Origin of the sequence: Mesorhizobium muleiense (genome assembly GCF_900099905.1) — a bacterium.
Classification (GTDB): Bacteria; Pseudomonadota; Alphaproteobacteria; order Rhizobiales; family Rhizobiaceae; genus Mesorhizobium; species Mesorhizobium muleiense.
On the sequence record NZ_FNEE01000009.1, the window covers coordinates 111,057 to 226,399 of the forward strand.

Here is a 115,343-nt window from a genome sequence, read left to right on the forward strand (position 1 = left end):
CAGACCTCGAACCCATGGCCGTGCGGACCTGGATTGAACCAGAAGACCAGACCGTCCGAGCCGGTCCGGAGGCGCCCGACGTTTGGGTCCGGGAGAGCGCGCCAAGCCAGAGTGCGCGCCGAGACCCAGGGGTCGACGAGCATTGAAGTCCCGGTGTCCGAGGGGTCATCATGAACTTCGTAGCGCGCGTCGACGGCAAAACCGGCTGGAGCGAGGAATCGCATGATCTTGAAGTCAGAGCTGCCGCAATCGGGGCAGGCGCCGGGAGACACGGCGGATGGCGCCGACAGTAACGCGCCGCAGGACTGACAATGGCGCATCTGACGAAGGCTTTGCACCTCCCGCACACCGGCCTTATCGGCGGGACGTTTCCAATTCAGCGTGACGCCCGCGGACTCTCGCACGACACCGTCCACCACCAAGCTCCGCCCAGGCGCATACTCGAATATGGCGATGTCGCGTTGTCGGGATGGGTATCCTCGAGAACTAAAGCGGTTCTCGCCAGAGTCCTCTCGCTTGTGTCGCTCGACCCCAGTCTCCGTCACGAAGGACACCACGTCGCTCGGGAAGCCATATGACGGTAGGAATCCGCGACCGGCGAGTTCACCCAAAAGGTAATTTCCCTGGAGCCTCCGACGTTGGAAGTCCCGCGCCTTGGATACCACAGAGGTTTCGGCATCCGGCTCATCGCCCCTTAGTGCGTCCCATTCCGCGCTCAAATCCGACTGAATGCGCTCGATCGTATCCCGGACACCTTCGAAGAGGTCGGGGTCTGGTCGCACGGGGGTCCCGCGCAACACCTCCTCAAGATCCGATGTCATCGTCTTGAGACCTGCAGCGGCGGCGTCGAGCCATGCTAGGAAGCGACGCCAAGGCAAGTTATTCAGGACTTCTGCGCTGAGTCCGAGGCCGAAAAAGGCGCCATTCGTCAGTTTGTGAAGTTCGGCGCCCTGAGTGGCCAGAAAGCGCGCAAGAAGAAGGGCGTGGGCGTGACGTCGAGCGATGGTTGGGCTTTCGAGACTGACCACCGGCGCGGGCGCTTCTCGCGCCAGGAAGGCGCCGGGATCTGCGAACGCGAGTCGGTCGAGCGGTCGATCCTTGCAAATCGTCAGGCCAAGAGCGATCGGCTGACGCGCCCGTCCCGCCCGGCCGACACGCTGCCGGTAATTAGCGATCGCCGGTGGCGCATTGGTGTTTAGAACCGCCTCGATGCTTCCAATGTCAACGCCCATCTCCATGGTGGTCGAGCAGCCAAGGACGTTGACTTTTCCAGATTTGAAGGCGTTTTCGTAGTCGCGGAGCAGGAAACTCGGTTGCTGAGCGGAGTGCTCCGCCGCGCGCAGCCACGGCGAGAACCTCGCCGCGCGATCCTGCTGATCGCCCCAGGCCCCCTTGGCCCTCAGGAGCGAGACACGTTCATCGGTCGCTAGCCAGTCGTCGAGAATTGAATCGGAGACGCGACCTCCGTGGGCATCACGGCGCCATGGAAACGGCAGGGTCGGCATGTCGACGGCTTCGGCTTTCGGGTGCACACCGAGCTTGTCGTATGGGCTTAGTCCGCGGAAGGTCGTGTCCACCAGACGTCGAGTGTTGGGGCACCAGAAGGCCCTTTCGATCGGCGTGACATTCATGTCGCCGAGCCGTAGCCGGAAGCCATTCGGACTGACCGTCATGAACCTTTGCAACGTCGACCATGCTGCCCGCAGAAGTTCGTTCAAGTCATCCCGAACGCTTGGATCATCGCGATCGAGACCAAGCGCCTGGACAAGCATCCGAACCACGCGAGAAGGTCTTGGACCGTAGGGGTGTGGCCAGAAGCGGACGTATCGGCTTGAGGGAAGCGCAGGCTCGAAAGGTACCATTTCCACGTGGCTCTGGCGGCGGTCAATCCAACGCATCCAACGTTTAGCGTCGAAATCCAGGATGACGTTAGTTCGGACAAAATGCGTAAGGAGAAGGCGCACGAGGTCGCGCCAGTCGTCTGCATTCAACCCTAAGCGCGTTGCGGAAGCCGGAACGACCACGTTGGGCTCGTCCAGGCCGGGAATGGTCAAGCGCAAAAGGCCCAATGTCTCAGCGCTGTTGGCGCGGACGGGCCGTCGCATGATCTCCCGATATAGCATGAATTCAGCGAGCCGCGCTGGGTCGGAGAAAGTCTCTTCGCGCTCGACCCAGAGATTCGAGAGAAAGCGGTTGATTGTGGGCTCAGCGGCGAGTCGATCGACAAGTTGGCGCCAGGCCTTCGGGGTGGCGACCCCTTCGAGCCTGATTCGCGCCAACCGAAGGTCAGCCATGAGGCTGAGAGTGATCCCGTCCTGCTCGTCGGAGGCCAGTCGCTTGAGCTTAGCCTCGATCGCGGCGATGGCCTGGTCGTCCCGCACGGGACGATCCTGCACAAAGTGGTAGAGAAAGCTTCGGACGAAGCCGCGCTCCGATGCCACCTGCAAGTTCGCCGCGTGTCGGGCCGTGCCCTGCCGCGCATCGGTGAAGGTAATCAGTTGCCGGCCGTCGAGCGGCAAGGGCTCGTCAGCGTCAGGTTTTGGCGATAGGTGCCCGACGAGTCCAGGGGTGATCTGAGACATCAAGTAGGGCGCACCCGCGACGAGCGATCGAAGCACGCCGGCCTCGAGGTCCACCTTCTTGGGTGCCCAGCCGCAACATGGACACTCACCTACGTGGCGGCTCGCGGTCGTTGGTAACCCCGCGCCGTCCACGGTCTCGACGATCGCACCGGTTTTTGGCTCGAAGCGGATTATCGGAGACGGCCGTGCCCCGCGCGCCCCTAAATATCGGCGGTTCACGACCGGGGATGTGGTCAGCGGCGCATCGTCTTGTGTGTCGTCTTCGGCGCCGAAGGTTTCGTCGCGATCGAGCGTTTGCTCGAACTCACCGTCCCCTGTGCCGCCTGTCCAGGCCACAAGATGCGATCCGTCGGCAGTTTCTTCAGCCTTGAGCGCACCATCGCCGCATTGAATGCAATAGGCCCATTCGAGCACGAGCGATCCGCAGTGTGAGCAATGCTCTCGCGATTCGAGGAAGACGGCGCCGAAGTGCCAGTCGGCTGCTTCAGATGCGGCGGGCCGCCCGGGACAGGTCGGGTTCACGCAGGCCCAGAGACCGGAAAGCGTCCGGTGGAAGAGGTGTAGGCGGACCGGCAGGATTGAGTCTCCGCCAGCGCTGGCCAGCGCCGGATCGGAATGTGGGTCCTTCGCCCTTGACGCTTCGACAAGCAGGCGCCTCGGGTCTACGTCCGCGCCGCCGATCTGGCGCGCCTGCGCGCTCCAGCCGCTCCAGCCTACGATGGCGCCGGCTCTGAACTGCTCCCTCAGGACCCTTAGCGGTGCAGACTTAGCGAAGATCTCACCGGCCTGGAGCGGTTCCATGCCCGCTATCTCGTCAAGTTCGATGAGATTGCTATTGAGGGCAGGAGAGGCCGGTAGCGACGCCCTAACACCTCTTACCACGTGAATATTTTGCTCTGGTGCGCCTGACAGATCTCGAAGGAAGGATCGTAGCTCGGCGGCGTCCGGGCCGCCGATCGTCGCTGAGGTCGCGACGTATCGGAGCTCTTCGGGTTTGCGACCGAAAGCAAGCGCGACGCGGCGTAGTAGGAGAGCAATTTCGGCCGCCTGGGCGCCGACATATGAGTGCGCTTCGTCCAGTACCACGAAGTCAAGCGTACCTTGTGACGCCCGCAGGATCGGTGCGTCCTTCTGCCGGATCAGCATGTACTCCAGCATGGTAACGTTGGTGACAAGAACCGGCGGAGGCGAGCGCCTGAGTGTCGTCCTATCAGCGACCTTCCAGGGTTCCCCACGCGCGGCGGTGCTCCGCACACTCTCCGGCGTGTCGCCATTGTAGAGGCAGTAGCGCAGCGCTCCGCCGAAGGGGGCGAACCACTTTGACAGCCGCTCCTCCTGGCTGGCGATAAGTGCGTTGAGCGGATAGAGCATCAGCGCGCGCACTCCTTCGAGCGGTTTTGCACCGCTATCGGAGGATCGAACCAGCCCATCCAAAATCGGTGTCAAAAAGCATTCTGTCTTCCCTGAGCCTGTGCCGCTCGACACGATCACCGAAGCGGCGCGTTCGCCGCAAAGCTGCTTCCAAGCGTCCACCTGGTGGGTGTAGGGCGGGTATGCGACTTCACGCAGAACTTCGAGCGTTCTTGGGTGCAAAAGGCCAGCCGGCAATCCGCCCCAACCGCCCTCTAACGGCAACCAGGGATAAGCGCCTTCGACAAACGGTTCGGAGAGGGCCGAGTTAGGCTGACCAGCGCGCGCACCCAAGCCCTCACGCAGATGCCGATTGAGATCGACTGAACGGAGTCGAGCCATACCGACAATCGCATCTGCAGCATCGCGTGGCAGCCGCGCCAGAAGCCTCTCGATTTCCATCACAGGTCCATTCGTTGGGTGGTGCCGGGGTCTATAGTCTCGCGTCCAAGGGCGACGGCGAGAGCGCTCTCGAAGAGCTGACGGTCGTGGAGCCAAGCGGCCCGACATCGTCCGACAACCTGCGGGTTTTGATGGAGTTTGCCGGCCGCCATTCGCGCCGCCACTAGGGGAGCAGCGATCAAATCCGCGAAGGCTGGGTCGTACCGCTCCCAAAGCTCGCGTCGCTCTGGCAGGAGCCCCGCGAGATGCAATCCGGTCGGTGGCTCGCGATGCTCACTCTGACGAGTCACGAACGCTTCGGCGAGTTCCCGAAGCGTTTCCTTCGGACGCCGGCATAGCCTTCCGATGAGGCCGGGTTCCAAATCTGCTCGTGGCGCGACCAATAGGAAGGTGATCCACGCATGAGTCGCTAGCCCGGGCTCCAGATCAGCGATTTGGCCGAGGGCGGCCGCCACATTGCGCCCTGCGTCGGCAGTCGGTAGTTCCAACCGTTCCAGGCGGCGCTCCAACTCGTCAATTCTCGTTCGAAACGCAGACACCCAGTGCTCGACTTCCGTTGCGCACCAGAGGAAGGGTAACTCACTTTGTAGCCGGATCACGGCGTCGCGCTCCTCAAGAGTGTCGCAGGTCGACAGGATCCACGGAGCCGCCTGGGGGGCACGGCAAAGTGACCGCAGGGCATCGATCGCCGGCACGGGCACGTTGCGATCCCGCGCGGCCACGCTCAGATCGACCAAGAGGCGGAGATCAGCGCGGTTCAAGGCTTCCGGGTGCTTTAACACTGTAGCAAATGCATCGTCCCGGGCGTCACGTCGTGCGATCCTGAAGGCCAGACGAAGCGCACTTCCACGATCGTCGTCGCCCGGTGGTTGGGCGACCACCTTCGGTCTGAGCGAGGTCCCGTCATTGGTTCGCCCGAAGATCAGCCAGGGGCCCGGACCGAGCTCTTGCAGGAGTCGCGTCTGCAATTCCTGCAAGGAAAGGCGTGGAAGGTTGTTGGAGAGTTTCGCGGTAGGCTGCGTCAGCGCTAGCGCATCCAGATTCCAACCAAGGATACTCGAAAGGCCCGAGAACGGCGAAATGCCTTTCTCGGCCACCAGCGGCTGGTCTTCGTCGTACCAGGCGATCTCGGCGAAGTGGTCACCTCGACCGGCCCAGCTCAGGCGCACCTCCGCATCGAGGTCCGGAAAGCTACCAAGGAGATCCCGCAATTCGTCTTGAAAGGCCGATAGCGGGACGAGACCGTCGATACGACGCGTGGCCTGCACGGGCTGTCCTGCGCCCTGCCGAACCACCAGCCATAGGTCGCGACCGCCAGGCGCCAACAGGCGGAACCCATGCAGTGGATCGATCGAAATCTGGGCCCGGCTTACGGCGGGCCGCATGTCCGGGGTCAACAGGAGCGGCTCGGCAATCGGATCAGCGAGCGTTAGGTCGAGTTGGGTGTCCCATCGCAGCGCCACGTGTAGCATCGCGCCTGGGGTGTGGAGTCGAAGATCGACGCGCGCGTCATCACCATTCCTGGAGATCGGAAGGATCTGACCGCCCTTCGCCGCAACGCTGGCCCCGAGCAGATTCTCGATTTTCAACGAGTGGGTTCGCGGTTCTCCCGATAGCACCAATTCACGCGGCGCAACGTCGGCGCAGGTCCAAGCGACCAGTTCACCGCCCCGCCTCATTGCGATCTCGACCCTGCCCAGGGGCGCGTGTTTGTTCGAAGAACGCCACGAGCCTCTCCCCAACGACCGCCAAATTAGGTCTTCCGACGAAACCAGCGTGTGATGCTGACCATCCGAAAGCCAAGCCTTTGGCGTCCCTAGGAACACCGTCTCGCGCACCCGCCGTAGAGTCTCTCCTGTGAGGATCAGTCGCTTCGTATCCTCGCGCTCGGCCGCGCTACGCCACGTGAGACGCCCATCACCAAGGTCGAGCGAAGCTTGCCCGACGAAGGCCAGAAGACAGCGTCCATCGAGGATGCAGTCTCCCAAGTCAGAAGGAGGCTGTTCGAACTTCAGTGCTGAACGAGCCTCCTGCGTTACAGCCATAGCCAGCCATGGCCGAGTGCTTCGAAAGGGCGAACTGCCAATGAATCTTAGTTCAAGCGCGTTCTCAAAATCGACGCCAGGATCTGGCTGGAAGAGGAGGACAGGCGCGTCTACCGGCTCGCCGGCAAACGCGGTGAACTCTTCGACTAAGGTCTCCCCTGCAACTGCCGCCAACCTAATTGCCTGGTTCAGGCGAGCGGGAACTTCGAACGCCTTGACCAGCGGACGGGACTCCCACGCTGTCGCCTCGTCTGATTCCACCTGTTCCAGCACGGCGATGGGCCGGTTCAAACCCGGCAGATCACCCCGCGGAAAGATGCGCAGCCGAGTGGCACCTTCCATCGCTGCCTGCAATTGGGGAGATGTTCGGACCACGTCGAGTTCACCTGACAAGGTGAGTTCGGCCCGCGGCGCCCACCCTTCGGCGGTGCGCCGCAGCAATCGGCTTGCCGCCAGGGCTCCCCCTTCGACGCGCCGGGTCCGGACCAAGTCTTCCACCAGAGATCGAAAATCGCCTTCCTCCAAGTCAAAAGGCAGATCGTTGCGCCAAGCAGGCACCACAGAATCCAGGTGGAGCACGGGATCTCGGTCATTTCGTTCGTGGAGGGGCGGCAATTGTTGACGGAAACGAACGATTACCGTGGACAGCGCCACGGCTGGCTCCACCAGCGCCTGAACAAGCGTTTCGCCCGCCCGCCATGCCTCACTTGCGACGGCCTCGGCAGGTGTGAAGCCCATTTCGATCGCCAAGATGCTGCGCTTCAGCCATAACCCCAAGGTTCCCTCTTTGATGGCAGCAGCTGGAAAACCCGCCTCGCGCACTACGCCGAAGAGGAGCGGCACGTCGGTCGGCTGAGGGCGTCGCCACCGTTTCAAGCCAGCTTCGGCGGCTTCCCGCACCACCGCGTAGCGCACGTCGGCGGCCGAATCATTCGCGTGATATCGAATTCCAAGGACAGCTAAGGGTCTGATCCAGTCCCAAGCCCCCCCGGCGCGTTCCCGGCGATACCACTCGGCTGTGAAAGCAACGAACAAAGCCTGACCATGGGAGTCGTTCAGCGCGGTCGGTCCATGGCGTTTTAGGACCTCCCGAACGCCCTCGAACTCTTGTCGGCTGAATCGGTAGCGATAAAGTGGGCGCCCATCAGGGAGCGATAATCCGCGCGATCGGAATAAGGCCTCGTAAGCGCCGCGTAGACCTAGACGCGGCTCGTCCATATTTCCCCCCAGGCTCCCAATTCAGATTGTGACACACTGTGCATTAGTTGTGAAGTTTTCCTCTGCGAGCAGGCCGCCTAGAGGGCGAGAGCGGACTTTTCGACAATAGGAACGATTTCGAAGACAATTTCGACGGCCTCGGCAGGCCGCTTGCACGGTCGTCGTTCAGCTTCCCCGAACTATCTTCGCGGAACGATTCCCAATGGCAGCTATTAGCGCGACTACGACCTGGAGCATGGTCATCGGCAACGACTACTTCCTGGGAGGAGACAATTTGCGTCTATGGCCGACGTGGGCGCATTGCGGACCAACAGCGTTGGGCCGGATGCGACCGGAAGCTTCAGGAGAAAAAGACCTCCTAGGCGGATAGTTCCACGTCGCCGTGTCCGGCTTATAGCGGACATTCGGCAATTTGGCAGCGAATGACCACATTGTGACAATCTTGCCGAAGACGAACGTCTAACCTAAACCCCCATCCAGGACATCAACCAAATTGGAGCCACTGTTTGGGACCGGGCGTAGTTGCGACGTTTGCCCTATCCGGACGTGTGAGCAAATGCCGTGGGCAACCGTGATGCGTGCATTTTTTCGTTCGGTTGCTGCGACGATCGTGATGTCCAGCCTGGCAGGTTGCACCAGCATTTCCTACTACGCACAATCCTTGAAGGGTCACGTGGAGATCATGGCGGCGCGCCAGGATGTCGAAGAGCTGATCGACGATCCTTCGATCCCTGGGACATTACGCGCTCGAATGGAATCGGCGAGCGCCATCCGACAGTTTGCGATAGATGAACTAGCGCTGCCAGACAACAATAGCTACCGCAGCCATGTCAACGTTGGTCGGGACGCCGTGACATGGGCCGTCTTCGCAGCGCCGGAATTCTCGCTGACGCCACGAACATGGTGCTTTCCGGTGTTCGGATGCGTTCCGTACCGAGGATACTTCTCCAAAAGGTCTGCGATTGAAACCGCTGTCGCACTTCAGAGGCAGGGCCTGGACGTCTATCTGACGGGCATCACTGCATTTTGCACGCTTGGCTGGTCAAGTGACCCGCTGCTAAGCACCATGCTCAGCCAAGATGAAACGTATCTTGCAGGGCTCGTGTTCCATGAATTGGCCCACCTCACGTCACGCCGCGCTGCCGAAAATAAGCCTGCATCACCTTGCGGCTCGAACGGTTGTTCTGCGCCAGCCTGGTCGGATCGAGCACCGCCTGTTCTATCCCCTCTCGCGTCAGCGCCGCTTTGAGCGCCGCGATATTTGCATCGATGTCGGCATTGTTCGCCCGGAGCGATGCATAGATGCTGTCGGTCGCCTCGGCCACGGTCGGCTCGCTCACGGGTGTACTCCTTCGGCTGTTCGGGCGGCGGCTTAACACAGATCAGCGGCTTCGCCATACCGATAAGACGGCTGATGGGCGGCAACAGTATCCCCTGGGACTTAAAAGGGATACCGATGACGCGCGCCAACGGCTCGCTGCTTTCGGGAAATGGTGTCGCCCGTGGTGAACGGCCGATATGGCGGCCCGTTACTGTCGCCTACCTGGGCCGGAACCAGACTCGCGGACTGTTTACGCCCATTGACTCCCGGAGGTCAGGCGCGCGACCCGGATCAGGATTCGGGCCAGTGCGGTCGTAGTGGGCAGGAGCAGCGAAAGAATCTTTTTTCGCTGAATCAGCGCAGAAGTCCGTCACTCTCGAATTCGTCCCAGCCCTTCAGTTTCTGACGTGACACCTCGTCCCGAGTGCTGTCAGGCGCAGACGCGGCCCTGCGGCCGCTCTTTTGCGCACGCTTCAGGGCGGCCTTTCCGGCGGCCCGCCGCCTATTCTCTGCAGCAGCTATCGCGTCGTCCTCGCGCCAGACCGTAACCAAGTCGCGATCGAGCACGTCCTCGATGTGACGTGGGTCAAACACGTGAAAAGTTACCTTCCTTGCGCGACCACGAAGTTTCACCGTACGTGTGCCTGTGCTTTGCAAGCGGCCGTCCTTGAGCCACCGGTGCCGCTCTGCCGAAGAGATCGTCAGGATGTCTTCGACTTCACGGGGAATTACGGGCAGGCCTTCGATGCCTTCCAGCGTTTTGGACACAATCGCCGACGCAGTCCGGAAATCGCCATAGGCGCCTTCCGGCATGCGCAAGGCCCCGACCTCGATACCGAGCAGCTTTTTCGCCGCCAAAGGCAGGTGGGCTCGCACTTCGCGAACGATCCCTCTGGCTCGGACCGATGACCCAAGCGTGGCCGCAGACGGGAGCGTCCACCCTTCGATCAAATTCGCAGCTGCATCCATTTTCTGGCGTGTGGACATGGGCCTTAGATAGGTCTCCCATCATGTCGGCTTCAACAAGTGTGGAATCAGCTAGCGCGGCGCTCCGGCACTGGCCTTGAACCATGCCTTGTTCCAGCCCTCGCTAGATCGCAGCGCTCTCGGCCTTCGTCGGATCACCCATTCCGCCTTCAGGCCGCCAGGTTCCCCAGGGATGTCCGCTTCGGGAGAGCGGCAACGCAGGCCTCAACGGCCGCTATGCAGCGTAAACCGGACGTTCGCGATACGTGCCGGACAGCTGGCTGCCCGCATCTGATTGAGTTTACCCGCGCGTTCCGGCGTTCTCAATTTTTTCCAGATAATCTGCCCACCACTGCATCATCTTGACGCGCTCTTCCCAGTGCTCCGCCCGGGCATAGGCGCGCCGAACGTCGTTATTTTCAATATGAGCCAGCTGTCGCTCTACGGCGTCTGGATGCCACTTGCCGCATTCGTTCAACAGAGTTGATGCCGTTGCTCGGAAGCCATGGGCCGTTGCTTCATTCTTGCTGTAACCCATGCGACGCAGGGCGGCGTTGAGTGTATTGTCGGAAATCGGACGAGAAGGCGATCGCACGCTTGGAAACAGCAGCGTCCCAGCGCCGGAGATTTTTTTAAGCTCGGCCAGGATATCCAAAGCCTGCGTTGAAAGAGGAACGCGGTGCGGTCGTCGCATTTTCATTCGCGCTTCCGGGATAGTCCATACCGAACTTTCGAAGTCGAACTCCCCCCATTCGGCAGCGCGAAGCTCACCGGGGCGGGGAAACAGCAGCGCCATCAACCTCAGAGCCGCTCGGGTTGCGGGCTGTCCGTCGAATGTCTCGATCGCACGCAGCAAGCCGCCGAATGCCTTCGGATCGGTAATGGCGGCACGCGGCGTGACCGTTGGCCTGATGAGAGCGCCCCTCAGCGCGGACGTGGGGTCAGTGTCGGCGCGTGCAGTGGCGATGGCGTATCGAAAGACGCTGCCAATGGTCGAGCGCAGCCGCCTGGCCGACTCGTATCGACCGCGCACCTCCACGCTACGAAGGGCAGCAAGGATAGTGGCCGCATCAATGTCCCGAATGCACTTGTGCCCACAGGTGAGATAGGCGAAGTCGAGTAGCCATTTGACCTTGGTGATAGTCCGGTCGGCACGTCCCTCTTTCTTCAGCTTGTCCACATATTCCTCGGCGATTGATCGAAAGCTGTCCTTTGCCGAACCGACCTTTCGCAACTTGCGTTCCTGCGCGGGATCGATGCCAGTGAGGAGGAGACGTTTGGCGTCATCGCGCGCCTTGCGTGCTTCGGCGAGCGAAATAAGGGGATAGCTGCCCAACGCCAGAAGCTTCTGCTTGCCGTCAAATCGATAGGCGAGGCGCCATAGGCGGGATCCGGTGGGCTGCACCCAGAGCTGGAGCCCGCCACCATCAGACAATTTCAATAGCTTGGAAGCAGGACGGGCATTTCGGCATTTCACGTCGGAAAGGGCCATTTGTGGGACACCTCCCTTTGGCTGTTTCGATACCATCAGGATGTCCAGTACCAACGGAAATACCAGCCCTCCGCCTCGTTAGACCAAATACGCCGAAATTCCATGAAACGCGCTCAATCGCGCCATCCTTCCCAAAAAGATGAACGATTTCAGTTGTTTGTGCAAACAGAAGCGTAGAAGATTCGGCGAAAGGGAGTGTCGGGAGAGGAGGGGATGGTGCCCAGAGGCGGATTCGAACCACCGACACGCGGATTTTCAGTCCGCTGCTCTACCAACTGAGCTATCTGGGCCTGTTCCGGCACGCGGGCAGTTCTGCACGCCGGATTTCTTGAAAGCGCCGCAGGCGCCCCTTGAAAGCGCGTGGGTTATAGCACGGGAATCCGGCCTGTCCAGCGCCTAAGCGTTGATTTCAAGCGGCAAACGAGCAATCGCTGGACAGCTCGATTCATGGGACGCGGTCGAAGTCACCAAGCCGTGCCGAACAGCTTCATTTGGGAGGGTCGTTGTCCGTTTCGTCCTCGTCGTCGCGGCCCGGAATGACATAGGCGCCCTTGAGCCAGCGGTTGAGGTCGATGTCCTTGCAGCGCACGGAGCAGAACGGGTAGGTCTCGCGCGCCGACGGCTTGCCGCATTCGGGGCAGGGCCGCTTGGGGCGCAGCGGCGTGACCTTGTCGTCCGCACCCGAGTTCATGGCCGAACTGACTGCCAGTTGGCATGCACCTTGAAGCCCTCGCCGGCCAGCAGCGCCACCGTCTCATAGAGCGGCAGGCCGACGACGTTGGTGTAGGAGCCGACAAGCTTGACGACGAAGGCGCCGGCCAGACCCTGGACGGCGTAGCCGCCGGCCTTGCCGCGCCATTCTCCCGAGGCCACATAGGCGTCGATCTCGGCGCGCGGCAGCCGCTTGAAACGCACCCTGGTCTCGACCAGTCGCTGGCGCAGCTTGCCGCTCGGCGTAACCAGGCAGATGCCGGAATAGACCCGGTGCGAACGGCCGGATAGCAGTCCGAGGCAATTGACGACGTCGTCGAACGTTTCGGCCTTGGGCAGGATGCGCCGGCCGACGGCGACCACCGTGTCGGCGGCCAGCACGAAGCTCGGTGCATAATCCTCTTCCGTCTGCAGCGAGGCCAGCGCCTTTTCGGCCTTTTCCTTCGACAGGCGCTTGGCCAGCGAGCGTGGATGCTCGGCGCGCAACGGCGTTTCGTCGACGCCGGCCGGCAGCACGCGGTCCGGCTCGATGCCGGCCTGCTGCAGCAGCTCGATTCGGCGCGGCGAACCCGAGGCAAGCACGAGCTTCTGCAAAATGCTCATCGCGATCCCGGCCGAGCTCTGACGATCTTACTTGAAACGGTAGGTGATGCGGCCCTTGGTCAGGTCGTAGGGTGTCATCTCGACAAGGACCTTGTCGCCGGTCAGCACGCGGATGCGGTTCTTGCGCATGCGGCCGGCGGTGTGGGCGATGATTTCGTGTTCGTTTTCAAGCTTCACCCTGAACATCGCATTGGGCAATAATTCCGTGACGACACCCGGAAACTCGAGGACTTCTTCCTTCGGCATTCGATACCTTTGCTTGGATGGATTCCCAGCGCCTAGAGCATGATGCCGAAAAGTGTGAAGCGGTTTTCGGACGACATCATGCTCTACTTCTTGGATTTAGAGGCGGATTCAGATTTCAGGTCGAACAGACCTGAAATCATCCGACTCTAGCCGGAATTTGGGCGGAACCTATATGATAATCGTGCGCTTGTGAACATGCTTAAATCAGCCCGGTTTCTCTGCTTCCGGCGCCAGAAAACGGCGGCCGATCCGCGCCTTCAGCCGTTCGCGCACCTCGCGATAGGCGGCCATGATCTGCTCGCGCGTGCCGCCGACGCCAGTCGGGTCCGGCATCGGCCAATATTCGACGTCGACGGCAAGCGAGCGGGTAAGCTCGAGCGCGGTGTGATGGGCTTCCGGCGACAGCGTGATGATCAGGTCGAAATAGTCGTCCTCGAGATCGTCCAGTGTCCTCGGGTGCCGGTCGCCGAGCGAAAGCCCGTCCTCGGCCAGCACGGCGTCGACGAACGGGTCGCGTTCGCCGCCGCGCACCCCGGCCGACGCAACAAAGGTGGTGGTCGGAAGTACCTGACGCGCCAGCAGTTCGGCCATCGGCGAGCGCACGGCGTTCATGGCGCAGACGAACAGGATCGAGCGGGGCAGGATCGAGCGGGGCAGAGGGACTGACAGTTCAGCCTCGCCAGTGCAGTACGCAGACCAGCGTGAACAGCCGGCGCGCCGTGTCGAAATCGATGTCGATCTTGCCGGCCAGCCGGTCCATCAGTGTCTGCGAGCCCTCATTGTGCAGGCCGCGCCGGCCCATGTCGATCGCCTCGATCTGGCTGGGCGTCGAGGTGCGGATGGCATCGTAATAGCTTTCGCAGATCATGTAATAGTCCTTGACGATGCGCCTGAGCGGCGTCAGCGACAGGATGTGGGTTACGACCGCCGCGCCATCCTCGCGCGTCACCGCGAAGACCAGGCGGGATTCGGCCAGCGACAGTTTTAGCCGGTAGGGCCCGGCGCCGTCGTCACTGACCGGCTGGAAGCTGTTTTCCTCGATCAGGTCGAAGATCGCCACCGCCCGCTCATGCTCGACGTCGGGCGTCGAACGGCCGATCGATTCGTCGAGTTCGACATCGATCAGCCTGGCACGGGTTCGATCGTAGTCCGCCATGTCAGCTACATATTCAGCCGGATGGCGACGGAGCGTCCATGCGCGTCGAGGCCTTCCGCTGTGGCCAGCGCGATGGCCGCCGGCGCCAGCGCCCGCAATTGCTCCGGCCCGAGCTTCAGGATCGAGGTGCGCTTGACGAAATCGAGCACCGAAAGCCCGGACGAGAAGCGCGCCGAGCGCGCCGTCGGCAGCACGTGGTTGGAGCCGCCGACATAGTCGCCGATGGCTTCCGGCGTGTGGCGGCCGAGAAAGACGGCGCCGGCATTGCGCATCCGCGCCAGGAAGGCTTCCGGCTCGTCGATGGCAAGCTCGACATGTTCGGCCGCGATGCGGTCGACCAGCGGCAGCGCCGCCTCGATTCGGGGGACGTGGATGACGGCGCCGAAATCGCGCCAGCTCGCCGCCGCCGTCCCGGCGCGCGACAGGCTTTGCAACTGGCGTTCGACCGCCCGCTCGACCGCCGCGCCGAAGTCAGGATCGTCGGTGATCAGGATCGACTGCGCCGACACGTCATGCTCGGCTTGGGCAAGCAGGTCGGCGGCGATCCAGTCCGGATCGTTATTGCCGTCGGCCACGACAAGCACTTCCGATGGCCCGGCGATCATGTCGATGCCGACCGTGCCGAACACCTGGCGCTTGGCCGCCGCGACATAGGCATTGCCGGGGCCGACGATCTTGGCGATCGGCTTTATCGTTTCGGTGCCATAGGCCAGCGCTGCGATCGCCTGCGCGCCGCCGACGCGGTAGATCTCCGATATGCCGGTCAGGTCCGCCGCCACCAGCACCAGCGGATTGATGATGCCGCCGGGCGCCGGCACCGCCATGACGACGCGCTCGACGCCGGCGACCTTGGCCGGCACGGCGCTCATCAGCACCGAGCTTGGATAGCTCGCCGTACCGCCCGGCACATAGAGCCCGACCGCCTCGATCGCGGTCCAGCGCGAGCCGAGCTCGACGCCGGCAGGGTCGGTGTAACGGTCGTCGTTCGGCCGCTGCCGCTCGTGATGCGAACGGATGCGGTCACGGGCGAATTTGAGCGCCTCGATCGTCTGCGGGTCGGCTGCATCGTAGGCCTTGGCGATGTCGTCTTTCGACACGGCAATGCCGAGGCCTTTCAGGTCGGCCTGTTCGAATTTCTGCGTGTAGTCGATGAGCGCCGCGTCGCCCTCGGCGCGGACCCGCGCGATGATCGCGCGCACCACCGCGTCGACGTCCTCCGAGACCTCGCGCTTGGTCAAAAGGAACGCGGCAAACCGCGGCTCGAAATCGGCATCGGACAGACGAAGCGTGATGGCCATCTTGTGTGCTCAGGCTCTGTGGAAGGGGCGCGACGTCGCTTCCCAGGCGCCGCCAGTGTCAGCCAGCCGCGCCTCGATGCACTCGACATCGAGCATGATCGCGCCGCCGCCTGAAAAGATCAGCTCGACAATGCCGGCCGGCTTGTCGAGCGCGACGAAGCTGATCGCCAGCAGCGACAGCACCTCGTCCGGCTTGTCGCGGGCAATGCCGCTGGTCTTGGCGCCCAGCACCCGGTCGAAATGCAGCACGCTTTGCCGCCGCTCATTGTGCTGGCGGAACAGCCCCGATTTCGCCTCCCAGACGAAGCGGTTCATCGTCATCACGAAGCGCTTGACCGCCGGCATGTATTCGAGGTCGCCGACCTTGAGCACGGCGTCCTGGACATGGGCCGAGACGATGCTCAGATCCTGATCGTCGAGCGCGACAAGCTTGAGAAGGTTCATGCGGAGTTCGCACCTGCGAAGGTTTACAGTCGACTTTCTGTTAGGCGGTCTTGGCGATCCGTGCAACCGCGCCACGGATTCCGACCAGGGCAATCGCATTTGGATTCTTGCGAAGGTGGACCCCCACCCTAACCTTCCCCACAAGGGGGAGGGAACGCTGCCGCGCGCCTTTGACTTCCCCTTTGGCGCCGAAAGGCAGGCAATCTGCCGAGGCCAGCGCCAACGGAAGTCTCCCTCCCCCTTGTGGGGAGGGTTAGGGGTGGGGGTACATCGTAGAGCGAAAGCCTCGGCTTTCCACCTGCAATAGCCCTGGTCCAGACGGAGAGAAGATGCCGAACATGCAAGGCGCAGCGCCGACCTCAGGCCGTTACCTCTACCCCGAAATCCGCTCGATCTCCGCGCCGCAGCCGGACAGCTTTTCTTCGAGCCGCTCAAAACCGCGGTCGAGATGATAGACCCGGTTGACCGTGGTCTCGCCTTCGGCTGCCAGGCCGGCGATGACCAGCGACACCGAAGCGCGAAGATCGGTCGCCATCACCGGGGCGCCCTTCAGCTTCGGCACGCCGTCGACGATCGCCGTCTGGCCGGACAATGTTATGTGGGCGCCGAGCCGGGCAAGTTCCTGGACGTGCATGAAGCGGTTTTCGAAGATCGTCTCGGTGATGCGCGACTTGCCCTTGGCCATCGTCATCAGGCCCATGAACTGCGCCTGCAGGTCGGTCGGGAACGCCGGGAACGGCGCTGTCGTCACGTCGACCGGCGCAATGCCGGCGCCATTGCGCCTGACGCGGATGCCGGAATTGGTCTGCGTGATCTCGGCGCCGGTTTGGGAAATCACGTCGAGCGCGGTCTGCAGCAGGTCCGCCCGCGCGCCTTCGAGCACGACATCGCCGCCGGTCATGGCGACGGCCATCGCATAGGTGCCGGTCTCGATGCGGTCGGGTATCACCCGGACGCGCGCGCCCGACAGCACCTCGACGCCGTCGATGGTGATGGTCGCGGTGCCGGCGCCGGAAATCCTGGCGCCCATGGCGTTGAGGCATTCGGCGAGGTTGACGATCTCGGGCTCGCGGGCGGCGTTTTCGAGCACCGTCTCGCCCTTGGCCAGGGACGCCGCCATCATTAGCACATGGGTGGCGCCGACCGACACTTTCGGGAAGACGTAGCGATTGCCGACAAGACGGCCGTTCCTGGTCTTGGCGATGACATAGCCGGTGTCAACGTCGATATCGGCGCCCAGCGCCTGGAGGCCTTCCAGGAAAAGATCGACCGGCCGCGTGCCGATGGCGCAGCCGCCGGGCAGCGACACCTTGGCCTCGCCCATGCGGGCAAGCAGCGGGCCGATCACCCAGAAGGAGGCGCGCATCTTCGACACCAGTTCGTAGGGGGCCGTTGTGTCAACGATGTTGCGGGCGGAGAAAGTGACGGTGCGCGAATAGCCCTCCTGCTGCTTTTCGCGGCGTCCGTTGACCGAGTAGTCGACGCCATGATTGCCGAGGATGCGGATCAACTGCTCGACATCGGCCAGATGCGGCACGTTTTCCAGGGTCAGCGTGTCGTCGGTGAGCAGCGAAGCGATCATCAGCGGCAGCGCGGCGTTCTTCGCGCCCGAGATCGGGATGCTTCCGGCAAGCTTGTTGCCGCCGACAATTCTGATGCGATCCATTTAAAGAGCGTCCCCTCGGCCGAAAGGCCAGTTTAATCGGTTGAGTCTGTTGTGGCCCGTCTAAACCATTGGCCGGCTTGGTTCAAGAAACAGGATTCCCCCTGGCCAGCCTGTTGATATCAATCCTTTTGCGTCTCGCGTAAGCCGCCGAGCCCGTCCGGCCGCTTGTCGGTTTCGCCAGTGCGTCGCGAGCGCGACTGCGCCTTGCGCTTCTGCAGATTGGCGCGCAATTGCTCGGCGAGCCTGGTCTGGCGGTCAGCCTTCTTCGGTGGGCTGTCCTTCTTCGGTGGGCTGTCCTTTTTCGATGGCCCGCCCTTGTCAGGTGGACCCTCCTTGTCAGATGGAATTGCCTTGTCGTTCATGGCTCCGTCCCGGCTGACGATTAGAGCGATGCGTCCGCTTGACGCAGAAACTACGATCTAGCACTTTTGAATCCAGGCAACGTGCTTTCCGAAAATCGATTCCGATTTTCGGGCCGATGCGCCAGCGCACTATTCAGGGAAAGCCAACATTGTGGCGCTGCCATGTCCGCAAAAGCCGTTGGAGCGGGCTTTCACAGATGGCTTGCGAATGGCTTGCGCTTGGCCTTGCGCTTGCCGGTTCGATATGGCAGAAGCCCCGCCATCAGCGGCTGCGGTAGCTCAGTGGTAGAGCACTCCCTTGGTAAGGGAGAGGTCGAGAGTTCAATCCTCTCTCGCAGCACCATCTCATCCCGTTGAAATCGCTGAGCTCCTTGCTGGTTGGCTTTGCCTGGCAAGCTTCGAAAGGCTGCCCAACAATATCGTTCTGTCCTTACCGATCATCAGCACGCCGCTGTCGGGGGCCAGCAGTGCCGAGAACGGCAACATCGCTGCGCCGATCGGCGAGGCCTCGGGGCCGAATTGCCCCGAGACGATTTCCGGCGCCACGATGCCGATGGCGCTAGTCCGGTTGAACTGGGACTGAACTCTTGTCAGAAGTTCGAGATGAATAGGCCGCGGCAGGATGCTGTCGAGAACGATCGCCTCGATGTCGATGACGGAGGTGATGGCGATGATTGCCTCGACCAGCGCATTGGCACAGTCGTCGATCCATTCGAACAGCGGCTCGCGCGCCCCCCGCGGCAGCGGATCCAGTTCGCGCACACGATTGATCTCGACGCCGCGCGATTTGAGGTGATTGACCAGCACGTAAATCGAGGCACGATGCAGCAGGCTCTGGTAACGCGCCGGCTTGGCCGCCACCGAATCGAGGCTTGAAGGCGAGACCGGCAAAGGACCGAGCGCGGCGCTGTTGCCATGCGGCCCGGTGTGGACCTTGCCGCCTTGCACCAGCCCGCCGCCGACAAAGGTGTCGATCGAAATATGCATGAAGTCGCGGAACCGTGCGCCGGATCCTTGGATTAATTCGGCGAGCGCCGCCGCCGACGCGTCGTTTTCGACGAAAACCGGGATCCTTGGCTTTGTAGCGAAGAATGTCGTCAGATCGATTGCTTCCCAGCGGCTACCAAGGTCATTGGGAAAGCCGAGTTCTTCGCTCCAGCCGCCGAGGAAATACGGCGAAGCGATGCCGATACCGACGATGCTGGCGTCGCCAAGCCCGTCGACCAGTTTTTCGAAATTGGCCAGCGACATATTGCCGGCCTTGAGCACCAGGTCGGGGTCCGGAAAGCGATATTCGTGCGACCCACGCGAGCGAACTTCGCCGGCGAAGTCGACGAGGACGGCTTCCAGCGCGCGCCGACCGATCTTGATACCGACGCTGTAGATGCGCTCTGGCGTAAGTCGGTAGAGAGTGGACGGCGATCCGCGTTGCCCGAACCTTTTCCCCACTTGCTTTATGAATCCAGACGACTCCAGTCCGTCGACAATGGTTGCTACTGCGGCCGGCGTCAGATTCGCGGCGCGCGCCAGATCGGACTTGGATGCCTCCTTCAGACGGCGGATGGCATCAAGCACGAACCGCTCGTTGTAATGCCGAACCTTGACGGAATTGCTGCCTTTTCCGGACAAAACCGGCGCCTCCCCATTCATTTTCGCAGAGCCACCTAGCCGATCATCACAGCTCTGAAGCTGCTGCGATCGAGGCACTCCAGCCGCCCCAGTGCGCTCGCGACAGTGCCCGTCAGTGCCATGGAAGTCAATTTTCCAGTTGCGGCTTTAGGGCATTTAATATAGCAAATTGAAAAAAACAACCAGCTGGGGAGGGAGGATGCTGCAGTTGGGCGCATTAGGCGAGGCCAATGCCGTGGTGAAGACCGATGCGGCTGTCCCCGTTGCCCTGGTCCAGGCGACGAAGGCCTTCGGCGGCACGATTGCCCTCAGGGACGCGTCCTTCGAGTTGCGCGCTGGCGAGGTGCTGGCTCTGCTTGGCGAAAACGGTGCCGGCAAGAGCACCTGCGTGAAATTGCTGGCCGGCGTGCATGCCCCTACAGGCGGCCATGTCGAGGTGGATGGCAAGCCTGTGGTCTTCCACACGCCGCATGATGCCCAGGCAGCCGGCATTGCGGTCATGCACCAGCATCCTGGCCTGTTCCCCGATCTTTCGGTCGCCGAAAATATCTATCTCGGTCATATGCCGCGCGACCGCTTCGGCGGCATCGACAACGCCGCCATGCTTGCCGGCGCCCGCAAGGTGCTGGCGACGGTCGGCCTCGACGTGCCGTCCGAAACACGGCTCGGAACGTTGCGCACCTCCGAACAGCAACTGGTCGAGATCGCCCGCGCCCTGTCGCTCAACGCGCGGGTGCTGATCATGGACGAGCCGACGGCCGCGCTGTCGCAGCGCGAGGTCGAGCGGCTGTTCACCGTCGTCGCCGATCTCAGGCTGCATGGTGTCGCGATGATGTTCGTCGGCCACCGCATGGACGAGATATTCCGCATCGCCGACCGCATCGCGGTGCTGCGCGACGGGCGCCTGATCGGCGTCAAGCCGAAGACCGAACTTGGCCGTGCGGCCGCCATCACCATGATGGTCGGCCGCGAAGTGACCGACCTCTATCCGGAACGAAACCACGCCACCGGCGCGCTAGTGCTGGAGGCGAGGGGGCTTTCGCGCGCCAGCGGTTTTTCCAACATCGACCTCAAGCTCCACGCCGGAGAGGTGCTTGGGCTCGGCGGCCTGGTCGGCAGTAGGCGGACGGAGATCGCGCGCGTGCTGTTCGGCATCGACCAGCCTGATGCCGGCGAAATCCGGATTGACGGTGAAGCTGTGCGCTTCGCATCGGCTCGCGACGCCATGGATGCGCGCATCGCCTATGTCTCGGAAGACCGCATGGGCCAGAGCCTGGTGATGGATTTTTCTATCCTCGACAACGCGGTGCTGCCCGTCCTCGACAAGGCCGCTCGCTCCGGCCTTTACGGCACCGACCGCGCGATCGATCTGGTTTCGGCTTGGCTGAAGCGCATGAAGCTTCGCTTTTCCGGATACGGGCAGCCGGTGAAGGACCTGTCCGGCGGCAACCAGCAGAAGGTGGTGCTGGCAAAATGGCTGCGCACCGAGCCGCGCGTCCTCATCCTCGATGAGCCGACGCAAGGCATCGATGTCGGCACCAAGGCGGAAGTGCATGCGATGATCGCCGATCTCGCCGCGCAGGGCATGGCTATCATCCTGATCTCCTCCGAAATGCCCGAGCTCATCGGCATGTGCGACCGCATCATCGTCCTGCGCGAAGGCCATCGGACGGCCGAATTTGCCAGGGGCGAGGCCACCCAGGAAAAGGTGCTGGAGGCTGCGACGAAGGCCGGCGAAAACGCCGACCCGGCAGCACTGGCGGAAAGCGCCGCCGGCGCGGCGAGGAAAAAAGGACCGCTCGACATGCTGAAGCGGCGGGAGTTCGGCCTGCTCGCCGCGATGCTGGCGGTCGCCATCCCGGTCACCATTATCAACCCGCGCATGGTGAGTGCGGCGAACCTGACCGCCGTGTCGATGGATGCCGCTCTGCTGGTGGTGGCAGCACTCGCTCAGATGCTGGTGCTGATCACCCGCAACATCGACCTTTCGATCGCCGCGGTGATTGGCCTTTCGGCCTACATGGCGGCCAGCATGGTTCAGGCCTATCCGGGGCTCGACATCGGCATCGGCCTCGTAACCGCATGCGCGGTCGGTGGTGTCGCCGGCCTGATCAACGGCCTCGTCGTCACCAGGGGAGGGATCCCGGCCATCGTCGTGACACTGGCCTCGATGTCGATCTTTCGTGGCTTCAACTCGATCTGGGCAGCCGGCGACCAGATCAGCGCCGACGAAGTAACGCAAGCCTGGCTCGACATGACCGGCCACAAGATCGCCGGCGTGCCGCTGATCGTCGCCATCGCGATCGTCATCCTGTGCCTGGGCTACGTGCTGCTCTATCGCACGGCGATCGGACGCGAACTGTTCGCTGCTGGCTCCAATCCGGACGGCGCGCGTCTTATCGGCATCCCGGTCGACCGACGCATTCTGCTGGCCTTTGGCATGGCCGGCCTGCTCGGCGGACTGTGCGGCGCGCTGTGGGCATCGCGCTATGCGACCATCGACGCCCGCGTCGCGCTCGGTTTCGAACTCACGGTGATCGCATCGGCGGTGGTCGGCGGCGTCGCCATCCGCGGTGGTTCGGGCACGCTGCTCGGCATCATCCTCGGAGCGCTCACGCTGCTGGTCATCAAGAACGGTCTGACGCTGGTGCGCGTCGACCCGCTATGGCTACAGGGCGTCTACGGCATGGTGATCCTGGTCGCCATCGGTATCGACACCTTCATCGTGCGTCGCGCGGATCAGGCCAGGCAGGCGAGGGCGAGATGAAAAAGTTCCTCCGTTCGATCGACTTCTGGGATCTGCTGCTGGCGACCTCTTGCCTGGCCATCTTCCTCTACGCGGCGATTTTTGTGCCGAATTTCGGCTCGGCCTTCAATCTCTCGCAACTGGCCGCGAGCGCCTCGGAAAAGGCATTGCTGATCCTGCCGATGACGCTGCTCATTATCACCCGCGAAATCGACCTGTCGATCGCCTCGGTGCTGGCGCTGACGTCCGTCATCTTTGGCCTGCTGGTCCAGACGGGCGTGCCGACGCTTGCCGCAATCCCGCTGACGCTCATCGCTGGCGGCTTGCTCGGCGCTTTCAACGGCTATCTGGTGTCGGGCCTTGGATTGCAGTCGCTGGTGGTGACGCTCGGCACCATGGCGCTCTATCGAGGTATCGGCTACATCCTGCTTGGCACCGGCTCGGTCAACATTTTGCCGCCGGCGGTCGTCGATTTCGGCATCAACAACCTGCCAGGGACCCAGATACCCTGGACCATCGTGCCCTTCCTGGTGCTGGCGCCGGTGTTTGCGGTCGTGCTGCAGAAGACGCCGACCGGCAAGCGCATCTATGCGCTGGGCGGCAGCCCCGAAGTGGCGCGCTATTCCGGTATCAACACGGGCCGGATGGTGCTGAAACTGTTCGTCGTCTCGGGGATCGTCGCCGCCATCGCCGGCATCGTCTATACCGCGCGCCTCTCCAACGCGCGCGCCAACAATGCGCTCGGCATGGAACTCGATGTCATCACCATTGTTCTGCTCGGCGGCGTCAGCGTCTTTGGCGGCAAGGGTCGCCTGACCGGCGTCATGCTGGCGCTGGTCCTTATCGCCATCATCCGTAACGTGCTGGCGCTCAGCCAGATCGGCGGCGACGCGCAGGGCATGATCATCGGCATGCTGCTTATCGGCTCTCTGCTCGTCGGCAATTACTGGCGCTCCACACAGGAGCGGCTCAGCAGATCCCGCGCAATGCGCGAGACAAAGGGGTGATCTCGGGCCCCTTCCTTCAAGCCCGAATTTTGACGGAGGAGTCACAATGAAAGCGTTTAGATTAGCCCTGTTCGCATCCGCGGTTCTGCTGGCGCCAACCTCGCTGGCCTTCAGCCAGGAGTGCGCCAAGGAACCCGTAACGGTCGGTTTCCTGCCCAAGCTCGACACAGACCCCTACTTCAAAGTGGCATTTGGCGGCGCACAAGAGGCAGCGAAGGAAATTGGCGGCACCGCTACCCAGGTCGCCCCATCGCAGGCGACTGCCGAGGCGCAGATCGAATTCATCAACAGCCTCGTGTCGCAGAAGGTCGGGGTGATCGCAATTGCCGGCAACGACGCCAATGCCGTCGCGCCTGCGCTGAAGCGCGCCGTTCAGCAGGGCGTCAGGGTAATTTCGTATGACTCCGATGTGGCCGCCGATGCCCGCGCGGTCTTTGTCAATCAGGTGAAGGGCGACAGCCTCGCCGAAATGATGCTGGAAAGTGCATTCGCCCTCAGCGGCGGTGAAGGCGAATTCGCGATCCTGTCGTCGACGCCGACGGCGACCAATCAAAACGCCTGGATCGACTTCATGAAGGCGAAGATGGCTGCAGAGCCGAAGTTCTCCAAGATGAAGCTGGTGCAGGTCGCCTATGGCGAAGAAAGCGAACAAATCAACCAGCAGCAGGCGCTGGCGCTGGTCCAGGCCTTTCCGGATCTCAAGGTGATCATCGTCCCAGCAGGCATTGGCCTTCCGGCGGCCGCGCGTGCACTCGAGGAGGCGGGCATGATCGGCAAGGTCAAGTTGACCGGCCTCGCGCCGGCCACTCTGATCTCGAAATACATCAAGGACGGCGCGGCTCAGGATATCTGGTGGAACGTCACCGATCTTGGCTATCTTACCTATCAGACAGCCCAGGCGCTTGCGCAGTGCAAGATCACCGGCAAGGAGGGTGAGAAGTTCACAGCAGGCAGGCTCGGCGAATACACGATTGGCGCCGGCGGCGAACTGATCCTCGGTCCGGCCAAGATAGTGACGCCCGACAATCTGGCCGAGTTCAAGTTCTGACCCTGAAAAGTTCAAGCCCAAGGGGGGCGCCGGGTCGATCCGGCGCCCTTTGTAAACCCTCTCGAACGAAAACAGTGCGGGGCGCGGCAATGAAGATATTGCTTGCAGGCGAAACTTTTGCGGCGACGACGTCGGTCGCCATCGGCAGTGATGTGCTTACAAGTGCGACCTCGACAAATGGTGCGACCGCTTTTAACGCCGCGTTGGCCGCCGAAGGCATCGTCGTCACGCAGATCGGCGGCGAGCGCTGCGCCGCGGAGTTTCCCTATGAGCTTGATGCGCTCGCCCAATATCAGGCAGTGGTGATCTCCGATGTCGGCGCGCTGACATTGCTGGTCACGCCGGATGCCCGCGCCGGGCGTGTCGGCGTCAACCGCCTCGATCTGCTCAAGGCCTATGTCGAAGGCGGCGGAGGGCTGATGCTGGCCGGCGGTTACATGGGCTTTCAGGGCATGTTCGGGACGGCGCGGTTCCATGACACCTCAGTCGAAGACGTGCTGCCGGTCCGCTGCCTGCCGTTTTGCGATGGCATGGAGGTGCCGCAAGGCCTCCACGCCTCGATCCTGCAATCGTCCCATCCGATTTTTTCCGGGGTGGAGGGGCCGTTGCCGCCCATCCTCGGCATGAACAAGCTGGAATTCAGGCAGGACGGCTCGTCGCGCCTTCTGGCGACCTGCCAATATCGCGGCACCGACTGGCCGCTCCTTGCCGTTCGCAGCCATGGCCGTGGCCGCGCGATTGCTTGGGCGACCGATATCGGCCCGCATTGGCTCTCGCAGGATTTTCTCGGATGGCCGCTCTACGGAAAACTGATGGCGAACATGGTCCGTTGGCTCGCCGGCAACGAATAAGAAAGTCGGATGCCGGGTTAGACAGTAGCGGCAACCCGGAATATTTGGAACAAATTTACGAGCGAGCGATCAAATAAGTCGAACTTGCGAGCCCCCCCGTGGGGACCTGCCTTCAATGAAACAAGCAAGGAACCCGAACCAAGATGCGTATTCCGCCAGCCGAGCGCGCTCATAAGTTCTGTAGCAAGTGTGACGCTGTCACCCCGTGGAATACATACGATCGCTGCTTGGTATGCCAGCGCCAACGCAGCCAAGCTTATGCTGAGAGGAAGAAGGCGAGCGGCGGCGCGTTCTCCCAGGCAGTAAGAACCCGCCTCATTGCCGAGAACCCAGAGCGGTGTCCGAAGTGTCTAACGCTCTGGTCGCAAGTCAAACCCCACGCGCAACATCCAAACACACCATGGCACTTCGATCATCACGTTTCGCCCCAGCGCGGCGGCACGAACGCCGATGAGAACGCGCGCATCCTGTGTTGGCCATGCAATCTGGAGAAGCTCAACTCTTGAGCTGAGTAAGGAATGTCCGCATGGGCAGGGTCCATCGGACGTTCGTCCAGGCACCTCGATCCACAGCTGCGCAGGGTTGCGCCCGGTTGTGGCACGCACAGTATGTTCGCTGACGAAGCCAGCGCGCAAGTATGCGCAAAAGTGCGCCAGATCGACTGCTGCCGCCACCTTGTCTCAGTTTGAAGTTCGGCCGCCGGTGGCGCAGGTTTTGCCAATCGCGCGTTTGCAGCCTATGTTTCGATATCGGCCGCCATTGCTGCGGATGCAGCCGACAGTAAGAGGGTACGTGCTCTTGCCCGTCCGGGAGAGAGCCGTGTCCCAGTCTCGCAATCATCTGTTGAAAGCCCTCTCGCCAGAGGATTTCGCGCTGCTGCTGCCGTCGATGCATCATGTCCAACTGGACCTCAAAGCCCAGCTGGAGGTTCCGTATCAGCCGATCGAGCATGTGTATTTTCCAGAAGCGGGTATCGCTTCGGTGGTCGCCACCATGACTGGAGGGCGGCAGAGTGAAGTCGGGATCATTGGCTATGATGGCATGACAGGCGTTGCCATCATTCTCGGCCAGGACAGCTCTCCCAATGAAACCTACATCCAGGTCGCAGGCAATGGCTGGTGCCTGCCGGTTGAGAATCTTCGGTCTGAGGTGGCAAAGAGCCAGTCGCTTGGCGCGTCGCTGCTTGCCTATGCCCACGCCTTCCTCGTCCAGTCGTCGCGGACGGCACTGGTCAATGGCCATTCCAAGATCGAGGAACGGCTGGCCCGCTGGTTGCTGATGGTCCACGACCGGACCGAGGGAAACAAGATCCACCTGACGCATGAATTTCTGGCGACCATGCTCGGCTCTCGGCGCCCCGGCGTTACCACCGCCCTGCAAATGCTGGAATATCGCGGGCTGGTTCACGCAAGGCGCGGCGAGATCACGATCGTCGACCGTGCTGGAATGATAAAACTCACACATGGCGCCTATGGCGACGAGGAGCAACGTCACTTCGGCTAACGCATGGCGCGCACAAGCATGCGCCTCGGGCCTGTCCCAAGGCCTGACCCGAGGGTGTGCAGCGGTTTTGCGATAGCGACATGCATAAAAACAAAGCGCGTCGCATGAGGCCGGTCAAACGCGACGCGCTCCTCCTGATTGTCCGATATCAGACATAAGCTTGAAGGCCGCCGCATGTTAGACGAAAGTCGTATTGTTGGCAGGGAGGAACTGTTGATGAGCCACACTTTTCACACGGCCACAGTTGAAGGCGCGACAGAGGCCTATGTCCTTTCCAGAGGCAAGGCTCGGTATCTCTCGATCGCGCAGGCGATCCGCGCCATTCGAACACTCATGCCGGCTTGCAAGGCCACAAACTGCGAGTTGGAGGAGATGCTGGCGGCAGCATGCGTGGTGCACGGCGTGCCCGTCGCTTTCGACGCCAAAACAGCTGATGGCCCAGAACCACGGCTCCATTCGTAGGCCGGAAATGTCCGCGCCGCTGCAGAAGCCAAATTCATTGGATGTTCGGCAGGCGATTGTCCGCTACCTGATCGATCATGTCGACAATCCGAGCGTCTCGATAGTCGAAGTGACCATCGCCGTAAGGAAGATGTTTCCACTTTGCGAACTCACGGATTGGCAAATTGGCGATCTCATTGCGCGAAGCGCCATCGACGCGGGATTTGCGATCGATTTCGATGCGGCCCCCTGGACGGAAACTAGCTAAGCTAGACGCCTCTGGGTAGCAGCATCGTGGCGTTACGGTTTCGCGCAGTCGCCTCGCACAGCTGATGCTGGGATCAATCCTGAGCGGGAGCCTGCTATAATCCCGTATGGCCGCTCGCATAGTGGTTATCCTGGCGCTGCTTTCCGCCTTCGCCTACGGCTTCGCAAAACTCGTGGAACGTTATGGCGACGCCGGCGACAGGCCCTCTGCGTGTGAAAAATGGCCACAGTCTGATTGTCCAGTCCCAAACGCGCCGCCTCAAGAAGAAACCAGGCCTTGAGCGGGCGTTCCCGGGCGCCGCCATACATCGGCGTCGATAGGCCGTGGCAGCCGGTTCGCGCACCGCCGGTGGAACAAGAATTGCTCCGCATCGTTGAGATGACTAGGCAACCCGCCGCGGCAGCAATCAAGCACCGCAGCTGGAGGTTGCTTGGAGGCTATTATGGGAAAGCAACTTACATTGGCTGCGGCAGGCATGCTTCTGCTCGTCGGTGTCAGCGCCGCTGCCGCTCAGGACGTCATTATTCAACCCGAGCAGGACGTTGTGATCCGGGAATACGTGAAAAAGAAACCGGTGGCATCACTTAGCCTTCCCGGCGTCGAGCTCAACATCGGCACAGCCTTGCCCGAAACAGTCGAGCTCTACGAGGTGCCGGACGTTGAGTACCGCTACGTCGTCGTCGATGGCCGAACCGTCCTGGTCGATCCAGGTACCCGCAAGATCGTGAAGGTCTACGACTGACGTTACCGCTCAGGCTGAAGCCCGTCTTGCCGAAAGGCGCGGCGGGCTAGCGGCTGGTCGTCGCCGGCTTCCCTCACCACCTTGACCTCCACCGTCATGCCGAGAAAGCTCGACGCGCTGCCGCAGTAGCTTCCCGAAAGTGGGATGGCTTGCCCAGGATGCCTGGCCACAGCCACCCGGATCAGATCCCGGTTGCCGACAATGCCGTTGGTGGGATCGAACTCGACCCAACCCGCGCCAGGCAAATAGACCTGGCACCAGGCATGCGTCGACCCGCCGCCGACGACAGAACCGCTGTCGCGGTTCGGCACATAGACATAGCCGGTCACAAAACGGGCGGCAAAACCGAGCGAACGAACCGCTTCCATCATGAACAGCGCAAAATCCCGGCATGTGCCTCGACGCAGGTGCAAGGTCATCAGAGGCGGTTGCGTCCCTGATTCAGTTCGACGCGAATAAACAAAGCTCTCGTGGATGGCGTAGCAAAGCGTCATCAGCAATTTGCCGGTCTCGGTGCGCCCTTTGGCGCTCACGAACTGTCGTGCCCATTTACCGATCTCGTCGCCATCATCGAGGTGATGGCGCTCGATGGTTTGGCTGAGGTCGGTTGCCTCGTCGGAATCATAGGAAAATGGATAGCTGAGTGCTGCGTCATCGATACGGAAATCAGGCGCATGCTGCGGCGTGTGATCGAGCCGGATGTCTGTCACGAAACGCAGTTCGTCGCCCGAGCCGTTGAAATCGATTACCGCAACGCAGTTTCCGAAAACGTCGTGGATCCAGCCAATCCCTTTCGGCTCGGGGTCGACAAACAGGCCGTGATCCAGAAGTCGCTGATCGAAACTGTCGCGCGGCCTGAACATCAGCCGGTGCTCGCCGAACGTCACCGGCTGCGTATAGCGATAGACGGTCGTGTGCTTGACTGAAAAGATCGGCATTGGCTTGCGTCGACCACCTGCGATATCAGCGCCATCATATAATCTTTTTTGATGTGCAGCGGACAAAATGGGGCTGCCCCTCAAGACGGCCGTATCAGGCGGATTGATGAACAGATCGACACGGCTAGCGCCGAAGTGATCATCCATGCTGGCCCGCTGCTCTTGGTTCCGTTGGCAGCATGGCCGCGAAAAAAGCAGCGGACTTGCGCCGCAGGCCTTTTGCAATCTCTAATTGGTAGACTCTCTCAATGCCGGGGACGTTAATCCTTGCGCCGCGGAGGGGGCCAAGGCGAGGAACGTCGCAAACGGGAGGAAGCAATGAATGCGGACTACGAACTGGCCATAGACCACGACAAGCCTTACGAAATAACTGCTTTCGCTAAAAAGCACGGCCTTACGACAAGGGCCGCCGAACTGATCCTTTTCGCCTATAGCCCGTCCCGAGCGGCGTGCGATACTGCCGCAACGGCTTTCCTTACCGCCGTCGCCGTGCAAGCCAAGAGACAAGCGGCGCGCTAGCTCCGAAAACCGGGAGCGACGGCTGGCGCAGATCAACTCACCACCGTCGCATGCACCACATTTGCAAGCGTGAATTTGGATGATGTCGAGGCTGCGCCGATCGACGGCGCAGCCTGGATATTGAAGACTCAGGTGAGGCTTCTGGACCAGTCATCCACCTGGCGCTCTGCCTCTTCCTTGGCGATTCCATAGCGCTCCTGGATACGGCCTGCGAGTTGGTCACGATTGCCCTCGATGCGATCAAGGTCATCGTCGGTGAGGTCACCCCATTGCTCCTTGGCCCTACCCTTGAACTGCATCCATTTTCCCTTGATTTGATCCCAGTTCATGAATTCCTCCTTTGCTGCTCAAAGGGAAATGCAAACGGACACCACACGTTCCCGACGGCGGACCGCCAGGACGATTATTTATTGGGACGATTATTATTGGCGACGCAGCAAAAGCCGCCGGCCGAAGCCAGCGGGGCGAATTCGAGCAGACGATCCGCGTCTTGAAATCACACTCGACGGGAAGCTTCCCCTGCCGATCAGGTGGCGCGCGCCAAGGCTATCGAGATGACGTTGTCCGTATCCGCGCCCGGTAGATCGAACAGCATCGGGAGTTGGCGGGTCATGGCCATTTCAACGATCAACTCTTCGATGGACGCTGTCGGCAAGTCGGTCTCGACACTATTCGAGATCATCGAGGCAAGCTTGTGGACTGGCACTGGTGCCGACTTCGCACGGTCGTCGAGCAACCTGCTGATTTCGATGACAACGTCTGCGTCAATGCTCTTTGGCAATTCCCGCATGGCTTTTTCCTCCCTGCCCATATTTTCTCCCCGCCCATATCATGCGCGCGCCAGAGGACTGAGTCTCGAAAAATCGACGTCTGGATTAAACCAAAGGCGTGCTTCGGTCTGATTGCTTTGGCGATGCGTCCGGGCTGCGGCGAAAAGGCGCTTTGGTGTCACATGCGGCAACGAAATCGCCCCTTTCGCGTTGGCCAATCATACATCGTCAGCAAACGCGACAAAGGAGAGTAAAACATGGCAGCCGACGCGGCGAAGCTCTATCCTCGCCACCGGGATCGGATTTCTGGCAGCGAGGATTATGTGGTAAGGCATTTTGCCCGGCAAAATGGCATCACCCCGGCGCAAGTCCATCAGTTGATCAGGAGATATGGAAGCGACCGCGCCAAGCTGGTGGCTGCGGCGAAGGAACTTCGCGCGTCGCTGCGACCGGCCAAAGCCATGCTCGCCTCAGGGCGCCGCGGCGGGCGTTTTAGCGCCGGTGTTGATGGAGGAAGTGGCTTGGGGAGGCAGTGAGCAACCGGCTGAAAAAAATTCCAGACTTCGTTTTCAGACTTTTCGATCATGGCCGCCGTGGCCGGCTTCTGCTCGCGATTTGCTTGCTTCAATGGTCGCCTCCAGATCGGATCGGCTGCCGTGTCGAACCGAGTAAGCTCGTGTAAATTCGGCGCCCAACAGAAAGATCTCGGATGAATAAAAGACCCACAGCAGCACGACGAGCAGTGCGCCGGCTGCCCCGTATGACGATGCGAGGGCGCTGGTGCCGATATACCAGCCGATCAGCGACTTGCCGATCGTGAAGAGAAACGCCGTTGCTACAGCGCCGACGCCGACGTCGCGCCATTGCAGCGCGCGGTCGGGCAGGACCTTGTAGATTGCCGCAAACAACAGCGCGATAAGCGCAAACGAAACGATGCCGCTGATCGCGCTGAGGATGAGGGTGCCAAAGGGTAGATATGCGTTGATGATATTTGCAAGCGCCGATATTGCCGCGCTTACGACCAGGGACACCAGCAGCAGAAAGCCAAGCGCCGCGACCAGACCCAGGCTGGCAGCTCGTGCCCGCACGAGACGTGAAATCGATGTGCCGCCCGGTTGGACTTTCCAGATCTCGTTCAGGGCAACCTGCATTTCGCCGAACACGCCGGATGCGGTAACCAGCAGCGTGACGAGACCCAAAATGCTCGCCAGAGTTCCCGCCTCCTTGTGTGCTGCGTTCTCGATTGTCGCTTGCAGGAGCTCGGCGCTCTGCGGACCCATCAGGCCCGCCATCTGGGCCGAAAGCGCCAGCTGTGCCGCATCGTTTCCGAAGGCCATGCCTGCGATGGCGACGACGATGAGCAGGATCGGCGGAAGCGAGGTCGTGGCATAGAACGCCATCGCCGCCCCGTGGCTCAAGGCATTGTCATTGATGAAGCCGACGATGCTCTCCCTGAGGAGTGTCCAGGCCTCTTTCGCCACATCCCACATGTTTGCCTCGCCTGCTTCTCAAGCAAATAGAGGCAGCACCGCGGCGGACCAGAGCGTGGCAGGTCGCAACCTTTAGGATTGGCTGAAACACCCCTCCACTTCGTCATCCTGGGGCGGAGCAAGGAGCGAAGCGACGCGGCGCAGACCCTAGGATGACGAAGGCGTCGCAGAGCAATCAGATGACCGATCCTGGCTTGTTTGGCGCGACCTGTCCGGCGGCTCTTTTTGTGAGAGCATCCTGCGTCGGGAAGGCCGCGAATGCCGCGATGGCCAGATAGATCGGAATCCCCAATTCGAGGATTTCCTCGAACACTGCCGAGGTATCGTTCCGGGCAACATGGATGCCGAGAAATGTGAGATTTGACGGCGCCCCGTCGATGACCTTCGAAAGGACGGCGCAACCGATAGCGGCGGCAATGGCAACGGCAGTCGCCTCGCCGTGGCGAAGCCCTTGCACAAAGCTACGGAGGCCGTCTTTGAGGAGAAAATAGAAGGCAATGGCGAGGGCGATAACGACCGTCGCGCCGATCAGCTTTTCCAACAGCGGAACGTCAGGCGAAATGTAGAGGGTGGTCTTGGTGATGTTGTGGGTGGTGAAATGCGCATGGAAGTCCAACTCGCGCAGGCACATCGCGATCGCTATGGCGACGAGATACCAGCGCTTGAGCAACTCCCGATAGGACATTTCCCGCACAAGCGTCGCCACGACGATCAGGTAACCGGCGGCCGAGAAGACTTCGATGGGACCGCCCTCGCTGAGGTAGAACTTCCTGATATCTTCGGGAAGAAAGGCGAGCGGCAGGGCGATGAGAAAGACGAGCACCAGCAGCGCAAGGCCCATTTGAATGAAATAGTGGCCGTTGCCGTAACCGATCTTTCTTTCATCCCATGCCATATGTGTCTCGCCCATCTGTCTTGTGCCGGTTCTCTATTAATCGTGATTTCACTCAATTTGAAAGACTGGACCGTTGTCAAGTTGCCGCTTCGTAATGCCCGGCCACCTGCCCGGTGCCCTGACGGCGTAAGTATGGCGAACCTGACGGGGCAAGTGCGGCGTTGGCTGTACTGTCCAGACGTGTCTTTGCAGCCATCAGCGAGACGTCGCTCACGCCACTGACCAGCCGCCATCGACCAGTACATTCGCGCCAGTGATCATTGACGCGGCGGGCGAGGCCAGGAACACCACCGTGCCGGCGACATCGATCGGATCACCGATGCGGCCGAGCGGGATGTGCCCAAGCACATGGGCATGAAAGTCCGGATCGGCGAGCGAGGGCCGTGTTCCGTCGGTCCAGATGAAGGTCGGCGCGACGCTGTTGACGGTGATCTTGTGCTGCGCCCATTCGGCCGCGAGGCAGCGGGTGAGGTGGTTTATCGCCGCCTTGGTCATGCAGTAGATCGCTTCGCCCTTCAGCGTCACCGTGCCGGCCTGCGAACTGATGTTGATGATGCGTCCGGATTTCTGCTTGATCATCAGCCGTCCGACGGCCTGGGTGGTGAAGAACGTGCCCTTGAGGTTGACGTTCACGGTGAGGTCGAAATCCGCTTCGGTCACGTTCTCCGCGAGGTTTTCAGGCCCGAGCCCGACATTGTTGACCAGAACGTCTATGCGGCCGAAGGCGGCGTGGGCGTCGGCGACCGCTTTTCGCACCGTCGCCAGATCGGTGAGGTCCATCTGTACCGCCAGCGCGCGCCGGCCGATGCGCTCGATCTCGGCGGTGATATCCGCGCCGTCGGCAGCGCTGCGAACGCCAACGATCATGTCGGCGCCAGAGCCGGCGCAGGCGAGCGCGCAAGCGCGCCCGATGCCGCGCGAGGCGCCGGTGACCAGCGCCACCTTGTCAGCCAGATCGAATTTCGGCGTGAACTCGTTTGTCATCTCAACCTCCCTGAGAGCCCTGTCGGGGCGCCGCCCGACAGGGCGGTCTCCTCATCTCTGAACAGTAACTGGGAAGACTATCCGCTCGCGGCGCGAAAGCCAGCCGCAAGAAATTGCCGACGGCGGCCGGTTTCGTTGGCAAAAGGCTGCCGTTCCCTGCTATTCCCCCTTCAGATCAAAAGCAGTGGACTTGCGCATGACCAACGTCGCCTTGACCGGGCTTGCCCGCGATCTCGCCAAGCGTGCCGCGGAAGGCCGACCGGTGCGCATCGGCGTCATCGGCTCAGGCGAGATGGGTACCGACCTGGTGACGCAAGGCATGCTGATGCCGGGCATTTCGGTGTGCGCCGTCTCGACCCGCCGCCCGCACACGGCGCGTGATGCCATCCGCATCGCCTATGGCGATGAGGCGATGGCGCGCGAGGCCGATACGCCGTCGAAGCTCAGCGAGGCGATAGAGAGCGGAAAAATAGCCATTACCTCGAACGAGATGCTGGTCACCAATCCGCTGATCGAAATCGTCATCGACGCCACCGGCAAGCCCGGCGTCGCCGCCGATTTCGACCTGATGGCGATGCAGCACGGCAAGCATCTGGTGATGATGAATGTCGAGGCCGACGTCACCATCGGCTGTTATCTGAAGCAGCAGGCCGACCGCCTCGGCGTCGTCTATTCGGTCGGCGCCGGTGACGAGCCGTCGAGTTGCATGGAACTGATCGAGTTCGCCTCCGCGCTCGGCTACACCATCGTCTGCGCCGGCAAGGGCAAGAACAACCCGCTCAACCATGACGCCATCCCTGACGACTATCGCGCGGAAGCGCTGCGCCGCAACATGAACCCGCGCATGCTGGTCGAGTTCGTCGACGGCTCGAAGACCATGGTCGAGATGTGCGCCATCGCCAACGCCACCGGGCTGGTGCCCGACATTGCCGGCATGCACGGTCCCAAGGCCGACCGCGATGAATTGGCCAAGGTGCTCATCCCGCGCGCCGACGGCGGCATCCTGTCGAGGAAGGGCGTCGTCGACTACACCATCGGCAAAGGCGTGGCGCCCGGCGTGTTCGTCATCGTCGAGGCCACGCATCCGCGCATCATCGAGCGCATGGACGATCTGCATATCGGCCATGGACCCTATTACAGCTTCTTCCGGCCCTATCATCTGACCTCGCTGGAAGTGCCGCTCACCGCCGCGCGCATCGCGCTCTATGGCAAGCCGGACATGGTGCCGCTGCCGAGGCCGGTTGCCGAGGTCTGCGCCGTGGCCAAGCGCGATCTGGCGGCGGGAGAGAAATTCGACGCCATCGGCGAGACCTGCTACCGCTCCTGGACGATGACTGTCGAGGAGGCCCGCGCCAACCGCGCCGTGCCGGTCGGCCTGCTCGAAGGCGGCAAGGTGCTGAGGCCGGTCAGCAAGGGCGAGCTGCTGACATCAGCCAATGCCGCGCCCGACCCGACCACCAGGTTGTTCGCCTTGCGCCGGCTGCAGGACGAGATGCTGTACGGGGCGGGGTAGTGCGCAGAATTTTGATGCCGGCGGGACAGAGGGGGGCGCCGTAGAGCGCTGTATCCCGCACCTTGGGTGCGACCTCGGACAAGCCGCTACTTTCCCAACTCGATCGACCGCAGCCGTGCCGCCTCTACTGCGTCGGTGAGCAGGTGGATCAGCCGGTCCTCGCCCATCAGCACGGCAAGTGCGGCGGCCGTGGTGCCGTTGGGGCTGGTCACCTGCTGGCGCAGCACGCCCGCATCTTCGCCGCTTTCGGCGGCGAGCGAGGCGGCGCCATAGACCGTCTGCACGGCCAGCAGCCTGGCGGTTTTGGCTGGCAATCCGGCCGTCTCGGCAGCCACCGCCAGTGCTTCGATGAAATGGAAGACATAGGCCGGGCCAGACCCTGACACCGCCGTCACCGCGTCCATCAGGCCCTCGTCCTCGATATCAGTCACTTCGCCGCTCGCCGAGAGCAGATCAGAAACGAAACGTATCGTATCGATGGTAACCAGCCGGTTGGAAAACACCACCATCATGCCCTTGCCGATCGCCGCCGGCGTGTTGGGCATGCAGCGCACGATCGGCGCGCGATCGCCCAGAATGGATTCGAAAGTGGCGACCGGCGTTCCGGCGGCGATGCTGAGGAAGGTGGTGCGGCCATCGTTGAAGCGCTTGTAGGCGGCGGTCACCTCGCGGATCACTTGCGGCTTCACCGCAATGACGGCGAGGGCCGGCACCGCGTCTGCCGGAATGCCGCCGGCATCCGAGGCGGCACTGCAGCCCAGCGCTTCGGCGCGCTTGCGCAGATCGGCATTGGGCTCGACAACGAAAACCGCCGCCGGGGGGAGCTTGCCCGATTTCAGCCAGCCGGAAAGCATGGCGTAGCCCATATTGCCGCAGCCGGCGAGAACAAGCCTGATCGTCATGGAAAACCTCCGCAGAGCATTGGGCCCAAAAGTGGGTACCGGTTTTGGCAAAATCCGATGCTCAAACCAAAAGATGTTCTCCCATAGACCCTCGCGACTAGGCGGGGAAGCCCTGTTGGGACGCAGGATCAGGACGGACCACGAACCGCCATCGGCCGCAGCGACACTTGCCTCAGGCCGAACATGCCGAACACGAAGAGCAGCCAGACCGGGTCGGCGCGATGGAAGAAGAAGCTTTCGAGGAAGGCGTTCAGCGCGGCGAACAGCACCACCATCATGAAGAAGTCGCCGAGATAGATGTTCTCCTTGCGCAAGGGAATGCGCATGTAATCGCGCAGCGGCGCGACCAGGAACGTGTAGACGGCCACGCACAGCGCCGGGATGCCCATCAGCACCGCGATGTCGAGATAGCCGTTATGGCCGTGCACGATGGTTCTGATGTCCCAGGCCCGGTCGAAAGGCTGGTCCTGGTTCAACAGCAGCGGCGTGCCCCAGAAGCTCTCGAAGCCATAGCCGGTCCACGGCCGCTTCGCCAGCATCTCGCCGGCGAACTCCCAAAGCGTCGTGCGTCCGGTGTAGGTCAGGTCGGGGAAATAGAGTGCCGCCAGATGCTTCACCGGCGGCAGGAAGACGATGCCCAGCGTGCCGATCGCTGCGGCGATGATGGCCAGCGCGAACAGGATCGGCGTGCCAAGCCGCATGCCGATCAGGCTCGGCAGCACGACGATCAGGATCGAAAACGGCACCAGTCCGGCCGTCGTCTTGGAACCGGTGTGCAGCATGAAGATCATCGCTGCGCAAAAGATCGATGCGCCCCAGAGCCGCTGTCCGCGCCGGTAGAGGTACAGCCCGGCGAAGCTGAAGCAGGCCATGACGGGCCCGGCGATGTTCTTGTGGGTGAACACGCCGCGCCACAGGCCGGCATGTTCCGGCTCCAGCGACGCGGCGGTGTGTAGCGCCTCGTTTGGAAAGACGATGAGCCCGATATAGGACAGGCCCATGACGACGACGATGGTGAAGATGATGACTTTCGAGAAAGCTTCGGCGTCGCGCGGCAGCGCCAGGATCGTCACCATCGTCAAAATGCCGATCAGCGTGAAGAAGGCGGCGCGCATGGCCGACGGCGGATCGGTTGCCATCACCACCGAAAGCATCAGCAAAGCCAGCATCAGCAGCCAGGACGGGCTGAGCAGCGAGCGCACCACGCGCGGGTCGGCAAAAGCCATGAGCGAGAAGACCGAGATCGCGCCAAGCGAGCCGAAGCCGAGCTGGTTGACGATGTCGCCGCCATCGCCGGTCGTTGCGGCGCCGGCCGGCTGGAACGGACGGAACGACACCAGGATGACAGTGAACAGCAGCGCGGCGATCGCGGTCGCGACACCGTCGCGTGTGAAGGCCGCGCTGAGCGGCGCGCGTTCAGTTCTTCTCAGGCTGCCGGTATTGCTCATTGGCATATCCGAATTCGGCAAGCACGCGGCCGACAGCGACATGGATTGGGTATAAGGCCGTCGCCAACGACCCCGTCCGCGCCAGCCTGGCCGCGCCGCGAAACGGCGAGACGGCAAGCAGCGCCAGGCTCTTCAAGAAAACCCTGGTGCCGGCGAACGGCGTGCCGGCCCGCTTCTTCTTCTCGACCAGTGTCGAGATGACGCCGTTGCGCAGGCTGCGGGCACGGATCCAGTCGGCCTCGATGCGCCGGGCCGGAACTGTTTCATGCACTTGCGCTTCGGCGCACCAGCCAAGCACAAAACCTGTTTGTGCCGCCCGGCTCAGGAAATCGGAATCGCCGCCGCCCATGAAGTTGAATTTCAGGTCGAGGAAGGGCGGCCCCATGGCGGTGAGCACGTTGCGGCCGACCAGCAAATTGCCGGAGGAATACAGCGCGGGTACCCGCCCGGTCTGCCGATAAGGTGGCGCAAAGACCGGGTGCTCGGCCCAACTGGCATGGGCCGCGTCGGCAAACACAGGCATTTGCGGGCCACCGACAATGTCGGCACCGAGCGTCTCGGCCGCCTGGCACATGCGCTCGAGCCACTGCGGATCGGCGATCTCGTCGTCGTCGATGACCAGCAGATGGCTGAAGTCAGGAAAGTGCAGGATAGCCGTCTGCCAGCCGGCATTGTAGGCGCTGCAATTGCCGCGCTCATGCGCGACGATCACCATGCCCGGAATATCGCCGCGCTCGAACAGCGGCAGTGCCGCCCTGGCGCCGGCGCGCGCCTCGGCTTCGTTCTCGATGAGGATGATTGCGAAGCGTCTGCTGGTTTCCTGGGCCTTGAGCGATGCCAGCGTCGCCAGCAGTTGCTCGGGCCGTTTGAAGGTCGGCAGCGTAACGACCGCCTCGACGGCAGCGGCGACAAGTCCCGGCGACCGCCCTGCGATCGATACCGAACCGTCCAATGGCAAAGGGATCATCCGTGTCCAGCCCGGGATTGGTGAGTTTGGCTCTCGATAGCATCCGTGATGATAACGTTTCGTTTATCACCTTCGTGGACAAGCCCGCAAATCGGCAACGCCGGGCCACCAAATATCTTCACTTAATCAAGGCTTCACCGCGCTTTGTTAGCTGTATCCGCTTAGGATAGGTGAGATGCATCTGCTGTTCGCCACATCGATCGTGCCCGACGGGGCTCTTGCCTCGGGCTACGAGATCGCCAATGCCGCGATCATCGCCGCGTTGCGGCGCGCCGGCGCGCGGGTCACCGTGATCGGCTTCACCTGGCCGGGCAAGCCTGCGAGCGATCCGAAGAACACCATCGTGCTCGGCGCCGTCGATGTGCGCACCGAAACCGCCTCATCGCTGCAAAAGCTCGCCTGGGTTGCAAGGGCGATGCTCTCCGGCCTCACTTTCGCGTCGGTCAAGCTGCGCGTGGTCAACGCCAGCGAGGTCCGCGCCGCCGTCGAACGCGCCGGCCCTTTCGACGGCTACGTCTTGAATTCCGTGCAGTTCGCCGGCGCCTTCGAAAGGCTTTTCGGCGACCGGCCGTCGATCTTCGTCGCCCACAATGTCGAGCATCGTTCGGCGCGTGAGAACGCCGCTGCCGCCGGCGGCCTTTTCCAGCGCCTGCTGTTTCGCCGTGAGGCAAGGCTGCTCAAGACTGTGGAAGAACGGCTCTGTCGCCGGGCACGCTTCGTCTTCACGCTGGCCGAGGAAGATCGCTCAGCGCTCGGCGTCGCCTCCGACGACCGCTCGGCGGTGCTGCCGCTGGTGACCTGCGCCGAGCCGCCGGTGCAAAAGACCCCGCGCCGCATCGACTGCGACGCGGCGCTGATCGGCACCTGGACCTGGCAGCCGAACCGCATCGGTCTCGACTGGTTCCTGGAAAAGGTGGTGCCGCATCTCAGGCCCGATTTCCGGGTCAGGATTGCCGGCGGCATGCCGTCGGGCCTCGCGTCCGCGCATCCCGGCGTCGAATTCGTCGGCCGCGTGCCGGACGCGCAGGCATTCGTGCGCAGCGCCGCCGTCATCCCGCTGATCAGCACCTCCGGCAGCGGCGTGCAGCTCAAGACCATCGAAACCTTCGAACTCGGCCTGCCCTCCGTCGCCACCAGCCATTCGCTGCGCGGCATCGACCATCGCCCGGTCAATTGCGTGGTGACCGATGATCCGGTCGCCTTCGCCGGCGCCCTGGAAGCAGCAGTGGCCGATGTCGGGGACGTCGACGGCAGCGCTTTCCACCGCCGGCAGCTGAAGGCGCTCCATGCCGCAATCAGGCTCGGCCTGGAAAAGCTCGGGCCTGTCGGCCAGGAGATGTTTGTATGAATGTGCACAACACCCGCGCCGTTTTCGGGGCCGACAGCTTGAAATCGATCCTGGGCATCCCGGTCCTTGCCATCCGCTGGGACGATGCGGTCGCGCACCTGACCCGGTTGATTGCAGAGCGGCGCTTCACCAAGATCACCTTTCTCAACGCTCACAACGCCAATGTCGCCTATACGGACCCGGTCGTTGCCGAGGCGCTCGACGATTTTCTCATCCTGCCGGACGGCGTCGGCGTCGATCTGGCGGCGAAACTGCTTTACGGAGCATCGTTTCCGGACAATCTCAACGGCACCGATTTCATCCCTGCCTTCCTGCAGGCGTCCGCCAGGCCGCTGACCGTGGGGCTGCTCGGCGCGACCCGTGTCAACGCCGAGGCGGCGTCGAAGAAGCTGGCAGCGCTCGCGTTGCAGCACCGGTTCGTCGTCATCCATGACGGTTATTTCTCTCCCGCCGAGGAGCCGGCAATAGTCGATCGCATCGCCAGATTGCGGCCGGACGTGCTGCTTGTCGCCATGGGCGTGCCACGCCAGGAATTATGGATCGCGCGCCACATCGACGCGCGCCACTGCACGCTGCCGATCGCCGTCGGCGCGCTGCTCGATTTCCTGAGCGGCACGGTGCCGCGGGCGCCGCTGTGGATGCGTCGGCTCAGGCTCGAATGGCTGTTTCGGTTGTGGATCGAACCGGGCCGTCTCTGGCGCCGCTACGTGGTCGGCAATCCCCTGTTCCTGTGGCGCGTCATCGGCCAGAAATTCTTGCGCAGGCCCGCTCCTGCCAAAAATCGCCCCAAAGCGGGCCCCGGAGCAGATCATTGAACAACCGGTTCGTGCCGAGCCCTGACACGGAGGCCGATTTCCTTCCCCGGGCGCCGACGGCGGCGGTCGTGACGGCAAGCTATGCGCCGGATTTGAAGCGCTGCCGCCTGCTGTGCGACACAATCGACCGCTACGTTTCCGGCGTGGCGCACCACTATATTCTTGTCGAGCATCGTGACGTGGCGCTGTTTCGTCAGTTGGAGAACAATCGCCGCACCATCGTCGACGAGCGGGACCTGTTGCCGCGCTGGCTGCATGCCTTCGACGATCCGCTCAGCCTGTTCCGCCGGCGCATCTGGCTCAGCCTGAAGACCAAGCCGCTGCGCGGCTGGCATGTGCAGCAGCTTCGCCGCATCGCGATATCGGCGCATGCCGGCGAAGACGTGCTGGTCTTCTGCGATTCCGACGTGGCGTTCCTAAAACCTTTCGACTGCAGCGCCTTCTGGCGCGATGGCAAGGTGCGGCTGTTCCGCCGCGACGGCGTGCTGTCTGGTGACGGTCATGAGGAGCATCGCATCTGGTCGCGCAATGCCGGTTCGGCGCTTGGCATCGAGCCATCGGAGGTTTCGACCCACGACTACATTTCGACGCTGATTGCCTGGCGCCGCCAAACCGTGACGGCGCTGTGCGCGCGGATCGAGACGATCCATGGCCGCAACTGGGTCGAAATCGTTGGTGCGGCGCGCAAATTCTCCGAATGCATGATCTACGGCCGCTATGTCGACGACGTGCTCGATGGCGCCGGCCATTTCCATGACTCGGAGGCGTTCTGCCGCGTCCACTGGACGGGCGAGGCGCTGTCGGATGACGAGTTCCGCCGTTTCGTCGCCGCCATGGCGCCGCAACAGGTGGCCATCGGCATGCAGTCCTTCATCGGCACCGATGTCGGCCGCATCCGCCGCCTGATCGGGCTCGATTAGTGCTGGGCAAAAGCGCGATTACCTCGACCCGCTTCTGCATGACAATGCCGGGACCGAACCCCAAAGTATTTAAGCATCACGGCTGCTCATGGCTCTTCGAGAACCTTGACCGAGACTAGCAATTGCCGCCGCCCTTACACATCCGCTTAAAGTCCAGAGTCTACGCTGATCGTTCCATTCCTTGTGTTTCATTGTCAGGGCGATCGGGCGTGAAAGACTTACGGGCGATTTCGGGACAGGCGGCCAAGGCTTTGGATTCTGCGCTCATGACTCCTCACAGTAGAGGGCTAAGCTCAAAGCCCGTTTGATCTGAGTATTGCCGGGGGGACGCGCTGCGCGGGTCCTGCAGAGAGGAAGGCCGAGATGCCCAACGCGAATGCGGTTCCAAAAACCGCAATGCAAAGATTTCTCGACGCAGTCGAAAGAGTGGGGAACATGGTTCCTCATCCGGTCGTCATTTTCCTGATCCTGATTGCAATCGTCATCGTCTTGTCGGCGCTCCTGAGCGCCTTCGGCGCCGCGGTGACGTTCGAACGCATCAATGCGGATACGCATGAGATTGAAACGGCGACCACCGAGATCCGTAGCCTGCTGAGCATTGAAGGCATACGCTTTCTGTATGCCTCGCTCATTCCCAACTTCATGAGCTTCACTGCGGTCGGGCTGATGATCGCAGCAATGGTCGGCGCCGGCGTGGCGGAGGAATCCGGCCTGGTCACCGCGCTGATCCGAAAGCTCGTAGTCGTATCACCGCCCTGGGCCCTGACCTATATCCTCGCCTTCGTCGGCATCATCGCCAGCGTTGCCGCCGACGCGGGTTATCTGGTCCTGATTCCACTGGCCGGTATCGCTTATCTCGCAGTCGGGCGTCACCCGCTTGCCGGTCTCGCCCTGGGTTTCGCCGCTGTGGCAGGTGCCTTTACAGTCAATATGCTCATCAAGCCGCTTGATGCAGTGCTGGTCGAATTCACGAACGATGCGGCGCATCTCGTCGACCCCAACAGATCGATCGGCTTGGCCTCGAATGTCTGGTTCTCCATAGCATCCGTGCTGTTTCTGACAGTGATCATCGCGTTCATCTCCGACCGCATGATCGAACCGCGGCTCGGGGTTTACAAGCCCGAGAAGTCCGGGGATGGAACGGTTCCCGATCAGAGTGCTGGACTGTCCGAAAGAGAATCCCGCGGATTGCGCTATGCCTTATACGGGCTGATCGGCCTGATCCTCGTCTTTTGTTTCCTGACACTGCCGTCTTGGGCGCCGCTGCGAAACCCCGAAACCGGCGAACTGATCGGCAACTCGCCCTTCATGAACGGCCTGATCGCGCTGATCATGCTGATCTTCCTGGTGACCGGCTGGTCGTACGGCATCGGAGCCGGCACGCTGCGCACCCTGACCGAGGTCATCGGCGCGATTGAAAAGTCGATCAAGAACCTGGGCGGGACGATCTTTCTGTTCTTCGTGCTCAGCCAGTTCGTCGCTTACTTTACCTACACCAACATCGGAACGGTTATGGCGCTGAGCCTGTCGGGTGCGCTGCAAGCTGCAAACATAGGCGCATTGCCCCTTCTGCTCGGCTTCATCCTCGTGGTCGCGATCATCGATCTGCTGTTGACTGGAGCAATCGCGAAATGGGCGATCTTCGCTCCGGTCTTCGTGCCTTTGCTGATGAAACTCGGCGTCGAGCCGGAAGCTGTTTTGGCGGCTTATCGTGTCGGTGACTCACCGATGAACGCGATTACCCCGCTCAATGCCTATTTTGCTCTCGTAGTTGGATTTGCCCAAAAATACGACAAATCCGCAGGCGTTGGCACGATCGTATCGCTGATGCTTCCCTACGTCCTGTGGATGTACGTCCTGTGGACGGCACTCTTCGCGGGCTGGCAGGCGTTTGGCCTCCCATGGGGCCTGTAATGGTTGATCCAGCACAGCGAAACAGCACTCAAACCGTGGAGGAGGTAAGATGAGCGAAGTTCCGATTCCCCTCGATGTCGCTGCCGCCGAAGAGCACCTGATGCGGTTCCTTTCGATCGAAGGTGTGACCGGATACGAGGCCAATATCGCGGCGGCTGTCAGTGACGCACTGAAGGCCGTTGGCGTGCCAGCTTCGGCAATCCGCTTCGATGACGCCAATACCCGCATTGCGTTGCCAACCGAAACTGGCAATCTGATCGTAGATCTGCCTGGGACGCGCAGCGCACCAAGGCTGCTTTTCTCCACCCATCTTGACACAGTGCCGCTGTGCGCCGGGGCGAAGCCCCGAAGGGAAGGCGATCGCATCGTCTCCGACGGCACGACAGCACTCGGAGGCGACGCTCGTACCGGTGTGGCGCTTCTGGTCGTGCTTGCCGAAACGCTCATCAGGCACAAGCTACCGCATCCGCCGATCACGCTGCTTTTCACGGTGCGGGAAGAGAGCGGGCTTCACGGGGCGCGCGAGTTGAACCCCGCCGATCTCGGTGGCCCGGTCATGTGCATCAATGTCGATGGGCAACTCGCCTCCGATCTGATCATCGGCGCGGTCGGACAGGAAAACTGGGAAGTCGAGATCAAGGGCCGCGCGTCCCACGCTGGCGTGGCGCCCGAAAAGGGCATATCGGCGACGCTGGTAGGAGCGATCGCCTTGACTGAGGCGCGGCAGGCAGGCTGGTTCGGCAAGGTTGTGAAACCCGACGGCCGGGGAACCAGCAATGTCGGCATTTTCGGCGGGAGGGATGGAAAGCCCGCGGGCGATGCAACCAATGTCGTTACCGACTACGCATCCATCAAGGGAGAGGCTCGCAGCCCCGAGGCAGCTTTCGCAACGAAGATCGCCAAGGGTTACGCAGATGCCTTCGGCAAGGCGAAGGGGCAGGTCAGAGATCATGAGGGCCAGACGGCAGAAGTAACGTTCAGCCACCAGACCTCCTACCCTCCTTTCAAACTCGCAGAGGACAGCCCGGTCGTGACGCGGGCCACCAAGGCGTTGAAGATGCTGGGCATCGAGGCCCGCTGTCTCTTCTCCAATGGCGGGCTGGATGCAAATTGGCTCGACAAACATGGCATCCCTACCATCACCATCGGTGCGGGCCAGGCCGAGATCCATACCATCAAGGAATATGTGAACCTTGCCGAATACGAGAAGGGCTGCCGCCTGGGCGTACTTATGGCGACACTGGAAGAGTAGCAGTCATGCCGCGGGTCGGCCGTAGGGCCGGCGAGGAACCAAGCGATTGAGCCCCATAGCGTACACTGCCACCATCATCGCAGCCGTCGTCGTCCTGTTCGTCTGGAACCGGCTGCCAGTCGTCGTTGTCGCGATGGCGACGGCCACCGCGTTGTGGGCAACCGGCGTCCTGACGATTGATCAGGCGCTCGGCGGCTTCGGTGATCCCGCGGTGATCTTCATAGCCTCCCTCTTCATCGTCAGCGCCGGCCTCGACGTGACGGGCGTCACCGCATGGGCCGGGCAACTTCTGATCCGTGGCGCAGGCGAAGAGAGCCGCGCTCGCCTGCTGCTGCTGACGATGAGTATGGTCGCGCTCCTTACGGCGCTGATCAGTGTCAATGGCGCCGTGGCTGCACTCCTGCCAGTGGTGGTCGTCATCGCCGTCCGCCTGAAGCGAAATTCGGCCCAGCTGCTCCTGCCTCTCGTTTTTTCCGCGCATGCCGGCTCAAAGTTGGCTCTGACGGGATCGCCAGTGAACGTGTTGGTGTCGAACGCGGGCAGCGACGCCGGCGTGGGCAGCTTCGGTTTTTTCGAATTCGCGCTTGTAGGCTTGCCGCTGCTGGCAGGAACGATGGCCATCATCATAGTGTTCGGAAAACGGCTGTTGCCCGAACGCAACGGCGCGACCATGCCTGCCGACTTCAGCCGCCATGCGAAGACGCTCGTCGAGCAATACGGCCTTGCCAGCGGCGTCTACCAAATGCGCGTGCGCGCAAGTTCGCCGTTTATCGGCATGCCCGCGTCTGCGATCGAGTTGGGCACCTATCCCGACCTGCAAGTCGTCGCCGTTCAGGAGGGTGAAACGGCCAGCCCGCTTCGCAGACCTGTTATCGCCGAGGGGGATCACCTGCTGCTGCGGGGCGACGCCGAGTCGGCCGCTGCGTTCGCTGCCGACAAACACCTCGCATTTAGCGAGTCCGCGGCGCCAGGGCAGGGAGAGGAGACGCTGTTCAACCGCAGTTCGGGCCTCGCCGAGGTGGTGATTCCGCCACGCTCCGGCCTTATTGGCCAGAACGTTTTCCCGGGCATGGTCACCGAGAGCGGCGACCTGATCGTCCTTGCCGTGCAGCGCGCCGGCGCAGAGGTGGTCGCCACCAACGCAACACGAGATGCAGGAGGTATCGTGCTGCAGGCCGGGGACACGATGCTCTTGCAGGGAACGTGGAAAGCTCTCGACCACCGCCTCAAGGATCCGGATGTCCTGGTCGTCAATTCGCCCGAACTGGTGCGTCGTCAGGCGGTGCCGATGGGGCCGGGGGCCCGCCAGGCCGTTGCCATTCTGATCGCGATGGTCGTGCTCCTCGCCACGGGCATCACCCCGCCAGCGGTAGCCGGCCTGCTCGCCGCCGGAGCGATTGTCCTGTCGGGGATCATGAGTGTCGAGCAGTCTTACCGAGCCATCGATTGGACGACGGTGATCCTGGTCGGCGCGATGATGCCGCTGTCCACCGCCATGGTCGAGACAGGCGCCGCGAAACTGATGGCAGAACATCTGGTGTCGCTGGTCGGTGACGCCGGTCCCATTGCCCTGCTCGCCGGCCTGTTCGTGCTGACTGCCATAATGGGGCAGCTCATCAGCAACACCGCGACAGCTCTCATCGTCATCCCGATCGGGGTCGCAGCCGCGCTAACCATGGGTATTTCGCCCCGTCCCGTGCTCATGAGCACGGCCGTGGCGGCGGCCGCAGCATTCCTGACGCCGATCGCAACCCCCACGAACCTGATGGTCATGGGCCCTGGCGGTTACGCTTTCGGTGACTACTGGAAGCTTGGTCTACCGCTCATGCTCTGGTTCTTTGTCGTGGCTGTGTTCATAGTGCCGATGATCTGGAGATTCTGAATTACCATGAATGCCCGCTGGGTTCCGGTACTGCTGGGCATCATCTGCGCAATTCTCCTGCTGGCCGCGCTCTATTTCGCCGACGCGATCATTGCGCCGGTCGCCTGCGCGCTCTTTATCATCGCGATCGTCTGGCCGGTTCAGAAACGGCTGCAGGCACGCCTGCCGCAGCTTCTGGCGCTCGCCATTGTTGTAACGCTCGTCATGCTGGTCTTCATCGTGTTCGCGTCCGTCGTGGCCTGGGGTTTCGGTCGGATCGGCAGATCCGTCATCGCCGAGACACCGCGGCTTCAAGCGCTCTACGAACAGGCGACAGCCTGGCTGGAGACGCACGGGATCGCCGTTGCCGGCCTATGGGCGGAGCATTTCAATGTGCGCTGGGCTGTGGCGGCGATGCAGGGCCTGTCAGCACGGCTGAACACGACGATCTCGTTCTGGATCGTGGTACTGATCTACGTGCTGCTCGGCCTGCTCGAGGTCGGCCCGCTGGCGCGTAAAATCCCCAGCATCTTCAGCGGCGAGGCTGCGCGCATCCTGATCGTCGGCGGCGAACGCACAGCCGCCAAGCTGCGCCGGTACCTGGTGATCCGAACGATCATGAGCGTTGCAACGGGTGGCATGATCTACGTGTTTACCCTGGCGCTTGGCCTGCAGCTTGCCACGGAGTGGGGCGTCATCGCCTTCACTTTGAATTTCATCCCCTTCGTCGGCCCGTTCGTCGCAACGCTGCTGCCGACCTTCTACGCGCTGGCCCAGTTCGAATCCCTGTATTCCGCACTTTTCGTCTTTGCCTGCCTCAATCTCATCCAGTTCGCGATCGGCAGTTATGTAGAGCCGCGTTTGGCCGGCAAGGCGTTGGCGCTGTCGCCCTTTCTCGTGCTGTTTTCTGTCTTCCTTTGGATGTTCCTCTGGGGCCTGTTCGGCGCCTTCATCGGGGTCCCGATAGCAATTGCAGTGCTGACCTTCTGCGCCCAGTCTCCGTCGGCCAGGTGGCTCGCCCAGTTGTTAGGTGCCCCTGACGATGAGGTGGGAAGCGCCCAAGGTAGATAGGGAACATGTGGATAGGGAACAGTAAGAGCAGCCAGCCCCGGGAATTAACCTTTCACGCGGGCTCGGATTAGACCGAGAACAGTCATCAGAACGACGCCACCGAGCAGGCCCGATACGCCGACCCCGATCAGGACGGCAGGGGTAAGCCCGCCCAGCCCGCGCATGACGGAATCGGCGGCGTTTTCAGCGTGCCCAACCAAGTGGCCAATGCCGGGAATCTGCGCAGCTACGAAGGTCAACGCAAAACCTCCGGCCATGCCGGCCAGAACGGCTGCGATCTTGGTAAGTTCAACGCTGGGCCACCACCACCGCACAGCGAGTGCCCCCGCCGCGCCGCAGAGCATATCGATGGCGATGGCTATGACAGTTTCGGTCGGGGACAACTGTCACTTTCTCCGGCACGAACGGGAGCGGCGATGCCGCCTACGCCGACGGCGCCGAACCGGCTTCTGCGGAATGGCGCTTGAGCGCGTCGCGCAGAACCTGCTCCTTGGTCTCGTCGAGCGAGGTCTTGAGGACGATTCCACCGAAGCCCTGGATCTGCTTCAGAACCTTGTCTTCGGTCATCTCCTGGATCAGCAGGAAGAGCGCGGCATTGCCTGGCACGATGCTTGCCGACAGATCTTTCATGAAGGCATCATTGATGCCGACATCGGTCAACGCGCCCCCAAGCGCACCCGAAGCCGTGCCAACCGCCACGCCTATAAGCGGATTGAGGAATAAAATCCCGATGAGCAATCCCCAGAAGCTGCCGGAAACGGCGCCGGTAGCCGTGGTGTTCATAAGCTGGTTCAGCTTGACCTTTCCCGCCTCGGTCTTGGTGGCGATGACAGCGTCGCCAAGCTTGATCACATATTCCTTCTGTAGACCGAGCAGGGTTTGGCGGACTTCTTCAGCCTTCGCCTCGGTGGGATAAACAATGACGATGAGGGTTGACATGGAGGCTCCTGTCGACGGCAGCCATTAGGGCTGCGTAGGGGGTGCCGTATTTTAGGGCGTCCAGCACCTGAAGAAATCGGCATGGAGTCCTGCTTATGTGCCCCATGTCTCTTTTTCGCAGCGCCGGGGAATCGATTGACTGATGTCAAATCCGTTTCCAGTCTTGCCACAGCCTGAGGCAACTAACTTGGCCTCACGCTTCATCATGCCGGCGTCGCTGGCGAAATCGGGCGATAGGCCGAAGGAACAGGAGCGCTTTGGAGAATATCGTCCGATGCAGGACGAGAGGCACAGTTTTGGAATTCTGGGCCAATGGCAAGGCGGCCAGAAGGCGCTATCGTCAACAACGGAAGCGGAAGCATCCTAAGCTGTAGTCACGGTCCATCTGATGATCTCCGAGCGTTCCTTTCTCCATCAATGACCGCTCAAGCCGAAGCGACCTTGATACACACAAGGACTTGATCATGTCGGACCTATCCAAAAAAGGCCTCGACCGTCGCGATCTGATAATAGCATCCATCGCGACGGTTGGCGCGGCGGCCGCCTTCGCGGCCAACGCTGGTTCTGCAACCGCCCAGGACGTAGCGGCTCCCTCCGCCGACGCCGCATCCGGTGGGTCTCAGGGAACGGTCTATACCGGCGAAGTGATCCAGGGGAAAAAGGTCGTCAGTGCGCTCGACGTCAGCGACCTGGAAGCCGGGCAGAAGCACCTCTTGTACTTTCAGGGCGTGCAGATGCCCACCGGACAGTATTGGTATGTGTCCGTGGCGGTCGCCAAGGGGGCAAAGCCGGGCAAGCGCGTCGTTCTGACCAGCGGTGTGCATGGCGACGAGATGAGTTCCGTGCATACGGTCCTGACCGTGATGAACCAGCTTGATCCAGCGGAAATGTCGGGCACGGTGATGGCGGTCACGGACATCGCCCGCCCGGCTATGGAGGGCATGCAGCGCAGATGGCCCAATTCGGGCAGGGGCGCCGGCCTGATCGACATGAACCGGGAATGGCCCGGGAACGAGAACGGCTTCACCGCGCCCAGCCGGCACGCCGGGCTGCTGTTCAACCGGCTGCTGCGGCCGAACGCCGACGCGGCGATCGACTTCCATACCGGGACAAGCGGATTCGAAGTCACCGCATTCAATATTGCAAGCATGGATGTGCCTGAGATACGGTCGATGGTGGAACTCTACCCGGTCGACCAGATCTTCGACAATCATACATATCCCGGTGTCCTGCATAACGCGTTTGTCGACGCGGGTATCCCGTCTTTTTGCCCGGAGGTCGGCGCTGCGCGCGTCCTCGATCTCGAGATGATCCCCCTGTTCGTGGAGGGCACGATGAATGTCCTCAAGCATCACGGCATCCTGGCCGGCCCAATGGGACGGACAGGCAAGGACGTGGGTGTTTTCTTAGGCAACAGCGCGGTTCCGGTCGTGGCAACCCAGGGCGGGTTTATCGAGCATCTGGTCAAGCTCAACGACAAGGTTGAAGCCGGACAAAAGGTGGCCATCCAGCGCAACAGCTTCGGCGAAGTGGTCGCGGAATATACAAGCAGCGTTAATGGAGAGATTGCGGGCCAGCGCAGCGAAGTACCGTCCGAGCCTGGCGACCCTTTGGCATTCATCCTTTTCAACAAGGCGGGGCCGGATGGCGGTGAAACTTACCCGGAGTGAGTACGCCACGACAGCGCCGAGAAAGGCGCCAGCTCCGGCTCCGGCTCCTGCGTCCGGTTCCTGCCCCCTTTTCGGTGGCGCCAAGGACGGCAACACGCAGACAGGAGACAAGTTTTGTTTTCTACTCATCTCGAACTTAGCTTCGATGGAGAGAGGTCATGAGCACAGAGTCCTGAACTTTGTATGGTTGCCCCTGAGATATGGGCCGCCACCGTCTTTGCCTTGACAAGGCAGCCGAGGACGAATTGTTCTCGAAGAGCCCGTCGATATGGAGGAAGTCTTATGCGTCGTCTTTTGTTCGCTTGCTTTGGTGTAGCTCTCAGCTTCGTTCTCCCTGTAGTTTCGTCAACGCCCGCCCATGCAGTCACGATAAACATCAATATCGGCACCAGCCTCAATAATGGCCGTGCCATCACTTGTCGTGATGGCGAGCGAATCTTGCGCAATCGCGGCTTCAGAGACATTCGACGTGTCGATTGCCGCGGGCGGTTCTTCGTCTATCGCGCCAGGCGCGGCGCAAGCCGTTTCGAAATTGCAGTGAGCGCGAACAATGGCCGCGTCGTCGATCTGCGTCGCCTTAGAAGATAATGGTTTGGGCTATCTTCCAGGGTCTGGATTCCGTTAGACTCAGCCTGAGGACTCGATCGTTGCGCCGTCCCTACGAGTTTGTTGTCCGTTAAACGCTGAGGACCAATGGGTTGCGCGTCCTGACGAAGCTCGCACATTCATTCCCCGCGACAGGGATACTGGTAGCGACCCTTGCGTTCGCGGTCTCTCTTACGCCCAGCCTTATACCACGATCCTATCTGGTCCAGGGTGTGCTTTCGGGACTTTCAGCTGCTCTCGGATACGGCATCGGCTTCGTCGCTTATTCGCTGTGGACCTATCTCGAATTGCCGCAGCTACGGGACCGAACCCTCAAGGCGACGAGAATTGCAGTCGCCGGCACGTGCGTTGTGATTGCCGCTGTCTTCCTTTGGAGAACTCTGGAATGGCAGAATTCGATCCGCGTTTTGATGGATCTCGCTCCGCTGGACACCGCGAGTCCGCTCAAGACAGGGATTGTCGCTGTCGTCGTATTTGCGACACTCATGTTGTTGGCACACCTTTTCAGGCACACCTTCCTGGTGTTCTCCGGCTGGCTTGGGCGCTTCGTCCCGAGGCGGGTCTCCCATCTTGTCGGCGGCCTGCTGGCGGTCGCGCTGTTCTGGTCGGTCGTCGAGGGACTGGTCTTCAGACTGACGCTTCGAATCCTGGATTCTTCGTTCCAGGAGATGGATGCTCTCATTGAAGATGACCTCAGCAGGCCCGCGCAATCGATCAAGACGGGAAGCGCGGCTTCTTTGCTGTCATGGGAAGAACTCGGCAGGCAGGGCCGCAGGTTTGTCAGTTCCGGTCCAACGGCGGCAGAGATAGCAACTTTCTTCGGGGAAGGGGCTGTGGACCCTATTCGGGTGTATGTCGGAATGAGTTCGGCCGACACTGCCGATGAACGCGCGAAGCTGGCCTTGCAGGAATTGAAACGCACCGGCGCGTTCGAGAGATCCATACTGATCATCATCGTGCCGACTGGTACCGGCATGATTGATCCGGCTGCGCTGGACCCGGTTGAATATCTTCACAGGGGCAATGTCGCGAGCGTCGCAATGCAATACTCTTACCTCGCCAGCTGGTTATCCCTCCTGGTCGAGCCGGACTACGGTGCGGAGGCCGGCGACGCGCTGTTCCAAGAGGTCTACACCTACTGGTCTTCGCTTCCACGCGACGCCCGCCCGAAACTCTACTTGCACGGCCTAAGCCTCGGGGCGATGAACTCTGAACAGTCGGCGAACCTTTACGATGTCGTCGCAGATCCGTTTCAAGGCGCCTTGTGGAGCGGGCCACCTTTCGCAAGCCGCACCTGGCGATCCGTTACCGACGGCCGCAATTCCGGATCGCCCGAATGGCTCCCCCGCTTTCGCAACAGCTCGATCTTCCGGTTCACCAATCAGAACGATGCCTTGGACATTCCAGACGCGGAGTGGGGACCGATCCGGATAGTCTACCTTCAATATGCCAGCGATCCGATAACCTTCTTCGACGTCGCCACGCTTTATCGAGAACCCGATTGGATGAAAGAGCCGCGCGGACCCGACGTATCGGAAGAGGTTCGCTGGTATCCGCTTATCACGATGCTGCAACTGACGGTCGATATGGCAATAGCGACGACGTCTCCAATGGGTTACGGCCATGTCTTTGCACCACAGCACTATATCGATGCGTGGCTGGCCGTAACCGATCCGCCGAGCATTACACCTGAAGATATTGCTCGGCTGAAGGTCCTTTTCATCACGCGTGGGGCGACGCCTGTCAGCGGATAAATCTCAGTTTTGTCATTGTTATAAGTAGGAGAAACGCCGTGAAGCTGCTGTCAGCCCTTGTTGCCGCAGCCATATGCTGCCTGGCGTCGCATGGCGCGTATGCTACGGATGTGAAACTGTCCGGCAGCGCCTTCTACCGGGAGCGGATTGCGCTACCCTCAGATGCCACTCTCCTTGTGGAATTCATAGATTTGGCCAAGCCAGAAACCGCCCTGGCCGCAACTGCCGTGGCGCCGGCCGGACAAGTTCCCATTGCCTTTGGCCTGGTTGTCGATTCAAGCAAACTGTCGAACGGAGAGGCCTATGCGATACAGGCCCGCATTGAGGTCGGCGGCTCCGCCTGGTTCGCCAGTGCCGAGCCGACCCCGGTCGATCTGGCGAGAGCGGGAGAATTGTTTTCAATCCTCCTCGTTCAGGCGGGCAGTAAGAACGCAGAGGAGGCTTCCGGCGTCTCGCTGGCAGGTACCGAATGGAGGGTTTTAGAGCTGGACGGCAAGAGCGCCGATCCGAACGTGACATCGACGCTTATTTTTGATGCTGATGGCGCGGTGAGCGGCAATGGTGGCTGCAACGCTTTTCGCGGCAACGTCGACATGGAAGGTACGACAATGAAATTTGGCCAGCTGGCATCGACAATGATGGCCTGCGAAGATGCCAAGTCCGTTCAAGAGGCGGTCTTCCACGCAGCGCTTTCGCAAACTGCGGCGTATTTTGTACAGGATGGAAATCTGATGCTCGTCGATGCTGCAGGTAAGACCGTCGCTCGCCTGGGAGCGCCGTGAGGCGGCTAAGCTGACGTTAGCGCGGACTTGTCCCGCCGTGCTCGGTCCGGTCAGGTTCCATCGACAGTGCGGAGTAGCTGGTAAAGCGTTTGCGGCCCTTCGTGTCGTGCCTGGCATTGCTGCGCCACGACGAAGCCATCACTCGCCCAACCTATATCCCGTGCTTCCTTCGGTGAAATGCCGAATTCGTGCCTGAACGTTCGACTGTAACTGGAAGCATCGACGAAGCCCCATTGCTCGGCGATCCGGGATATGGACCGCGTATCGCCAATGTCGGAGAGCGCGTCCCGCGTTCGCAGTAGCCGCTGCCTCCGAATGTAAGAAGCTACTCCCCCGAGCGGCTCGAAAATTCTGTATAGCCGGGAGCGGGACACGCCAAGTTCCGCGCACAGCGTTTGGGATGTCAGTTGGTGATCCACAAGTCTGCCGTCAATCATCCGTCGCGCTCGGCCCAGAAATGTCGCGTCGATTGGGGTTTGTGCTTCTCTCAAGCGATCCTGGGAGGGCGCGAGACATACGGCCACAAGGCTTCGTGTTGCCTCGACGACGTATGGTATCTCCGGCGACTGCAAATCCGCCAGCGACCGGTTGAGAAGAAGCAGGTAGTCTGCCAGCAGCTTACCGAGCCCTCCTTCGAACTTGGCATCCAACATTCGATGGAGCCCGGCAGTCGAGGTAAACAGATCGTTTGGGATGAAGAGCGTAAGGACCCCGTCGTGATTGATTTGTCTATCGAACGGGCTGGCCAGGCAGTGCAGCTCAGGCACAGCTTTCTCGCCTTTATGCCACTCACCCGGCAAGCAAAACGGCAGGGTGACATACCAATGGTCAAGAACGGCATTTTTCAGATGCTTCTGGCGATGAGCATGATTTTCGCCTGGAAGCTCAGTTCGCATAAAAGCGAGTCTATCCAGGTTCCACACCGTTTGGCGGGCCGGAAAGGATTGAGGACAATCCCGCACAGCTGACAAGTCCATCACGCCTCGATTGGCGAAACGGAAAGCCGGAAATTGCTCGTGAGGTTGGAAGCCAAAGGTTGAAAAATCAAGAGAATGCGTAAATTTCGCATTCTTACTTTCGTGCTCTTCGAGCGATTGGAGCGCGGAGTCTTGATACATTAGATGACTCTAAATTACCGTTGCTCCGCGTAATGTCCAAACAAACATCACCTTCTTTGTACCATATCGTACCACGCACAAGCCTCAAAGACAAAATTGACAGAGCGTGTGAGCAATTGTCCTTGAATTGGGCCTGATGGCTCGATGCTTGCGAAACGGCCAATCTTCTGAAAAAAACGAATCTAGAAGTTTCGGCGTCGGAAAATGCTGCAGGGATTCATGCGAAAGCTTTTCATGCGTGATCTGCACGGAGCGCGGAGGTCGCGCAATGCCGGTTCGGCGCTTGGCATCGAGCCATCGGAGGTTTCGACCCACGACTACATTTCGACGCTGATTGCCTGGCGCCGCCAAACCGTGACGGCGCTGTGCGCGCGGATCGAGACGATCCATGGCCGCAACTGGGTCGAAATCGTCGGTGCGGCGCGCAAATTCTCCGAATGCATGATCTACGGCCGCTATGTCGACGACGTGCTCGCCGGCGCCGGCCATTTCCATGGCTCGGAGGAGTTCTGCCGCGTCCACTGGACGGGCGAGGCGCTGTCGGATGACGAGTTCCGCCGTTTCGTCGCCGCCATGGCGCCGCAACAGGTGGCCATCGGCATGCAGTCGTTTATCGGCACCGATGTCGGCCGCATCCGCCGCCTGATCGGGTCCGAGGATAAAAACTCATCGCCCTTTAACGACCGGGCTTAGGCCCCCGACCTTCCTGGCAGGAGGTCATGAAAGGGTGGGAAGTCGCCTGTTACTGGCGGAAGCGCAGGTTCCGTCGCGTGAGTTCGTTGACCGAGGTGCAGCCCATCAGCTTCATGCCACGCTCAATCTCGATGTGCATCAATTCCAGTGCGCGTTCGACGCCGGCCTGTCCGGCGGCCGCCAGTGGGAAAAGGTAGTAGCGGCCCAATCCGACGGCCTTTGCGCCCAGCGACAGGGCCTTGAGCACGTGGGTGCCGCGCTGCACGCCACCATCCATCATCACATCGATTCTGTCTCCCACCGCATGGACGATCTCGGCAAGCTGGTCGAACGCGGTACGCGAGCCGTCGAGTTGGCGACCGCCGTGATTGGAGAGGACAATTCCGGTGCAACCAATCTCGACCGCACGCCTGGCATCCTCGACCGACATGATGCCTTTCAGGCAGAACTGTCCGCCCCAGTGCTGCACCATCTCGGCAACGTCGCCCCACGACATGGAGGGGTCCAACATCTCCGTGAAGTAGCGGCTGATCGACATCGCGCCGCCGCCCATGTCGACATGGCCTTCGAGCTGTGGCAGCCGGAACCGCTCATGCATATAGTAGTTGATCGCCCATGACGGTTTGACCGCGAACTGCGCGATGCCAGCGAGATTGAGCTTGAAGGGGATGGCGAACCCCGTTCTCTTGTCACGCTCGCGGTTGCCGCCGGTGATGCTGTCCACCGTCAGCATCATCACCTCTACTCCCGCCTGCTTGGCCCGGGCCATCATCTCGCGGTTCAATCCGCGGTCCTTGTGGAAGTAGAATTGGTAGACTTGCGGCCCCTTGCTGATCTGGCGCGCCTCTTCGAGGCTGACGGTGCCGAGCGAGGAGACGCCGAACATCGTGCCATATTTCGCCGCCGCTGCCGCCACCGCACGTTCGCCCTGATGGTGGAACAGGCGCTGGAGCGCTGTTGGCGAGCAGTAGGCCGGCATCGCCAGCTTCTGGCCCATGACGGTCACCGACATGTCCACATTGGTCACGCCGCGCAGTACATTCGGCACCAGGTCGCAGTCATCGAAGGCAGCCCTGTTGCGCCGATAAGTGACTTCGTCATCGGCCGCACCGTCAATGTAGTTGAAGATCGGTCGGGGAAGGCGCTGTTTGGCCATGCTGCGGAAGTCATGGAAGTTGTGGCAATTCCTCAGACGCATCTCATCACTCCGTTGGCCCGGCTCATCTGCCCGATAGCACACTGCTGCGCGATGCCTAACTGACGCGGGCTGAACGATAAACGGCCGCAACGAACTGGTAGCAGTCGTGGCGCGAACGTTGCTCTGGAGAAGCGGCGGCAAGGCTCGCCGCTACCCGACACCCGGCATTTTTCGAGTGAACGACCAGTCTCGGGCGACAATTTCGATGGTCTCATCTCGAAAATAGAACAAGAAATGCCGTGATGTCGGACTGTCCGACGACAGAACCCCCCAATCGGGCTCGTCGACTGCCCCGCCGTCGCCGATCACTTCGTAGAACTCCCCCCATTTTAGAGCTTGATTGCTATAACGGCCTTCACCTGTAAACCACGCGTGATCATTTGTGGCGTCCCATCGCCAGCGACTATTGCCAACGAATCGAAGTGTCCATCCCATCTCGGCATCGACGGCAGCCAGCTGGTCGACCTAGACCGGCTTCGCCGGCCTGCGCATCGCCGAGTAGGTGAGCAGCGCCGAGGCGAGATAGAGCAGCAGGAAGACGACGTTGAGCGACAGCACCAGATCGGGCGTGTCCAGTATATGGGTCAGCACATAGGTCAGCAGCACCGCCTTCATCCCGGCAAGCAGCGCCAGGTTGATCGCCCGCACCAGCGTCTGGCCGCGCGCGAACAGAAGCTCGGCCTGGTATTCGACGAGATTGCGCAGGCCCGGCACGCAGATCGCCAGCGCCACCAAAGGGGCGGCCTCCGCAACATTCCTGCCGAGCGCGTTGGGGAAGAAATGCAGCACGATGGCGAGTGTCGCCAGCGCCAGCGTCGAGACCGCGAACACGCCGCCTTCGATACCGCTCTTGACCGAAAGGCGCGACAAAAGTTCCGGCGCCCGCATCATGCGCTGAACCAGCATCATCGAGAACGTGCGGATCGGGATCGCCGTCAGGTCGACCAGCCGCATGATGATGGCATAGATGCCGGCGAGGTGCGGACCGCCGATCGCCAGCACCAGCAGTTTGTCGAATTCCATCTGCAGGTAGAACAGCACCTCTGCGCCGGCAACGTAGATGGAATCGGCGAGCCGCCGCAGATAGAGCGCCGGCCGCAGCCGCAGCCTTTGGCGCGGATAGAAAAATCCGAAGGCGATGAGCAGCGAGGCGGCGTTGGCGCCGATGTAATACCAGGACCAGGCTCCTATGGTCGGCTGCGCCGCGAACATGAACAGCACGGCGCCGAGCGCCCGCAAGGCCGTCGCCAGGATCGTCAGCAGGGCGGCGCGGCCGAATTTGCCGAGGCCGTTGTTGACGATCAGCGCCACCTCGACCGGCCGCCACAGCAACGCCTCGGCAAACACGATCGCCGCAAAGACCGACAGCGGCACGGTGCCGGCAAAGAAGACCAGGTAGACGCCGTAGGAGGCGGCCGCCAGCAATGGCAGCGATATCGCGCCAAACAGCAGGAAGCCGGCCGTGAAGGTGCCGATCAGATTGGGGCGGATGGTGGCGGTTCGGTAAAGCGCCGAGATGAAGCCGAAGGCCAGGATGCGCGACAGCATCACGCCGGCCGCTGAAGCGGTGGCGAACATGCCGAATTCGGCGATCGACAGCGTGTTGGCCAGCGCGATGAAATAGGCGAGCGAAAACACCAGCCGCCCGCCCGCGCCGCTGATCGCCGAAAGATAGTCGCGTACCAGCCGCCGTCGCTCGGCGACGAAAGCGCGGATCCGGGCGAGAGGCCGTTTTTGCGGGATGTTGCCAGCCTGAGTCATGTGTCGAAACAGCATAGGCCGGAAAGTTTAACGCGCGGTTCTGGGCGCTTTCGTGGGCGGTCCTGCGTCGCCTCTACATTTTCGAGCGTCAATGGCAAATTGGCCGATCGGTACAAAGGTAGAGGTCGCGTTCAAACTGATCGGTGCCCAAGTGTCGCGGCTGAGCTGCAAGGCAACCGGGTCTTGGCACTCCACGGTTATCGAGAAATCAGGCGACTGGTCACCAGTCAGCTGGCCTTGAGAGCATTTCCGACGCTTTTCAAACTCTCGCTCCAGGGAACTTCAAGGGCAAATCGTGACCCATTTCAGCTGCTCTCGCCACGCTTCGTAAATAGCGGCCGACATATGCCCGCCTCTCCGATGAGTGGCTTTGAAAAGCTTCACCGTCGTCGCGGGACAGAAGCTTTATCCAGCCGCTCTGTCTTTCTGCCCTACCGACCCTGACGGGCGGCCACCTAGCGGCCCATTTAAACAGTTTAGCCGTTCTCGTTCTCAGAAGCCGGCTCTCGTTCGGGCTCCACGCAACCTTCTCGAGCGTGGCTCTCTAGCCTCTAATAAGCTTCACAAGCCGCTCTACTTCCCCCATATCCAAACCGGCTCCAGAGAGCTCACGGGTTTCGACGAGAACATCGCCACCGGATTTCTCCTCAATCGGCCTGATGCCCGCAGCAAGATACGCCGCACGCTTATTCTCCCATCGTTTGACGTATTGCGGGTCCGAAAGCATGCCGAGGTGCTCCCAATAGTAAGTGATACCAGTTTCATCATCCGCGATCGTAAAATCCGGCCAGCGCATCGTTCCTTCGAGAATGATCGGCTTCTCGTAGACGTAGGGCACGCCCATGCCATGCAGCTTCTCGGCAATCGCAAGCTCGGATTTGGATTGCACGAACTCTCCCCTGCTGGTCCGATGCACAAGATGACGATCAAGAAAGCGCGGCCCCGAACTCGTCGTCACCTGCACCGGACCAGGATCACTGAACAGATCCGTCATTCGCCGAGCGATCTCGGACGCAGACGGGTCTGAATAGCGCCGGAGAGCACCAAGCTCGTCTTCATGCAGAACCACGAGTTCTTCGCGATGCCGCGTGATGGCCGTGTAAAGCAGCTCGCGGGATAAAGGGCGGCAGTTGCGTGGCACGATGAGGAACGATCGTCCGAACTGGCTGCCCTGCGTCTTGTGCACCGTTAGCGCATAGGCAAGTTCAAGTTCTGGCGTTCCCTCTTCCCCAGAGAACTCGCTGGCATAATAGGTGAACTTGATCCCGGGCTGGCTCGCAAACTCCACCTCAAGATTCTTTGGACGAAACTTCATCTTGACCGTTTTGTAGCCGCCCACAACGATGCCGATGTCACCGTTCGCAACGTAAGGCCGCTCCTGCTGCGGGTAGGTGCGCCTGCGCCCATTGTTGCGGAGGTTGATGACCTTATCGCCCCAGATCACGCCCTGCGGACCGGCGGGCTTTGGATACTTTGCGCCTTTCGACTGCGCGCGTTCGCGCACCTTGCTCCGGAACCGCCGTTGCACGGCAAGGTTTACGGCGTCGACGCCGGATAGGCCCGCACGGACCGGTGACAAGATCTGCCAGTCATGCGACGAGGCCGCAGCGCCTCCCATCTTGTCGCCGGCGCGCCGAGGCCAGAACAGAATATTCCCCTCCCACTCACTGCCACCGATACTACGCTCGAAGCCCTTCTGGTCTGCTCCGTCGGTCAAACCCAGCCCACGCACCAACTCTCCGGCCAATGCCGGTTCCAGCTCGTTCGGCAATCCCCATCGCACAGTGCGAACATGGGAAAGCTTGCCGAGCTTTAGCGCATCCCAGACCTCATCCGCACCGGCGTCGAGCGGCTCGCCGCTGAACTGCCGGGCAAGAAGCACGTCACCGCGATCTTGACCACGTTGCCTCCCGATGACGGTCAACTCGGCATAGCCCGGCGCAACCTTCGGAAATATCGGCACACCTTCGTCGGGAGCCAAGTGCCGGCAGATGTCGACAAACGGACGTCCTGCGCCGATAGGTGGGAGCTGTCGCGGATCGCCGACTAGAATTAGGCGATCGACCCCCTCAATGGCATCAATGAGTGCGGCAAGCTGATCCTCGGTCAGCATCGAACATTCGTCGACGATGACCGAGCGGTATCCCTTCTCTCGCGGTGCATCCGGATTGCGAAAATACCGACCGCTTGCCCCGTCGTAGCGCTGCCGTTGCTGCAGAAACTGCGCAAGCGTCATGCCCTCACCAAGCCGTTCGGTGGCTTCTTCCAGACGCACGCGCGCCTTGCCGGTGGGTGCGAGGAGCAGCACTTGGCCGGCAGCAATCTCGGGTAGATCGCAGATCACTTTCAGAAGCGTCGTTTTGCCGGAGCCGGCCGGTCCCACAAGCGCGGTGAAGCGACCGGAAACAAGCTGTTCCAATGCAGCCGTCTTTTCCTGTCGTGCCAGTTCCTCTGTTGCCGCGTCGGGACCCTCGTCCATCTGCGGAAGTGCAGCATCGACCTTCAATCGCCATTTATAGGAAAGGGAGTGCTTCTTTCCGTCCGCGCTACGCCGTACCGACGCAGCTTCAGCGCATTTTCACCTTCAGATGTCTTCGCCGCTTCGAGCGTCTCAACCAGATAACTCGCGGCCATATCGAGAACGTCCTCATCGACCGCACAACGTGGATCGAGTGTCGCCTCCAGCGCCCGTCGCACGATCCAGCTGCGCGGCAAAAGCGTATGGCCTTCTGTCTGGACCGCACGTTCAAGCAGATCCGTCACCAGACCGCGGACACGGCGGCGATCGATGCCGTCGCTCATCCCGATGCCTGGTGCAAGCGGAGCAATCTCACGAACGGCACCTGGCGGAAAGATCCCGCGGTCGACTGTTCCGAACTTTATCGGATCTGCTGCGCCTTCGTCGCGCTCGAAAAGCAGATAGGGATTCTTCAGAATTTCGGCGTCAGACGTCTCTTGTGAAAAAGCACGCTGGCTAGGCTGATAGGCGCGCGTTGCCTGTTCTACGGACAGACTGCAACGCGCGACGAGGTCCAGAAGTTGCCGGCGGGGCCTTGCGAGACCTGTCCACTTCTGGCGATATGTCGAACCGAAGCCATAGGTTTCCGCCTGCGGGAAAGATTTGGGTGACGCAGCAAACGCGTCGATAAATGAAAAGGCATCGAACACCTCCCCATCGTTGCTGCCGACTCGTACGATCTCATGTGCGAGTAAGGTGCCGTGTTCGAGCCCGAACGCCGTCAAGGCGCTCCCGAGGCCCGGATGAATTCCCCGCGCAGTCCACAAACGGGCGATCTCGCGGTCGATCCACGCCAGGGCGCCGGAGACGTCAGTCTCGATAACCTGCGAACAAGCACGAATTGCCGCCGCGCAAGACAGCAGTGACGCAATGGCGCCGTCATGACCAAGATGTTCGGCTCCATAAGAGAACGATTCAAACTGGTCATCGGGCGCGAATGCGATGCATTTCTCAACGTCGATCCCGGTATCCGCCGCTGCCGCTGCCTGCACGTCGTAGTAAGGCATCAAAAAACCATCGGCACCGTCGGGACGAAGCGAATGGCGCACGCAGCGCTCCCATAGGACGCCCTGAAGCTGTCCCGGGCCGTCGTAGGCATATTCCGTGTGGTTTCCGACGCCCTTCACGCGCGCCGCACCGATGATCACGCGTCCAGCGTTCTCGGAAAGAGGCGTCTTCTTGGCATAGAAGAAGCAAAGCGATTCTTCCGGCTTCAATGCGCCGAAGAAGCTGTCCAGCATTATCAACTGATTGGTCTTGTCCTGTACCCAGCCCGTCTCAAAGGAGAGTTGTGGCTCGCGTTCGTGTTTATAGGCGAGGCGCAGCGCGTCCGCCTTGCCCTTGATGCCCGACTCTTCGTCGCCTTCGACATTCGATTTAAGCATCCAGCCGAACGGGATGCAGGCGGCCGAGAATGCTTCGATTCTAAGGATCGTCTCCCCAAAATGACCGTGGGTCTCTGGGCTTGAAACCTTGTACGGATGCTGCTTTCTCAGGATAAGGTCATGGTTGGCCATAAAGCTGACCCGCTCGTCGACACATGGCGGCCTTACGGATGATTGAAGATCCTCGAACATCTGTCCGGCATAGTCGTCCTGATCGGCACGTTTACCCGCAGCAATCCGGGTGAGCGCGAGGCATGCAGTGTTCGCAGACGGTGCAGTGCACACGCGACCGCTCCACCCACCGTCATGCCACGGTACACGTACTGTTGTGTGCTGCCATGGCAGTTTTCTGGATCCCGAAATCATTCTCTACCTCGGATCAGCTTGGCTTTGGCTTACCCTTTCGTATAACCGCAGCAGGCGCCGTTATGAAGTCTTCGTTTGTCGAAAGGTGATCTCCTGACGCGACAAAACGCGCAATCGACGTGAATATTTAAACTCGCAAACGTTCAGAACAAAAAAATGAGCATATACTTTGTGGATGGTAGAAAACGTCCGCCGATGGGCTCCCCGATTGCAACATGGCAGCTTGGCGTTGGGCGCGGAATTCGGACTGAGGGGTGGTAAAAACCAGTATCGATGACCTGCCAGACTCTAAGCCAGCCGAGCTCCACCGCGTGGTCGAGATCCTACACTGAGTTCATGGTGCCATGATCGGGGCCAAGGCGGTCGCGCAGGGCATATAGCTCAAGCATCGCGCTGTGGTGGCAGAGGTATGGCAATGGATCGCAAGCTGCATGCCATCGTCGACGAGGCCTTTCCGCATGGAGAATGATAGGAACATATACCTATGGTCGCTAAGGGTCCAAACACCTCCCGCCTGCAATTGACTACAAGCTCAGGTTTGATAGCGTGCGGACCGACTCAGTTGAGGGGAAGAACAGTGTCAGCAAAAGTTCGGATTAAGGCAGGGCTTGTTGAGTTTGAATACGAAGGCGAGACCGAGCTGTCGATCAGCGACATAAAGGATCTGTTTTCACACATCGAAACTCTGTTTACCGTGCCAATCTTAGCGTCGGGCGGCGCAATCGTTGCCGAAGATGGCACAGGTAACGAAGGCAGCGAAGTTCCGCCTCCGACAAAAGGCGCAAATAAACTGCATGTGAATAGCGTAGCAGCGAAACTAAACGCAAAAACCGCCACAGATGTGGCTATGGCTGCTGCAGCCTATTTACAACTGATGGCTGAAAAAGATACCTTTTCTCGGCAAGAGCTTTTGGCAACGATGAAGGGGGCCACCAAGTTCTATAACGCCAATATGGCAGGAAACTTGACAAAAACGCTAAAGGTGCTCGTTGGCACTAAATTCAATCAAGTTGGCACTGATCAATACTCGTTGACCTCGCCTGAACACGAGAAGTTGGAAGCCGCTTTTGCTTGATCAGACGGGCTTTAAAGAGTGGATCCATCGCGATCTAAACCGGCTAGATAAGCTGCTTCTGACCCTCGCCACGTTTGACCAGCCAATAGACTTGAATGGGATTCGCGGGCGTGCCGCTGAAGCTGGCTGGAGGTTCCCAAAAGCGTGGAACCTTTCCAGTATATTGGGTCGCAGCAACGGACTTGCAATCCGTGTTCCGCTAGGCTGGGAACTGACTGAATCGGGCAAAAGCTACTTGCGCAATCTCGGCCTGACGACGCTCAGTCCGTCCGCTGTGAAAGTTGCCTCTGATCTCCGCACCCACCTGGAGAGGATCCAGAATCCAACAACACGAGCGTTTGCTGAGGAAGCGATCAAATGCCACGAGGCTCAGCTTTATCGCTCCGCTGTTGTCATGTCTTGGATTGCTGCCGTTGACGTCCTGCATCGCGAGGTGGTCGCCCATCACCTTGCAGCCTTTAACGCAGAAGCCAAGAAGGTGAATTCTAAGTGGAAGGATGCGGTCAACGAAGACGGGATTGGCCTCATGAAGGAAGAGGATTTTCTGAACCGGATCGCGGGCATCAGCGTCATCGGCAAGAACCAAAAAGACGAGTTATTGAAAGGCTTGAAACTTCGGAACGGTTGTGGACATCCCAACAGCTTACAGGTGGGACCTAATATGGTAGCTAGTCACTTGGAGACACTCTTGCTCAATGTGTTTGAGAAGTTCGAAACCTAAACCTCCGACAGCACTCGGTTTAACGGCCCATTAACCATACCAGTGCCAAGTTTCAGACCAGGTGAGCCATCGCCAAAACGGACTGCCCAATTCTCCTACTTCTGCCTATTTGACGCCAAAAAAAGTTCCTACTTCGCGGAATTCTGGGCTTGCAAGTTTAGTATGGTTTAACGAATGGCTGACCGCGCGTCCAAGCCGCAAAGGGCAAGCTCCACGACAATGGTCGACAGGCAAAACCGTGAAGATTGGAAGCGCGAGCGCTCCTTGCTGGCGCTCGGCCAGGCGTTGCGCGGCGAAGAAGAACCATCGCTGGTTGCGATCGGGGACCGGGCAGACCCGTCATGGCGCGACGATGCCGCAACGCGCCATCGTCTCGCGCGCTTACGCCGCGAGGGGCGAGCGCATCCGGACCTCTCGGCAACCCCGGAGCCCACGGCGACCCCGGAACGCTGGGTGACTCCGGAGTTACCGGCAAACGATGAAACAAGCCGGTTTCAAGCCGAGGATGCATCGGCTTCGGCCGCGCGGATGCCACCTGAGAGTGACGAGCCCGTTGAAGCGGACCATGCGGAAGCCGCGTTCGAACCTCGATACGCCATGCCGCGGGAGGAGCCGGTTGCTGCCGCTGTTTCCGAGGACCGCCGCTCCGATGCCGACCCCCGATACGCCGCGTTCGAACCTCGATACGCCGCGTTCGAGCCTCGACACGCCGCGTTCGAGCCTCGATACGCCGCACCCGAACCCGGATATGCAGATGACGGGCGGCGGTCTTCCCGTCAGGATGACGACAGACAAGAATGGAAGCCGTTGATCGATCCGATGCAGGTCGTCCGCGGCATTGCCCGCTCGAAGCTGCTGATCGTCGCCATGACGATACTGGGCGCCACGCTTGGCGTCGCCATCGCGCTGTCGACGCCGAAGAAATACGAAGCCACCGCAGAGCTGATCGTCGACCCGCGCGACCTGAAGCTCACCGACCGCGACCTCACGCAATCCGTGGTTGCGTCCGACGCGACGCTGGCCATCGTCGAGAACCAGGTTCGCGTGCTCACCTCCGGCACCGTTCTCAACAAGGTCGTCGACAAGCTCAATCTCGTCAATGATCCGGAGTTCAACGGGCAAGGTTCCGATGGGCTGGGGATGATGACGGTCATCCGGTCGATCCTGTCGCGCAATGATGGGCCGGCTGCCGGTGAAGGTCGCCGCCGTGCGCTGGCCGTCGCCAATCTGGCCGAGAGCCTTGCGGTCGAGCGCGGCGGCAAGACCTTTGTCATCTCCGTCAGCGCCACCACGCAAAATGGCGAGAAGTCGGCGCTCATCGCCAACACCATGACGGATGTTTTTCTGCAGACCTTCGGTCAGATCCAGTCCGACACCGCTGGCCGCGCGACCAACGAGCTGACGGGCAGGCTCGACGAGCTGCGCAAGGGCGTCGAAGTCGCCGAGCGCAAGGTCGAGGATTTCAGGGCCGCGCACGACCTCGTCGACGCGCAAGGCCATTTGATCAGCGACGACGAGATGCTCAAGCTCAACCAGCAGCTGGCCATCGCCCGCGCGCGCACGCTGGAACTTAACGCCCGCGCGGCGTCGGCGCGCTCGATCGACGTGAATTCGGTTCTGAGCGGCACCTTGCCGGAGGAGATCAACTCCAACGCCATGAGCGAGTTGCGCTCGCAATATGCGACGCTCAAGCAGGAGGCCGACCGCGCCGCGATCCGGCTCGGCCCGCGCCATCCCGAGCTCCAGGCGCTCAATGCCCAGCTTGCCGGATCGCGCGAGCGTATCGCCGGGGAACTGCGCCGCATCGCCTCGTCGCTGCAGGTCGACTTGAGGCGCGCCGTGCAGCTCGAACAGGATCTGGCCTCCCGGCTGGCACAGTTGAAGGTCCGCAGCGGCGACGTCAACAGCGACCTGGTCACGCTGCGCGAACTGGAGCGCGAGGCCGCCGCCAAACGCTCCGTCTATGAGCAATATCTTCTCCGCGCCAAGGAGACCGGCGAGCAGAAGGACATCAACACCGCCAACATCAACGTGATCTCCAAGGCCTTCGCCCCGCTCGAGCCAAACGGACCGTCGCGCGCCATGACGGTGCTTGCCGGCCTGCTGGCGGGGCTTGCTTCCGGTGTCGGCCTCGGCGCCATGCGCGGCGCTTATGCGAGCCTGCGCGAAACCGCCGATTCGCGGCCGCGCCGCAGGGCAGAGGAGCGCCGGACACCCATTGAAGACAAAGCATACCAGCCGCCCGTTCCGCCCCAGGCCGGACCAGTGCCTCGTGCGCAGCAGCAGTATCCCCGAGCCTCGGACGAGGCAGATCAGGCTTCGAAAGCCGCTGAACAGCAAGCCTCCATCGAGGAAATCCGAGCCAGCTTGCGTGAATTCCGCGAAGCGGTTCGCGAACTCACCGAAAGCCGATCGCGGCGCTATTTCTGAGCGCCGAATAGAATAAAAGCCATCGGTTTCGAGTTAGCGGCATAAGACGGCGCTTTGACGGGATTGCCCGGTCGGATTTTCGTGAGAATGCCGCCCGAAGCAGAACGATGTCGAGGATGGTTGATGGCCGAGTTGATTGACGGAAAAAGCGTTGCCGAAGGCGTGGTGCGGCGCGTCAAGGCCCTGACGATCGAACTGATGGAAAAGGGCGCGCGCACGCCCGGTCTCGCCGTGGTCATCGTCGGCGAGGATCCGGCGAGCCAGGTTTACGTCGCCTCCAAATCCCGCACCGCCAAGGAATGCGGTTTTCATTCGGTCCAGCACACGCTGCCGGCCGAAATATCCGAACAGGAACTGCTTGCCATCATCGGCGAACTCAACGCCGATCCCGGCATCAACGGCATCCTGGTGCAGCTGCCGCTGCCTGGCCATATCGATGCGGGCAAGGTCATCCAGGCAATAGCGCCGCAAAAGGATGTCGACGGCTTCCACTTCATCAATGTCGGCAAGCTCGGCACCGGCGAACTGGAGACGGCGTTTGTGCCTTGCACGCCGGCCGGCTCGATGCTGCTCATCGAGCGTGTGCGCGGCAAGGATCTTTCCGGGCTCAATGCGGTGGTCGTCGGCCGCTCCAATATCGTCGGCAAACCGATGGCCAATCTTCTGCTTGCCGCCAACTGCACCGTCACTGTCGCGCACAGCCGCACGAAGGACCTGGCTGCACTGGCGCGCACCGCCGACATTCTCGTTGCCGCTGTCGGCAGACCTGAAATGGTCAGGGGTGACTGGGTCAAACCGGGCGCCACCATCATCGACGTCGGCATCAACCGCATCGCGGCGCCAGAAAAGGGCGAAGGCAAGACCCGTCTCGTCGGTGACGTCGCCTTTGCGGAAGCGTCCAGGACGGCCGGCGCCATCACGCCGGTGCCCGGCGGCGTCGGCCCGATGACCATTGCCATGCTGATGGCCAACACGCTAGCTTCCGCCTATCTCGCGGCCGGATTGAAACGGCCGTCTTTCTGAACCTGGAAAGCCCAAAGCTTTGCCGAACCTCACTGTTCCCCCAGAGCGGCCGGTCGCCAATGATCCCATTCACGGCGGCCGGCAGTTCGGGTTCCTGCTGGTCGACAAGTTTTCCATGTTCTCGCTGGCCGCCGCAATCGACACGTTCCGGTCGGCGAACCGGCTGCTCGGCCACGACTTCTATGGCTGGACGACGGTGTCGGCCGACGGCGATGCCGTCATGGCCTCCAACGGCCTGCCGCTCAAGATCGACTACGCTGTCGCCGATCTGCCGCCGATCGATATTCTTTTCGTCTCGGTCGGGCTGACGACCGAGTTTCCCGGCAAGAGCAAGGTGCTGGCGGCGCTGCGCAGTTGGGGCCGGCGCGGCAACGCGCTCGGCGCACTGTCGGTCGGCTCCTACCTGCTCGCCGAGGCAGGCCAGCTCGAAGGCTATCGCTGCACCATCCACTGGGAAAACCGCGCCGGCTTCGTCGAACGGTTTCCCGACATCAACTGCACCGGCAACGTCTTCGAGATCGATCGCAAGCGTTACACCTGCGCCGGCGGCACCACCTCGATCGACCTGATGCTGGAGATCGTGCGCGGCGATTTCGGCTCGAGCCTCGCCAACGGCGTCGCCAACCAGTTCCAGCACGAGCGGATCCGCTCCGCCGGCGACCGCCAGCGCGTCGGTCCTGAGCGCGACCTGACCGGCAAATCGGAAAAACTGCGGCGCATCGTCGAGCTGATGGCCGACCATCTCGACGAGCCGCTGTCGGCGGTGCAGCTCGCCAAGTCGGCGGGCCTGTCGGTGCGCCAGGTCGAGCGGCTGTTCCTTCGTCACCTCAGTGTGACGCCCGGCCGCTATTACATGCGGCTCAGGCTTGAGCGGGCGCGCGAATTGCTTCGTCAGACCAACATGCCGATCCTCGACGTGGCGATCGCCACCGGCTTCACCTCACACTCCTATTTTGCCCAGAGCTATCGGCTGCAGTTTGGCCGGCCGCCTTCCGAAGAGCGGCGCACGACATATTGAGGGTTTGGCGCAGTCAGCCCCGCCAACCCCTCACGTGCCCCGGCGCCCGGGCTTGTATCCTGACGCGACGTCAAATAGCTTCCCCCCGGCGGCACGGACTGGCGCGTGGACTGGCTGGCAGAAGCTGACTGGCTGCGACGAACTGGCGACCACTGACTGGGGGAGATTTCATGGCGGGACTTGCACGGAGCATCGTTGCGGCGGCGCTCCTGTTGTGTATGACGACGCTCGGCTTTGCCGCCGACCGTGTCGTCATCGTTCTCGACGCCTCCGGTTCGATGTGGGCGCAGATCGACGGCAAGCCGAAGCTCGAAATCGCCCGCGAATCGCTGCGAACGGTGCTGCAATCGGTCCCCGCCGACAAGGAAATCGGCTTCATGGCCTATGGCCATCGGGAGAAGGGCAGTTGCGAGGACATCGAGCTCATCGTGCCGCCGCAGGCCGGCTCGGCAGGTGCTGTTTCCACTGCCGCCGACAGCCTGAAATTCCTCGGCAAGACGCCGCTGACATCAGCCGTCAGGCAGGCGGCCGAGGCGCTGAAATACACCGAGGACAAGGCCACCGTCATCCTGATAACCGACGGGCTCGAGACCTGCAAAGGCGACCCCTGCGCGCTCGGCAAGGAACTGAGGGCCGCCGGTGTCGACTTTACCGTAAACGTCGTCGGCTTCGGCCTGACCGCGGACGAGGGCAAGCAGGTTGCTTGCCTCGCCGACAACACCGGTGGCAAATACATCCAGGCGTCGGATGAGAAGGCGCTGCAGGACGCGCTGGTCGAGACCATCGCCGCCGCACCTGCACCGGCGCCCGAACCAGCGCCAGCGCCGCAGCCGGTCGCCGCGCCGGAAAAACCGGAGTTCAACTTCATGCCCGCCGTGGTGCTCGCCGATGGCGGCGATCCCGTCACCGACGGCAATTCCTGGGAGATCTTCAAGGCAAAGTCCGACGGCACGCGCGGCGATTACGTCGCCACCGAATACGGAGCTTATAAAGGCAGTCTGGAGCCGGGCGATTACGCAGTCGTGGCGCGCCATGGCGAGGCCAGGACCGAACAGAAGATCACGGTCGAGGCGGGCCAGGTCTACAAACCCCTCTTCGTGCTCGATGCCGGCACGCTCATCATTCATCCGCGGCCAAGCGAGGGAGCGGATGTGGCCGATGGTGCGGCTGTCGTGATCGCCTTTCCGGGCGTTGAAATGCCTGCGACCTATTATGGCGACACCAAGGTGGTGTTGCCGGCCGGCGATCAGAAAGTCACGGTCAGGATCGGGCAGGGCGAGGTTACCGAAACCATCCCGCTCACTGCCGGCAAGGTCGTCGACAAGGATATCGTCGTTGGCGTCGGCCGTGTCGTTGCCAACGCCCACTACATTGCCGGCGGCGACAAGGCCGACGGCTCGGGCATTGGCTTCAAGGTGTTCAAGGCAAAAAAGAAGATCGACGGAACGAGGCAAGAGGTGGCTTATGCCTATGGCCCCGACAGCAAGTTCGATCTGCCGCCCGACGACTATGTGCTGACGGCGACGGTCGACCTTGCCGTCGTCGAGCAGCCGTTCAGCGTCAAGGCCGGTGAGCACCAGGATCTGAAGATCGCCATCAATGCCGGCGTGCTGGCGATCACCGCGCCAGGAGCTTCGAAAATCGAGATTTTCGATGCGAAGAAGGACGTCAACGGCAACCGCAAATCGCTCGGCTACGCCTATGACGAGAAATATCAGGCGGCGCTGCCGGCCGGCGACTATGCGGTCGTCTCTGAGAAGTCGGACAATAGCTCAAAGGAAGGCACAGTGACCATCAAGGCCGGCGAGCGTTCCGAACTGACGGTGCAGTAGGGACATTCGACGTCTAAAAAGGGGGGAGTCGCGAGCCCAGCCCCTGACCCAAATGTGGACCCCAAGTATCTTGCAGCGCAATATTCGCCTGCGGCGCGGACGTTTCGCGCGGTTTAGCTTGCGGTAAATTTTTCGCAAAAGCGTTCTGTTCGCAGGATCGTCGCAGAACATCCGGTTTGCGACGTCGCAAATATCAGTCGCGAAACCGATTCAAGACTCGGGAATTTTGCGACAAGAACCGGGTATCGACCCCCGCAAGAAAAAATTTTCGAGCATGTGTCGGGGCGCTTGGCTGTCGGTCGTCTTGTATACCTGACGCGACGGGGGGATTTTGCAGCATGGCGAAAATCGTATTCGGAATGAACCAGTCCCTCGACGGTTATGTCGACCACGAGGAATTGCCTGCGCCAAGTCCCGCGCTCTTTCGTCACTGGATAGAGCACGTGCGCGACCTGACCGGCAGTGTGTACGGTCGCCGCATGTACGAGGCCATGCGCTATTGGGACGAAGACCGTCCTGAGTGGAGTGCGGAGCAGCACGAGTTCGCGGCGGCGTGGCGGCGCCAGCCGAAATGGGTTGTATCGCGCTCGTTGAAGTCGGTCGGTCCCAATGCCACGCTTATCGCGGATGACGTCGAGGTAGTGATACGCAGGCTAAAGGCCAAGCTAACAGGAGAGATTTCCGCTTCCGGACCAGAGTTGGCGCAAAGCCTGACCGAAATGGGTCTGATCGACGAATACCGCCTCTACCTTCACCCCGTGGCGCTTGGTCGCGGCAAGCCCTTCTTCGCCGGCTCTCGGCCACCGCTCCGCCTTGTGGCCAGCGAGCGAATCGGCGGGGAAGTCATCAGGTTGACCTACGTTCCTGCCTGACTACAGACCAGCCGATGAGAAGGCGATGCATCGAAATCCCCCTTTCGGTTCAGCATACGTTGCGGAAAGGATTCGGAAGAACGACGGCTGCGGGTGGGGAGATCGCCATTCGGCGGGGATCGGCCGAACGGCTTAGGAGCGCCATTTGCCGATCCTCATTGCGTTTCTCCAAACCTGCCGTTCGCGCTACATCCTGATACGACCTTAAGCGGAAGCTCGTTCGCCCCCGGCCGAATTCACGCCCATGACCCGAAGCTGCCTTCCGTCAATGCGGATTTTTTCAGAATCTCCCGTTCGGGTTGGCCGAGGCCTCAGGCAGGATTCGAAGTGTCGCGGTCAAACGGGCGCCATTCAGACATTCCGTACCATCATTGTTCACGGGGCCTGGTATCCTGCAGCGTTTGCGAACTCTGCCACAGCCAGATTGCGAGCAAGCCTGAACGCCCGCGGACCTGTGCTTCCACAGGTCCTCTTAGAGCACCAGATTTGAACAACTCGCAGTCGCGGCCGGCGACTTGCAGCATTTCGTCGGTCACTGCGACTTCGGCATTTTGGCCGGCCGCGATCTCCATCAAGCGACTGGCGACGTTAACCGTATCACCCGTAGTCGCGATGTGCTGACGGCCTTTGCCACCGAGTCTCGACGCAACGATTGTACCGTAATGCGCTCCGATCTTGAAGCCGAGCCTGGATGCAGTTGATGCGGGCAACGAGACGAGCCAGTTGTTGGTACGGCTGGCGAGCGCTGCGCAGCAGCGGGCAGCATTGAAGGCATCATCTGTCGCTGCTTCCGGTAGACCGAACAGGATCATAGCTCCGTCACCCATGAAATTCGTGACAACGCCACCGCAGCTTGTCACCTCTTCGTCCACCAACGCATGGAACGTGTTCAAAAGTTCGCGTGTGGCGTTCGGCCCCAATGTTTCGCTCAGTCCGGTGAAACCGGACAGGTCAATGAATATGATGGCCGCGTCCCTCCGGAGAGGTTCCAGGAGAAAGTCGCCATGCTTCGCGAGCCACGCCTCAAAGCCCGGGGCCTGAACTCGTTGAAGCAATTCGCTCTGCGTGGCGAAATACTGGGCCTGGTTCCGGCCCAACCAAAGCTGCGCGGCCCCGAACAAAATAGCCGGTGGAACGGCGGCGGCCATCGGCAACGCCGCGCTCAGCCAGATATGGTGTGAGAATGCGGTCATATTGACCACGAACCAGATCACAACCACGCCGACGATCGCTGCAAGGCCGATGGCGTTGCGACGCCATGCCAACAGCCCCACAAGAACCACCGGCAGCACCACTGCAAAGCCGGCATCTGCAAGGCGAACGTACTGATCTCGCACTATGCCGTCGCCGGTCATCAGATGGGCAATGGCCGTCGACATGACCTCGACGCCTGGGAGCACGGGATCAAACGGTGTCGGGAAAACATCGCCGGCGCCGGTTGCAGTTGCTCCGATCACAACAATTCGATCCCGAATAATGCCGCCATCGACTTGGCCGCCCAGCACCGTCGTGGCGCTGATCGTGCGGATCGTGCCGCGGGGGCCATAGAATGTCAGAGGGAGTATGTGACCAATGTCCGTCCGAATCCGCTGTCCGCCCAGAGATAGATAGTCGGGCGCTATTCCTGGATCCTCTCCCACCGCCATGGCGGCAACGCGCAGGGAGAAAGACGCTTCCGTCCGATCTCCGGCCCGAAACAGCAACGGGACGAACCGAGGCGTTCCCGTCCAGTCGGTAACCACGTTCACGACGCCGACAGCGGCGATATCCGAGAACGCTTTCAGGGGCCACAAAAACTGCTTGGCATTCGGCACTCGGGCGAGAGGGCTATCGCCCTCGACTGCAAGCGATTGTTTACCTCCCGAGTAGACCGCTGCAGCAGCGATTACGCTTGAAGTCCCACGCAGCGAACGCGCGAGCGCCTCATCATCATCTTTTGTCCCGGGATCGACCAGCAGCAGGTCGATCGCAATGGCTTTCGGTCCAAAGCGAGCTATCGTATCGACAATCCGGGCAAGCGTGGCGCGGCTGAGGGGATAGCGGCCGTCGTTTCGGACCGCTTCGTCGTCTATTGCGATAATGGTAATCAGCTCCGGCGGCTTTGCCGTTCCCCGAACAAGCGTTCGAAGATCCGTCATCGTTGCTTCGACGCGATCGAGGCCCCACATGTTGCCGCGCCAGTGCGCAAAGCCAAGCCCGGCCCCCCAAAGACCCGCCAGGACGAGCGCGATCAGCGTCTGAAGCGCTCGCCCGCTCATTTAGCTTACTGACCGAAACGCGCCATCAATGCCGAAACACGTGCGGCGGGCCAGCGCTTGACCGTCAGTGTGCCTGTTCCGGCTTCCACATCGACGCCTTCACCCGGCCCGAGGACTACGCCAGCATTGGACGCCGGCCTTTGCACGGCGACGCGACCTTTGACGACGAAGACAGAAGTCTTGCCTCGGGCAACGTCAACTGCCCATTTTGTACCTCGCACCGCGGCGATCGCCTGCGGGGTGACGACAGCGAAGCCACCCCGGACCCTGCCGGCTGGAGCATCGAGCAACAGCGCCTTGCGCCGTAATCTGACCGCATCGGCACTGCCATTTCGATCACGGTCCACCAGTGCAAAACGAGCGCCATCTTCCGCAATGATGGTAAGGCCTTGCCGGCATCTCAGAATTTGTCGGGACGTCCCTGCTACCAGTCTGAACGTACAGCCGGCGTTATTCGACTGCACTGAAGCGGTATCCACCCAGAAGACACAGGCAAGCATGCAGGCCATCAGGCTCTGGAGATATCGGCCACTTGCGCTCATGAACGTCTCCTTGCTTTTGCGAGAATCTGCGGCAAGAAAATCTATGCATTGTCTTCTGCGGTCAGCTTGGCAGTATACTCATGCGTACGAACCGGCACTTGCAGCCGAGTTGCCCTAGAGGTAGCACGGTGCCGACCAGCGATCTTAGCACGATAGCTTGCTCCAACACCAAATAAGGCGACATCAAGCCGTTAGAGGCGGCCGCGCTGCGAATGTCGCGAACGTCACGCGGCGACGCTGCTGTTCGGCTCATCTGCCAGGACGGGCAGGTCGCGCCATTTCGCGACATTCTGACCGCTTCTCCAAAGCTGATCTTCGAGCAGCGGCAGCAGTCGACCTTCGCGATCGTCAGTCAAACTTCCGGGCTCCGCATTAACTGAAGAGTGCCACGATTCCATAACAGCAAGCAGCAATCAGCGCCGTAGAGGGCATGGTGATGACCCAGGCGATCACGATCGAGCCGGCTATGTCCGAGCGGAGGCAGAGGTGCGCCGTGCCGCTCCGACGCCGACGATCACGCCGGTGATGGTGTGCGTGGTGGAGACCGGGATGCCGAGCCAGGTCGCGCCGAACAGCGTGATCGCGCCGCCGGTCTCGGCGCAGAAACCCTGCATCGGATTGAGCCGAAGCCGGTGAGCGGCGACAGCACGATGGCCGCGACCGTCTTCAAGAGCCCTACCAGACGATGGCGACGCTTCCCGCCTTGGAGACAGCCCCGCCGCCCTTTCACTGCAGCGCGAATTCCGCCACGTTGTTTGCGAATGCGCTGGCACCGTGGTCGGCACGGCCGACCATTTGCCGCAACCCGGCGAAAAGCTCGCGGCCAAAACCGAATTCATTGCCGACAAGATCGCTGTCCGCTGCCCGGCGCAGCGCGAAATCGCCTGCCGGCACCAAGACTTCCAGCGTACCGGCGTCGGCGTCGAGCCTGATGATGTCGCCGTCATGGATCCTGGCGATCGGCCCGTCCTCGACCGCCTCCGGCGTCACATGGATCGCCGCCGGCACCTTGCCGCTCGCGCCCGACATGCGCCCGTCGGTGACCAGCGCCACATGCTGGCCGCGATCCTGCAGGACGCCGAGCACGGTGGTCAGCTTGTGCAACTCCGGCATGCCGTTGGCTTTCGGGCCCTGGAAGCGGATGACGGCGATGAAATCGCCGGTCAATGTGCCGGCCTTGAACGCCTCGTTGAGCCCTTGCTGGCTGTCGAAAACCTTGGCCGGCGCCTCGATGATGCGCCGTTCCGGTTTCACGGCGGAAGTCTTGATGACGGCGTGGCCGAGATTGCCTGACAGCATTTTCAGCCCGCCGGTCGGCTGGAACGCCTTCTTGAACGGCGCCAGCACCTTCTCGTCGCCGCTTTCGCGGGGCGAGGCCTCGCGCACCACGCCGCCATCGGCGCCGAGCTTGGCCTCGACCGCATAAGGCCGCAGCCCTTCGCCCCAAACCGTCTGGACGTCCTCGTGCAATATTCCCTCGTCGAGCAGTTCGCGGATCAGGAAGCCGAGCCCGCCGGCTGCGTGGAAATGGTTCACGTCGGCAAGGCCGTTCGGATAAATCCGCGCCAGCAGCGGCACGGCTTCCGAAAGATCGGAAATATCCTGCCAGCTAATGGCGATGCCGGCCGCGGCGGCCATGGCGATCAGGTGGATGGTGTGATTGGTCGATCCGCCGGTGGCGTGCAGGCCGACGATGCCGTTGACGAACGAGCGCTCGTCGATCATCCGGCCGACCGGCGTGTAGGCGTTGCCGAGCGCGGTGATCGCCAGCGCCCGCTTCGTCGCCTCCCGGGTCAGCGCGTCGCGCAACGGCGTGCCGGGGTTGACGAAGGAGGCGCCCGGCGTGTGCAGGCCCATGATCTCCATCAGCATCTGGTTGGAGTTCGCCGTGCCGTAGAAGGTGCAGGTTCCCGGTCCGTGATAGGATTTGGATTCGGCCTCGAGCAGCTCGGCCCTTCCCGCCTTGCCTTCGGCATAGAGCTGGCGGACCTTGGCCTTCTCGTCATTGGGCAGGCCCGTCGTCATCGGCCCGGCCGGGATGAACACCGCCGGCAGATGGCCGAAGGTCAGCGCCGCGATCACCAGCCCCGGCACGATCTTGTCGCAGACGCCGAGATGGACGGCGGCGTCGAACATGTTGTGCGACAGGCCGATCGCCGCCGCCATGGCGATCACGTCGCGCGAGAACAGCGACAGCTCCATGCCGGGCTGGCCCTGGGTGACGCCGTCGCACATTGCCGGCACGCCGCCGGCGACCTGGGCAATGCCGCCGGCCTCGCGCGCCGCGTCCTTGATCAGTGCTGGAAATGTCTCGAAAGGCTGATGCGCCGACAGCATGTCGTTATAGGAGGTGATGATGCCGAGGTTCGGCACGCGGTCGCCGCCAAGTGCCAGCTTTTCCGAAGGGCTGCACACGGCAAAGCCGTGGGCGAGGTTGCCGCAGGACAGCACGGCCCGGTTGGCGGTGCGGCTCGATGCCTCGGCGATGCGGCCGAGATAGGCCTCGCGCCCCGGTCTGGAGCGTTGGCGGATGCGCTCGGTGATGGCTTCGATGTCGCGTCTCGCGGTCATGGCGTCGGTCCTTTCAGGCGAGGTCCCGCAAACACGGCCGTGCGGGACCCCTTGGCAAGTTGAAATCAGGGTGCCCAGAAAACCTGTACGGGTTTCTCGGCTGCGTCGAGCACGGCGCGAATGGGCTTTCGCGTTTCCGATGCCATCGCGCTTTCGAATGCCGTGCGCTTGTCCTCGCCCTCGATGTGCAGCGCGACGAAGCCGGCCCTGACGATCCGCGCCAGCGACAGCGTCAGCCGCGGCTCGCCGGCGCTTGTCGCGTGAACCGGGAGCACGACCCTTTCCGAGGACGGGTCGAGCAGTGTTTCCAGATTGTCGGCGTCAGGAAAAAACGACGCGGTATGGCCATCGGTTCCCATGCCAAGCACGACCACATCGAGCGGCCAGGGCAGCGACCGCAACATCCTGCTATCGGCCTCCGACGTGTTGCCGACGCTTTCTGCCTCTTGGTAGAGCGGCACGAAACGTGCGGCTGCGGCGGCGTGTTGCAGAAGATTGGCGGCGACCAGCCCGGCGTTGGAGCGCGGCGAGGAGACCGGCACGCAACGCTCGTCGACCAGCGTCACCGTGACCTTGTTCCAGGCGATCGGGATGCTCGAAAGCGATGCGAAAAATTTCGCCGGCGTCGTGCCGCCGGAAACGGCGAGCAATGCCGTGCCGCGCTCATCGATCGCAGCGGTCAGGCGGCCTGCGACGTGGCCGGCAAGTGCAGCCGCCAGGTCCTGGCGTTCGGCAAATGCGTGCCAGTTGTAGGCGTCGCTGTTCAATTGCTCTCGTGCCATGTCCGCCCGTCGCGTTCGATCAGCGCAATCGAGGCGGAGGGGCCCCATGTGCCGGCGGTATAGCCCTGCGCCTCCTGCCTGGCGCCTTCCCATGCGTCCTGGATCGGGTCGATCCATTTCCACGCCGCCTCGACCTCGTCGCGGCGCATGAACAGCGTCTGGTTGCCACGGATGACGTCCATGATCAGTCTTTCATAGGCGTCGGGGGCGCGGCCATCGAAGGATTGCGCGAAGCTCATATCGAGCGGGATCTGGCGCAGCCGCATGCCGCCAGGCCCCGGATCCTTGATCATGATGAACTGCTTGACGCCTTCGTCGGGCTGCAGCCTGATGACCAATTGGTTGGCCGAGATCGGCCCGGCGCTGTCGCCGAAGATCGAATGGGGGATCGGCTTGAATTCGATGACGATCTCGGAAACGCGTGTCGCCAGCCGCTTGCCCGTCCTGAGGTAGAACGGCACGCCAGCCCAGCGCCAGTTGCCGATTTCGGCCTTGAGCGCAACGAAGGTCTCGGTGTTGCTGTTCTTGCCGAGCTCCTCGACATAGCCTTTGACCGGCCCGCCGGCCGAGGCTCCGGCACGGTACTGTCCGCGTACCGTGTGCTTGGGCGCTTCATTGCCGTTGATGCGTTTCAGCGCGCGCAGAACCTTCAGCTTTTCGTCGCGCACGGCGTCGGCGTCCATCGACGACGGCGCCTCCATGGCGACGAGGCAGAGAAGCTGCAGCATGTGGTTCTGCACCATGTCGCGCAACGCGCCCGCCTTGTCGTAATAGGTGACGCGGTCTTCGAGGCCGACGGTCTCGGCCACGGTGATCTGCACATGATCGACATTGGCGGAATTCCACAGCGGCTCGTAGAGCGCATTGGCAAAGCGCAGCGCCATCAGGTTCTGCACCGTTTCCTTGCCGAGATAGTGATCGATGCGGAAAATCTGGCTTTCATGGAAATCGTCGCCGACCACATCGTTGAGTTCTCGCGCGGAGGCGAGATCGCGCCCGATCGGCTTCTCCAGCACGATGCGCGAGTTCGGCGTGATCAGCCCGTTCTCTTTCAGCTTGTGAGAGATGTCGCCGAACAGCGCCGGCGCAACCGCCAGGTAGAAGGCGCGGATGCATTCGCTGTCGCCGATCGCCGTCTTCAATTTGTCGAAGCCAGCGCCGGTCGTCGCGTCAGCCGAGACGTAGGAAAGCCGGGCAAGGAACGTCTCCAGCTCCGCGGCGTCGATATCGGCCGGTTTCACATGGTCGGAAATCGCCTGCCTGGCGAAAGCCTGGAATTCCTCGTCGGTCATTTTCGAGCGCGACGTGCCGATGATGCGCGTCGGTTCGGAAAATTGATGGCCGCGCTGGCGATGATAGAGTGACGGCAAAAGCTTGCGTTCCGACAGATCGCCGGTGCCGCCGAAGATGATGAAGTCGAAAGGGTCGACGGGAATGATCTGGCTGGTCATGGTCTGTTCGCTCTGACGCCGCTCGCTGTGGTGCGGTGGATATAATCTAATCGATTTAGATTTTCCAGTGACACGGCGTCACATCCCAGGGCCAATCGGGTGTTTGCCGATTGTCTTGAGGTGTGCCCTTGACACTGGCGCAACCCGGACGCTTGTCGGCGAGGTGGTTCCGGGAGCCTTCGCGGATGCAGCATAGAGCGGGATCGAGGCGAAAGCCAAAGGAGAAATCGAGAGTATATTGATCTTTCGGCGGCCATTGCCGAAGGCTGCCGGAGCGGGGAGTCTTCAATCATGAGTGAGAAAGTCATGCGCTTGGAAAACAAAGTTGCCATCATCACCGGTGCCGCGTCAGGCTTCGGCGAGGGCATGGCCAAGCGTTTTGCCGAGGAGGGCGCCAAGGTTGTTGTCGCCGACCTCAACGCCAAGGGCGCCGAACGCGTCGCCAACGAGATCGGCCGGGCGGCGATCTGGACCCAGACGGACGTCTCGACCCGTTCCGAGTTCGACGAGATGGTCTATGCCGCAAAGAGTGCCTTTGGCCGCATCGACATCATGGTCAACAATGCCGGCTACACCCATCGCAACGGCGATTTGCTCGAGGTCGACGAGATGACCTTCGATCTGATCACGGCCGTCAACATGAAAGCGATCTACCACGCCGCCCTGGCGGTCGTGCCGGTGATGGATAGGCAAGGCGGCGGCGTCATCCTGACCACGGCCTCGACCGCCGGCATCAGGCCGCGACCCGGCCTCACCTGGTACAATGCGTCGAAGGGCTGGGCGATCACCGCGACCAAATCCATGGCGGTGGAACTCGCGCCGAAGAACATCCGCGTCAACTGCCTGTGCCCGGTTGCCGGCGAGACCGGCATGCTCGAAAAATTCATGGGCGCCGACACACCCGAAATCCGCGAGAAATTCCGCGCATCGATCCCGCTTGGCCGGCTTTCGACGCCGCTCGACATAGCCAACGCGGCGCTCTGGCTGGCTTCGGACGAGGCGGCCTTCGTCACTGGCGTGGCGCTGGAGGTCGACGGCGGACGGTGCATCTGAGCCGTTCGGCCCTCGCACCCGGGCGGCTGATTGGCAGCAGCCAAAATGAGCCGTGGGCAACGTCACGTCAAAGAATGGCCCGACCAATCCTAAAACGCGTCGCCTTTGAATGGGCTCATGCGACGCGCTTTGGATTCTTGTTTTTTATGATGTCGTTTTTCGCAAAACCGCTGCGCACCCTCGGTTCAAGCCCGAGGCAGGCTTTGCGCGACATGCATCAGGCGCCGGTCTTGACGAAGCTCTTGTAGATCCAGCCGCGTTTGCCGTTGTAGACGATCTGGCACCATTTCTTGCAGCCCATCACCTGAACCGAGGTCTTGGCGGGAATGGTGACGATGGCGGCCGCACTGTTCTTCGGACCGGTGCGCATGGTGACGCCCCTGAGGATACGTCCTGCCGCGCTCGCTGGCTTGGCCTCGACTTTGGCCTGGGCGCCATCCTTCTGTGTCGCGGCCGGCAGCGGCTTCGGGGTCGAGATGGCGGCGGTTGGCGCACCGTCCGTCGCCGCCTTGGCGGGAGCGGCGACTTTGGCAATCAATGCTGCCACTTTGGTTTTCGCTGCCGGATCGGCGAATGCCGCCGCGGTGGACGGCTTGTCTGCTTTTTCAGCCTGGCCCGCCGTCTGGCCGCCCCCCGTCTGGCCGGATGTGGTCTTCGGTCCCGATCCTGTCCAGCGGGGATCATTGGGCGCCAGCGCCACTATCTCGGCCTTCGCTGCAACCACCGCCGACGAAATCGCATCGGTCTTGCTCGCAGCCTGCTGCGCCGCTTCTATCCTCGCGGCCGCGGCCGCGGCTGGCACGATCCTTGTCGTTTTCACCGGAATGCTGGAAACGATCTGCTCGGGACTGGCGACCGCTTGTCTCTCGGTGGCCGGCAATGCCAGCCATAGCGCCATCGCTGCCACGCCAAGCAGCGCTGCTGTTCCAAACGCGGCGATGACCAGATGCAGGTTCGACCGGATTTGCCGCCAGAACCTGGGCTGCATGTCGTAGCCAAACTGCATCGCAAAGCGCCGTCGTTTCGGCGCGCCGAAACTGAAGGGCTCTCTCACTCTTACAACCTCCATTTGCGGGCCAACGTTCTTACGACCTGTGCCGGGAAACCGGCATCTGGTCGGCATCGGTCCCAATCCAACGCGGGCAGGCCCGCAAAATCCCCCTTCGACTGCCCAGAACCGGCATCCTTTGCCGGCGATTGTGGCATCACTGCGCCCTTGCGGTGCGGATTCTGCACCTTTACGATCGATTCTGCAACTTGCAAGGGATTTTGCAACCTGCGGTTATATACGGTCCCTCAAGGCATACCAATTGAGCGCAAAAAACAGCAGAGGCGCGCGCAAGCGCCGGCCCCCGGGAAAGGCCGGGATGTTCAGGTCCTCGATCAGCCTCAGCCGGTCCCGGTTGCCGGCGACGGTTTCGGCATAGAGCTTGCCGAAAAAGTTCGACAGCATGACGCCGTGGCCGGAATAGCCGCCGACCGAGATCACATTGGGCATCACCTCGCGCACGAACGGTTTTCGCGGCATCGTGATGCCGACATAGCCGCCCCAGCCATGAGTGATCTCGACATCCCTGAGGTCAGGGTAAAGCTCGGCGATCTGCCGGCGGATGTGGACATGGATGTCTTTCGGATCGTTGACGGCGTAGATCTCGCGCCCGCCGAACAGCAGCCGCCCATCCGTCGATTTGCGGAAGTAGCGCACGACGAAGCGGGAATCGTCGACCGCCTCACCGCCCGGCAACACGTTTGAATCCGCAAGCGGCACCGTCGCGCCGATGAAGGAGCCGATCGGCATGATATGCGCGGCGCTGATCGGCTCGAGCGTGCCGCCATGGGCGTTGACGCCGATCAGACATTTCTCGGCTGATATCGTGCCTTTCGGCGTCGTGACCCTGACCTTGCCGCCAACGGACGTGATGGCGGTCGCCGGCGTCTGCTCGAACAGCTGCGCGCCCGCCTGCGCCGCCACTTTTGCCGTGCCGATCACCAGCTTCAGCGGATGGATGTGCCCGGTGCCGGTGTCGCGGGTGCCGCCGAAATAGCGCGCCGAGCCCAACCGCTCCGCCGTCTCCCTGGCGTCCATGAAGCTGATGTGCGGATAGCCGAAGCGGTTCGCCATGATCTCGGCATGCGCCTTGTAGTCGTCGACATAGCGCTGCTTGTGCGCCACCGACATCTGGCCTTGCATGTAGTCGATCTCGATCTTGTTGACGGCGGCGAATTCGAGGAGATGCGCCTTGGCCTCTTCGGCGAGGTCGAACAGCGCCTTGGCCCGGGAAAAGCCGTATTCCGCTTCGAGCTCCTCGGCCCAGGCGCGCTGACCGGTGCCGAGCTGGCCGCCATTGCGGCCCGATGCGCCGTCGCCGAAACGATGCGCGTCGATCAGCACGACATTGCTGCCGGCCCTGGCGAGGTGCACCGCCGCCGACAGGCCGGTAAAACCGCCGCCAACGACGACGACGTCGCACCTCAGGTCACCGTCGAGCGCCTTGTATTCGGGCCGTGGACCGGCGGTGTCCTCATACCAGGACCGGCCGGGGGAGATTGAGGATTGGTAGGGCATGATGCTCGAGTAGGGGAGTAGGGGAGTAGGGCAGTAGGGCAGTAGGGCAGTAGGGCAGTAGGGCAGTAAGGAGATGTTAGTCGGCTGAAAGTTTGCGGATTAGGAGCCGAAGAAGCTTTCCCACACTTTCGGTGCTCGCCAATAATGAAGCCGCTGTCCCGTTCGGCGCGATGCCGGTACGCTCAGCGATCAGAAGCTGCGTTTCCAGCTCCTTCAGTGACCCTTGAGCGATACGGAGAAATTGCTGATAGGAACCCCGTACCTCTCTGCCATAGCCTTCCGCTATGTTCGCCGGCACCGAGCTTGCGGCGCGCCGCACTTGGCTGGTCAGTCCATAAAGTTCCTCCTTCGGCCAGGATTTCGTCGCGCCGTAAACCGCCACCGCAAGGTCCATTGCCTGCTGCCAAACAATTAAATCCTTGTAGGAACCCGTTTTCTCAGTCATTCGCCCTACTCCCCTACTCCCCTACTCCCCTACTCCCCTACTCCCCTCCCTAAACATTCAACAACAAATACTCCCGCTCCCACGGGCTGATCACTTCCATGAAGGTCTCGAATTCCGCCCGCTTGATCGCCGCATAGGTGGCGGCGAACGACTTGCCGAGCAGCGCGCAGAGTTCCTCGTCGGCTTCGAACAGGTCGACGGCCTCGAGCAGGCTGCGCGGCAGGTCGATCTCGGCCGCGTTGGCGGTGGTGAGAACCGGCGGTTCGGCCTTGATCTTGTTGGTCATGCCGATCAGCCCGCAGGCGAGCGATGCGGCCATCGCCAGATAGGGATTGGCGTCGGAGGAGGGGATGCGGTTCTCGACGCGTCTGGCTGCCGGGTCGGAGCGCGGGACGCGGAAGGCGGTGGTGCGGTTGTCGTAGCCCCATTTGTTGTTGACCGGCGCCGAGGCCGACTGCGTCAGCCGGCGATAGGAATTGACGTAGGGCGCAAACATCACCAGCGCGTTCGGCACATGTTTCTGCATGCCGCCGAGGAAATGGAAGAAGGCTTCGGTTTCCGAGCCGTCCTCGGCAGAAAAGACGTTCCTGCCGGTCTTCTTGTCGATGATCGATTGGTGGATATGCATGGCCGACCCGGGCTGCCCCTGGATCGGCTTGGCCATGAAGGTGGCATAGATCTCATGCTTCAGCGCCGCCTCGCGGATGGTGCGCTTGAACATGAACACCTGGTCGGCCAGTTCGATCGGATCGCCGTGGCGCAGATTGATCTCGAGCTGGCCGGCGCCTTCCTCGTGGATCAGCGTGTCGATTTCCAGGCCCTGGCTTTCGGAGAAATGGTAGATGTCGTCGATCAGTTCGTCGAACTCGTTGACGCCGGCAATCGAATATCCGGCGCCACCGCCGATCGCCCGTCCCGAACGCCCGACCGGCGGGGTCAGCGGGTAGTCCGGATCGGGATTCTTGCGCACCAGGTAGAACTCGATCTCGGGCGCCACCACCGGCTTCAGCCCGCGCTTGTCGTAAGCGGCAAGCACACGCTTCAGCACGTTGCGCGGCGTGAACTCGACCGAGCGGCCGTCCTGGTGGACGAGGTCGCAGATGACCGCCGCCGTCGGGTCCTCTTCCCACGGCACCACGGTCAGCGTCGAAAGGTCCGGCATCAGCTTGAGGTCGCCGTCGTCTTCCGGATAGTTGAAGCCGTTGCCGTTCTCGGGGTAGCCGCCGGAGATCGTCGTCATGAACACCGCCGAAGGCAGCGCCAGCGAGGTGTTGGAGGTGAATTTCTTCGACGGCATCATCTTGCCGCGCGCAACACCGGCCTGGTCGGGGGTAATGCATTCGATATCCTCGATGCCGCGCCACGCCAGCCAGGCGCCGACTTCCTTCCAGTTTTTCACACCACGTTGATTTTTCACGAAGGCAGGCGTGCGGATACGTCCTCCGCGGCTCGACGGACGGACTTCCTTTTTTGCAGGCGGCATCATTCACCAGATTGGGTTGCGGATTTGGGAGTATAGCCGGGGCCGGTGATGGAAGGGAAGGGGAGCCGGCCCTGCCTTCGCCCGCCAGTTGAAAATTGCTCCAAGCAGCTTAGGTTCGACGCAAGTCCAATGACCTCGCTTGAAGACGTCGCATGCGGAAAAATCATGAATTGACCACGATCGGCTTCGATGCCGATGACACGCTCTGGCAGAACGAGCAGTTCTTCCGCATCACCGAAAAGCGCTTTGCCGCGCTGCTCGCCGATCATGCCGAGGAGGAGCACATCTCGGCAAGATTGCTGGAGGCCGAGAAGCGCAACCTCGCCGTCTATGGCTTCGGCATCAAGGGGTTTACCCTGTCGATGATCGAAACGGCGATCGAGATTACCGAGGGCCGCGCGCCGGCCTCGGTCATCGCCGAAATTCTCGCCGCGGGCCGCGAGATGCTTGGCCATCCGATCGAGGCGCTGCCTCATGCGCGCGAAACCGTCGAAAAACTGGCGGACGCCTATCGCCTGGTGCTGATCACCAAGGGCGACCTTTTCGACCAGGAACGCAAGCTGGCGCAATCGGGCCTCGGTGACCTGTTCGATGCCGTCGAGATCGTCAGCGACAAGAGCCCCGCTACTTATATCAGCATCTTCAGCCGCCACGGCGATGGCGCCGAAAAAAGCATGATGGTCGGCAATTCGCTCAAGTCGGACGTGGTGCCGGCCATCGAGGCCGGCAGTTGGGGCATCCACGTGCCGCATGAACTGACCTGGGCGCTGGAACATGTCGAGCCGCCGGTCACCGCGCCTCGCTTCCGCCAGATAGCCGATCTCTCGGAATTGCCCCGGCTGGTCGAAAGCATCGGGAAAGCCGGCTGATCGCGTGTCTCCGCGTCGAACCGGACGCGCGCGGCAGGCGTATCGATGCCGGGCAGTGCGCGTCGCAATCCTTGTTGTTCGCTCCGCCAAAGAGCCGCGTTGTCGCTGACCTTCCATCGCGCGATCCCTCCACGCGCGGCCCCCCTCCATCGCGCGGCTCTTGTACAATCGATGCTGTAAAATCGTTTTCTACTTGCAAATCAGTCGCAATTGCAGAATATGCGACAAGCGCGGCGTTACAGCGCCCGCGCGGCATGCGAGTAATCGCGACAGGAGATTTTGATGATCGAGAGATACGGGCGATGGGTTGCCGTCGGGTTGATGGCTGCGGTTTTCGCTGCGGCAGTGGCTTCAAGCCAAGCGAAAGCGCAGGAAAAATTCAAGGCCGTGACGACCTTCACCGTCATCGCCGACATGGCGAAGAACGTGGCGGGCGACGCAGCAATCGTGGAATCGATCACCAAGCCGGGGGCGGAGATCCACAATTACGCGCCGACGCCGGGCGACATTCAGCGGGCTCAGGGCGCAAAGCTCATTCTGTGGAACGGGCTCAACCTCGAACTCTGGTTCGAAAAATTCTTCCAGAACCTCAGCGACGTGCCCGGCGCCATCATCTCCGAGGGCGTCCAACCGATGAGCATCGCCGAGGGGCCCTATAACGGCAAACCGAATCCGCATGCCTGGATGTCGCCGACAAACGCGCTGATCTACGTCGACAACATCCGCGACGCCTTCGTCGAGCACGATCCGGCGCATGCCGAGACCTACAAGGCCAATGCAGAAGCCTACAAGGCAAAGATAGAGGCGGCCGTCGCGCCGATCCGCGATAAGCTTGCCTCGATCCCGCAGGACAGGCGCTGGCTGGTGTCGAGCGAAGGCGCTTTCTCCTACCTCGCACGCGATTTCGCGCTGAAGGAGCTTTATTTGTGGCCGATCAACGCTGACCAGCAAGGCACCCCGCAGCAGGTTCGCAAGGTGATCGACGCCGTCAGGGAAAACAAGATCGTCGCCGTCTTCAGTGAAAGCACCGTGTCGGACAAGCCGGCCCGGCAGGTCGCGCGCGAGACGGGGGTCCATTACGGTGGCGTGCTCTACGTCGATTCCCTCAGCGAGGCGGACGGCCCGGTGCCGACCTATATCGACCTGCTGCGTGTGACATCGGACACAATTCAGAAAGGCCTCGCCGCAGGGCTGTCGCAATGAACGAAGCCGTTCCGCCTCTTGCCGCCGCGTCGCAGGATGCGGGAGGCGGACTCGCCGTGCGCGGCGCGACCGTCACCTACCGCAACGGCCTCACGGCGCTGCGCGATGCGAGCTTTGAAATTCCGACAGGCACGATCACGGCACTTGTCGGTGTCAACGGCTCGGGCAAGTCGACGCTGTTCAAAGCCATCATGGGCTTCGTGCGGCTGGCAAAGGGAGAGATTCTTGTTCTCGGACGGCCGGCCGCGGCCGCGCTGAGGAAGAACGTCGTCGCCTATGTGCCGCAGGCCGAGGAGGTCGACTGGGACTTTCCAGTACTGGTCGAGGACGTCGTCATGATGGGGCGTTACGGCCATATGGGCATGATGCGCATTCCGAAGGCTGCTGATCGCGAGGCGGTTACATCAGCGCTTGCGCGTGTCGGCATGAGCGATTTCGGCAAGCGCCAGATCGGCGAGCTTTCGGGCGGGCAGAAGAAGCGCGTCTTTCTCGCTCGGGCGCTGGCGCAGGACGGGCGCGTCATCCTGCTCGACGAGCCCTTCACCGGCGTCGATGTCAGGACCGAGGACGCTATCATCGAACTGCTGCGCGCGCTCCGGGACGAAGGCCGGGTGATGCTGGTCTCGACGCATAATCTGGGTAGCGTGCCGGAGTTCTGCGACCGTGCCGTGCTGCTCCGCAACACGGTCCTTGCCTACGGGCCGACAGGCCAGACCTTCACGCAGGCGAACCTGGAAAAGGCTTTCGGCGGCGTCTTGCGTCATTTCGTGCTGGGCGGCGCCGGGCTGCATGAGGACGACGACAGGCGCCGCCTTGCCGTCATCACCGACGACGAGCGGCCACTGGTCTTCTACGGAGAGAACGGAGCCATGCAGCACAAGATGCGGGAACCGGACGAATGAGTGTCCTGCTCGAGCCGTTCGGCTACGAATATATGCTCAATGCCATGTGGGTGTCGGCCCTGGTCGGCGGTGTCTGCGCCTTCCTGTCCTGCTACCTGATGCTGAAAGGCTGGTCGCTGATCGGTGACGCGCTATCGCATTCGATCGTGCCGGGCGTCGCCGGCGCCTATATGCTGGGCCTTCCCTTCTCGATCGGCGCCTTCTTCTCCGGCGGGCTCGCCGCCGCGGCGATGCTCTTCCTCAACCAGCGCACCAAGCTGAAGGAAGACGCCATCATCGGCCTGATCTTCTCCTCCTTCTTCGGCCTCGGCTTGTTCATGGTGTCGCTGTCGCCGACCTCGGTGAATATCCAGACGATCGTGCTCGGCAACATCCTGGCCATCACGCCGGAAGACACGCTTCAACTCGCCATCATAGGCTTCGTCTCGCTCGCCGTCCTGCTGGTGAAATGGAAGGATCTGATGGTGGTCTTCTTCGACGAGAGCCATGCCCGCTCGATCGGCCTCAACCCGAGCGCGCTCAAGATCATGTTCTTCATGCTGCTATCGGCCTCCACGGTCGCCGCGCTCCAGACCGTCGGCGCCTTTCTCGTCATCTGCATGGTGGTGACGCCCGGCGCGACCGCCTATCTTCTGACGGACCGCTTTCCGCGCCTGCTGGTCATCGCGGTTGTCATCGGCGCGGTCACGAGTTTCACCGGCGCCTATGCCAGCTATTTCCTCGACGGCGCCACCGGCGGCATCATCGTCGTGTTGCAGACGCTGATCTTTCTCGCCGCCTTCTTCTTCGCTCCCAAGCATGGAATGCTGGCAGCCCGCCGCCGCGCGGCGCGGGCCTTGGAGGCCAGCCTATGAGCATCCTCGATACACTGCTTGCCCCCTTCCAGTTCGGCTTCATGGTCAATGCGCTGATTGCTTCGGTCCTGGTCGCTGTGCCGACGGCGCTGCTCTCCTGCTTTCTCGTTCTCAAGGGCTGGTCGCTGATGGGCGATGCCATCAGCCACGCCGTCTTTCCCGGCGTGGTCATCGCTTACATCCTCGGATTCCCCTATTCGATCGGCGCCTTCGCCGCCGGGATGGTCTGCGCTCTCGCCACCGGCTTCCTCAAGGACAACAGCCGCATCAAGCAGGACACGGTCATGGGCATCGTCTTCTCCGGCATGTTCGGCTTCGGCCTGGTGCTCTACGTAAAAATCCAGTCCGACGTGCATCTCGACCACATATTGTTTGGCGACGTTCTGGGCATCGGCCTGCGCGACATCGTCGAAACGGGGCTCATTGCTGCGATCACGGCCGGCATCATCGGCATCAAATGGCGCGACTTCCTGCTGCACGCCTTCGACCCGGCTCAGGCGCGCGCGGTCGGTCTTCGGGTCAACCTGCTCCATTACGGCCTGCTTTGCCTGATCTCGCTCACCATCGTCGGCGCGCTGAAGGCGGTCGGCATCATCATGGCCATCGCCATGCTGATCGCGCCGGGCGCCATCGCCTTCCTGCTGACAAGGCAGTTCAGCGCCATGCTGATCCTGTCGGTGGCGATTGCGGTCGCTGCATCGTTCCTAGGCGTCTATCTGTCCTTCTTCATCGACAGCGCACCGGCGCCGACCATCGTTCTCATGCTGTCTGCCGCCTTCATTGCCGCCTTCGTCGTCACCACACTCAAGGCGGGCCGAATGGAGCTCGGCGAGGAGGGCTAATGCATGTCGCCCAAAAGTGCGCAGCGGTTTTGGGATAACGACATGCATAGAACAAGAACAACTGGCGGTCATTCTCTGGTTTGACGAGAGCGACGCTGTTTCTGGATCGGCTTCACGTAGATCTCCAGTCTGTGGCTGATGATCGTGAATCCGTGCTGTCGAGCGATTTCCTCCTGGAGCCGCTCGATCTCCGCCGACTGGAACTCGATGACATCTCCCGTCTCGATGTTGATGAGATGATCGTGATGCTCGCGGGGGACGGTTTCATATCTGGCGCGCCGATCGCCGAAGGTGTGCCGCTCCAGAATGCCCTTTTCGCGCAGAAGGCTGACGGTGCGATAGACAGTGGCGAGCGCGATCGTCGGCTCGATGGCGACAACACGGCGATGGAGTTCCACCACATCCGGATGGTCGCTGGATTCGGATAGAACGCGCATGATGACGCGGCGCGGACCGGTGATGCGCAGTCCGAGTTCCCTGCAAAGCGCGGCGATGGTCTGTTCTGAGGACATGTCACGATCCGCCAATATCGACAGCCATGTCGCGAAGTCGGAACATGCCTGCGGATTTGTTCGAAGGTGCTATCCCAGATGCGTCGCAATTGCAAAAGGACATCGGACTGGGTTCGCTGTCAGGCGGTCACACACTGACACAAGATATCCAGATCCGATCGCAAGAAAGCGAGGAAGGAGCCGGATAGGACGCCGGCTAGCTGCGTCCGAGCCCGATCAAATGGTCGATCACCGGCTGCAGCCGTTCGGTCGTGATCGGCTTCACGACCACCGCATCGACGACGCTCGACAGCCCGAGGCTCTCCGGTGTGCCGCTTTTGGTCGAGAGCAGGATCACCGAGGGACGCGATCTGCCCGAGATGCGCCGCAGCGCGTCGATACGCGACATCAGTGCGTCGCAGTCCTTGTTGTCGGCTCCGCCATCGAGGACGACAGCTCCGGGAATGAGCGAGCGCAGCGTCGTTGCTGCCGTTTCGGGCGATTCCGAGATCGGTTTGAGCCCGGACCGTTCGACGATTTTGGACACCACCACCCGGTTGACCGGCGATTTTCCGACGACGAGCACGCGGGTGAAGTCGGTGAGCATTTCGGGGTCCACATTCCGGCTCATCAAACTCAACTGGTTTACAGTGCGATTCAAGGGGCGCATGAGCAGGGCGGGCACTCGCTGGTTTCAATGCAGGGTTGTACCTTGGGAACAATTGCCGTGAGATCGCTGCCTATGTCAAGCTGAAATGACCGGCGTCGAGAACATCGCAAGAAAGGGTTATAATTTAAAGCAAGTTCTTTTCTTGCCGTGCATGCAAACTGGTTGTGCAAGTGCAAATCACCTGCGCAGAGAACTGCGCAGGTGATGCCGGATCCGCCAGCAGGATTTCGTCGGATTTCGATCAGCCGACGCTCCGCTGCGTGACGATGACCGGGATCAGCAGGTCGCCCCAGTTGCCGTCGCCGCCATGGTGTCGTGCCGAGCGCACCAGTTCTACTGACACACCGGCCTCGACCGCCTTCATCACCGACTGGTTGAGCCTGTGCAGGTCGTTGGCCAGCATGCGGATGGTCGCCTGCTGGTCGACGGTCATCGTGGTGGCCTGTTCTTCGGCCCGTTCCTTGACGCGGCTTATCGATGCCATTGGTCTTCTCCTTGCGTATTTTTTACCCTTTTTGGGGCGTTGCCTCTATTTTGTTGCGTTCGTGCTATTCCGCCGCCGGTTTGAACTGGGCGTGCTCGGTCGATTCATGCATGGCCGTGGTCGAAGACCGGCCACCGGTGATCGCCATCGACACGGCGTCGAAATAGCCGGTGCCGACTTCGCGCTGGTGCTTGGTCGCGGTGTAGCCGTGGGCTTCCGCCGCGAATTCAGCCTCCTGCAGTTCGGAATAAGCCGCCATCTGACGCGCCTTGTAGCCGCGGGCGAGTTCGAACATGCCGAAATTGAGCTGGTGAAAACCGGCCAGCGTGATGAACTGGAACTTGTAGCCCATGGCGCCGAGTTCCTTCTGGAACCTGGCGATGGTGGCATCGTCGAGGTTCTTCTTCCAGTTGAACGACGGCGAGCAATTATAGGCGAGAAGCTTGCCGGGATGGTGCCTGTGCACGCCCTCGGCGAACTTTTTGGCCTGCGCCAGATCGGGCTTGGAGGTTTCGCACCAGATCAGGTCGGCGTGGGGCGCGTAGGCGACGGCCCGTGCGATGCAGGGCTCGATGCCGTTCCTGACTTGATAGAAGCCCTCCACCGTACGGCCGGCGCCATAGTCGACGAAGGGCTGGTCGCGCTCGTCGATGTCGGAGGTGAGCAGCTTTGCCGCTTCCGCGTCGGTGCGCGCGACGACCAGCGTCGGCGTGCCCATGACGTCGGCGGCAAGCCGCGCGGCGTTGAGGTTGCGGATGTGTGCGGCGGTCGGGATCAGCACCTTGCCGCCGAGATGGCCGCACTTCTTCTCCGACGCCAGTTGGTCCTCGTAGTGGACGCCGGCGGCACCCGCCTCGATGAAGGCCTTCATGATCTCGAAGGCGTTGAGCGGTCCGCCGAAGCCGGCTTCCGCATCGGCGACAACGGGCGCGAACCAGGTGTCGACCGAAAGCCCCTTGCCTTCGGAGGTCTCGATCTGGTCGGCGCGCTGCAGGGTGCGGTTGATGCGCTTGACCAGTTCGGGCGCCGCATTGGCGGGATAAAGCGACTGGTCCGGATACATGGCGGATGCGGTGTTGGCGTCGGCCGCGACCTGCCATCCGGACAGGTAGATCGCCTTCAGCCCGGCCCGGACCTGCTGCATCGCCTGGTTGCCCGACATGGCGCCGAGCGCGTTGACGAAATCCTCTTCGTGGATGAGCTTCCAGAGCCGGTTGGCGCCCATTTCGGCGAGGCTCTGCCGGATCTGGACCGAACCGCGCAGCCGCTTCACATCGTCCGGCGAGTAGGGCCGCTCGATGCCGTCGAAGCGGCCTTCCGGCGCCGAGGGGACGAGGTTGTAAAAATCAGTCATTGGTCGCTCCGACAGATCGCTGTTGGGATAGAAACGCCGCCTCATGAAAAATTCTGCGCCGTTTTGGTATGACAGCATTTACATTTTGGCGCGGGCCATGCGAGGAAAACCAGAGGATTGGCTGGAAAATAAGGGAAAACCTGTGTTGCGTTTGACAGCCAGGCGCTGTAAATCTGTCATGATTGTAAAAGGCCGGCATGGCAGCGCCGCGCGGGAGTCATGTAAATTCTGTCAAGGACAGCCGAGTGGCCGATCAAAAAATCTTCGCCGGGCCGCGCATCCGCCGCATCCGCAGCGCCAAGGGCCTGACCCAGACGGCGATGGCCGAAGGGCTCGGCATCTCGCCGTCCTACCTCAATCTCATCGAGCGCAACCAGCGGCCGCTGACGGTCCAGCTGATCCTCAAGCTGGCATCTGTCTACAAGGTCGACCCGCATGAATTGCAGGGCGAGGCGAGGGGGTCGGTCACTGCCCTGAAGGAAGTGTTTTCAGATCCGCTGCTGGTCGGCGAATTGCCTGGTGACCAGGAGCTGATCGAGCTTGCCGAGGCGGCGCCCAACGCTTCCGCCGCGGTGATAAAACTGTTTCGCGCTTATCGCGAGCAGGCCGAGCGCCTTTCCGACCTCAACGAACTCCTGGCGCGTGAGGGCAAAGCGACGGCGCTGTCCGGCGCCCGCCTGCCGATCGACGAGGTGCACGAGATTTTCGAGCGCCGTCCGAACCATTTTGCCGCGCTGGAAGAGGAGGCCGAGGCATTCATTTCGGTGCTCGATCCCGGCGACGACCTGCTCGGTGCGCTGAAGGCCTGGCTGAAGCGCGAATACGGCATCGTCGTCAAGGTGCTGCCGGTCGCCACCATGCCGAACTGGCGCCGCCGCTACGACCGCCATTCGCAGCGTCTGTTCCTGTCCGAGCGCCTGTCGCCGTTCGACCAGTTGCGCGAGGTGGCGATGGAGGCCTGCCTGATCCGCATGACGGTCGCCGTGGCAAGCGAGATCCAGGCGCTGAAGCTGACCACGGATGAGGCCCGCCGGCTCGCCCGCTTCGAGCTTGGCCGCTACGCTGCCCACGCGCTGATGATGCCCTATCAATCCTTTCACGCGGCCGCAACACGCGCGCGTTACGACATCGACGTGCTGCGCTCGCGCTTCGGCGTCTCCTTCGAGCAGGCGGCGAACCGGTTGACCACGCTGCAGCGGCCGGGCACGCCGGGCGTGCCCTTCTTCATGCTCGAGGTCGACAACGCCGGCAACCGCTTCCGCAAGGCTGGCAGCCAGGGTTTTCCGCAGAGCCGCTTCGGCGGCGGCTGTCCAAAGCTTCCAGTGCATGCCGCCTTTACCCAGCCCGGCCAGATCTTCGTCGAGGCGGTGGAAATGCCGGACGGCGCCGAATTCCTCTGCGTCGCCCGCACGCTTGAGGGGCCGCAAGGCTCGTTTGCGGAGCGCCCGCGCCGTACCGCACTTCTGCTCGGCTGCGACATCGGCTTTCGTGACGAGATCGTCTACGGCGCGGCACTGCCGGGGCCGGCTGCCGCGGCGGCCGGAAAAGCCGGACAGGGCACAAATTCGGCCACGCCGGTTGGCCCGGCCTGCCGGCTGTGCGAGCGCATCGGCTGCCTCGCCCGCGCCGAGCCGCCGGTGACGCGCCCGCTCGGCCTCGACGAAATGGTGACCGGATTAAGCGCCTTCGATTTTCAGTAGACGGGCACAGCGTTTCCATCAAATTGCGCTGCGGCGCATTGTTCTATCGCCCACCGCTGCCTATCAGAACGTCCATCTCAATCGTCAGCGGCTCTCCAACGCTCGGCGAAGCCAGCCCGCGCCAGACTTCCTCGCGCACTGTGACCTGCATGTCTGGAGCAAGCTGGACATACTCCTGACCGCTCAATGTTGCTCCTTTGGTGATTCCGCTGAAATAATCGTCGAAAGATGAGAATTTGATGGGCCGAGTTTCAAGCTGGACATAAATCTCTTGAAACCCGGCGCGGTGGAGCAAGGAATGCAAGCATGTCGCGTCAGGGATGGAGAAGAAGCGATTTAGCTTTTCAGCTTTTTCAGGGGCGCAACGGGCGATTACCGCGCCTATTCTGGCGAACAGCGAGCGCTCCGGCGTCGTCGTCACGCTAACTGCAGTCCAGCCGTTGGGGCGCAGAACCCGACGAAACTCCGAAAGCGCTCCAAGCGGGTCGGAGAAAAACATGAGCCCAAGCTGACAGATCACCGCATCGAACCGACAATCCTCGTAAGGGAGCGCGTGAGCGTCAAACGTTGCGAGGGTGATTGACTGGTTCTTCAAATTGCGTTTGGCAGTTTCGAGCATGGCCGGCGAGATATCGCCGGCAATCACAGAGCCGGATGGGCCTACCACGATCGCTGCAGCTTGCGCTGCTGCTCCTGTACCCGTTGCGACATCGAGCACCCGATGGGCAGGCGCGATTTGCGCTGCCTTCAGCAAGGATGGAATGAACGAGTTCGTTGCGCGGGCGAACAGCTCGTCATAGCCAATCGCCGCTGTCTTGTAGAATGGCTCATCCATAAGGTCGCCCCAAAATACAATTCACGTCGTCACAGGACGTCTCTTGTCGCGCAGCAGCCGTCCAGCCACGCATCGTAAACTATCCCTGCCAGCTCCGCACGACCGTCTTGCCTCGTCTGTGCGCTCGTCGGTGCGCCAAACGGAACACGGTGCTGGATCACGCCCGATCTTCGTCTTTGCGTTACGCGATGTATGCACGTTTCTGTCGTTTGCTATGCATCGTGTTGCCTCGAAATCGCCGACAGTCGCAATCATGACCAATATATCATCATCACCGTTAGCCGTTTCGCCTGTCGTCTCGCCGCGTGACGAGCGGGTCGGCTTCCTGCTGATTTTCCTGTCGGCGCTGATGTGGAGTTTCGGCGGCGCCATCGCCCGTTTCATCGACGCCGGCGACAGCTGGACCGTGGTGTTCTGGCGCTCGGTCTGGGCCGCCGCCTTCCTCATCTGCTTCATGGTCTGGCGCGACGGCTGGCACGGCACGGTGAGGTTGTTCCGCGGCATGGGCCTGCCCGGCCTTGCCGTGGCGTTCTGCTTCGCCACCGCATCGACCTCATTCGTCGTGGCGCTTGCCTACACCACTGTCGCCAACATCCTTTTGATGCAGGCCGGCGTGCCGCTCCTGGCGGCGCTGTTTGCCTGGGTGCTGTTTCGCGAACGGGTAGCCTTGGCGACCTGGGTGGCGATTGCCGCCGTCATTGCCGGCGTTGCCATCATGGTATCGGAATCGCTCGATGGCGCGGTGTCGCCCATCGGTGACGGCCTGGCGCTGCTTATCGCCGTGATGTTTTCGATCGCCACCGTCATCACGCGACGCTTTGCCCATGTGCGCATGACGCCGGCGACCTGCCTCGGCACGATGATTGCCGCCGCATTCGCGGCGTCGCAGGCATCGCAATTCGGCGTTTCCAGCAGCGACATGGGTTTCCTGTTTGCATTCGGTGTGGTCAATCTCGGTCTCGGCCTTGCCTTCTTCGCCACCGGCGCCCGGCTCGTCCCGGCTGCAGTCGCAGCACTGCTCGGCACTTTCGAGCCGATCCTCGGCCCGATCTGGGTCTGGCTCATCCATTCCGAGGTGCCGTCCGGACGCACCATCCTTGGCGGCACGGTCGTGGTCACGGCGCTGCTGGTCCATATCGGGCTTGAATTCAAGCGTCAGACGCGGCCGGTGCGGCCGGGTGTCACCGGCATGCCGTCGCCTAATTGATGCAGCGCACGCGCCAAAGCGAGATGAGCCATTGACAATGGCGCAGCCGCGCGGGCAGGCTGTCAATACGGCAACAACAAGACAGGCTCATCTTGCCAAGTCTCCCCTCCGGCCCGACCGAGACCGGACAACATCGTCGTATCCCAGCCCGCGCCGTGGCGAGAGCCTTTGACGGCGCCGGCATGCCACCTGGATCACGACAAAGGAACCGGGGGCTCGGCCGTTGCGCATCGAACTGCTGTCGTGTTGGCGGTTCGCGCTTGTCGCTTGTCGGAAAGCCCAATAATCTGAAGCAAACGCCCAGCCGCGCAGCCCCGCGACGAGCTGGCGATGGAACACTCATCAAAGGAGAGACGCATGATCCGCAAAGCATTCTGGCTTTCGGCGACCTCGGCATTTCTGGCGCTTTTCACCCTCGGCGCTCATGCCCAGGACCGCGTCGTCAATGTCTATAACTGGTCGGATTACATCGACAGCTCGATCATCGAAGACTTCACCAAGGAAACGGGCATCAAGGTCACCTACGACACCTTCGATTCCAACGAGCTGCTTGAGACGAAACTGCTTGCCGGCGGCAGCGGCTACGACGTTGTCGTGCCGACCGCCAATTTCCTCGCGCGCCAGATCCAGGCAGGGGTGTTCCAGAAGCTCGACAAGTCGAAGCTGCCCAACATTTCCAACATGTGGGACGTCGTTTCGGAGCGCACGACCAAGTACGATCCCGGCAACGAATATTCGATCAACTACATGTGGGGCACGGTCGGCCTCGGCTATAACGTCAAGAAAGTGCAGGAAGCGCTCGGCACCGACAAGATCGACAGCTGGGACGTGTTCTTCAACCCGGAAAAGCTGGCCAAGCTGAAGGATTGCGGCGTCTTTGTCCTCGATTCTCCGAGCGACATCCTGCCGAACGTCTTCAAATATCTGGGCATCGATCCCGAGACCACATCGCCGGACGATTTCGCCAAGGCCGAAGAAGTGATGCTGAAGGTCAGGCCTTACATCCGCAAGTTCCACTCGTCTGAATATATCAATGCGCTGGCCAATGGCGACATCTGCCTGGCCGTTGGCTGGTCGGGCGACGTGTTCCAGGCGCGCGACCGTGCGACGGAAGCAAACCAGGGCGTTGAGATCGCCTATTCCGTGCCGAAGGAAGGCGCCGAAATGTGGTTCGACCAGATGGCGATCCCGGCCGACGCGCCGCATGTCGCCGAAGCTCATGAATTCCTGAACTACATGATGAAGCCGGAAGTCATCGCCAAGGCGAGCAATTTCGTCTTCTACGCCAATGGCAACAAGGCGTCGCAGCAATTCATCGACAAGGAGATACTCGAGGATCCGGCGATCTACCCGGACGAGGCGACGCTGGCGAAACTGTTCACCATCACCCCCTACGATTCCAAGACCCAGCGCGTCGTCACCCGCACCTGGACCAGGATCGTCACCGGGCAGTAAGCGACAATCAGCGACCCCGGCAGGTGCTGCCGGGGTCAAGTCTTCTGGGGATAGAACGCGAGGACGGAGTGGGACATGAAATCGCTTGGCAGCATCCGCAGGGATTTCGCACCATGGAACGATCCGAACGCCAAGCCGTACATCCAGTTCGACAAGGTCACCAAGAAGTTCGGTGACTTCACCGCCGTCAACAATTTGTCACTGACGATATTCGAGCGCGAGTTCTTTGCCCTGCTCGGCGCATCCGGCTGCGGAAAGTCGACGCTTCTGCGGATGCTCGCCGGATTCGAGGAGCCGACCGCCGGCCGCATCCTGCTCGACGGCCAGGATCTGCGCGGCATCCCGCCATACCGGCGGCCGGTCAACATGATGTTCCAGTCCTATGCGCTGTTCCCGCATATGACGGTCGAAAACAACATCGCCTTCGGCCTCAAGCAGGACGGCATGCCGAAGCCCGAGATCGCGGCGCGCGTTGGAGAGATGCTGAAGCTGGTCAAGCTCGAGCAGTTCGCCAAGCGCAAGCCGCACCAATTGTCCGGCGGCCAGCGCCAGCGCGTCGCGCTTGCCCGCTCGGTCGCCAAGCGGCCAAAGGTGCTGCTGCTCGACGAGCCGTTGGGCGCGCTGGACAAGAAGTTGCGCGAGGAAACGCAGTTCGAGCTGATGGATCTGCAGCAGTCACTCGGCCTCACCTTCGTTGTCGTCACCCACGACCAGGAAGAGGCGATGACCATGGCCGACCGCATCGCCATCATCGACAAGGGCGAGGTGATGCAGGTGGCGACGCCGGCGGAAGTCTACGAGGCGCCGGGCTCCCGTTTCGTCGCCGGCTTTGTCGGCAACGTCAACATGTTCGAAGGCAAGATTGCGCATGGCGAGGCGGGTGCGGCAAGCATCGATGCCGGCAACGGCATCACCATCCGCACCGAGCATGCCGGCGATGCCGCAACTGGCGCGGCCGTCGCCTTCGCCATCAGGCCGGAGAAGATCAGGATATCGTCGACGAGACCGGCCGGCGCCGTCAACGCCATCGAGGGCGAGGTCTACGATATCGCCTATCTCGGCGACATGACCGTCTATCACGTCAGGCTGGACGACGGCCAGGTGGTGCGAGCGAGCACGATGAACGCGGCCCGCATCACCGAGGATCCGCTGAGCTGGAACGACCGTGCCTGGGTGTCGTTCCGGCCGGATGCCGGCGTCGTGCTGACGCGATAGGGGCGGCCATGTCGAATGCCGCTGTCACCGCTGCAACAAGCTCTCGAGCCACCGCTGCCGACAAATCCGCCCTGGCCAGGCTGGGAGAGGCCTTCGTTGGCCGTCTTGTCATCCTCATCCCGTATCTATGGCTGGTCTTTTTCTTCCTTGTTCCGTTCGTCATCGTCTTCAAGATCTCGCTGTCGCAGACCGCGATCGCCATACCGCCCTACACGCCGGTGCTCGGCTTCGGCGACGGCCTTGCCGGTTTCTTCGCCCAGCTGAATGAGCTCAGCATCGACAACTACACATGGCTGACGCAGGACGCGCTCTACGTCAACGCCTATGTGACCAGCGTCATCGTCGCCGCCATCTCGACGGTGCTGACATTGCTTGTCGGCTACCCGATCGCCTACGGCATGGCGCGCGCCCCGGCGATGCTGCGCCCGACTTTGCTGATGCTGGTGATCCTGCCGTTCTGGACCTCGTTCCTGATCCGGGTCTACGCCTGGATCGGCATCCTCAAGCCTGAGGGGCTGCTCAACCAGCTGCTGCTCGCCACCGGGGTTGTCAGCCAGCCGCTGATCATCCTCAACACCTATACGGCGATCTTCATCGGCATCGTCTATTCCTACCTGCCGTTCATGGTGCTGCCGCTCTATTCGTCGCTGGAAAAGATGGATTATTCGCTGATCGAGGCAGCCAAGGATCTCGGCTGCCCACCGACCAGCGCCTTCTGGAAGATCACCTTTCCGCTGTCGCTACCCGGCGTCATCGCCGGCTGCCTGCTGGTGTTCATCCCCGCGGTCGGCGAATTCGTCATTCCCGACCTGCTCGGCGGCTCACAGACGCTGATGATCGGCAAGACGCTGTGGAACGAGTTCTTCGCCAATCGCGACTGGCCGGTGTCTTCGGCCGTCGCCGTCATCCTGCTGTTGCTGCTGATCGTGCCGATCATGCTGTTCCAGCGGGCCCAGGCCCGCGCCCAGGAGCAGGACAAATGAACCCGACCTGGAGCCGCTTCAACATCACTTCGATCGTGCTCGGCTTTGCCTTTCTTTACCTGCCGATCGTCCTGCTCGTCGTCTTCTCTTTCAACGAATCGAAACTGGTCACCGTCTGGGGCGGCTTCTCGACCAAATGGTACGTCTCGCTGTTCCACAACCAGGGCCTCATGGACGCCACCTGGGTAACGGCCCGCGTCGCCGTCATCTCGGCCACGGTGGCGACCCTGCTCGGCACGCTGGCGGCTCTCACCTTGACGCGCTACACGCGCTTCAAGGGCCGGACGCTGTTTTCCGGCATGGTCTTTGCGCCGCTGGTCATGCCGGAAGTCATTACCGGCCTGTCGCTGCTGCTGCTCTTTGTCGCCGTCGGTCTCGACCGCGGTTTTGTCACCGTCACGCTTGCCCACATCACCCTGACCATGTGCTTCGTCGCCGTCGTCGTGCAGTCGCGCCTGATCACGTTCGACCGCTCGCTCGAAGAAGCCGCGATGGATCTTGGCGCGCCGCCGGTGAAGACCTTCTTCCAGATCACGCTGCCGGTTATCATGCCGGCGATCGTGTCCGGCTGGATGCTGGCGTTCACACTGTCGCTCGACGATCTGGTCATCGCCAGCTTCACCTCAGGGCCTGGCGCCACCACGCTGCCGATGAAGATCTACAGCCAGGTTCGTCTCGGTGTGACGCCGGAGATCAACGCCGCCTGCACCATCCTGATCGCGGTTGTGGCGGTCGGCGTCATCATCGCGTCGCTCGCCAACAAGCGGCGCGAGGTCCAGCGCCAGCGCGACGAGCAGGCCGCTCAGCGTGGGTGACGAAAGGGGCGGCAGCAGCAAAAGCCGGCAGGAAGCACTTCTGACGACGACCGCAGCAGCTTTGTTGCCTACTCGCCGGATACCCCGCGGCTTATCGGCGAAATGAACGGCGTGCTCCACGTTCCGCCGATGAAGAACGAAGACTGGTTGGGACCTTGGCTATTTGTCTGCGTGGCTGGCTGGTCCGCCTGAATGATGCCGCCGGACAGCGCCAGCCCGCGCCCGGCATAGGAGGCGATGCCGGAAAGCCAGATCTTGTACTTCGCCGAATTCGCTTCGGCCTTGTCGATCTTCGCCACACCGTTCGAAATGCTCGCCTTGAGTTCGGCCCCGTCGATCGGCAGCGTTCCATCGGAGACATCGTCGAGCGCGAAGAACCCGCCCTGTTCATTGTGTTTGAGAAACGCCGGCAGGTTGAACCGGCTCAACGCGCCCTGGCCGAATTTCGCCGAAACCGAGCCGTCGGCGTTTTCGAAAATGGAATCCCAGGTTCTGCCCGGCCCCTTGAGGATGACCGAAACGGTTCCCGTGCCGATCGGCACCAGCCGCGTCATTCCGGCTGCGGTGCCAAAAGCGCCGCCGTCGATGTCGGAGGCGAGCAGCCTGATCTCGACCTGCGTGCCTTCCGGCTTGCGGTCGAAACGAAGACTGCTCTGGATGTTGCCGCCAAAGGCCGATGCATCGGAAATATCGAAGACGGCAAGACCGTTCTTGACCTGGGCAGCGGCGGCGACGTCGGCAAGCTGGATGGCGCCTGCGGTGGCCTGCGCTGCCGACAGTCTGAGATCGAGATCGATCCGGTCGGCGACGCTTATGTCGATTTCGCCGGGGCCAGCGCCGTTCGCGGGCGCCAGGGGTGCGAAGGCGGAGAGAAACGACCGCAGGTCGAGCGTCTCGAAGGCGAGCGTACCGGCGATCACTGGCCGCGCCTCGCCAAAGGAGAAATCCAGCGCACCCATTCCCGGATTGTCGTCCAGGGCGATCTCGGTGTTTTCGAATTTAATGCGGCCGGAGGTCGCCGTGAGCTTGCTGGAAACGGAAACCGAGCCAATTGCTGCGCCCGGCGCGATGCCGGCCCGCGACCATTCGAGCGCGCGCCTGAGCGAGGGTGCGGCAAATTTTGCCTGGCCGTCGAAATAGGCATTCTCGGACATGCTGGCCACGCCGTCGAACGAAAAACTGGCAGGGGCCGCCTTGAAGGAAAGCGTCATCGGCGCCGCACCTCCGCCAAACAGCACCAGCGGGTTTGACGATGCGGCATCCACGGCGACGCTTTCGCCGCGCCAGATCCCGGTCGCCGACAGCGTCGCATTGCTGTTCATTGCGGCCCAGTTCGCCTGGCCGCTCAGGCTGCTCAGTATCTCGGCGTCCTTGCCATCGACGGAAGTCACCACGCGGCCGTTCCTGAACTCCACGGTGCCGAACGGATCAGCCGGCAGCTTGCTGAGGTCCGGCTTGGCTGGATTGGCGCTGACAACGGCGCGAGCGATGTCGATGGACCGGGTGATGCGCCCGCCCGAAGGCAGGGCGGGCAGAAAAAATCCATGTGCTGCGCGTTGAACCCTGATCGTCGGCCGGATCAGCCGCGCCGTCGAGAACACCACATTGCCACGCAACGCCGCCATGGCGGAGAGATTGACCTCGACCCGTTCAGCCTCGATCACCGGCGGCGCGTCGGTCTCTGTCCATTGCGAAAGCGTCACGTCGGCCAGGATGGCACGGAAATTCGGCCAGACCTCGATCCGTGGCGCGCCGTCGATGGTGACCCTGAAACCGCTCCACGCACTCATTTCCCAGGCGATGCGGTCGCGCACGATACGGGTCGAGGCGACGAGCGGCAGGGCGGCAACGGCCAGCGCGATGACGAGCACGGCAACACCGATCGCCCATATTCCGCGCCGGATCAAAGGTGATGGCATGTCGCCCCGTATGCTTCCGTTCCGACAAAAAATCGCCCGACGGGTGTAACCCCAGTCGTTTACCTACGACTTAGGGCTGACGCATTTCAAGTCTTTATGGCCCAGCGATGGCATTTGCGCACATCCGCGTCGCTCGGCCGAACAAAATCTTGCTCCGCTGCGCTGCGATATGCATAAGCGATGCCAATGCATGTCGCCAAAATGCGCAACGTTTTTGGATAACGACATGATAATAACAAAAGTCTAAAGCGCGTCGCGTGAATCTCTTCAAGCGTAACGTGCTTTAAGGAGGAACGATCATGGCTGGCGACGCACCGCTCTGGATACCGACCAAAGACCAGATCGACGCGGCGCCGATGACCGCCTTCATGCAGGCCGCGGCGGCTGCAACCGGCAAGGTTTTTTCCTCCTACGGCGATCTTCATCGTTGGTCGATCGACGATCGCGAGGCGTTCTGGAGCCTGGTCTGGGACTTTTGCGGGATCGTCGGCGACAAGGGCGCCAATGGGGGCGCCGGCGGGGGGATCAGTGGCGGCGAGCACGTGCTCGTCGACGGCGAGACGATGCCCGGCGCCGCCTTCTTTCCCGACGCCAAGCTTAACTTCGCCGAGAACCTGTTGAAAAAAACCGGGCTCGGTGACGCCATCGTCTTTCGCGGCGAGGACAAGGTCGAGCGCCGGCTCTCCTGGAACGAGTTGCATGCGCTGACCTCGCGGCTGCAGCAGCTTTTCCTGTCGCTCGGGGTGAAAAAGGGCGACCGCATCGCTGCCATGATGCCCAACATGCCGGAGACGGTCGCGGCAATGCTGGCTATAGCCTCGATCGGGGCCGTGTGGTCGTCCTGCTCTCCCGATTTCGGCGAGCAGGGCGTTCTGGACCGGTTCGGTCAGATCGAGCCTGTCGTCTTCATCGCGCCCGACGGTTACTGGTACAATGGCAAGGCGATCGAGGTTGCCGACAAGATCGCGGCCGTTGCGGCAAAGCTCGTCACCGTCCGCAAGATCCTGATCGTCGACTATCTCGGCACGTCGACCGACGTGGCGGCGACCATCGAGAAGGCGACTGCGCTGGACGAGGCGCTCTCATCGTTCGCTGCCAAGTCGGTCACCTTCGAACGGTTGCCGTTCGCGCATCCGCTCTACATCCTGTTTTCTTCCGGAACGACCGGCATCCCCAAATGCATTGTCCATTCGGCCGGCGGAACGCTGATCCAGCATGTCAAGGAAGAACGGCTCCACGCCGGCCTGCTCGACGGCGACCGCTTCTTTTATTTCACCACCTGCGGCTGGATGATGTGGAACTGGCTGGTCTCAGGCCTGGCGTCGGGCGCAACCCTTCTGCTTTATGACGGGTCGCCCTTCTACCCCGACGGCAACGTGCTGTTCGACTTCGCCGACGCCGAGAAGATGACCTATTTCGGCACCTCGGCCAAATTCATCGATTCCGTGCGCAAGGCCGGCCTCAGGCCGATCAACACGCACGATCTTTCCAGCGTGCGCACGATCTCCTCCACCGGCTCGCCACTGTCGCCGGAAGATTTCCGCTTCGTCTATGACGGCATCAAGAAAGACGTGCATCTCGCCTCCATCTCCGGCGGCACCGACATCGTCTCCTGCTTCGTGCTCGGCGTACCGACCCAACCGGTATGGATCGGAGAGATCCAGGGACCTGGCCTCGGCCTCGCCGTCGATGTCTGGGACGACGACGGCCAGCCGCTCAGGCAGGAAAAGGGTGAGCTCGTCTGCACCAAGGCGTTCCCGGCGATGCCGATCGGCTTCTGGAACGATCCCGAAGGCAAGAAATACCACGCCGCCTATTTCGAGCGCTTCGACAATGTCTGGTGCCACGGTGACTTCGCCGAATGGACCGCCCATGGCGGCCTGATCATCCACGGCCGCTCCGACGCGACGCTCAACCCTGGCGGTGTGCGGATCGGCACGGCGGAAATCTACAATCAGGTCGAGCAGATGCCGGAAATCCTGGAAGCGCTGTGCATCGGCCAGGACTTCGACAACGACGTGCGGGTCGTGCTGTTCGTGCGGCTGGCGGCCGGCGTTGAACTCGACGCCGAGCTGGAAAAACGCATCCGGGCGAAAATCCGCAGCGGCGCGAGCCCGCGCCACGTGCCGGCTAAAATCGTCGCCGTCGCCGACATTCCACGCACCAAATCGGGCAAGATCACCGAGCTTGCGGTGCGCGACGTGGTGCATGGCCGTGCCGTCAAGAACAAGGAGGCGCTGGCCAATCCCGAAGCGCTCGAGCTGTTCCGCGACCTGCCGCAGCTGGCCGATTAGTTTCTCGAGGTCCAGGACATGAGAACCGTCAGGCGTTCAAACGGAGCCGAGCACGGTTAACGAAATATCTCGCTCGAATTTACCTAGATTTCATGAGTGGTACACATTGGTAAATTATTCGCGGTGCCGGTAAGGTTTTGTTAAGGGCCGACATCGATAGTCGTGCGTAACTTGAGGGAGAAATCCCGTTCCTCTAAATCCCCAGAGGATCTGAATTCGCTCAAGCCCCCGATGTACAGCAATCGATCATTCAAGGCGTCCTGTTGGACGCCTTTCTTTTGTGTGCCGAGCATGAGCCAAAAGTGGACACCGGTTTTGGGAAATCCGGTGCTCAAACAAAGAGATAGAGCGGCGACACGGAGGGCCGAAAGTCCGCTGCCCTAATCCGCCAGCACGCGGGTCGACGGGAAAGCGACTTCGACCAGGGTGCCCTCGCCGGGCGTCGAGTTGATGGCGAACCGGGCCCGGTTCGCCTCGACCATGGCCTTGGTCAGCGGCAGCCCGAGACCGGTGCCGTCGCCGCGCCCGCGCTTAAGCGCGTTGAGCTGCTTGAACGGCTTGAGCGCCTGCTCGATCTCGGACTGGCTCATGCCGATGCCGGTGTCGCGCACGCGCATCACCACGTCGCCGGAGTTCTCGTAGGCTGTCGATACGATCACCTGACCGCCGGCCTGCGTGTAGCGGATGGCATTCGACAGGATGTTCAGCGCGATCTGGCGCACGCTGCGCAGATCGGCCACCACTTCCGGCAGCCGGGAGGCGAAGCTGGAGCGGATGATGACACGTTCGCGGTTGGCTTGCGGCTGCATCATCGCCACCGTCTCGGCCAGCGTGTCGTTGAGCGACACTGCCTCATAGGCCATCTCCTGCTGGCCGGCCTCGATTTTCGAAATATCGAGCAGATCGTTGACCAGGTCGAGCACATGGTTGCCCGACCGGTTGATGTCGCGCAGATAGTCGCGGTAGCGGTCATTGGCGACCGGTCCGAATTTCTCGTCGACCATCAGCTCGGAGAAGCCGATGATGGCGTTGAGCGGCGTGCGGATTTCGTGGCTGATGCGGGCGAGGAAGTCGGTCTTCTGCGAGGAAGCGCGCTCGGCCACGGCGCGCGCCTGGGTCAGATCCTCTTCGGCCCGCTTCCACTGGGTGATGTCGCGCACCACCGCGCAGAAACCGCTGTCGTTGGGCAGCCTGCCGATGGTCATGAACAGCGGAATGAAGCGCCCCTGCGCCTCGCGTCCGATCACCTCGCGGCCGTCGTTGAGCACGCTCGCCACGCCAGGCTCGGATAATCCGTCGAGATAGTCTCGCGCGGCGCGCTGGCTTTCGATCGCGAACAGCGAGACGAAGGGTTTTCCGGTCACCTCGTCGCTGTCGAAACCGAACAGCGCCTCCGCCGGTCGGCTGATCGAGCGGATCGTTCCGTCTCGGCCGATCAGCACGACGCCGTCGGTCGCGGTGTCGATGATGGTGCGCATCTCGGCGATGCGCGCCTTGAGCTCGAAAGTGTCCGGCTGAGTCTGGTCGTCGGCGGCACCTGCTGCCTCGTCGTCGCCGGAACGGCGCACGACCAGCATCAGCGCCTTGCCGCCACGCCATGGCACCGAGCGCAAAATGGCCTCGATCGGGAACTCCTGATCGTCACGCGTCTTCAACCGCAGCGCGTGGTCGGTTCCATCGGAGGCGCTGCCGTCGTAAGGATCGGCAAACAGCGCATCGAGGCCACCGGCATCCTCCAGCTGGTCGAGCGTGTCATAGCCGGTCAGGCTGAGGAATTCCTCGTTCGCATAGTGAAGATCGTCGCCGGAATGGATCAGGAGCGGCACCGGCAGCTTGCCGAGGATCGAAATGTCCGGAGCCTTGTTGTCGTCCGCGGTCGAAAAAGCCGACGGCACGAACCCTTCGAGCTTGAGCGGCGGCACCGGCAGGCGCGGCCGCTCGACCGTCGCCGGCTCGACGTCGCCGGCATCGCCGATGCCATCGGTTGGCGAACCGGTTTTGCCGTCATCGGGTCGCGCCGAGTCCTCGCTGTCTTCTGCATCGCGGAAATCGGCGGCCGTCATGCTGTCGGCGTCTTCGGCGATCGATCGACTGGCGGCGTCGGTGGGCTCAGCGATCTCCTGCGCCGGTTTGTCCGGCTCGGAGACCGGCGCACCGTCGCCATCGTCGGCGACATAGTCGCGGTCGGCATAGTCGAGCAGCGAGCCTGAGAGGTCGGACACGGTTGCTTGCGGCTGCTCACCGTCGAGCCTTGCGACATCCTTCTCGTCTTCGACATCGGTTTCGGTCGGTTCCGCCGCAGCCGGCTCTGCCGCAATTGCGGCAGCGGGCTGTTCGGTCGGGGGATTGTCCTTCTTGAGCCGCTCGCCGATCTCACGGAATGCACTGCGTTCCAGCGTCGACAGGCCTTTGTCGTTGGCCGGCTGCCTGTGCTCCGCCAACCGGATCACCTTGTCGGCTAAGCGCCGCTCCGGCTTCGGCACGATGGTCAGCGCCGGCACCTCGCCTTGGAACGGGTCGGTTTCGTCAGGCGTTTTGGCGACTTCCGGCTCGACGGCCACGGGGACGTCGGCATTGGCGACAAGCGCCATGCCGATCGCTTCCGGATCGACCACCGCATCGCCGGTGCGAGCAACGCCGAAACCGCGAAAGCCTTCGAAGGCACGGCTGCGGCCGTAGACGGGCAGCGCCGCCAGGTCGACGGGTATCTTGAAATCGGTGCCGGCGACCGGCCACAGCACCGAGCGGCCGGACCAGGTATCGCGTCGGTCGAGCAGGCCGGCGATGTCGCCGGTCGCATCGAGGTCGAAGGTGGCCGCGACGTCCCTGAAGCGCCGGCCGATCACATCGGCGGCAGGCTTGCCGACGAGTTCCGCGAATTCCGGCGACAGCGCACTGAATCTGCCCTCGGCGTCGGTGCGCCAGACGAAACGCAGGGGCGCCGCCGCGCGGTCGATCGAGGGGATGGCATTTTTGACCGGGGAGGCGGCCCTGACGGCATTTTGTGCGAAGCTTTCCGCCGAAGCATCCGCCTCGACAGGACCGGATGCATCCGGTCCCGGCTTTTGCGCCTCATCCTCGCTGGCGCTGAAATACCAATGGTCATGCTGTGGAGGTATCCCGCCGGCCGCTTCCGGACCCTGCTCGGTTGAATCAGGCGCAGTTGAATGAGATCCGGTCGAATCGAGCCCAGTGGAATCGGGCCCACTGGAATCGGGAACATCATGCTCCGCCGACAGCGAAGTGTCTTCGTTGGCTGCCGCAACTGTCTGCACTGCCGCAGCCGTTTTCGCGACTGTTGCCGGCGTGTTGTCCTGTTGTGCTTTTGGCGGGACTGCGGCATCGGCCGCCGCCCCTGCGCTGAGCACGCCAGCAGGGGCTGCTTCGGAGTCCAGCTGGTTCTCGTCGATCACCACCAGCAGGTGCCGCTCGTCAGTCAGCCGGGCGAGGCCGGCCGGGTAGGAAGCGGTGCCGCCAGGAACGAGGCGTTTGACGACGCGACCGCTCTCGTTCGCAACATCGGCGACAAGCGCTGTCAGCGTTTCGGGCAGGATGCCGAGTGCCGAAAAACCATCGGAAGCGGCCTCTATGTTGCCGTTGGCATCGACGAAGGCGATGAAATGACCGTCTTCGGTAAAGCCGCTGATGGCCCGAGCGGCAAGCTCGGCGGCGCTGCGCGAGCCGGTCTGCGTCGCCGGCACCGCCAGCATGATGGCGTTTTCGCCGTCAGGCATTGTCACCGCGCTGGCCAGAAAGCCAACCGCGCGGCTGGTCAGCCCGGTTGCCAGCCGCACCGTGATGGCGCGGTCGCGGCCGATCTGTGGAAAACCGCTTGTCGCCATGATCTGGCGCCTGGCGATCGGCGGCAAGCCGGCCGAGGCGCCGATGATCGCCTCGATGTCGGGGTAGCCGAACACCGCTGCCCCTGGTCCGTTGGCCCAGGTCACCTGTTTGAGGTCTGCCGACAAAAGGGCGATCGCGTCGCCGGCGGCAAAGCGCTGGCGGACCGCGTCGAGCACGGCGACGTCGAGGAAGGAGTAGTTTTCAGACGGCATGCGCTTTGGGAACCCTTACGAAGCGGGCAGTTTGCAGTTAACGCTTTGTTAATAAAAGCCGACGGTGCGAAGGTCCACAAGCCATAGCGTGCAACCGCCGGAATCTCTGGGCGCGTGGTTAACGCTGGGAGAAGAAAATTTTATGGTGCGCTGCAACAAAGATATTGCAATGCACAAGATTTGCCTTTATATTGCCATCATACATGAACGAGACGGCTTTCCTATCGAAGCCGCTACCACTGCAAAGGATGGAAAATTGTCCAGGACCAAGACCGCTGATACGATCGAAAACGTTGAATTCCCGAGCTTCGACGCTTCCAAGGCCACCGACCAGATCCGTGCTTTCGCCGAAAAGGGCGTCGAGCAGTCGAAAGAGGCCTATGCCAAGCTGAAGACCGGCGCCGAAGAGACCCAGAAGGCCCTTGAGTCCACCTTTGAGACCGCCAAGACCGTTTCCAACGACCTGTCGCTCAAGACCATTGCCGCTCTGCGCGTCAATACTGAAGCCGGCTTGTCGCATTTCGAAGCTCTGATCGGCGCCAAGTCGCTGTCGGAAGTCGTCGAACTGCAGACCGCATTCCTGCGCAAGCAGGTCGAGATGACTGTCGAGCAGGCAAAGGATTTCCAGACCGTCGCCTCCAAGGCGGCCGAGGACGTCTCCAAGCCGATCAAGACCGCCTTCGAGAAGGCGATGAAGGAAGTTAAGATCGCCTAATATTTGCGCATAGTTCGAAGATGCAACAAAAGGTCGCATTTCTTCGAACAGGATTATGTGAGATATAGTGGTCCAAGCGAATACCCGGCGGGTGGAACCTCCTCCCTCTGCTCTCCGGGATGACCAGCCAGCACCTCCTCCCGCTGGCTCGGAACAGGAAAAGGCCGGCACCTCCTCCCGCCGGCCTTTTTCTTTGCCCGGCGAATATGATGTCGGTGCCGGAGCACCCTTTGCTTACAGCGCCGGGCGCCTTCCTGGACGCGCAAAGCACGCTGCGGACCCTGGGATTTTGCGCATGATCCCCAGCGAAATCGATTCTGATTTTCCGGGCCATGCGCGGCCAAAAGCCTTGAATTAAACTCCGATAGCCCGTATGGACGCATCGCCGAACGACAGAGCGGGTCTCGGAGGATGAACGTTCCATCCCGCTCAGGCGAACGTGCCGTTGTAGCTCAGATGGTTAGAGCGCCGGATTGTGGATCCGGAGGTCGCTGGTTCGATCCCAGCCAACGGTACCATTGGTGCACGGTCGCCTTCTTCGGTTTCGGCCGCTTCTCTTGGCTACAGATGTCCGTTCTTACGGAGGGACCGGTCGGTGCCCCGCTTGGTTCGGATTCCTGATGCATGTTGCGCAAAAGCATGCCCTCGGGCCTGACCCGAGGGTGCGCAGCGTAAAGCGCGTCGCATGAATTCCTTCAAACGCGACGCGCTTTAGCCTTTGTCGAGCTTCCGAGTAACGGCGATGTGATGCGAGATTTAGTTACCCACCATCTCAGGCGACACGTGCGGCGAAGATGTCCTTCTTCACCACCGCATGCACCCCCCAGTTTCCATCGACGACCTGGGTGATGCCGAAGTCTACTCCGATCGACATCAGGGAAATCGCCTCGTCCTCTGTCAGTCCTTTGGTTGTCATGAGGAAGTGGCGCATCTTCCGGAACGCATCGCGCAGCGCTCTGTCGACAGACGACTTCGAATAGATGTCGCTCTGAGCGCTCGGTCCCAGTTCCTCAAGATAGTTGGCGTAGGAAAACCCATGCACCAGCCAGTCCGTTTGCGTCTCGAGCATGGGGTAGTTGAGCTCCTCGAGCGGTGTGCCGGCTAGGTCCGCTTTCTTGTGCAAGATGAGCTGGAACGTGCCGGTGAGCGAGCATTCGATCGCCGTCCCGCATAATTCGCTGTCGCCTTGGCTGGCATGGGGATCACCGACCGAGAGCAGCGCGCCGTCGACGGAGACCGGATAATACATCGTGGCGCCCTTGCCGATGCGCCAGTTATCGATGTTGCCGCCGGTGTAGCTCGGCGGGATGGTGTCTACGACGTCCGCTTCTTTCGGTGCCAGTCCGATCGTGCCGAAATGCGGGCGAATGGGCAGTCTCACGCCCTTCAGCACATCGTAGTTTCGTTTGGTCAGGCTGTGGTCGACCGGAACCCCGGGATAGTCGATCGTGTCATGCCTGACGCCAAACGGGTCAGTCTGCGGCACCCATTGGAAATTGTAGACCGCTTCGGCCCAGCTTTTGCCGCCGGCAACGTCGACCTCGTAGATGGTGACGACCTCGCGCTTGGTGCCGCCAAGCAGATCATTGTAGTGGAAGCCCCAATTGGCCGCCGCGTTGGAGCCATATGATTTGCCGCTGAACTTGGGATTGCCAGAGGGACGCGGCCCGCAATCGAGAATCCGCACCTCTAATATGTCGCCCGGCTCCGCGTCGCGGACATAGACCGGGCCGGTCATGATGTGCACGCCCTGCCCCTCACCAGAACCTTTCTTGTACTTGGCCGGGTCGGTAGGGCCGGCACCGCGGCGGTCGACGCCCTTCTTCTCTTTCGTCCAGAGATAGACGCTCTCTGCACCCTCGTCGCCGTCGACCATGCGCTCCAGGTCATCGCCCGCATGGTGGGTGAGCGACTCGATCGTGACGATGTCGCCGGAATTGACCTCGATGCGCGGCTTCAGCGATTTGCTGAAGTAGCCCCAATGCACGGTCTCGGCGTTGGCCGGCAAATAATGATAGGAGCGTTGTGCAGGCAGCTTCGATGACGTGGCCTGCGCCAGTGCGGGTGTGACCAGCGAGATGCCACCGGCGCCCAGCGTGGCCAGACCGCTGGCCGCGAACAGGCCCCCCTTCAGAAAGCCGCGTCGCTCGGCATTTAGATCTTGCTTCAACGTGTTGTAGTGAAGCTCGAAATGCGGACAGCTGATATCATCGCCTTTGCACATGCACAGTCCCCTTGTTTTGTTGGAAGGAATGTGCGCGATTTTATGCATCACGCGCGCCATCGGCAATCCAGCCAGCCGGCCGCGAAATCAATGCATCGCGCTGTTGCCTAAATAAATACGGGTCAATTCAATGGCTTACGCTCACGCCGGCAAGACCGGCGAGCTTGAGCTCCGCCTGGTGACAGGGTAAAGTCAAAAGATTGTTCGCATGCGCACAAATACTGTCGCCGGCGTCGCGCTAAAGTGAATCTCGGCGGGCGGGTCGCCTGATGGACGTAACGCGCCCCGGAAAGGCCGCTGCAGTATGCAACAAGGACCCTCTTCTCTTATGGTTGCGGCTCTGCGATCGATCGACCATCTGCCCCTCGAACACCGCGACAAGGCGTGGCTCGACTGGTTTGAGGAGCTTTCGCTTTCCGCGTCTGTCGACGACCAGCCGATCCCGAGAGGCACCATGCACCTGCGGGCAGCGAACGCCACCACGCGCCTCGCCGACGCCTCTGGTACACCCCAGCGCATCGTGCCGATGCGCCGGGACCACGGGATTCTATTCGCTCTCATCGTTGCTGGGCGCGGGCGTCTTGTCGCCCCGCACCAGGCGTTCGATCTCGCTGACGGCGACATGATGGTGCTCGGCACGGCCGACGACTGGTCTATGACCTTTCGCAGTGACTTCCGCGCGTTCATACTTCAGGTGGCCGCCGGTCCGCTGGAAGCACGGCTGGGCCGCAGCGGCATCCGCTTGCCGAAGGTGCTAGGCAGCACCGTCGTCGCTGCGGTTGCGAAATCCGGATTGCGAACGCTGGGCTCCAATCTCGAGACTTCCGGTGCGGCCGATCTGACAGCCGCCGAAGTGGCTTTGACGGAACTCGTGGCAAGCGCCCTGCTTGGCGAGGTACGTGAGCCCGCTGGCAGCCTGACCGGGGTGCAAACGGCGCATTTCAGGCGCGTCGCGGCGACGATTGACGCCCGGCTGTCGGACCCGGATCTTGCCTTGGCCCTGATCGCGAGACTGGAAGGGCTTTCCGTACGCTACGCGCAAAAACTGTTCGAGAGGCGCGGCGAAAGCTTCTCCGAATATGTGCGCCAGCAGCGCCTCGAACATTGCCGCATCGACCTGGCGGATCCCAACCATGCACATGAAAGCGTGGCCGCGATCGGACAGCGCTGGGGCTTTCGCGATCAATCGCATTTCAGCCGCACTTTCGGCGCGACGTTTGGAATGAGTCCCAGGCAGGTGAGGCGCGCTAGGTCGCAGACGGAGGAGGCTTATCCGCTGCGCGGCAAACCGGACGGCCGCAAGTCTGCGGCGGCGCGGCCGGCCCCGATGCTGCAGGCCGCTATGGATCGCCCACCAACGGCAAGAGCGCGCGAACGCAGGGACCATTGGCATTTGCCAGCAACAGCGGAGACCGTGCATTGGGGCTTTTTCAGCCGCTCGCTGCCGCCGGTGTTGCGCGTCGATCCGGGCGATTCAGTCACCGTTGAGACACTCACTCAGCACGCGGGCGACGACTGGCAGCGGATGGTGGCGGGTGACAGCGGGGCTGAAAGCGTGTTCGATTGGTCACCCGAACACAAGCGCGTCGACCGTCGCGGGGCCGGTCCGGCAAACGCTTCCATCTTCGGGCGCGGCGCTGGCGAGGGGTTCGGCGTTCACATCATGACTGGCCCGATCTATGTGCGCGGCGCCGAGCCCGGCGACGTGCTCGAGATCGAGTTCGTCGAAATTCGGCCACGGCCGAGCGCTGCCTTTCCCGGCAAGGCCTTCGCATCGAACGTATCGGCGTGGTGGGGGTATCAGTATCACGACCTTCTGGACCGGGATGCCAAACGCGAAACGGTGACTATCTTCGAGATCGACATGCGGTGCCCGGCCGCAGCGCGGCCGCTGTACAGCTACGAATGGCAGCCGCAGACCGACCCCTTCGGCGTTGTCCACGCGACGATCGACTATCCTGGCATACCCGTCGACCACAGCAAGGTTTCGCATCGCGACTTGAGTGGTAGCGGCGTGCGCATACCGGCGCGCCTGCACTTCGGGTGCATCGCGGTGGCTCCGCGCGAGGCCGACCTAGTCGATTCCATCCCGCCGGGCTATTTCGGCGGCAATATCGACAATTGGAGGATCGGAGCCGGCGCGAAGCTTTATTTGCCCGTTGCGGTTCAGGGCGCACTGCTCTCGCTCGGCGATGGACATTTCGCGCAGTCGGACGGCGAGATCAATGGCACGGGTCTTGAGTGTTCGCTGACCGGCGACATCATCATCAAACTGCATAAGGCGGGCGAAGGGTGCCCGGCTTTCCTGCGCGGTCTCAACTCGCCGCTCATCGAAACCGAGCACAGCTGGGTGATACAGAGTTTTAGCCATCCCAACTACCTCAGGGACCTCGGCAGCAACGCGCAGTCGGACGTCTACAAGACATCCACCATCGAGTTGGCGCTGCGCAACGCCTTCCGCCAGACGCGCCGATTCATCATGCAGACATACGATCTCACGGAGGACGAGGTGTTGAGCATCATGTCGCTTGCCGCCGACTTCGGCATCACGCAAGTCGCCGACGGAAATTTCGGCGTGCACGCCACGATCACCAAGGCCGTGTTCGGCGAGAGACAGCACAGCCAGCGCACCGCTCGCCCCTGACCACCCATGATCAGAGATCACGCAGCGGTTTCATTGATGGCGTGTGCCCTCACAACTCCGTGGCGTGCTCTTTTAGTGTCACCTCAAGCGCCTGGCTTAGCGGCACCGCCTTGGAGAATAGGAAGCCCTGAGCAGTTCTGCAGCCGAGCTTGTACAGAATTTGCCGGTCCGCCTCTGTTTCGACGCCCTCGGCCATGACATCGATCCCGAGCGCCCGACCAAGATCGATCACCGTTTTGACAAGCAGCCGGTCCTCCCGAGACTTGGCCAAGCCGCGGATGAAGCCTTGGTCTATTTTCACCTTGCGTATCCGGCTGTCCTTGAGCGATGCCAACGTGGAAAAGCCGGTGCCGAAGTCATCGAGCGCGATGGAAATGCCGGCATGTGAAAGCCGTCCGAGCTTTTCATCCAGTCTTTCCGGGTCCACTGGAGATTCTTCGGTAATCTCGATTTCGAACATCGTTGTCGGGAGGTCTTTTGCCGCCAGACCATTCAGAACCATGTCGTCGATATCGCCGGCTTCCAATTCGCGCGGTGAAACATTCATTGCCACACGAACATCTCGACGGTCAGCTTTCACCAAGCCGTCGATAAGAGCACAACAGTCGGAGAATACCGTTTGCGTTAACAGTTGAAGCATTCCGGTTTCGCGTGCGGCTGTCATGATTTCGGGTGGAGAGATGGAACCATGGATCGGATGGGACCACCTCAGCAAGGCTTCAAAACCGATCACGGCCTCGGTATCGAGTCTCACGATGGGCTGGAACCAAGGTGCCACCCTTCTCGCCTCTATCGCCGAATGAAGGTCGCGTTCGATGGACTGGCGACGTTGCAATTCCCTGTCGAGTTCGGCATCGAACAGGCGAAATTCGTTCCTGCCACGACGCTTGGCCGTGTAAAGAGCGACATCCGCCCGCAGCAACATTTCCGTCAGCCC

95 protein-coding genes, 3 tRNA genes and 3 pseudogenes (2 of these 101 cut by a window edge) are annotated in these 115,343 nt (G+C 61.7%); 49 read left to right on the plus strand and 52 right to left on the minus strand.

Translation table 11 applies throughout. The features are described from left to right. Together BLT09_RS17550 and BLT09_RS17555 are read right to left on the minus strand one after the other, a co-directional pair. Window positions 1–4,394: the 5' portion of a DEAD/DEAH box helicase gene (locus BLT09_RS17550; protein ID WP_164748266.1), read on the minus strand. The gene continues 1,672 nt to the left of window position 1, outside the view; only the first 4,394 of its 6,066 coding nucleotides appear in the window; it begins with the start codon at window positions 4,392–4,394; the stop codon falls past the left edge of the window. Next, entirely contained in the window at window positions 4,394–7,657 is a 3,264-nt protein-coding gene (locus BLT09_RS17555; RefSeq protein ID WP_091595106.1) for an STY4851/ECs_5259 family protein, read from the minus strand. The genes BLT09_RS17550 and BLT09_RS17555 overlap by 1 nt, the downstream gene beginning before the upstream one ends. Window positions 7,658–8,339: 682 nt before the next feature. On the opposite strand from BLT09_RS17555, the pseudogene BLT09_RS17560 reads away from it, so the two are divergent. Further along, a pseudogene (locus BLT09_RS17560) lies at window positions 8,340–8,723 on the plus strand (aminopeptidase); the annotation flags it as partial. Between the two features lie 58 nt (window positions 8,724–8,781). Here the strand turns inward: BLT09_RS17560 and BLT09_RS17565 are convergent. From BLT09_RS17565 to BLT09_RS17630, 13 genes are all read right to left on the minus strand, one after another. Next, entirely contained in the window at window positions 8,782–8,997 is a 216-nt protein-coding gene (locus BLT09_RS17565) for a hypothetical protein (protein WP_091595108.1), read from the minus strand. A gap of 335 nt (window positions 8,998–9,332) precedes the next feature. Further along, on the minus strand, window positions 9,333–9,965 hold the full coding sequence (locus BLT09_RS17570; RefSeq protein ID WP_091595110.1) for a hypothetical protein: 633 nt from the start codon (window positions 9,963–9,965) through the stop codon (window positions 9,333–9,335). 280 nt (window positions 9,966–10,245) lie between these two features. Then, window positions 10,246–11,436: a tyrosine-type recombinase/integrase gene (locus BLT09_RS17575; RefSeq protein ID WP_091595317.1), complete on the minus strand. Its 1,191-nt coding sequence runs from the start codon at window positions 11,434–11,436 to the stop codon at window positions 10,246–10,248. Window positions 11,437–11,650: 214 nt separating this feature from the next. Then, window positions 11,651–11,726, minus strand: a tRNA-Phe gene (locus BLT09_RS17580). 197 nt (window positions 11,727–11,923) lie between these two features. Next, window positions 11,924–12,127, minus strand: coding sequence for a DNA gyrase inhibitor YacG (gene yacG / locus BLT09_RS17585; protein ID WP_023803280.1), 204 nt, complete (start codon window positions 12,125–12,127; stop codon window positions 11,924–11,926). Beyond that, on the minus strand, window positions 12,124–12,750 hold the full coding sequence (locus BLT09_RS17590; RefSeq protein WP_023803279.1) for a Maf-like protein: 627 nt from the start codon (window positions 12,748–12,750) through the stop codon (window positions 12,124–12,126). The genes yacG and BLT09_RS17590 overlap by 4 nt, the downstream gene beginning before the upstream one ends. 27 nt (window positions 12,751–12,777) lie before the next feature. Further along, window positions 12,778–12,996, minus strand: a complete 219-nt coding sequence (infA, locus tag BLT09_RS17595) for a translation initiation factor IF-1 (protein WP_006200926.1) — start codon at window positions 12,994–12,996, stop codon at window positions 12,778–12,780. A gap of 204 nt (window positions 12,997–13,200) precedes the next feature. Next, window positions 13,201–13,665, minus strand: coding sequence for an arsenate-mycothiol transferase ArsC (locus BLT09_RS17600; protein ID WP_268931306.1), 465 nt, complete (start codon window positions 13,663–13,665; stop codon window positions 13,201–13,203). Between the two features lies 1 nt (window position 13,666). Beyond that, on the minus strand, window positions 13,667–14,152 hold the full coding sequence (locus tag BLT09_RS17605; RefSeq protein ID WP_091595114.1) for a UPF0262 family protein: 486 nt from the start codon (window positions 14,150–14,152) through the stop codon (window positions 13,667–13,669). A 5-nt stretch (window positions 14,153–14,157) separates the two neighbouring features. Continuing rightward, the gene (gene hisD, locus BLT09_RS17610) at window positions 14,158–15,450 is read right to left on the minus strand and encodes a histidinol dehydrogenase (protein WP_091595116.1); all 1,293 of its coding nucleotides are present in this window, start codon (window positions 15,448–15,450) and stop codon (window positions 14,158–14,160) included. A gap of 9 nt (window positions 15,451–15,459) precedes the next feature. Then, entirely contained in the window at window positions 15,460–15,894 is a 435-nt protein-coding gene (locus tag BLT09_RS17615; protein WP_023803275.1) for a DUF2948 family protein, read from the minus strand. 373 nt (window positions 15,895–16,267) lie between these two features. Next, on the minus strand, window positions 16,268–17,560 hold the full coding sequence (gene murA / locus BLT09_RS17625) for a UDP-N-acetylglucosamine 1-carboxyvinyltransferase (RefSeq protein ID WP_091595118.1): 1,293 nt from the start codon (window positions 17,558–17,560) through the stop codon (window positions 16,268–16,270). Window positions 17,561–17,679: 119 nt separating this feature from the next. Further along, window positions 17,680–17,922 carry a hypothetical protein gene (locus BLT09_RS17630; protein ID WP_091595120.1) on the minus strand — a complete coding sequence of 81 codons (243 nt, stop codon included), beginning with the start codon at window positions 17,920–17,922 and terminating at the stop codon, window positions 17,680–17,682. A gap of 268 nt (window positions 17,923–18,190) precedes the next feature. Here BLT09_RS17630 and BLT09_RS17635 point away from each other — a divergent pair. Further along, window positions 18,191–18,265, plus strand: a tRNA-Thr gene (locus BLT09_RS17635). A 2-nt stretch (window positions 18,266–18,267) separates the two neighbouring features. On the opposite strand, the gene BLT09_RS17640 is transcribed toward BLT09_RS17635, so the two are convergent. Beyond that, window positions 18,268–19,572, minus strand: coding sequence for an ROK family transcriptional regulator (locus BLT09_RS17640; protein ID WP_236473001.1), 1,305 nt, complete (start codon window positions 19,570–19,572; stop codon window positions 18,268–18,270). Window positions 19,573–19,750: 178 nt separating this feature from the next. Between BLT09_RS17640 and BLT09_RS17645 the strand changes: the two genes are divergently transcribed. The 9 genes from BLT09_RS17645 to BLT09_RS17680 all read left to right on the plus strand — a co-directional run bounded on the left by BLT09_RS17645 (window position 19,751) and on the right by BLT09_RS17680 (window position 28,157). Then, complete coding sequence (locus BLT09_RS17645) at window positions 19,751–22,318, plus strand: ATP-binding cassette domain-containing protein (RefSeq protein ID WP_091595122.1); 2,568 nt, start codon at window positions 19,751–19,753, stop codon at window positions 22,316–22,318. Further along, complete coding sequence (locus tag BLT09_RS17650; RefSeq protein WP_091595124.1) at window positions 22,315–23,304, plus strand: ABC transporter permease; 990 nt, start codon at window positions 22,315–22,317, stop codon at window positions 23,302–23,304. The genes BLT09_RS17645 and BLT09_RS17650 overlap by 4 nt, the downstream gene beginning before the upstream one ends. A gap of 46 nt (window positions 23,305–23,350) precedes the next feature. Then, window positions 23,351–24,352, plus strand: coding sequence for a rhamnose ABC transporter substrate-binding protein (locus BLT09_RS17655; protein ID WP_091595126.1), 1,002 nt, complete (start codon window positions 23,351–23,353; stop codon window positions 24,350–24,352). A gap of 89 nt (window positions 24,353–24,441) precedes the next feature. After that, window positions 24,442–25,203, plus strand: a complete 762-nt coding sequence (locus tag BLT09_RS17660) for a glutamine amidotransferase (protein WP_091595128.1) — start codon at window positions 24,442–24,444, stop codon at window positions 25,201–25,203. Between the two features lie 143 nt (window positions 25,204–25,346). Next, the gene (locus tag BLT09_RS35830) at window positions 25,347–25,709 is read left to right on the plus strand and encodes an HNH endonuclease (RefSeq protein ID WP_139172623.1); all 363 of its coding nucleotides are present in this window, start codon (window positions 25,347–25,349) and stop codon (window positions 25,707–25,709) included. Between the two features lie 196 nt (window positions 25,710–25,905). Continuing rightward, window positions 25,906–26,706 (plus strand): Crp/Fnr family transcriptional regulator, encoded by an 801-nt coding sequence (locus tag BLT09_RS17665; RefSeq protein WP_236473002.1) that lies wholly within the window; start codon window positions 25,906–25,908, stop codon window positions 26,704–26,706. A 216-nt stretch (window positions 26,707–26,922) separates the two neighbouring features. Further along, window positions 26,923–27,168, plus strand: a complete 246-nt coding sequence (locus tag BLT09_RS17670) for a hypothetical protein (RefSeq protein ID WP_091595323.1) — start codon at window positions 26,923–26,925, stop codon at window positions 27,166–27,168. Between the two features lie 7 nt (window positions 27,169–27,175). Continuing rightward, entirely contained in the window at window positions 27,176–27,415 is a 240-nt protein-coding gene (locus BLT09_RS17675; protein ID WP_091595132.1) for a hypothetical protein, read from the plus strand. 442 nt (window positions 27,416–27,857) lie between these two features. Continuing rightward, entirely contained in the window at window positions 27,858–28,157 is a 300-nt protein-coding gene (locus BLT09_RS17680; protein ID WP_091595134.1) for a DUF1236 domain-containing protein, read from the plus strand. A gap of 2 nt (window positions 28,158–28,159) precedes the next feature. On the opposite strand, the gene BLT09_RS17685 is transcribed toward BLT09_RS17680, so the two are convergent. Next, window positions 28,160–29,095 (minus strand): transglutaminase family protein, encoded by a 936-nt coding sequence (locus tag BLT09_RS17685; protein ID WP_091595136.1) that lies wholly within the window; start codon window positions 29,093–29,095, stop codon window positions 28,160–28,162. Window positions 29,096–29,413: 318 nt separating this feature from the next. Between BLT09_RS17685 and BLT09_RS17690 the strand changes: the two genes are divergently transcribed. Continuing rightward, window positions 29,414–29,614, plus strand: a complete 201-nt coding sequence (locus BLT09_RS17690) for a hypothetical protein (protein WP_091595325.1) — start codon at window positions 29,414–29,416, stop codon at window positions 29,612–29,614. A 128-nt stretch (window positions 29,615–29,742) separates the two neighbouring features. On the opposite strand, the gene BLT09_RS17695 is transcribed toward BLT09_RS17690, so the two are convergent. Then, window positions 29,743–29,943, minus strand: a complete 201-nt coding sequence (locus tag BLT09_RS17695; protein WP_091595138.1) for a CsbD family protein — start codon at window positions 29,941–29,943, stop codon at window positions 29,743–29,745. Between the two features lie 197 nt (window positions 29,944–30,140). After that, complete coding sequence (locus BLT09_RS17700; RefSeq protein ID WP_236473004.1) at window positions 30,141–30,425, minus strand: hypothetical protein; 285 nt, start codon at window positions 30,423–30,425, stop codon at window positions 30,141–30,143. A gap of 216 nt (window positions 30,426–30,641) precedes the next feature. Between BLT09_RS17700 and BLT09_RS17705 the strand changes: the two genes are divergently transcribed. Continuing rightward, on the plus strand, window positions 30,642–30,920 hold the full coding sequence (locus BLT09_RS17705; RefSeq protein ID WP_091595140.1) for a DUF3606 domain-containing protein: 279 nt from the start codon (window positions 30,642–30,644) through the stop codon (window positions 30,918–30,920). A 33-nt stretch (window positions 30,921–30,953) separates the two neighbouring features. Here BLT09_RS17705 and BLT09_RS17710 read toward each other — a convergent pair whose 3' ends face one another. The 3 genes from BLT09_RS17710 to BLT09_RS17720 form a co-directional block, all read right to left on the minus strand. Continuing rightward, entirely contained in the window at window positions 30,954–31,874 is a 921-nt protein-coding gene (locus BLT09_RS17710) for a YihY/virulence factor BrkB family protein (protein ID WP_091595142.1), read from the minus strand. A 175-nt stretch (window positions 31,875–32,049) separates the two neighbouring features. After that, window positions 32,050–32,769 carry a hypothetical protein gene (locus tag BLT09_RS17715; RefSeq protein ID WP_139172625.1) on the minus strand — a complete coding sequence of 240 codons (720 nt, stop codon included), beginning with the start codon at window positions 32,767–32,769 and terminating at the stop codon, window positions 32,050–32,052. Window positions 32,770–32,979: 210 nt separating this feature from the next. Further along, a complete protein-coding gene (locus BLT09_RS17720; RefSeq protein ID WP_091595146.1) occupies window positions 32,980–33,753 on the minus strand; it encodes an SDR family NAD(P)-dependent oxidoreductase in 774 nt (257 codons plus the stop codon). Window positions 33,754–33,949: 196 nt separating this feature from the next. Here BLT09_RS17720 and BLT09_RS17725 point away from each other — a divergent pair, with 196 nt between their 5' ends. Then, window positions 33,950–35,266 (plus strand): NAD(P)H-dependent oxidoreductase, encoded by a 1,317-nt coding sequence (locus tag BLT09_RS17725; protein WP_091595148.1) that lies wholly within the window; start codon window positions 33,950–33,952, stop codon window positions 35,264–35,266. Window positions 35,267–35,352: 86 nt separating this feature from the next. On the opposite strand, the gene proC is transcribed toward BLT09_RS17725, so the two are convergent. The 3 genes from proC to BLT09_RS17740 form a co-directional block, all read right to left on the minus strand. Next, on the minus strand, window positions 35,353–36,168 hold the full coding sequence (proC, locus tag BLT09_RS17730) for a pyrroline-5-carboxylate reductase (RefSeq protein WP_091595150.1): 816 nt from the start codon (window positions 36,166–36,168) through the stop codon (window positions 35,353–35,355). A 128-nt stretch (window positions 36,169–36,296) separates the two neighbouring features. Beyond that, window positions 36,297–37,616, minus strand: coding sequence for an O-antigen ligase family protein (locus tag BLT09_RS17735; RefSeq protein ID WP_091595152.1), 1,320 nt, complete (start codon window positions 37,614–37,616; stop codon window positions 36,297–36,299). Continuing rightward, entirely contained in the window at window positions 37,585–38,583 is a 999-nt protein-coding gene (locus BLT09_RS17740) for a glycosyltransferase family 2 protein (protein WP_091595154.1), read from the minus strand. Before BLT09_RS17740 ends, BLT09_RS17735 begins: the two co-directional genes overlap by 32 nt. A gap of 175 nt (window positions 38,584–38,758) precedes the next feature. Here BLT09_RS17740 and BLT09_RS17745 point away from each other — a divergent pair, with 175 nt between their 5' ends. The 7 genes from BLT09_RS17745 (at window position 38,759) to BLT09_RS17775 (ending at window position 47,764) form a co-directional block, all read left to right on the plus strand. Continuing rightward, the gene (locus BLT09_RS17745) at window positions 38,759–39,931 is read left to right on the plus strand and encodes a glycosyltransferase (RefSeq protein WP_091595156.1); all 1,173 of its coding nucleotides are present in this window, start codon (window positions 38,759–38,761) and stop codon (window positions 39,929–39,931) included. Continuing rightward, the gene (locus tag BLT09_RS17750; protein WP_091595158.1) at window positions 39,928–40,746 is read left to right on the plus strand and encodes a WecB/TagA/CpsF family glycosyltransferase; all 819 of its coding nucleotides are present in this window, start codon (window positions 39,928–39,930) and stop codon (window positions 40,744–40,746) included. The genes BLT09_RS17745 and BLT09_RS17750 overlap by 4 nt, the downstream gene beginning before the upstream one ends. Further along, the gene (locus BLT09_RS17755) at window positions 40,743–41,666 is read left to right on the plus strand and encodes a DUF6492 family protein (RefSeq protein WP_091595160.1); all 924 of its coding nucleotides are present in this window, start codon (window positions 40,743–40,745) and stop codon (window positions 41,664–41,666) included. The genes BLT09_RS17750 and BLT09_RS17755 overlap by 4 nt, the downstream gene beginning before the upstream one ends. Window positions 41,667–42,029: 363 nt before the next feature. Then, window positions 42,030–43,580: an AbgT family transporter gene (locus tag BLT09_RS17760; protein WP_091595162.1), complete on the plus strand. Its 1,551-nt coding sequence runs from the start codon at window positions 42,030–42,032 to the stop codon at window positions 43,578–43,580. A 49-nt stretch (window positions 43,581–43,629) separates the two neighbouring features. Beyond that, entirely contained in the window at window positions 43,630–44,832 is a 1,203-nt protein-coding gene (locus BLT09_RS17765; protein WP_091595164.1) for a M20/M25/M40 family metallo-hydrolase, read from the plus strand. A gap of 46 nt (window positions 44,833–44,878) precedes the next feature. Beyond that, a complete protein-coding gene (locus tag BLT09_RS17770) occupies window positions 44,879–46,714 on the plus strand; it encodes an SLC13 family permease (RefSeq protein WP_091595166.1) in 1,836 nt (611 codons plus the stop codon). A 6-nt stretch (window positions 46,715–46,720) separates the two neighbouring features. Next, window positions 46,721–47,764 carry an AI-2E family transporter gene (locus BLT09_RS17775; protein ID WP_091595168.1) on the plus strand — a complete coding sequence of 348 codons (1,044 nt, stop codon included), beginning with the start codon at window positions 46,721–46,723 and terminating at the stop codon, window positions 47,762–47,764. Between the two features lie 44 nt (window positions 47,765–47,808). Here the strand turns inward: BLT09_RS17775 and BLT09_RS17780 are convergent, their stop codons facing one another. Together BLT09_RS17780 and BLT09_RS17785 are read right to left on the minus strand one after the other, a co-directional pair. Next, window positions 47,809–48,147, minus strand: a complete 339-nt coding sequence (locus tag BLT09_RS17780) for a hypothetical protein (protein WP_091595170.1) — start codon at window positions 48,145–48,147, stop codon at window positions 47,809–47,811. Between the two features lie 40 nt (window positions 48,148–48,187). Continuing rightward, window positions 48,188–48,703 carry a DUF1269 domain-containing protein gene (locus BLT09_RS17785; RefSeq protein WP_091595172.1) on the minus strand — a complete coding sequence of 172 codons (516 nt, stop codon included), beginning with the start codon at window positions 48,701–48,703 and terminating at the stop codon, window positions 48,188–48,190. A gap of 464 nt (window positions 48,704–49,167) precedes the next feature. Between BLT09_RS17785 and BLT09_RS17795 the strand changes: the two genes are divergently transcribed. The 4 genes from BLT09_RS17795 (at window position 49,168) to BLT09_RS17810 (ending at window position 53,515) form a co-directional block, all read left to right on the plus strand. Continuing rightward, on the plus strand, window positions 49,168–50,373 hold the full coding sequence (locus tag BLT09_RS17795; RefSeq protein ID WP_091595327.1) for a M14 family metallopeptidase: 1,206 nt from the start codon (window positions 49,168–49,170) through the stop codon (window positions 50,371–50,373). A 282-nt stretch (window positions 50,374–50,655) separates the two neighbouring features. Continuing rightward, a complete protein-coding gene (locus BLT09_RS17800; protein ID WP_091595177.1) occupies window positions 50,656–50,961 on the plus strand; it encodes a hypothetical protein in 306 nt (101 codons plus the stop codon). Window positions 50,962–51,056: 95 nt separating this feature from the next. After that, the gene (locus BLT09_RS17805) at window positions 51,057–52,733 is read left to right on the plus strand and encodes an alpha/beta hydrolase (RefSeq protein WP_091595179.1); all 1,677 of its coding nucleotides are present in this window, start codon (window positions 51,057–51,059) and stop codon (window positions 52,731–52,733) included. A gap of 38 nt (window positions 52,734–52,771) precedes the next feature. Further along, on the plus strand, window positions 52,772–53,515 hold the full coding sequence (locus BLT09_RS17810) for an META domain-containing protein (protein WP_091595181.1): 744 nt from the start codon (window positions 52,772–52,774) through the stop codon (window positions 53,513–53,515). 50 nt (window positions 53,516–53,565) lie between these two features. Here the strand turns inward: BLT09_RS17810 and BLT09_RS17815 are convergent, their stop codons facing one another. Then, on the minus strand, window positions 53,566–54,633 hold the full coding sequence (locus BLT09_RS17815; RefSeq protein WP_091595183.1) for a helix-turn-helix domain-containing protein: 1,068 nt from the start codon (window positions 54,631–54,633) through the stop codon (window positions 53,566–53,568). Window positions 54,634–54,894: 261 nt separating this feature from the next. Here BLT09_RS17815 and BLT09_RS17820 point away from each other — a divergent pair. Continuing rightward, window positions 54,895–55,326 (plus strand): annotated as a pseudogene (locus tag BLT09_RS17820) (DUF6492 family protein); the annotation flags it as partial. Between the two features lie 49 nt (window positions 55,327–55,375). On the opposite strand, the gene BLT09_RS17825 reads toward BLT09_RS17820, so the two are convergent. The 4 genes from BLT09_RS17825 to BLT09_RS34945 all read right to left on the minus strand — a co-directional run bounded on the left by BLT09_RS17825 (window position 55,376) and on the right by BLT09_RS34945 (window position 62,473). Then, entirely contained in the window at window positions 55,376–56,524 is a 1,149-nt protein-coding gene (locus BLT09_RS17825; protein WP_091595185.1) for an alpha-hydroxy acid oxidase, read from the minus strand. Window positions 56,525–56,989: 465 nt separating this feature from the next. Then, entirely contained in the window at window positions 56,990–58,285 is a 1,296-nt protein-coding gene (locus tag BLT09_RS17830; protein ID WP_091595187.1) for a lipopolysaccharide biosynthesis protein, read from the minus strand. Between the two features lie 544 nt (window positions 58,286–58,829). Continuing rightward, the gene (locus BLT09_RS34940) at window positions 58,830–60,791 is read right to left on the minus strand and encodes an ATP-dependent DNA helicase (protein WP_236473005.1); all 1,962 of its coding nucleotides are present in this window, start codon (window positions 60,789–60,791) and stop codon (window positions 58,830–58,832) included. Continuing rightward, window positions 60,788–62,473, minus strand: coding sequence for a hypothetical protein (locus tag BLT09_RS34945; protein WP_236473006.1), 1,686 nt, complete (start codon window positions 62,471–62,473; stop codon window positions 60,788–60,790). The genes BLT09_RS34940 and BLT09_RS34945 overlap by 4 nt, the downstream gene beginning before the upstream one ends. 658 nt (window positions 62,474–63,131) lie before the next feature. On the opposite strand from BLT09_RS34945, the gene BLT09_RS17840 reads away from it, so the two are divergent. From BLT09_RS17840 to BLT09_RS17870, 7 genes are all read left to right on the plus strand, one after another. Next, window positions 63,132–63,629, plus strand: a complete 498-nt coding sequence (locus tag BLT09_RS17840; RefSeq protein WP_167366463.1) for a hypothetical protein — start codon at window positions 63,132–63,134, stop codon at window positions 63,627–63,629. Further along, window positions 63,622–64,350, plus strand: a complete 729-nt coding sequence (locus BLT09_RS17845; protein WP_091595189.1) for a hypothetical protein — start codon at window positions 63,622–63,624, stop codon at window positions 64,348–64,350. Before BLT09_RS17840 ends, BLT09_RS17845 begins: the two co-directional genes overlap by 8 nt. Before the next feature lie 219 nt (window positions 64,351–64,569). Beyond that, window positions 64,570–66,780, plus strand: coding sequence for a GumC family protein (locus BLT09_RS17850; protein ID WP_091595329.1), 2,211 nt, complete (start codon window positions 64,570–64,572; stop codon window positions 66,778–66,780). Between the two features lie 123 nt (window positions 66,781–66,903). Further along, window positions 66,904–67,803, plus strand: coding sequence for a bifunctional methylenetetrahydrofolate dehydrogenase/methenyltetrahydrofolate cyclohydrolase FolD (gene folD / locus BLT09_RS17855; RefSeq protein WP_091595190.1), 900 nt, complete (start codon window positions 66,904–66,906; stop codon window positions 67,801–67,803). A 19-nt stretch (window positions 67,804–67,822) separates the two neighbouring features. Then, window positions 67,823–68,821, plus strand: a complete 999-nt coding sequence (locus BLT09_RS17860; RefSeq protein WP_091595192.1) for a GlxA family transcriptional regulator — start codon at window positions 67,823–67,825, stop codon at window positions 68,819–68,821. Between the two features lie 170 nt (window positions 68,822–68,991). After that, entirely contained in the window at window positions 68,992–70,653 is a 1,662-nt protein-coding gene (locus BLT09_RS17865) for a vWA domain-containing protein (protein WP_091595194.1), read from the plus strand. Between the two features lie 338 nt (window positions 70,654–70,991). Continuing rightward, window positions 70,992–71,525 carry a dihydrofolate reductase family protein gene (locus tag BLT09_RS17870; RefSeq protein WP_091595196.1) on the plus strand — a complete coding sequence of 178 codons (534 nt, stop codon included), beginning with the start codon at window positions 70,992–70,994 and terminating at the stop codon, window positions 71,523–71,525. Window positions 71,526–71,893: 368 nt separating this feature from the next. On the opposite strand, the gene BLT09_RS17875 is transcribed toward BLT09_RS17870, so the two are convergent. The 7 genes and pseudogenes from BLT09_RS17875 to zwf form a co-directional block, all read right to left on the minus strand. Next, window positions 71,894–73,783, minus strand: coding sequence for a CHASE2 domain-containing protein (locus BLT09_RS17875; protein WP_091595198.1), 1,890 nt, complete (start codon window positions 73,781–73,783; stop codon window positions 71,894–71,896). A 5-nt stretch (window positions 73,784–73,788) separates the two neighbouring features. After that, entirely contained in the window at window positions 73,789–74,325 is a 537-nt protein-coding gene (locus BLT09_RS17880) for a FecR domain-containing protein (protein ID WP_091595200.1), read from the minus strand. Between the two features lie 224 nt (window positions 74,326–74,549). Next, entirely contained in the window at window positions 74,550–74,681 is a 132-nt protein-coding gene (locus BLT09_RS35485; protein ID WP_268931299.1) for a hypothetical protein, read from the minus strand. Between the two features lie 16 nt (window positions 74,682–74,697). After that, window positions 74,698–74,951 (minus strand): annotated as a pseudogene (locus BLT09_RS17885) (inorganic phosphate transporter); the annotation flags it as partial. Between the two features lie 100 nt (window positions 74,952–75,051). Then, window positions 75,052–76,896: a phosphogluconate dehydratase gene (edd, locus tag BLT09_RS17890; protein ID WP_091595202.1), complete on the minus strand. Its 1,845-nt coding sequence runs from the start codon at window positions 76,894–76,896 to the stop codon at window positions 75,052–75,054. Window positions 76,897–76,961: 65 nt separating this feature from the next. Beyond that, window positions 76,962–77,678, minus strand: a complete 717-nt coding sequence (gene pgl / locus BLT09_RS17895) for a 6-phosphogluconolactonase (protein WP_091595204.1) — start codon at window positions 77,676–77,678, stop codon at window positions 76,962–76,964. Next, the gene (gene zwf, locus BLT09_RS17900; protein WP_091595206.1) at window positions 77,660–79,129 is read right to left on the minus strand and encodes a glucose-6-phosphate dehydrogenase; all 1,470 of its coding nucleotides are present in this window, start codon (window positions 79,127–79,129) and stop codon (window positions 77,660–77,662) included. The genes pgl and zwf overlap by 19 nt, the downstream gene beginning before the upstream one ends. Before the next feature lie 306 nt (window positions 79,130–79,435). On the opposite strand from zwf, the gene BLT09_RS17905 reads away from it, so the two are divergent. Then, a complete protein-coding gene (locus BLT09_RS17905; protein WP_091595331.1) occupies window positions 79,436–80,182 on the plus strand; it encodes an SDR family oxidoreductase in 747 nt (248 codons plus the stop codon). Between the two features lie 217 nt (window positions 80,183–80,399). Here the strand turns inward: BLT09_RS17905 and BLT09_RS17910 are convergent, their stop codons facing one another. From BLT09_RS17910 to BLT09_RS17925, 4 genes are all read right to left on the minus strand, one after another. After that, entirely contained in the window at window positions 80,400–81,236 is an 837-nt protein-coding gene (locus tag BLT09_RS17910; RefSeq protein WP_167366464.1) for an SH3 domain-containing protein, read from the minus strand. Between the two features lie 228 nt (window positions 81,237–81,464). Beyond that, window positions 81,465–82,748, minus strand: a complete 1,284-nt coding sequence (locus BLT09_RS17915) for an NAD(P)/FAD-dependent oxidoreductase (protein ID WP_091595210.1) — start codon at window positions 82,746–82,748, stop codon at window positions 81,465–81,467. A gap of 76 nt (window positions 82,749–82,824) precedes the next feature. Beyond that, a complete protein-coding gene (locus BLT09_RS17920) occupies window positions 82,825–83,193 on the minus strand; it encodes a four helix bundle protein (RefSeq protein ID WP_036264561.1) in 369 nt (122 codons plus the stop codon). A gap of 49 nt (window positions 83,194–83,242) precedes the next feature. After that, a complete protein-coding gene (locus BLT09_RS17925; RefSeq protein ID WP_027156302.1) occupies window positions 83,243–84,679 on the minus strand; it encodes a glutamine synthetase family protein in 1,437 nt (478 codons plus the stop codon). A 149-nt stretch (window positions 84,680–84,828) separates the two neighbouring features. On the opposite strand from BLT09_RS17925, the gene BLT09_RS17930 reads away from it, so the two are divergent. From BLT09_RS17930 to BLT09_RS17950, 5 genes are all read left to right on the plus strand, one after another. Next, window positions 84,829–85,545 carry an HAD family hydrolase gene (locus tag BLT09_RS17930; RefSeq protein ID WP_091595212.1) on the plus strand — a complete coding sequence of 239 codons (717 nt, stop codon included), beginning with the start codon at window positions 84,829–84,831 and terminating at the stop codon, window positions 85,543–85,545. Between the two features lie 321 nt (window positions 85,546–85,866). Then, the gene (locus tag BLT09_RS17935; protein WP_236473009.1) at window positions 85,867–86,748 is read left to right on the plus strand and encodes a metal ABC transporter substrate-binding protein; all 882 of its coding nucleotides are present in this window, start codon (window positions 85,867–85,869) and stop codon (window positions 86,746–86,748) included. Further along, entirely contained in the window at window positions 86,745–87,650 is a 906-nt protein-coding gene (locus tag BLT09_RS17940; protein WP_091595216.1) for a manganese/iron ABC transporter ATP-binding protein, read from the plus strand. The genes BLT09_RS17935 and BLT09_RS17940 overlap by 4 nt, the downstream gene beginning before the upstream one ends. Further along, the gene (gene sitC, locus BLT09_RS17945) at window positions 87,647–88,504 is read left to right on the plus strand and encodes an iron/manganese ABC transporter permease subunit SitC (protein ID WP_091595219.1); all 858 of its coding nucleotides are present in this window, start codon (window positions 87,647–87,649) and stop codon (window positions 88,502–88,504) included. The genes BLT09_RS17940 and sitC overlap by 4 nt, the downstream gene beginning before the upstream one ends. Next, on the plus strand, window positions 88,501–89,346 hold the full coding sequence (locus tag BLT09_RS17950; RefSeq protein WP_091595221.1) for a metal ABC transporter permease: 846 nt from the start codon (window positions 88,501–88,503) through the stop codon (window positions 89,344–89,346). The genes sitC and BLT09_RS17950 overlap by 4 nt, the downstream gene beginning before the upstream one ends. A gap of 68 nt (window positions 89,347–89,414) precedes the next feature. Here the strand turns inward: BLT09_RS17950 and BLT09_RS17955 are convergent, their stop codons facing one another. The 4 genes from BLT09_RS17955 to aceA form a co-directional block, all read right to left on the minus strand. Next, the gene (locus BLT09_RS17955) at window positions 89,415–89,858 is read right to left on the minus strand and encodes a Fur family transcriptional regulator (protein WP_023800311.1); all 444 of its coding nucleotides are present in this window, start codon (window positions 89,856–89,858) and stop codon (window positions 89,415–89,417) included. 196 nt (window positions 89,859–90,054) lie between these two features. After that, window positions 90,055–90,468: an ANTAR domain-containing protein gene (locus tag BLT09_RS17960; protein ID WP_236473010.1), complete on the minus strand. Its 414-nt coding sequence runs from the start codon at window positions 90,466–90,468 to the stop codon at window positions 90,055–90,057. A gap of 280 nt (window positions 90,469–90,748) precedes the next feature. Beyond that, entirely contained in the window at window positions 90,749–90,991 is a 243-nt protein-coding gene (locus BLT09_RS17965; protein ID WP_027156310.1) for an SMc00767 family acetate metabolism repressor, read from the minus strand. A 64-nt stretch (window positions 90,992–91,055) separates the two neighbouring features. Further along, the gene (gene aceA, locus BLT09_RS17970; RefSeq protein WP_077379770.1) at window positions 91,056–92,345 is read right to left on the minus strand and encodes an isocitrate lyase; all 1,290 of its coding nucleotides are present in this window, start codon (window positions 92,343–92,345) and stop codon (window positions 91,056–91,058) included. Window positions 92,346–92,590: 245 nt separating this feature from the next. Here aceA and BLT09_RS17975 point away from each other — a divergent pair, with 245 nt between their 5' ends. Further along, window positions 92,591–94,045 (plus strand): helix-turn-helix domain-containing protein, encoded by a 1,455-nt coding sequence (locus BLT09_RS17975; protein ID WP_091595223.1) that lies wholly within the window; start codon window positions 92,591–92,593, stop codon window positions 94,043–94,045. Between the two features lie 43 nt (window positions 94,046–94,088). Here BLT09_RS17975 and BLT09_RS17980 read toward each other — a convergent pair whose 3' ends face one another. After that, complete coding sequence (locus BLT09_RS17980) at window positions 94,089–94,880, minus strand: class I SAM-dependent methyltransferase (RefSeq protein WP_091595225.1); 792 nt, start codon at window positions 94,878–94,880, stop codon at window positions 94,089–94,091. 253 nt (window positions 94,881–95,133) lie between these two features. Here BLT09_RS17980 and BLT09_RS17985 point away from each other — a divergent pair, with 253 nt between their 5' ends. The 5 genes from BLT09_RS17985 to BLT09_RS18005 all read left to right on the plus strand — a co-directional run bounded on the left by BLT09_RS17985 (window position 95,134) and on the right by BLT09_RS18005 (window position 100,555). After that, the gene (locus BLT09_RS17985; protein ID WP_091595335.1) at window positions 95,134–96,087 is read left to right on the plus strand and encodes a DMT family transporter; all 954 of its coding nucleotides are present in this window, start codon (window positions 95,134–95,136) and stop codon (window positions 96,085–96,087) included. 357 nt (window positions 96,088–96,444) lie between these two features. Further along, window positions 96,445–97,542 (plus strand): polyamine ABC transporter substrate-binding protein, encoded by a 1,098-nt coding sequence (locus tag BLT09_RS17990; protein WP_091595227.1) that lies wholly within the window; start codon window positions 96,445–96,447, stop codon window positions 97,540–97,542. Between the two features lie 75 nt (window positions 97,543–97,617). Continuing rightward, a complete protein-coding gene (locus BLT09_RS17995; protein WP_091595229.1) occupies window positions 97,618–98,757 on the plus strand; it encodes an ABC transporter ATP-binding protein in 1,140 nt (379 codons plus the stop codon). 8 nt (window positions 98,758–98,765) lie between these two features. Beyond that, on the plus strand, window positions 98,766–99,740 hold the full coding sequence (locus tag BLT09_RS18000; protein WP_091595231.1) for an ABC transporter permease subunit: 975 nt from the start codon (window positions 98,766–98,768) through the stop codon (window positions 99,738–99,740). After that, window positions 99,737–100,555, plus strand: coding sequence for an ABC transporter permease subunit (locus BLT09_RS18005; RefSeq protein ID WP_091595233.1), 819 nt, complete (start codon window positions 99,737–99,739; stop codon window positions 100,553–100,555). Before BLT09_RS18000 ends, BLT09_RS18005 begins: the two co-directional genes overlap by 4 nt. A 68-nt stretch (window positions 100,556–100,623) precedes the next feature. Here BLT09_RS18005 and BLT09_RS18010 read toward each other — a convergent pair whose 3' ends face one another. Continuing rightward, window positions 100,624–102,474: an AsmA family protein gene (locus tag BLT09_RS18010; protein ID WP_091595235.1), complete on the minus strand. Its 1,851-nt coding sequence runs from the start codon at window positions 102,472–102,474 to the stop codon at window positions 100,624–100,626. Window positions 102,475–102,773: 299 nt separating this feature from the next. On the opposite strand from BLT09_RS18010, the gene BLT09_RS18015 reads away from it, so the two are divergent. Further along, entirely contained in the window at window positions 102,774–104,768 is a 1,995-nt protein-coding gene (locus BLT09_RS18015; protein WP_091595237.1) for an acetoacetate--CoA ligase, read from the plus strand. 380 nt (window positions 104,769–105,148) lie between these two features. Here the strand turns inward: BLT09_RS18015 and BLT09_RS18020 are convergent, their stop codons facing one another. After that, complete coding sequence (locus BLT09_RS18020; RefSeq protein ID WP_091595238.1) at window positions 105,149–108,823, minus strand: PAS domain S-box protein; 3,675 nt, start codon at window positions 108,821–108,823, stop codon at window positions 105,149–105,151. 256 nt (window positions 108,824–109,079) lie between these two features. Between BLT09_RS18020 and BLT09_RS18025 the strand changes: the two genes are divergently transcribed. After that, complete coding sequence (locus tag BLT09_RS18025) at window positions 109,080–109,538, plus strand: phasin (RefSeq protein ID WP_091595337.1); 459 nt, start codon at window positions 109,080–109,082, stop codon at window positions 109,536–109,538. Window positions 109,539–109,979: 441 nt separating this feature from the next. Continuing rightward, window positions 109,980–110,056 (plus strand) — tRNA-His (locus tag BLT09_RS18030). A 254-nt stretch (window positions 110,057–110,310) separates the two neighbouring features. On the opposite strand, the gene BLT09_RS18035 is transcribed toward BLT09_RS18030, so the two are convergent. Then, on the minus strand, window positions 110,311–111,762 hold the full coding sequence (locus tag BLT09_RS18035; RefSeq protein ID WP_091595339.1) for an acetamidase/formamidase family protein: 1,452 nt from the start codon (window positions 111,760–111,762) through the stop codon (window positions 110,311–110,313). A gap of 328 nt (window positions 111,763–112,090) precedes the next feature. Between BLT09_RS18035 and BLT09_RS18040 the strand changes: the two genes are divergently transcribed. Next, complete coding sequence (locus BLT09_RS18040) at window positions 112,091–114,406, plus strand: acetamidase/formamidase family protein (RefSeq protein ID WP_091595240.1); 2,316 nt, start codon at window positions 112,091–112,093, stop codon at window positions 114,404–114,406. A 49-nt stretch (window positions 114,407–114,455) separates the two neighbouring features. Here the strand turns inward: BLT09_RS18040 and BLT09_RS18045 are convergent, their stop codons facing one another. Further along, on the minus strand, window positions 114,456–115,343 hold the 3' end of the coding sequence (locus BLT09_RS18045; protein WP_167366465.1) for a putative bifunctional diguanylate cyclase/phosphodiesterase. It continues 1,020 nt past the right edge of the window; 888 of the gene's 1,908 nt are visible here — the last part of the coding sequence; its start codon lies beyond the right edge, outside the window; it ends in the stop codon at window positions 114,456–114,458.

Coding starts and splice junctions, on each gene's coding strand:
- BLT09_RS17555 (WP_091595106.1), bottom strand. CDS start 7,657: ATGGACGAGCCGCGTCTAGGTCTACGCGGCGCTTACGAGGCCTTATTC.
- BLT09_RS17570 (WP_091595110.1), bottom strand. CDS start 9,965: ATGTCCACACGCCAGAAAATGGATGCAGCTGCGAATTTGATCGAAGGG.
- BLT09_RS17575 (WP_091595317.1), bottom strand. CDS start 11,436: ATGGCCCTTTCCGACGTGAAATGCCGAAATGCCCGTCCTGCTTCCAAG.
- yacG (WP_023803280.1), bottom strand. CDS start 12,127: ATGAACTCGGGTGCGGACGACAAGGTCACGCCGCTGCGCCCCAAGCGG.
- BLT09_RS17590 (WP_023803279.1), bottom strand. CDS start 12,750: ATGAGCATTTTGCAGAAGCTCGTGCTTGCCTCGGGTTCGCCGCGCCGA.
- infA (WP_006200926.1), bottom strand. CDS start 12,996: ATGCCGAAGGAAGAAGTCCTCGAGTTTCCGGGTGTCGTCACGGAATTA.
- BLT09_RS17605 (WP_091595114.1), bottom strand. CDS start 14,152: ATGGCGGACTACGATCGAACCCGTGCCAGGCTGATCGATGTCGAACTC.
- hisD (WP_091595116.1), bottom strand. CDS start 15,450: ATGGCCATCACGCTTCGTCTGTCCGATGCCGATTTCGAGCCGCGGTTT.
- BLT09_RS17615 (WP_023803275.1), bottom strand. CDS start 15,894: ATGAACCTTCTCAAGCTTGTCGCGCTCGACGATCAGGATCTGAGCATC.
- murA (WP_091595118.1), bottom strand. CDS start 17,560: ATGGATCGCATCAGAATTGTCGGCGGCAACAAGCTTGCCGGAAGCATC.
- BLT09_RS17630 (WP_091595120.1), bottom strand. CDS start 17,922: ATGAACGACAAGGCAATTCCATCTGACAAGGAGGGTCCACCTGACAAG.
- BLT09_RS17640 (WP_236473001.1), bottom strand. CDS start 19,572: ATGAATGGGGAGGCGCCGGTTTTGTCCGGAAAAGGCAGCAATTCCGTC.
- BLT09_RS17645 (WP_091595122.1), top strand. CDS start 19,751: ATGCTGCAGTTGGGCGCATTAGGCGAGGCCAATGCCGTGGTGAAGACC.
- BLT09_RS17650 (WP_091595124.1), top strand. CDS start 22,315: ATGAAAAAGTTCCTCCGTTCGATCGACTTCTGGGATCTGCTGCTGGCG.
- BLT09_RS17655 (WP_091595126.1), top strand. CDS start 23,351: ATGAAAGCGTTTAGATTAGCCCTGTTCGCATCCGCGGTTCTGCTGGCG.
- BLT09_RS17660 (WP_091595128.1), top strand. CDS start 24,442: ATGAAGATATTGCTTGCAGGCGAAACTTTTGCGGCGACGACGTCGGTC.
- BLT09_RS35830 (WP_139172623.1), top strand. CDS start 25,347: ATGCGTATTCCGCCAGCCGAGCGCGCTCATAAGTTCTGTAGCAAGTGT.
- BLT09_RS17670 (WP_091595323.1), top strand. CDS start 26,923: ATGAGCCACACTTTTCACACGGCCACAGTTGAAGGCGCGACAGAGGCC.
- BLT09_RS17675 (WP_091595132.1), top strand. CDS start 27,176: ATGTCCGCGCCGCTGCAGAAGCCAAATTCATTGGATGTTCGGCAGGCG.
- BLT09_RS17680 (WP_091595134.1), top strand. CDS start 27,858: ATGGGAAAGCAACTTACATTGGCTGCGGCAGGCATGCTTCTGCTCGTC.
- BLT09_RS17685 (WP_091595136.1), bottom strand. CDS start 29,095: ATGCCGATCTTTTCAGTCAAGCACACGACCGTCTATCGCTATACGCAG.
- BLT09_RS17690 (WP_091595325.1), top strand. CDS start 29,414: ATGAATGCGGACTACGAACTGGCCATAGACCACGACAAGCCTTACGAA.
- BLT09_RS17695 (WP_091595138.1), bottom strand. CDS start 29,943: ATGAACTGGGATCAAATCAAGGGAAAATGGATGCAGTTCAAGGGTAGG.
- BLT09_RS17700 (WP_236473004.1), bottom strand. CDS start 30,425: ATGGGCAGGGAGGAAAAAGCCATGCGGGAATTGCCAAAGAGCATTGAC.
- BLT09_RS17705 (WP_091595140.1), top strand. CDS start 30,642: ATGGCAGCCGACGCGGCGAAGCTCTATCCTCGCCACCGGGATCGGATT.
- BLT09_RS17710 (WP_091595142.1), bottom strand. CDS start 31,874: ATGTGGGATGTGGCGAAAGAGGCCTGGACACTCCTCAGGGAGAGCATC.
- BLT09_RS17715 (WP_139172625.1), bottom strand. CDS start 32,769: ATGGCATGGGATGAAAGAAAGATCGGTTACGGCAACGGCCACTATTTC.
- BLT09_RS17720 (WP_091595146.1), bottom strand. CDS start 33,753: ATGACAAACGAGTTCACGCCGAAATTCGATCTGGCTGACAAGGTGGCG.
- BLT09_RS17725 (WP_091595148.1), top strand. CDS start 33,950: ATGACCAACGTCGCCTTGACCGGGCTTGCCCGCGATCTCGCCAAGCGT.
- proC (WP_091595150.1), bottom strand. CDS start 36,168: ATGACGATCAGGCTTGTTCTCGCCGGCTGCGGCAATATGGGCTACGCC.
- BLT09_RS17735 (WP_091595152.1), bottom strand. CDS start 37,616: ATGAGCAATACCGGCAGCCTGAGAAGAACTGAACGCGCGCCGCTCAGC.
- BLT09_RS17740 (WP_091595154.1), bottom strand. CDS start 38,583: ATGATCCCTTTGCCATTGGACGGTTCGGTATCGATCGCAGGGCGGTCG.
- BLT09_RS17745 (WP_091595156.1), top strand. CDS start 38,759: ATGCATCTGCTGTTCGCCACATCGATCGTGCCCGACGGGGCTCTTGCC.
- BLT09_RS17750 (WP_091595158.1), top strand. CDS start 39,928: ATGAATGTGCACAACACCCGCGCCGTTTTCGGGGCCGACAGCTTGAAA.
- BLT09_RS17760 (WP_091595162.1), top strand. CDS start 42,030: ATGCCCAACGCGAATGCGGTTCCAAAAACCGCAATGCAAAGATTTCTC.
- BLT09_RS17765 (WP_091595164.1), top strand. CDS start 43,630: ATGAGCGAAGTTCCGATTCCCCTCGATGTCGCTGCCGCCGAAGAGCAC.
- BLT09_RS17775 (WP_091595168.1), top strand. CDS start 46,721: ATGAATGCCCGCTGGGTTCCGGTACTGCTGGGCATCATCTGCGCAATT.
- BLT09_RS17785 (WP_091595172.1), bottom strand. CDS start 48,703: ATGTCAACCCTCATCGTCATTGTTTATCCCACCGAGGCGAAGGCTGAA.
- BLT09_RS17795 (WP_091595327.1), top strand. CDS start 49,168: ATGTCGGACCTATCCAAAAAAGGCCTCGACCGTCGCGATCTGATAATA.
- BLT09_RS17800 (WP_091595177.1), top strand. CDS start 50,656: ATGCGTCGTCTTTTGTTCGCTTGCTTTGGTGTAGCTCTCAGCTTCGTT.
- BLT09_RS17815 (WP_091595183.1), bottom strand. CDS start 54,633: ATGTATCAAGACTCCGCGCTCCAATCGCTCGAAGAGCACGAAAGTAAG.
- BLT09_RS17825 (WP_091595185.1), bottom strand. CDS start 56,524: ATGCGTCTGAGGAATTGCCACAACTTCCATGACTTCCGCAGCATGGCC.
- BLT09_RS17830 (WP_091595187.1), bottom strand. CDS start 58,285: ATGACTCAGGCTGGCAACATCCCGCAAAAACGGCCTCTCGCCCGGATC.
- BLT09_RS17850 (WP_091595329.1), top strand. CDS start 64,570: ATGGTCGACAGGCAAAACCGTGAAGATTGGAAGCGCGAGCGCTCCTTG.
- folD (WP_091595190.1), top strand. CDS start 66,904: ATGGCCGAGTTGATTGACGGAAAAAGCGTTGCCGAAGGCGTGGTGCGG.
- BLT09_RS17865 (WP_091595194.1), top strand. CDS start 68,992: ATGGCGGGACTTGCACGGAGCATCGTTGCGGCGGCGCTCCTGTTGTGT.
- BLT09_RS17870 (WP_091595196.1), top strand. CDS start 70,992: ATGGCGAAAATCGTATTCGGAATGAACCAGTCCCTCGACGGTTATGTC.
- BLT09_RS17875 (WP_091595198.1), bottom strand. CDS start 73,783: ATGAGCGGGCGAGCGCTTCAGACGCTGATCGCGCTCGTCCTGGCGGGT.
- BLT09_RS17880 (WP_091595200.1), bottom strand. CDS start 74,325: ATGAGCGCAAGTGGCCGATATCTCCAGAGCCTGATGGCCTGCATGCTT.
- edd (WP_091595202.1), bottom strand. CDS start 76,896: ATGACCGCGAGACGCGACATCGAAGCCATCACCGAGCGCATCCGCCAA.
- pgl (WP_091595204.1), bottom strand. CDS start 77,678: ATGGCACGAGAGCAATTGAACAGCGACGCCTACAACTGGCACGCATTT.
- zwf (WP_091595206.1), bottom strand. CDS start 79,129: ATGACCAGCCAGATCATTCCCGTCGACCCTTTCGACTTCATCATCTTC.
- BLT09_RS17905 (WP_091595331.1), top strand. CDS start 79,436: ATGCGCTTGGAAAACAAAGTTGCCATCATCACCGGTGCCGCGTCAGGC.
- BLT09_RS17915 (WP_091595210.1), bottom strand. CDS start 82,748: ATGCCCTACCAATCCTCAATCTCCCCCGGCCGGTCCTGGTATGAGGAC.
- BLT09_RS17920 (WP_036264561.1), bottom strand. CDS start 83,193: ATGACTGAGAAAACGGGTTCCTACAAGGATTTAATTGTTTGGCAGCAG.
- BLT09_RS17925 (WP_027156302.1), bottom strand. CDS start 84,679: ATGATGCCGCCTGCAAAAAAGGAAGTCCGTCCGTCGAGCCGCGGAGGA.
- BLT09_RS17930 (WP_091595212.1), top strand. CDS start 84,829: ATGCGGAAAAATCATGAATTGACCACGATCGGCTTCGATGCCGATGAC.
- BLT09_RS17935 (WP_236473009.1), top strand. CDS start 85,867: ATGGCTGCGGTTTTCGCTGCGGCAGTGGCTTCAAGCCAAGCGAAAGCG.
- BLT09_RS17940 (WP_091595216.1), top strand. CDS start 86,745: ATGAACGAAGCCGTTCCGCCTCTTGCCGCCGCGTCGCAGGATGCGGGA.
- sitC (WP_091595219.1), top strand. CDS start 87,647: ATGAGTGTCCTGCTCGAGCCGTTCGGCTACGAATATATGCTCAATGCC.
- BLT09_RS17950 (WP_091595221.1), top strand. CDS start 88,501: ATGAGCATCCTCGATACACTGCTTGCCCCCTTCCAGTTCGGCTTCATG.
- BLT09_RS17955 (WP_023800311.1), bottom strand. CDS start 89,858: ATGTCCTCAGAACAGACCATCGCCGCGCTTTGCAGGGAACTCGGACTG.
- BLT09_RS17960 (WP_236473010.1), bottom strand. CDS start 90,468: ATGAGCCGGAATGTGGACCCCGAAATGCTCACCGACTTCACCCGCGTG.
- BLT09_RS17965 (WP_027156310.1), bottom strand. CDS start 90,991: ATGGCATCGATAAGCCGCGTCAAGGAACGGGCCGAAGAACAGGCCACC.
- aceA (WP_077379770.1), bottom strand. CDS start 92,345: ATGACTGATTTTTACAACCTCGTCCCCTCGGCGCCGGAAGGCCGCTTC.
- BLT09_RS17980 (WP_091595225.1), bottom strand. CDS start 94,880: ATGGATGAGCCATTCTACAAGACAGCGGCGATTGGCTATGACGAGCTG.
- BLT09_RS17985 (WP_091595335.1), top strand. CDS start 95,134: ATGACCAATATATCATCATCACCGTTAGCCGTTTCGCCTGTCGTCTCG.
- BLT09_RS17990 (WP_091595227.1), top strand. CDS start 96,445: ATGATCCGCAAAGCATTCTGGCTTTCGGCGACCTCGGCATTTCTGGCG.
- BLT09_RS17995 (WP_091595229.1), top strand. CDS start 97,618: ATGAAATCGCTTGGCAGCATCCGCAGGGATTTCGCACCATGGAACGAT.
- BLT09_RS18000 (WP_091595231.1), top strand. CDS start 98,766: ATGTCGAATGCCGCTGTCACCGCTGCAACAAGCTCTCGAGCCACCGCT.
- BLT09_RS18005 (WP_091595233.1), top strand. CDS start 99,737: ATGAACCCGACCTGGAGCCGCTTCAACATCACTTCGATCGTGCTCGGC.
- BLT09_RS18010 (WP_091595235.1), bottom strand. CDS start 102,474: ATGCCATCACCTTTGATCCGGCGCGGAATATGGGCGATCGGTGTTGCC.
- BLT09_RS18015 (WP_091595237.1), top strand. CDS start 102,774: ATGGCTGGCGACGCACCGCTCTGGATACCGACCAAAGACCAGATCGAC.
- BLT09_RS18020 (WP_091595238.1), bottom strand. CDS start 108,823: ATGCCGTCTGAAAACTACTCCTTCCTCGACGTCGCCGTGCTCGACGCG.
- BLT09_RS18035 (WP_091595339.1), bottom strand. CDS start 111,762: ATGTGCAAAGGCGATGATATCAGCTGTCCGCATTTCGAGCTTCACTAC.
- BLT09_RS18040 (WP_091595240.1), top strand. CDS start 112,091: ATGGTTGCGGCTCTGCGATCGATCGACCATCTGCCCCTCGAACACCGC.